Genomic DNA, 107,646 nt, shown 5'->3' on the forward strand with positions numbered 1-107,646 from the left:
GCCCAGTATCGACCACCATTTTCTTCGATTTATCCTCTTCAAGTCATAATATTTTACTCTCAATGAACACTCATTCATCAGTTATAAATTTATTTAATATTTCTTGTGTTTTCTTAGCTTAACCGCTGCAGATAAAGTAACTCTTGCCGCTTAATGACATAAAAAACGCCCAGTTTCGATAGAAGTCAAAAGTGAGCGTCATAAAAGTGTGTTATTTATTGTGGAATGTTAATCAACGCCTAAAAAGCCGCCAGTTTGATGGGACCAAAGTTGGGCATAAATACCCTCAGACTTGATCAACTCTTGGTGAGTTCCTTGCTCAACGATCTGGCCTTTATCAATGACAATTAGTCTGTCCATAGCCGCGATGGTTGATAGTCGGTGAGCAATGGCAATCACGGTTTTACCTTCCATTAATTCATATAAACTTTCCTGAATTGCCGCCTCAACTTCGGAATCTAATGCTGAAGTGGCTTCATCTAGTAGTAAAATCGGGGCATTTTTCAATAATACTCGGGCAATTGCAATACGTTGGCGTTGACCGCCAGAGAGTTTTACCCCACGTTCACCCACTTGTGCATCTAAGCCTGTATTACCAAAGGGATCTGATAAATCATCAATAAACTCGGCTGCTTGAGCCTGCGCAATGGCTGCTTGAAGCTGTTGCTCCGAAGCATTAGGATCGCCATAGAGGATGTTTTCTCGAATTGAGCGATGCAGTAGTGAGGTATCTTGAGTTACCATGCCGATTTTAGCCCGCAGCGAATCTTGGGTAACATCGGTAATCGGTTGATCGTCAATACTCACTTGACCTTTTTCAACATCGTGAAAGCGCATTAGCAAGTTAACGAGCGTTGATTTACCAGCGCCAGAACGACCTACTAAACCGACCTTTTCACCGGCTTTAATGTTTAAATTCAGATTGCTAATCACCCCTGATTTTTCGCCGTAATGAAAACTAACATCGTTAAAGTCAATTTTACCTTTGCTAACAACAATATCTTTAGCGCCAGGTTTATCTTCAATTTCAATGGGTTTTGATAAGGTATTCATCCCATCAGTGACAGTACCGATATTTTCAAACAGTGAGCTTATTTCCCACATGATCCATTGAGACATGCCGTTTAAACGCAGTGCTAAGCTAACAGCAATAGCAATCGCACCCACAGTAATCGCATTATCTGCCCAAAGCCAAATTGAAACCGCCGCAATGGTAAATGCTAAAAGGTAATTTATGATCTGCACTAAAACGTTAATGATGGTCACAAGGCGCATTTGGCCGTAGACGGTTTTAAGAAAGCCCATCATGCTGTCTTGGGCGTATTCAGCCTCTTGCTTGGTATGAGAAAACAGCTTCACGGTGGAAATATTGGTATAACTATCAACGATCCTGCCAGTCATGGTCGAGCGGGCATCTGCTTGCTTGGCTGAAATGGCTTTTAGCTTTGGCACTAACTTCCACTGAATAGCAATATACGCAAATAGCCACACCAGCATTGGCAGCATTAAGCGCACGTCAGCACTGGCGATCATCACCAGCATTGAAGTGAAATAGATGATGATATACATCAATACATCTAACAGTTTCATGACGGTTTCACGCACTGCTAATGAGGTTTGCATTACTTTAGTGGCAATGCGGCCGGCAAAGTCATCCTGATAAAATGAAACGCTTTGTTTTAGTAAGTATCGATGTGCTTGCCACCTGATGGCCATAGGGTAATTACCCAGCAAGGTTTGATGCACGATAGCCGCATGCAAAGCCACTAATAACGGAATAATCACCAGTACTACCACAGACATCAATATTAAGGTGCTACCTTCATCTTGCATTAAGGTCTGTGGGTTTTTAGTGACTAACCAGTCAACTAATTTGCCCATAAAGCCAAATAATGACACTTCTAAAATCGCCAAAGTCGCTGTCAAAATTGACATGATGATTAAGTGTTTTTCAAAACCGCGGGTGTAATGACGGCAAAAGGCATAAACGCCTTTTGGGGCTTGGCTGGGTTCTTCTGAAGGTAATGGGTTGGTAAGGGATTCAAAGAATTTAAACATCTATTTCTCAATATTTGAAACGGGAACAGCAATATATACAGAGGATACCTTAACTTGGTGCTGACTTGTTAGCTAAGTGTTAGTTAGATTGTTTCGATACTTGTAGGCTAGCATTAAATGGGGTCAGTGGTTGAGTTCCGTTTTCCGCTAGTGACTAGCGTCATTATTCGCTAAAGTGACGCTAATAATCTTCAAGCTGCTATTAACCAGCTTACATAAACGGGTAACGATAACATGTCTCCTAAAGCAGTGCTAAACAGCGAGAAGTCTTTAGCACCTATAGCCAGCAGTCAGGCGTGCAGTTTAGCTGCTAATGTTTGCCGTCAAGCAAGGCTAAGCCGTGATGCGCGTTTTGATGGGCATTTTTTTACTGGGGTTTTAACCACAGGGATTTATTGCCGCTCAATTTGCCCTGCGACGGCACCTAAAGAGCAAAACGTGCGTTACTTTGACTCTGCGATTAAAGCTGCTCAGGCGGGGCTTAGGCCTTGTTTACGTTGCCGCCCTGATAGTGCGCCACAATCCAATGCATGGAAGGGCACTCAAACCAGTTTGCAGCGAGCGATAGCTCTGATTGATGGCGGTTGTTTAAGTGGCGAACAGGGTCAAACACTTGCATCATTATCACAACGGCTGGGTATTAGTAGCCGCTATTTAAGCCAACTCTTTAATAAGCAGCTAGGCACCTCGCCAAAAAAATATGCTATTTATCGACAACTGATGTTTGCTAAACAGCTGTTACATCAAACCAGCTTGCCAATAACGGACGTGGCATTAGCTGCAGGTTTTAATAGTATCAGACGCTTTAATGAAGTTTTTAAGGAGCAGTTGCAATTGACCCCATCCCAATTAAGGCATGATAGCGCCAAGGCAAATGTTGCTACCAAAGCTGACGGTATTAGCCTGTTATTAGATTACCGCCCGCCGTTTAATTGGTCGAAACTGTGGTCGTTTTACCAGTTAAGAAGCGTTGAAAACATGGAGTGGCTTGATGAGGCATCAAAGGCTTATGGCCGCAGTTTTTGTTTAAATGTTAATCATCGGCAGGTTAGCGGCACCATTGATGTATTACCGCTAAAAGATAAACACCAATTGTCACTTACGGTGAAATTTGAACGTGCTGACGACTTAGACTATTTACATCATGTGGTGCTGTTTGTGCGTAAGTTATTGGATTTAGATGCGGATATGGCGGTTATCCATCAATCATTTAAGTCACTTGTCGACATGGGGTTAACCCCTACAGAGGGTTTACGGATCCCTGCCACAGCCTCGGTGTTTGAAGCCGGATGCCGGGCAGTATTAGGTCAGCAAGTGAGTGTGGTACAGGCAAGTAAGCTACTGAATATCTTGGTGAGGAGTTATGGTAAAAAGCTCGTAATTTCAGATCGTGAGCTTATCTTATTTCCAACCCCGCAAGCGATAGCAGCGGCAAGTTTAACTGAATTTAACATGCCAGCATCACGCAAAGCCGCGCTTAATTTGTTAGGTCAGTTTGTCGCTGAGCACCCAGACGCAAGCCCTGATGATTGGCTCAGCGTTAAAGGTATTGGCCCATGGACTATTGCCTATGCCAAAATGCGCGGTCAAGGCGATCCGGATATCTTTTTAAGTGGCGATTTAGTGATAAAAAACCGCTTGAAAGTTCTGCGCTGCCAGCATGGGAAGGTTGATGGGCAGACAGAAGCGCTTACCGGTAAAGCCTATCGACAATTTTGCGACAAGATTGCCAAGGATGTCAGCCCATGGGGCAGCTATGTCACTTTTCAATTATGGAATAGTAATGAAAGTTAATAATCAACCGCCGATTTACCTGCAAATTGAGCTAAGCCCTGTGGGTTACTTGAAGCTGCGAGCCTCAGAATTAGGCCTTACCCATTTGCAAGTGGTCAGTGAGGCTGACGCTGTCGATAGTGGCGATATTATCGATGCAAGTGCTGACTCAATTGAGCAAGCTCAAAAACATGTGCAGCAAGCCATCACAGAACTTAATGAATATTTTGCCGGTAAGCGCAGTGAATTTGACGTCACGCTTGCAGCCACTGGTACTGTGTTTCAGCATGAGGTTTGGCAAGCGCTGCGAGAGCTGCCGTTTGGGCAGGTATGCAGTTATGGCTATATCGCCAATAAAATTAATCGACCTAAAGCAGTTAGGGCGGTGGGCGCTGCCAATGGTGCTAATCCCATAGCGATAATCGTGCCGTGTCATCGAGTGATTGGTAAAAATGGTACCTTAACCGGTTATGCCTATGGCCTTAAAATGAAACAAGCTTTGTTGTCATTAGAATCAGCTGATTAATCGAATGCGGCTTGTTTCATCATCTATGAGCAGTAATTCATCATTGCTTGATCTATTTCGCTAACTTAAGCGGCATAAATACGCTAAAATAGCTGGCTATACCTTATTTTGAGCACTTGAAATTAATGACCTCTGCTACTGATCGCAAAGATGATACCCAAACGAGCCTAAATGCTGACACCCTTTTAGCGACGCAATCTGAAACTAATACCGTTAGTTTCACCGAAATGGGCTTAATCTCGCCATTATTAGCGCGGTTAACTGAACTTGAGTACCTCACTCCAACGCCGATCCAAGCGCAGGCCATTCCTCACGTATTAGCGGGTAAAGATTTACTGGCTGGTGCTAATACTGGCTCTGGTAAAACCGCAGCATTCGCTTTACCGATTTTGCAGCAGTTAAGTCAGTCTGCTGGGGCGTCAAAAAATAAAGGTAACTTTGTTTCAGCGTTGATTTTAGTGCCGACCCGCGAGCTTGCAAAGCAAGTCGCCGATAGCGTTAAATCCTATGCGGTGCATTTTAATGGCGCCATTAAAACCGTTGCCGTGTTTGGCGGCGTGTCAGTGAATACTCAAATGCTGGCCCTTCGCGGCGGCGCAGATGTACTTGTGGCAACTCCTGGGCGATTATTAGATTTAATCTCAAGTAACGCCATTAAGCTTGATAAGGTAAAAACCTTAGTGCTTGATGAAGCCGATCGTATGTTAAGCCTTGGTTTTACTGACGAGCTGGCTTCAATATTAAAATTAATGCCTGAGAAAAAGCAAAAACTGTTGTTTTCAGCAACTTTCCCAGAGGAAGTTCGCACCCTTACGGCGAGTTTACTGGTTGAGCCAGTAGACATTCAGTTGCAAAGCGCCGAAGAAAGCACCTTAGTGCAACGGGCTTTTACCGTAAACCGTGAAAGTAAAACCGCATTATTAGCCCATTTGATCAAAGAGCATAAATGGCGCCAAGCATTGATTTTCGTTAATGCTAAAAATAGCTGTAAGCACTTGGCTGAAAAACTATCAAAACGGGGTATTAGCGCTGAAGTTTTCCATGGCGACAAAGCCCAAGGCGCCCGTAATCGTGTGCTAGATGGATTTAAGTCAGGTGAGATTGAGGTATTAATTGCCACCGATATCGCCGCACGTGGTTTAGACATTGATAAGCTCCCAGTGGTTATCAATTTCGATTTACCAAGAAGTCCTGCTGATTACATGCATCGTATTGGCAGAAGTGGTCGTGCCGGTGAAGTTGGTTTAGCGATATCATTATTAGCCCATGCGGATTACCATCATTTTAAAGTGATTGAGAAAAAAAATGCCCTGCGTTTAGAGCGTGAGCAAGTTGCTGGCTTTGAAGCCGATGAGCAAATGCCTGATGACTTGTTAGAGCTTGATAAGCCAATGGCAAAACCTGAAGGCACAGGTAAGAAAAAGCGTAAAAAGAAAGCCGAAGTCAATGTCGATTTTTGGGCTCATATTAAAAAACCTGAACAAGACTAATTCAGCCTTAGTCCCGAGAGAACGCCCCATTTCATAGTTAACAAGAGTATTAACGTTTTTATGAAGCAGTTATTTTGGTTAGTAGAGGGGGTCATTGCAGGTCGCAGTGGCCCTAATAAACACCCTTGGGATTTAGCGGAATTAAAAGCGGCAGGTATTGGCGCTATTTTATCGGTCAATGATGGTGAGGAGGTCGCAGCTGCCGCCATAGAAGCGTTAGGGCTAAAATATTGCTGCACTCCTTTTTCAAATAATATCCCACCGCAAGAGGGTGATGAGGCTATTTGCGTTGCGCAAATGCCAACAGCGTTGGCCTTTATCAGAGAGTGTGAAGCGCAAAATATTGCGGTACTTATCCATTGCCGCTCCGGTAAAGACCGCACGGGCATCATGATGGCGTATTACTTAATGGATAATGGCGCAGCGCCAGTCCATGCTGTGAGTCAAGTGCGCAGTGTAAGAGACATTGCTTTTAGCGCTGAAGGTTGGGATCAATTTGTATTTGATGTCTTGTATGCGCTGCAAGATTAAACCATAGTTATACAGCGCATCTGTGACGGCTTATGATAGCGGTCATGTTAGCAATACGCTTAAACCATAGTGTAAAAGGCTGCCTGATAATAGAGCCCCAGTAAAACCTGAGTCAAATTGAAAGGAAGCCATCAATGCCCAAAAACAATTCTGTCATATTCGTTTGTTGTGTATTGTGTTTAACTCTCATTGGCTGCGCCAATCGCGCTGAATTCAAGCCTCTTTCTCAGCAGTATAAACTCGCGCCTGTCACTGACTCTCCTTTAGCACAATACATTCAATCTCAACTGCAGCAGTCCTCACCTCAGTACTCTTCACTTCAGTACTCTCAAACTAGCAGCCAAAGCAATGATGATACTCAAGCAGAGTTAAGTTTAACGGGAGTTAACCCCCTTAGTGATGGCATTGATGCTTTTATTGCTCGTTTAGCCATGATTGAAGCAGCCACTGAAAGCATCGACTTGCAATACTACATTTATCGCAATGATGAAACCGGGAAAATCCTCAGTTTATTTCTCTATAAAGCCGCTCAGCGCGGGGTGCGAGTTAGGGTGTTGCTGGATGATTTAACCACAGCAAATGGCGACGATGGCTTAATGGCCATTGCAACTCACCCTAATATTTCAGTGCGTTTGTTTAATCCATCCTATGAACGTCAGTATCGTGGACTGGCATTTTTATGGAACTTTAGCCGCCTCAATCATCGTATGCATAACAAATCACTGACCATTGATAATTTAGTGACAGTGGTTGGGGGGAGAAATATTGGCGCTGAATACTTTTCAGCAGATGAGAATGTCGATTTTGGTGATTTTGATTTACTGGCCATTGGCGACGCTGTTGATAAGGTATCAACCCAATTTGATACTTATTGGAACTCGGCCCAAGTTAATAGCATTGAGCAATTGGTAAAGGCCGCTGAGCCATATCAAGGCAATAATACAAATCCTGAGCAAGATAACGTGCTAGCGAAACTGGATGCCAGAGCAAGCATTCTTGAGAAGAGCTTAATGACCGATGAATATGTTACTCGTTTAGAAAAAAATACCTTATTAGATCGCCTGCAAAATCAAGGGTTACAGTGGTATTGGGGCGAAGCCCAAGTGGTGTATGATCCGCCAAATAAACTTGAAAGAAACCCTAATGACAGCATTTTATTAGATGACTTAAGTTATTTTTTTGAGCAAGCGCAGCATCAATTACTGATTGTCTCGCCTTACTTTGTCCCAGGCGATGCGGCAACCCATGCATTAATCAATGAAGTAAAACGGGGTAAAGAGGTCACCATAGTGACTAACAGTTTAGCTGCAACGGATGTATTAGCGGTTCATGCAGGGTATCAGCAGTACCGCCAAAAACTCATTGAAGGCGGGGTTAAGATTTATGAAGTAAAAGGCAATGCCAAGGGCCAAAAATCTAAAAAAACCAGTTGGAAAGGTAGCAGTCGCACGAGTTTACATGCCAAAACCTTTATTATTGATGAGCAAACACTCTTTGTTGGTTCGTTTAATTTTGATCCCCGCTCAGCACTGATCAACACCGAAATGGGCTTAATTATTGATAATGAGATGCTGGCTAAAAAGATCCTTGCAGGGCTTGCGCTGTCAGCAAATGATAAAGCTTATGAAGTGGTGTTAAAAAATGGCGAGCTGGTGTGGCTTGACCATCAGCATCATAAAATTATTTATGCAGAGCCCGGTGCTGGCTTTTGGCGTAAGTTTTTAGCTGATTTTTTAGCATTGTTGCCAATAGAGTCCCAGCTGTAGTTTTCTAATTGATAAAGCAAATTAGCGACTTAACCCCCGAAATTCAGATTTGAATTTGATATGACGAAAAGGCTGTGGTTAACTTTAAATAATCAGTTTTAATCGGCAATATTATGAAAAGTAAAGCAAGCCAGTCACAAGGATTGTTACTGTTTCACCTTTCCCATACTCAGCAGTTTGCTTTGGGCACCTTAAAAGTTCGCGAAATTGTCCCGTACACGCGTTTGTCGGTTATTCCGAAATCCCATCCGTCAATATTAGGTGCAGCAACCATACGCAGTAAAACCATTGCGGTGATTGATATGGCTGCATCGATTGGTTTTAAGCCGATAGATCCAAGCGACTATGATAAATGCAATATTATCATCACTGATTGCCAGCGAATGGTGATAGGCTTTTTGGTTAGAGGAATTGACAAAATAATTGAGTGTAACTGGCGAGATATTGAGGCGCCGGCAGCGAACTTAGGCCATCAGGTTTTTCTTACTGGGGTTGCTCGCCTTGATGGCAAATTAGTGCAATTGTTGGATGTCGAGTTATTAATGGCAAAATTATTCCCCTATGATCCCGACGCTAATCGAGCTATTTTGACAGATATTCAACGAGAGAAATTAAAGCCACTGAATATCTTATTAGTGGATGATTCTAAAGTCGCTCGAAAGCAACTTTCAGATGCACTCGATTCTATCAATATCCCTTATTCTGTCACCGCAGATGGCCATGATGCACTACAGATCATGCAGCGGGCTGCAGATAACCAAAAACCTATAGATTTGTTAGTGAGTGATATTGAAATGCCAGGACTTGATGGTTATGAGCTTGCATTTGAAGTCAAAAATAACCCGCAACTTGCCAATGCCTATATTATTTTACATACCTCTTTATCCAGTGAAATTAGTGTCAGCCAGGCTAAACAAGTTGGCGCCGATGAAGCGTTAACAAAATTTGATGCCCATGAATTAATTGATGCTATTCTCCGAGGGGTAAAATAACAATTTTCATCTAATACAATAATTTGCCAATAATGAAACGCGCTAAATTTCATCACATGTTGGCTAAATGTGGTTTGTTTGGGAACGTACGGTAATATTAGTGCATCATTTTGCAGCGAAACTAGACTTTAGCCATCCCATCCGATATATACCTATCAGAGCTTATTAAAATCCCGTTATTCGATTTTTAAAAAGTCACAAATATTAGAGCTTAATAAAAGCCATAAATATAAAAATATAGGTCAAGCAATGAATCAAAATCCATCACTGTTAGCGCGATTAGCTAATGGCAGTTTAGTGTTACAAATTCTCGCCGGTATTGTACTGGGTGTTCTTCTCGCCACATTTTCAACTTCAGCAGCAGGGCAGGTTTCCTTCCTTGGTGATTTATTTGTTGGAGCATTAAAAGCAGTCGCACCGATCTTAGTGTTTGTACTGGTGGCATCATCAATTGCAAATCAAAAGAAAAATGCCCATACCAATATGCGTCCTATTATTGGTTTGTATTTAGCGGGCACATTTGCTGCCGCGTTAACTGCAGTACTGTTTAGTTTTGCCTTTCCGACAACATTAGTACTTGTTGGCGGCGTTGAGGGGACTAATCCTCCTCAAGGTATCGCAGAAGTGTTAAATACCTTGTTATTTAAAATTGTTGATAATCCAGTGAATGCACTGCTTACCGGTAACTATATTGGTATTTTAGCCTGGAGTATTGGTTTAGGTATTGCTTTACACCACGCCAATGAGTCGACAAAGAAAGTTATTTCAGACTTAAGCGATGGCGTAACCGCAATCGTACGCTTTGTGATCCGCTTTGCGCCTATTGGTATCTTTGGCTTAGTGTCGGGCACCATTGCGGCAACAGGCTTTGATGCATTAGCAGGCTATGCGCAATTACTTGCAGTATTGGTAGGCGCTATGGCCTTTATTGCTTTAGTGGTTAACCCGATTATGGTTTACGTAAAAATCAAACGTAACCCTTATCCATTAGTGTTTAAGTGTTTACGTGAAAGTGGCGTAACGGCGTTTTTCACCCGTTCAAGTGCTGCCAACATTCCAGTGAATATGGCTTTATGTGAAGAGTTAAAGCTGCATAAAGATACTTACTCAGTGTCAATCCCATTAGGCGCAACCATTAATATGGGCGGCGCGGCAATTACTATTACCGTACTGACTCTTGCAGCTGCTCATACCTTAGGTATTCAAGTTGACTTCTTAACAGCAGTGTTATTAAGTGTGGTTGCTGCAGTATCGGCATGTGGCGCTTCAGGCGTTGCTGGTGGCTCATTACTGCTTATTCCGCTTGCGTGTAGCTTGTTTGGGATCTCTAATGATGTGGCGATGCAAGTTGTTGCTGTAGGCTTTATTATTGGCGTTATTCAAGATTCTGCGGAAACTGCGCTAAATAGCTCAACGGATGTGGTATTCACCGCTGCAGCTTGTGAAGCGGCTGAGAATAAAGCAAACGGTTAAGGGTTAAGCTTAAAAAGCTTCAACCTCTAATGTGAGATAATAAAAAACCGACAACTTGTCGGTTTTTTTGTATCTGCATACTTATTTTAGCGCCAGTTAAATTGTTTTTAGCAAAAAGGGTGTTTGCTAAAAAAAGTGCGTTGCTTTTGAGTGTACGGGTGAATAATTGTCAGCATTTGCGCATGCAAGCTAAGGCGCTTTTTGGCTTTAGCTGTAATGTCATCACCGTAAAAGTTATCACCAAGTATCACATGGTTAAGTGCTAGCATATGAACACGTAACTGATGAGTACGACCTGTTTCTGGCATCAACTTAACCAAGGTATGATTTGCAAAACGCTCGATGACTTCATAGTGAGTAATCGCTGATTTACCTTGATCTGATACCACTTGAAATGGTGGGTTTTCTTTGTCGCCAGCTAACGATAAATCAATCGTGCCACTGTCAGCGCCCATAACACCATCTACTTCAGCGATATAAACTTTCTTGGTTTTTCTATCTTGAAACTGAGTTTTAAGATGAGACTCGGCTTTTTTATTGCGGGCAAATACCATGATGCCAGAGGTGTCGCAGTCTAAGCGATGTACCAAAATGGCTTCAGGGTAGAGTTTTTGTAAACGAGTAATAGCACAATCATGGGTATTGGCAGCTTTGCCAGGATTTGCTAATAAGCCGGCAGGTTTATTAATAACAATGATATCTCGGTCTTTATAACGGATATCAAGCCATGGAATACTAGGTGGTTGGTAGTCAAAAATTTGCATTTAGTCGCATCGGTTTACAAAAATAGGTGACTATTTTAGCAAATAAACGGCGCTGCAGTAATGGATATCAACCGCTAAAGTAAAATAGCCTCAATTAATCGGCTATTTGATTGCGGCAAATCAGTTATGGCAGGTATTGTTCAGGTGTCTTACGGCTATAGATACGGCTATAGGCCATTAACTGTGGATAGAAAGTACGAAAAGCAATCTCAATTTCAACATATAACTTGTCAACGTCGCTGATGGCCGTCTTAAAAAGCTCAGGTTTTGAAATACGTTGACTCACACCTTCAATTGCTTTGTTTAGCCCAGCTCTTGTTTGGTAGCTCATTAACCAATCTTGTTCGATGACTTTTGGGATGATCAATTGCAGCTTTTCCGGCAGTTCGGCGGTATGTTGCAGGCTATGGTATGCCTTTTGAGTAAACTCAGATAACGATTGCTGATGATACTCATCCCAGTAGAAAGCAAGGTAATGATCAAACACTAAATCAATTAAAATTGGCGCCACACGGCGTGAACTTTTTGGAAATAATTTGATTAAATCAGTGATTAATTCATGGCTGTCAGTAATTTGATCGATTTGTCGATGTAGCCATAAACCTTGTTGCAAATGCTTTGGGAAGTGTTTTATATCGCCCTTGGCAAAGTCTCCAGCAAGATTGGCTGCTAAGTGGCTGTCGCTAATATCAGCTAAATGTAGGTGCGCTAGAAAGTTCATATTTTGTACTTTTATTTTTGAAAATTTACAGTATGATACTAAACAACAAAATTGGAAATATAGTAACAACTGACTGTAAGATTCATCATATAGATTTCTCTTTAAAAGTCATGGCTATTATTTACAATTTGTACTTATGGAAGATATTTTATGCCTGTTGAAATTTGGGCTGTAGGGATCATGGATGATGAAAAACTGGATAAAATCAGTATTAAGGCAGCAGTCTGCTAAAAAACGTAAAAAAGTTGACATAGACCTCAAGATTGAAAGCCATTCTTTTAAACCTGACAGTTTATGTAATTCTGCCGATAAAAATTTGTTTTCATCAGTATCTGAAGTTGATGATAATTTAGCAAATGTACAATCAGCGAATTCAAAATAACCCTATCTTCGTGGTTTTTTAAACGCCGCGCTTAAGCCAGATCCCCAACTGATTTTAATGTTGGCGTTAGCCATTAGCCGCTGGCGTGCATTAATCGATCACTATTTCATACCCTTTGCTTGATATTAGCAGTTACTAGTCCTAGACTAGCGCGGTTTTTATTGTCTATAAAAGAGTATCGAAAATGCGCGTAGCAGACTTTTCTTTTGAATTACCAGATGAGCTTATTGCTCGATATCCAATGGCTGAGCGAAATGCTTCGCGTTTATTGACCTTAGATGGCAATTCAGGTGAGTTGGCCGATAAGCAATTTACCGATGTCCTGTCGAAAGTGAATAGCGGTGACTTGATGGTATTTAATAATACCCGTGTTATTCCAGCACGTTTGTTTGGTCAAAAAGCAAGCGGTGGTAAATTGGAAATGTTGGTGGAGAGAATGCTTGATGATAAGCGTATTCTTGCCCATGTTCGTTGCTCTAAGTCTCCTAAAGTTGACTCTATGATTATTGTTGACGGAGGCTACAAAATGAAAATGCTAGCCCGTCATGACGCTTTATTTGAGTTAGCCCTTGAAGATGATAAAACCATTTTAGAAGTACTTGAAGAAGTTGGTCATATGCCTTTGCCGCCGTATATCGATCGTCCCGATGAGGATGCTGATAAAGAGCGCTATCAAACGGTTTATAACCAAACCCCCGGCGCTGTGGCAGCACCTACAGCAGGTTTGCACTTTGATGATGCCATGCTTGAGGCGCTAAAAAACAAAGGCGTTAATATCGCTTTTGTAACCTTGCATGTAGGCGCGGGTACTTTTCAGCCAGTGCGAGTGGATACCATCGATGAACATGTGATGCATTCTGAGTGGGCTGAAGTTAGCCAAGAGGTTGTCGACTTAATTGCTCAAACTAAAGCGGCGGGCAAACGCGTTGTTGCTGTAGGCACTACATCAGTGCGTTCATTAGAAAGTGCTGCGAAAGCCTGTGGTGATGACCCGTTGACGGAATTTAAAGGCGATACCGATATTTTTATTTATCCAGGATATCAGTTCAAAGTTATTGATGCCATGGTGACTAATTTTCATTTACCAGAGTCAACCTTGATTATGTTAATCAGCGCATTTTCGGGTTATGAAAATGTGATGAAGGCTTATCAGCATGCGATTGAGCACAAATACCGCTTTTTTAGCTATGGCGATGCCATGTTTTTAACGAAAAAAGCCCCGTAACGATTGATTTTGATCTAAAATACCCGCCCACAGAGGTGGGTATTTTTTTGGGTTTATTTTGTAGCCTCACTTGAAGTTGCAACATTTGCCCTCATGTCTTAATGAAACAACAGCGAGTCAGACTGTTTATCTGGCAAGGTGATTTATGAAATTTGAATTAGATACAACTGATGGTCGCGCACGTCGTGGTCGTCTGATTTTTGAGCGCGGCACCGTTGAAACTCCAGCATTTATGCCAGTAGGTACTTACGGTACTGTGAAAGGGATGACGCCTGAAGAAGTTAGAGCCACAGGCGCTGATATTCTGTTAGGTAACACCTTCCATTTATGGCTTCGCCCAGGTGAAGAAATCATGCGTAAGCATGGCGATCTTCATGATTTTATGAATTGGCAGCGTCCAATTTTGACTGACTCTGGCGGGTTCCAGGTATTTAGCTTGGGTGATATTCGTAAAATCACTGAAGAAGGGGTGCATTTCCGTTCGCCTATCAATGGTGAGAAGATTTTCTTAGACCCTGAAAAGTCGATGCAAATTCAAGACTCATTAGGCAGCGATGTGGTGATGATTTTTGACGAATGTACGCCATATCCTGCAACACATGATGAAGCGCGTAAGTCGATGCAAATGTCATTACGTTGGGCACAGCGTTCACGTGACGAATTTAACCGTTTAGAAAATCCGAACTCGTTATTCGGTATTATCCAAGGCGGTGTGTACGAAGATTTGCGTGATGAAAGTATTAAGGGCTTAACTGAAATCGGATTTGATGGCTACGCCGTAGGTGGTTTAGCTGTTGGAGAGCCTAAAGAAGATATGCACCGTATTTTAGAGCATGTTTGTCCTCAGATCCCTGAAGATAAGCCTCGCTACCTAATGGGCGTTGGTAAGCCAGAAGATTTAGTTGAAGGCGTCCGTCGTGGTGTGGATATGTTTGATTGTGTTATGCCAACCCGTAACGCACGTAATGGTCACTTATTTACTTCTGAAGGCGTGATTAAAATTCGTAATGCTCGTCATCGCGATGATACTTCTACCCTTGATGAAAATTGTGATTGTTATACCTGTAAAAACTACACCCGCGCGTATTTATATCACTTAGATCGCTGCAATGAGATCTTAGGTGCGCGTTTAAACACCATTCACAACCTACGTTACTATCAAATGTTGATGGAAGGTTTGCGTGGCGCAATTCAGACAGGTACATTAGACGCCTTCGTGACAGAGTTTTACACCAAACTGGGTCGTGAAGTACCAGAACTATAGTTGACTGATTTTTTTTAGAAAATAAGAAGAGAGTAATATGTTAATTTCAAATGCATACGCAAACGCAGCAGGCGCTCCTCAAGGTGGCGGCACCATGGAACTGATTTTCATGCTAGTTATTTTTGGCTTGATCTTCTACTTCATGATCTTCCGTCCGCAGTCTAAGCGTGTAAAAGAGCACAAAAACTTAATGTCTGCATTAAGTAAAGGTGATGAAGTGCTTACAAGCGGTGGCATTTTAGGCAAGATTGCTAAAATCAGCGATGATAGTGATTATGTTTTATTAAGCATTAATGAAACCAGTCAGATCACCATTAAAAAGGACTATATTGCAGCGGTATTGCCAAAAGGCTCTATCCAGTCGTTGTAAGCCAAGAGGGCTCAGGTGTGTTAAATAAATACCCAATGTGGAAGAACATCATGGTGATGCTAGTCATCGCCATTGGTGCTTTTTACGCAACTCCAAACCTATTTGGTGAGGATCATGCAGTACAAGTCGTAGCGACTCGTGGTGCAGAAGTGACAACTTCAACTCTATCGACAGTAAACGGATTACTTGAAAGTAAAGGCATTGCGGTAAAGCGCTCTGAGCTCGAAGATGGGCAATTACTTGTCCGTGTTCAAAATTCTGAGCAGCAATTGCTTGCTAAAGAAGCCATTGCTGATTCATTAGGTGATAAATATACCGTTGCATTAAACCTAGCGCCGGCGACACCTGAGTGGCTTGAAGCCCTTGGTGGATCACCAATGAAGTTTGGTTTGGATTTACGCGGCGGTGTTCACTTCTTAATGGAAGTGGATATGGGCGAAGCTATTCGTAAGATGGAAGAAGCCAAAATTGCTGATTTTAGAAGCCAATTGCGTGAAGAGAAAATTCGTTACGCAGGTGTTCGTAAAACTGCAAAAGGCCTTGAGATTAAATTCCGTGATGCTGAAAACTTAGCCAAAGCAGAACGCTTCTTAAAGTCTCGCAATAATAATGAAATGGTATTTAATGATGGTAGCAGCGGTGAAAACTTTGCCCTGTATGCCACCATGAGTGATAGCTACCTTAGTCAAATTAAGGAAGAAGCACTACAGCAAAACATGACGACTATTCGTAATCGTGTTAACGAACTGGGTGTTGCTGAGCCGGTAGTACAGCGTCAAGGCGCTGAACGTATTATTGTTGAACTGCCAGGTGTACAAGACACTGCGCGTGCAAAAGAAATTTTAGGTGCTACAGCATCAATTGAATTTCGCATGGTTGATCAAAACACTGATCAAAGCGCAGCAGCAAATGGCCGCGTACCTGCGACCTCAGAGGTATTTCCTCGTCGTTCAGGTGGCATTGCGGTGCTGAAAAAAGAAGTGATGTTAACTGGTGATCATATTACCGGTGCCCAACCTTCTTTTGATGAATATAGTCGCCCACAAGTATCGATTAACTTAGATGCTAAAGGTGGCAACATCTTCTCTAACGTCACTAAAGACAACATTGGTAACCCAATGGCGACTTTATTTATTGAGTATAAGGATAGCGGTATTCGCAATCCTGATGGCTCAGTGAAAATGACTAAAATTGAAGAAGTTATTTCAGTTGCTACCATTCAAGCTCGTCTAGGCCGAAATTTCGTTATTAACGGTCTTGATCATTCTGAAGCACAAAGCTTAGCGTTATTACTTCGTGCAGGTGCGCTTATTGCGCCAGTGACGATTGTAGAAGAACGTACTATTGGTCCAAGCCTTGGTGCACAAAATGTTGAAAATGGTATCCAAGCAATGATTTGGGGCTTGGCAGTTGTTTTAGTCTTTATGCTTATCTATTACCGTGCATTTGGTGTTATCGCAAACTTAGCACTTACCGCTAACTTAGTGATGGTTGTTGGCGTGATGTCAATGATCCCAGGTGCCGTATTAACCCTGCCTGGTATTGCCGGTATGGTATTGACCGTTGGTATGGCAGTAGATGGTAACGTGCTGATTTACGAACGTATCCGTGAAGAGTTACTTGCTGGACGCAGTGTTCAACAAGCGATTCATGAAGGTTACGCCAATGCATTTTCAACCATTGCTGATGCAAACATTACCACCTTTATGACGGCATTAATTTTATTTGCTGTGGGTACGGGCGCGGTTAAAGGTTTCGCAATTACTCTGATGATTGGTATTGCAACGTCAATGTTTACTTCTATCGTGGGAACGCGCGTTATCGTGAATCTCATGTGGGGTGGTAAACGCGTTAAGAAACTATCAATTTAAGGAGTTGACCATGTTACAAATATTTTCAGTAAAGAAAACGATCAACTTTCTAAAACATGCAATGCCAATCAGTGTTTTATCAATGATTTTGGTGGTGGCTTCTTTTGTGTCATTAGGCACAAAAGGCATCAACTGGGGTCTTGATTTTACTGGTGGTACGGTTGTTGAGTTAGAGTTTTCAAAACCAGTAGACTTATTAGAGCTACGTGCTGAATACAGTACTGATGGCGCTGACGGAGCAGTAGTGCAAAATTTCGGTTCAAGCCGAGATATCTTAGTACGTTTACCTGTTCGTGATGATCTAAAAAGTGATGATCAAGTCGCTGCGATTGTGCACGGTGCTCAAGTTATTGATGCCAACGTTATTCAAAAGCGTGTTGAATTTGTTGGCCCTCAAGTGGGGAAAGAGTTAGCAGAGCAAGGCGGCTTAGCCGTGATTGTGGCGTTAATTTGTATTCTCATTTACGTATCATTCCGCTTCGAATGGCGTTTAGCAATGGGCTCTGTTGCCGCACTTGCTCACGATGTCATCGTCACCTTAGGCATTTTCTCTATTTTACAATTAGAGTTTGATTTAACGGTATTAGCAGGTTTGCTTACGGTAGTGGGTTACTCGTTGAACGATACCATCGTAGTCTATGACCGTATCCGCGAGAACTTCTTGAAGATGCGTAAAGGCGGTCCTGATGAAGTGGTTAATACGTCTATCACGCAGACAATGAGCCGTACTATTATTACTACAGGTACTACCTTAGTGGTGGTGATTGCGCTATTCCTTAAGGGCGGTAGCATGATCCATGGTTTCGCAACGGCGCTACTGTGTGGTATTTTTGTTGGTACTTACTCATCTATTTACGTGGCAAGTTACTTAGCCATTAAATTGGGTATTTGTCGCGAGCATATGATGCCAGTTGAGATTGAGAAAGAAGGTGCTGATCAACCTTCAATGATGCCTTAATCTTAAGCCGCAACACAAAAAAGCCACTCAATCGAGTGGCTTTATTATTGGAATGTATTTCTTAAATTTAATTACTGATGTTTAAGCTGCTTGCAGGGATAACTTGCTGGGATAACAAGTGCCTATAAACTTCAGCTTTAATGGATGCAATGAACTGGCTGTTAGTCGGGTGATGAATATCCAATGCAACCCAGCCATCAGTGGACATTTGTTCTAACTGAGTAAATTTAGTGCCTGAAATAGTGTCAGCATCCCACTGCCCAGTAGCTTTAATTATGCCAACCGAAGAGTGTAAGCGGCTAATAGAAAACCCCATCATATTTGGCTTAATTCCATTTGGTACTCAGCTTGGCCTTTTTCACCAGAAGTAAATGCGCCTTTACCAGCAATGTTAATCAACTCGCCTTGGCCAGAATTTGGCACGATAATGAAGTCACTGCTGGCGACACCACTTTCAAACTTACCATTGTGTTGCAATACAAAGCTGCCGGACTTGCCATTAATGCTGACTTCCACGTTTTCAAAACCACAAAACACTGCTTTGCCATCTGCGGTATAACACATGATATATTTGGGCTGGCTGACACCTTCAAGATCGCCTGAGTACATTTGGCTAATACTTGCTGAGGTTTGCTTAGCACCATCAGGGTGTTCTATATCTGTGGCTTCATCCCAATTTGTAATTTGAAATACACCGGATATTTGCAGATTCATATGATTCTCCTTTAAAGGCTATCAAGAGCATATAATGAGTATAAAGTTTAATCAATGCTCGACAGCAAGAACCATTTACAAGTACGATGATTAAAAATTTGCCATCAGAGCAATGCAGTAGGAATAATAATGGACAATAGAAAAGTACTCTTAACGGGCGGTAATTTACTCCAAGCGCATACTTGGAAAGGGCTGCTTGAAACAAATGGCATATTGGTAGAATTGACCGGTGAAGCTTTACTCGGTGGTGTTGGTGAGTTACCCACTGAAATGCAAACTGTGGATATCTGGGTTTGTCAAAATCAACTCGAGCAAGCTAAAACGCTGTTAGAGTCTCATAATATGGACTGTCCGCAATGGCAATGCCTTCAATGTCATGAGATGAATGAAGGCAGTTTTGAACTGTGCTGGCAATGCAGCTCGCCACAAAGTACCACCCACAACTAACATTGACCTTTTACCGCTGTAAAAGTCTTAAGATTGAATCATTATTATTGATACTAAATAAGACGATGACAATGGCACTATTAACTGGTTATAGTTGATTATCTTAATTATTTTGCGAGTGATCGATGCAGTATTTTCCATTATTTGTGGATACCAAAAATTTACAGGTACTAGTTGTTGGTGCCGGAGAAGTGGCCACTAGAAAGCTTGATTTGCTGTCACGCACCGAAGCTGACATTACTGTTATTGCCCCGGATATCGCTCAAGAAATTCAAAGCTATCATCAAAAAGGGCGAATTCGATTACATAGGCGCGTTATTGAAGCAGCTGATATTGCTGATTATGATGTGATCTACATGGCCACAGCCAATGAACAACTCAATAAAGACTATGCCGTTTTAGCCACCCAAAAAGGCATTTGGGTCAATGTGGTTGATAATCCCAGTTTTTGCCGCTTTATAACACCTTCCATCGTCGACAGAGGTCGCTTAGTCGTTGCCATCAGTACCGCTGGCGCCGCGCCAGTGTTTGCTCGCACTATTCGTTCCCGACTTGAAACGCTATTGCCCCAGTCATTGAGCCCTCTATTTGATTTTGTTGCGTCAAAGCGCACTGAAGTGCAGCAAAAAATCAGTTCTGGTAAAGATAGACGTTTATTTTGGGAGCGATTCTTTAAACTAAACAGTGATCGTTTTGATAGTGTGACAGAAGCTCATTATCAAGATGCATTTAGCAGTTTAGCTGCCGATGGCGAAATATTATTGTTAGATGAAAACGATAACGCGGCCTTATTGCCTATTGCCGCTATGCCATTATTGCAGAAAATTGAAGTAATTTATCGGGACAGTCCGCTGACTGAAAATGGCGTTAGTACCGATATTAATGAACTTATAAGACGTGATGCTAGCCGCGAAGCTGTCCCTAATTTCAGTGAAATTGCAGCAAAATATCACCATGGCGAGCGCATGCTATTGGTGCTAGACACTGAAAAGTTAAAAAAATTTAAAGCACATTTCCCCATGGCGAAGCATCTTCAACCTGGGGCTTTATAGCCATTTTTGTGGGGATATTTACTGCCTAGCTTAATGGTAAATTGACTGAGCTAAAAACATATTCTAAACCGAGTTTCATACTTGTGCTAAACAGGTTAGACTCGTTTTTTTTATTTGTATGGAACTCCCATGGCGCCTAAAGCTACCGTCTATAAAGCAACAATTCAAATCGCTGATATGGATAGACATTACTATGCCGATCATCAACTTACCATTGCCCAGCATCCTTCAGAAACGGATAGCCGCATGATGGTGAGAATTTTAGCGTTTATTATGAATGCGTCGGACTCGCTGCAATTTAGCAAAGGGCTTTGTGTTGAAGATGAACCTGAGCTATGGGAAAAAAGCTTATCTGATGAAATCAATTTATGGATTGAATTTGGCCAAGCTGATGAGAAGTGGCTGCGTAAAGCTTGTGGTCGGTCAAAGCAGGTTCAGTTAATCACCTACAGTGGTCGCAGTGTGCCTATTTGGTGGAAGCAAAATGAACAAGCACTGCAACGCTATAAAAACTTAAGTGTATTTAATATAGCTGAAGAAAGTGTTGCAGCAATGGAAGTGTTTGTTAACCGCAACATGAAATTGCAGGTGAGTATTACTGATGGCGAAATTTGGTTGTCTGATGAAGCCAATAGCCTGATGGTTCAACCTGAGCGTTTAAAGTAAGGTCAACCAAAGAGCTTATAATTGTTTTAAACCTTTAAATTATACATTTTGCACTATAATTTACAGGTTAACCTGTCTAAATTAAGCCGTCGTATACCACTATCAAGTTTGCCTATGCCAAAACCTGATAGTGGCAAATTAAACTATGAAGTCATTGCAAGTGATTATAATTTAGAAGCTTTAATTGTAATAAGCTTGATAACTTCCCTCAATTAGACTCGATAACACCCAGAAATATCGGTTGTTTTGTCAAAAAAGGAAGTTTTTAATGAAAACACTAAATTTATATTCAGTTGACAAAGTCGATGAGCTTGCCCGCCCTGAAGTGTCTGAGCATATCAATATTTATTCAGCCGCCGCTGCGGTGTTTACTGATTTTAGCCAGCTAAAACCTTTTGTAATTGAAATGAATACCGCTGCGGTAGACGTTGAACATTTAATGAAACAATCCCATGTCAGGTTAAAAATTGTCATTGATCAACAAGGGCATTTTATGGGGCTGGTGAGTTTACAAATGCTTCATAGCCAAGAAATGCTTAAGCAGGTCGCCGCAGGTTTTTCGCGAGATCAACTTTTATTGAGTGACTTTATGTTGCCAAAAAATAAGCTAAAAGCCATTGATTATGTGGAACTGGTTAAAGCGCGAATTATTGATGTCATTGAAACGCTGAAGCATTCCCAGCATCAGCACTGTTTAGTAGTTGACGAGCGAGCCCACGTTATTCGTGGCTTAATTTCGGCTAATGATATTGTACGAACCTTAAAACTCCCCATTGATGTGAATTTAAATCCCAGCTTTATGGAGATTGCCGATAATGTCGAAAAACTGAAAGCCGCGAGTTAACCGCACTTAACGTCGATTAATCAAGGTCAATTAATCAAGGTCAATTTATCAAGGTCAATTTATCAAGGTCAATTTATCAAGCTTGATGTGTTGTTTTTATATCAGTAAAACAATAATGTGTAATGATTAAGCATGATATTTACACGGAGCAAGGATGCAGATCAGAAAAGCACAGCGCCATGATGCCACAGTGGCATTTGATATTCGAAACCAAGCAATACTAAGCCAATGCAAAGGGCATTATGATGACGCAATGCTGGTAGCTTGGACGGATGGTGAGCTGCCAATAACATTTGTCGATGCATTTTCGGAGCATGGCTATGTTGCTGTGGTCAATGATGCAGTGGTAGGTGTTGGCATGATTGACGTTAACCATGATGCCGGCAAAAGTTTCGCTGTTGCTACTGGCATGGTCGATGGGATGTTTGTGCACCCCAGTACTTTTGGTCTAGGTGTCGGCAGGGCGATGTTACAACAACTCGAAACCGTCGCAATTGAAGCAGGCTGTAAAAAATTAATATTGGATGCTTCTTTAAATGCAGCTGATTTTTATCGCGCTTGTGGTTTTAAAGGTGACAAGCATTCAATTTACCATTCCCCAAGAGGCCTTAAACTTGCTTGTATACCAATGGAAAAGTTAATCATTAAATGAGCTAATTAATCATCAGTTGGCAGATTTTACCCATTAAAAAGGGCTTCAATAGAAGCCCTGTTAATTGGGTGACTAACGATTAATCTACGATACGCAGTAATTCGTTAATACCCACTTTTCCGCGCGTTTTCGCATCAACCTTTTTAACGATAATAGCAGCATATAAGCTGTAAGTGCCGCACTTAGAAGGTAAGTTACCAGAAACAACAACAGAGCCTGCAGGTACACGCCCGTAATGTACTTCACCTGTTTCACGGTCAAAAATACGTGTGCTTTGGCCTATGTATACGCCCATTGAAATAACACTGCCTTCTTCAACAACTACGCCTTCAACGATTTCGCTGCGCGCGCCAATGAAACAGTTATCTTCAATGATAGTAGGACCTGCTTGTAGTGGCTCTAGAACGCCACCAATGCCCACTCCGCCAGATAAATGTACGTTCTTACCAATTTGTGCACAAGAACCCACAGTCGCCCATGTATCGACCATAGTACCTTCGTCAACGAATGCACCTAGGTTGACATAAGAAGGCATTAATACGGTATTTTTACCGATAAATGAGCCTTTACGAACCGTTGCAGGTGGTACAACACGAATTGCTTCTTCTTTGAAACGTTCAGCTGTGTAGTCAGCAAACTTCTGCGGCACTTTATCAAAGTACTTGGTATCACCACCGTCGATAACTTGATTATCAAAGATACGGAAAGAAAGCAGTACCGCTTTCTTTAACCACTGGTGTACATGCCATTCGCCATCAATCTTTTCTGCTACGCGAGCCTGACCTTTGTCTAGCATGCTAATAACAGTTTCGATATCTGCACGAACACTTGGCTCTACCGTGCTAGGTGTGATGTCCTGACGAGCCTCAAATGCAGCTTCTATGCGTTGGCGTAATGCCTCCATTACTTTCTCCCGATTAGTTTATTGTGGTAAAGGTGTTGAAAGCGCTCCTAAGAGGGCTTCAGATAGTTGCGCTTGTTGCGTTTCATTGAGCTCGCTGCCGGCATTATTTTGTAGGATAAAGAAATCTTCGGCGCGCTCTCCAATGGTGGTTATTTTAGCTGATAATAAGGTGATATCGCAGCGATGCAGCACTTCTCCGACGCTGGCTAATAAGCCCGGGAAGTCTAATGCGATTAATTCCATCATACTTGTATCATGGTTAGTCCCAGGTAGGAAACTTACTTGGGTACGAACATTAAAAGGTTTCATGATCCGTGACAGCTTTCTAAATTTTGACGGTTTAGCTTTTTGTGCTGCTAACGCCTTCTCAAGTGACTTTTTAATCGACTGAATGCGGGAAAGCTGGCTGATTGGTTTGCCATCTTGCTCTAGGATAACGAATGTATCTAAGGCGTAATCATCATTTGATGTCATAACGTTAGCATCATGAACATTAATGTTTTTATTGTCTAACACCGCCATAACAGTGGCAAATAACTTGGGTTTATCTTTGGCGTAAACAAACAGCTCGCTGCCACCACGGGTTGTATGCTTTGAAATAAGCACCAATGGTTTTTGCTTGTCGTGTTTCAACAAGGCTTCTGTATGCCATGAAACCTGATTAGGTTGATGACGTAAAAAGTAATCGTCTTTAAACCTTAGCCATAACGCATCAATATTTTTTTGTTTTACGCCACGTCGTAGCAGCTCTTTTTGCGCTTTTTGTTTGGTTTCTTGGACTCGCTCAGCCACATCAATGGGCTTTTCTTTGCCTCTGGCTAACACGCGCTGAGTTGAAAAATATAAATCCCGCAGTAACGAGCCTTTCCAATTATTCCATGCTTTGTGGTTTGTCGCGCAAATATCGGCCACAGTTAAGCAATATAAATAACTTAAATGCACCGCATCTTGGACTCTATCTGCAAAAAAGGCCACCACATCAGGATCTGAAATATCACGGCGCTGTGCGGTGACTGACATCACTAAATGGTTTTCAACCAACCAAGCCACTAAACGGCCGTCATGATCGTTTAATCCATGAAGCTTACAAAAATCCAGCGCGTCTTTAGAGCCTAACTTACTATGATCGCCGCCTCGTCCTTTAGCAATGTCATGGAATATAGCGCCTAAAACTAATAAGCCTTTTTTAGGCAACTGATTAATTAAAATCGCGCCTAAGGGGAATTCATCTATCTGCTCAGTTTGCGAAAAGCGGTCAATGTTGAGCAGTAAGCGGTGAGTGTGCTCATCAACCGTGTACGCATGAAATAAATCAAACTGCATTTGACCTTCGATGTTACGCCATGCGGGTAAGTATGAAGATAATATGCCGTGTTTATGCATCAAGGATAAAGCTGTTATGCCACGAGGGTGCTTTAAAATACTCATTAAGCATTTTCTGCACTCTGGGTTATCTTGTAGTGGCCCCTTAAGGCCACGTCGTGCTTTACGTAAAAGCCGCAGCGTTGGGGCATAAATGCGTTGGATATTAGAATTTTTGGCCACTAACAAAAATAAATTAATAATTTGTTCAGGTTGTTGCTCAAACAGTTGATTATCGAGCACTTCAATGAAGTGACCACGGCGCTGATAGTTTTCATTGATTGGCTGAATGGTTAACGGCGCAGTTTGATGCAAGGTTGCACGCTTAAATAACTGCAGCAACATCTCATTTAATTCCATTACCCGTCTTACTGTGCGGTAATAGCGTTTCATCATTTGCTCGACCGCGAGCTGAGTCCCATCCTCATAACCCATTGCTGCGGCAACTTGTCTTTGTAAGTCAAACAGCAGCCTATTTTCATCTCTGCCAGCAATCATGTGCAGTGAAAAACGCAGTTGCCAGAGAAAATCCTGACATTCCAGTAACTCGGTTAATTCAATGGGCTCAAGAAAGTCGTAGCCGACTAATTCTTGTAATGACGCGGCGTCAAAGTGGCGCATAGCCACCCATGCTATAGTTTGAATATCGCGTAAGCCACCGGGACATGACTTGATATTGGGTTCTAAATCAAAGGCATTGGCTTTAGCATGTCGATATTGCTGTTCTTGTTTTTTTGCAAGAAAGAATGTGTCAGAAGGCCAAAAATCATGTTCACGAATCGCGTCATATAATTGATCAAATAAGCTTTCGTCACCTGATAACAATCTAGCTTCAAGCAGGTTAGTAGCAGTGCTGATATCGCTAAGGCCAAGCTCAAGGGTTTGCTCAATGGTGCGCACACTGTGACCGATCTCTAAGCCAGAATCCCAAAGGTAAGTGATAAATTGGCTGATAAGCTCTTGGGCTTGCAGGTTCTTGGCTTCGGTTTGGGTCAGGATCAGTAAATCAATATCAGAGTGGGGGTGTAATTCACCGCGGCCGTATCCACCCACCGCAATGAGCGCAATCGTCTGATCATTAAAATAAAACGATTGCCAAGCTTGTTTTAATAGCTTATCAACAAATACACATCGCTCTTTGACGAGTTCAGTTATTGGCTGCTTTTGAGCAAATTGCGCCAATAAGCGCTGGTTTAGATCGACTAGGGTGTTTTTAGCTACCAGCGCAGTGTTCATTGACGTCCTTTTTACCTAAAAATTAAAGCGTTCTTGGGAATTCTTCTTCATTACGTAGTGTGAGTACTTCGACTCCGGTTTTAGTCACTAGCAATGTGTGTTCCCATTGTGCTGATTTTTTACCATCTGAAGTGGTCACTGTCCAGTTATCTTCTTTATCTAAAACCGTTGTGTAGCGTCCAGCATTAATCATTGGCTCGATTGTGAAACACATGCCTTCTTTTAAAACCGTTTTGTCGTTGTTTTTATAATGGACCACTTGTGGCTCTTCGTGAAAGCCTTCACCGATGCCGTGACCACAATAATCTTGCACGATTGAGTATTTGTCTAAACCAGATTTACTGGCTTTAATGAACTTTTCGATAGCAGTGCCAATTTCACCTAACTTAGCACCCGGCTTGACTTTCTTAATGGCTAAATAAAGGCTTTCTTGAGCAATACGAACTAGACGTTTGTCTTTAGGGCTAACATCACCAATTAAAAACATTTTAGAGGTGTCGCCATGAAAGCCATCTTTGATCACTGTGATATCGATATTGAGCACGTCACCGTCTTTTAATATGTAAGGGCCAGGAATACCATGACACACGACTTCATTTACCGAAGTACAGATTGATTTTGGAAAGCCGTGATAGTTCAGCGGTGCAGAGATAGCTCCATGTTCTTCAGTGTATTTAGCACAGATTTCATTCAACTCATCTGTCGTTACTCCCACTTTTACATGTGGGGCTATCATTTCTAACACGTCAGCGGCTAATTTACCTGCTACACGCATTTTTTCGATTTGTTCTGCTGTCTTGATAACTATGTTCATGAATTTTCTCTTACCGTTGTCGCTGTCAAAAAAGCGCATTTAAAATGTGGCAAAATTTGTACTTTTTACCCAGTTATGATATAAAGCGCGCCGTTATGTATAAGTCTTAACGAAACATAAAAGTGAACTAAGCATCAAAGCTTTCTTCACTTATTGCTTCACTAAGAGTAAAATATGGCGGCCATTATACATGTTATAGATGGCAATTTAACTAAATACTAAATCACACACGTATCGACACATTCTTCGGGGTGCTCTTAGTCTATTTTAGGCAAGGGTCGAAGGTATGGGATCCGTGGAGGTCTAACCCCCCAAATTAAGGTATATAAAATGACTACTGTTTCAATGCGCGACATGCTTCAAGCTGGTGTTCACTTCGGTCACCAAACTCGTTACTGGAATCCTAAGATGAAACCTTTCATCTTCGGTGCACGTAATGGTGTTCATATCATCAACCTTGAGCACACTGTACCAATGTTCAACGAAGCTTTAGCTTTCATTAGCAATGTTGCTTCTAAGAAAGGTAAAGTTCTTTTTGTTGGTACTAAGCGCGCTGCTGGCGAAGCTATCAAAGAAGCTGCAATCTCTTGTGACCAGTACTACGTTGATCACCGCTGGTTAGGCGGTATGTTGACTAACTGGAAAACTGTTCGTCAGTCAATCAAACGTCTTAAAGAGCTAGAAAGCCAGTCTGTTGACGGTACTTTCGACAAGCTTACTAAGAAAGAAGCGTTAATGCGTACTCGCGAGCTAGAGAAGTTAGAAAAATCTCTTGGTGGTATCAAAAACATGGGCGGCTTACCTGACGTATTATTCGTTATCGGTGCTGACCACGAGCATATCGCTATTAAAGAAGCTAACAACTTAGGTATCCCAGTTGTTGCTGTTGTTGATACTAACTCTGCTCCAGATGGCGTTAACTACATCGTTCCTGGTAACGATGATGCTATGCGTTCTATCCGTTTGTACACTTCTTCTGTTGCTGCAGCTGCTAACTCAGGCCGTGGTCAAGATTTAGCTGTTCAAGCTGAGCAAGACGGTTTCGTAGAAACTGTTTAATAAGGTTGATGGTTACCATCTCCCTTATTTGCCAATAATTAATTGGTGAACAGGGGCCTTTAGGCCCCTGTTTTATAGATGAAATATTAAACGAATCAAATTTGAGGACTTAACAATGGCAATTACTGCTGCCCAAGTTAAAGAACTTCGTGACCGCACTGGCGCTGGCATGATGGACTGTAAAAAAGCATTGACTGAAACTAACGGTGATATCGAGCTAGCGATTGATAACATGCGTAAGAGCGGTGCTGCAAAAGCTGCTAAAAAAGCAGGTAACATTGCTGCTGAAGGTACAATTCTAATCAAGCAAGCTGAAGGCTACACAGCATTATTAGAAGTTAACTGCCAAACAGATTTCGTTGCTAAAGACGGTAACTTCTTAGCATTTGCTAACGAAGTACTTGAAGTTGCTGCTGCATCTAAAGTAACAATCGAAGAGCTAAAAGCACAGTTTGAAGAAACTCGTGTTGCTTTAGTAGCTAAAATCGGTGAAAACATCAACGTTCGTCGTATCGAGTACATCGATGGCGCTACTCAAGCGACTTACCGTCACGGCGACCGTATCGGTGTTGTTGTAACGGGTGAAGCTGACGCTGAAACACTTAAGCACATCGCAATGCATGTTGCTGCTTCTAAGCCTGAATTCGTTAATCCAACTGACGTACCTGCTGATGTTGTTGCTCGTGAGCAAGCGCTTCAAGTAGAAATCGCGATGAACGAAGGTAAGCCTCAAGAAATCGCTGAGAAGATGGTTATTGGCCGTATGAAGAAGTTTACTGGTGAGATCTCTCTTACTGGTCAAGCTTACATCATGGAGCCTAAGAAAACTGTTGGCGATATTCTTAAAGAGAAAGGCGCAACAGTATCTAACTTCATTCGTTTAGAAGTGGGTGAAGGTATCGAGAAGAAAGAAGAAGATTTCGCTGCAGAAGTTGCTGCACAAATCGCCGCTACTAAAAAAGCGTAATTCAACATCTCTTCATACCCTAAAGCCGCAGCAACCGCTGCGGTTTTGTTATAATTAGGAAAAAGTTATGAGCACCAATCCAAAACCTGCATTTAGACGCGTTCTTTTAAAATTAAGTGGTGAAGCCTTGATGGGCGAAGAAGGCTTCGGTATTGACCCTAAAGTACTTGATCGTATGGCTCAAGAAGTCAAAGAACTGGTTGAGTTAGGTATTCAAGTTGGGGTTGTAATTGGTGGTGGTAATCTATTCCGTGGTGAAGGCTTAGCGCAAGCTGGTATGAATCGTGTTGTTGGCGATCATATGGGCATGTTAGCAACCGTAATGAACGGCCTTGCAATGCGTGATGCACTGCACCGTGCCTATGTAAATGCACGTTTGATGTCAGCCATTCCTTTAAAAGGTGTGTGTGATGACTACAACTGGGCTGAAGCAATCAGTTTATTAAAATCGGGTCGTGTTGTGATTTTTGCAGCGGGTACCGGTAATCCATTCTGTACAACCGATTCAGCAGCCTGCTTACGCGGCATTGAAATTGAAGCTGAAGTTGTACTTAAAGGCACTAAAGTTGATGGTGTTTATTCAGCTGATCCAATGAAGGATCCAGAAGCGGTTAAATACGACACCCTGTGCTTCAACGAAGTGTTAGAAAACGAATTTAAGGTAATGGACTTAGCAGCATTTACGCTAGCCCGTGACCACAACATGCCAATATTAGTATTCAACATGAATAAGCCAGGTGCATTGCGCCGTGTTATCATGGGTGAAGAAGAAGGCACGTATATTAGCGCTAAAAAATCAAGCTAAATCAGGCTTAGAAATTTAACTTGAACGGGTATCGACATAGGGCAACCCGTGTACCATTATCAAGGTGCCGTTCAGGTATTAAGTGTTTGTGACCAAAAGGATATTTAACGTGATTAATACAATTAAAGAAGATGCTCAAGAACGTATGAGCAAATGTGTTGAAGCAACTAAAAACCAAATGGCCAAAGTGCGTACCGGCCGTGCTCACCCAAGTTTACTTGATTCAATTCAGGTTTCTTACTACGGTTCTATGACACCACTTAAGCAAGTTGCTAATATTGGTATCGAAGACTCACGTACGCTAAATGTAACTGTATTTGATGCTACTATGGTGCAAGCTGTAGAAAAAGCGATTATGAGCTCTGATTTAGGCTTAAATCCAATGACTGCCGGCAACTCAATGCGTATTCCATTACCAGCATTGACTGAAGAGCGTCGTAAAGATTTCATCAAAGTGGTTCGTGGTGAAGCTGAAAATGGCCGTGTTGCAGTCCGTAACGTTCGCCGTGATGCTATCAGCGAAATTAAAAAGCTTGAGAAAGCAAAAGAGTGTACTGAAGATGATGTTCGCCGTAGCGAAGATGAAATTCAGAAGTTCACCGATGCTAGCATCAAGAATATTGATGGAATTTTAGCTGTTAAAGAAAAAGAATTGATGGAAGTCTAATTCTCCTCATAGCAAAGCTAGAGTTGAAGCGCCGTGTAAGGTTATACTACACGGCGTTTGTCTATTTGAAAGGGTTGTAATAGATGTCATCCACTGTTGGATTTGAGCCAGAAACACAATTAGATACCGATATTGATTCATCAGAGCAATTGCCTGGGCAATTATCAGATGTGGTTAAACAGTCGTTGCCTAAACATGTTGCCATCATTATGGATGGCAATGGCCGCTGGGCTCAACAACAAGGTAAACCAAGAGTGTTCGGCCACAAGGCCGGTGTAAAGGCCGTGCGTCGGGCTGTCAGTGTGGCGAGCCAGTTACAAATCGAGTCGTTAACCTTGTTTGCTTTTTCCAGTGAAAATTGGCGTCGTCCTGATAAAGAAGTCAGTTTGCTGATGGAATTGTTTTTCACTGTATTACAGCGCGAAATCAAACTACTGCATAATAATCAAGTGCGTTTAAATATTATCGGTGATATCAGCCGCTTTTCTGCACGTTTACAAAAACAGATCCATGAAGCACAACAAAAAACGACAGGCAATACTGGTTTAGTGCTTAATGTTGCTGCTAACTATGGTGGCCGCTGGGATATTTTACAAGCGACACAAAAGTTAGCGGATAAAGTCGCCCAAGGTGATTTAGCATCCGATGAGTTAACTGAAGATTTATTAAATCAACAACTGTGCATGCACGGACAAAATGAAGTTGATTTGATGATCCGGACAGGCGGTGATTACCGCATCAGTAATTTTATTTTATGGCAGGCTGCATATGCGGAGTTAGTCTTTACTGACACCTTATGGCCAGATTTCAATGAGCAAGCGTTTAAAGATGCCCTTGCTGTATTTGCCAGTAGACAGCGCCGCTTTGGTTTGACAGGCAGTCAAATCGAAGAAATTCGCGCTATATAAAGAATTAAGAGGCTAAACTTTTGTTAAAACAAAGAATTATAACAGTATTATGGTTACTTCCTCTCGTTATAGGGGCCATTTTCTTTCTGCCTGCAGAGTATTTTGCTTGGGTTTTGGTGCCGGTATTCATGATCGGCGCAAAAGAGTGGGGCAGCTTTATTGACCCTGAGTGTAAAGTGACCCAGTGGACATTTACCGTCACAGTCACCGTTATTTTATTAGCGTTAAACTTTATCGTACCTGTGGATGCAATGTGGCTTAAAGGCCAATTACACCCTATTTTTGTCTCTATTATTGCTATTGGTGCTTTTTGGTGGTTTTTAAGCGCACTTTTAGTTATTTCATTTCCTAAAACTGACAGCATATGGAAAAACAGCCCAATGCTGAAGTCGATGTTTGGTCAGCTAACACTTATTCCCTGTTTTGTTGCCCTCATTACGCTCAAATCAATCAGCAGTAATGTTGACCCTTATTTTGGCGGCACCTTAGTCTTTTTAGTCATGTTAGTTGTTTGGGCCGCTGATACAGGTGCTTATTTTGCTGGTCGCGCATTTGGTAAGCATAAATTGATGCCCAATGTTAGCCCTAATAAAACCCTCGAAGGTTTGATTGGTGGCTTATTAGCAACCTTGGTCGTCGCATGTGGGGTGATGTATTACTCACCAGAACAAGAATTAGCTTTAGTGATTACCGTTACGCTGATAACCGCTTTAGCTTCAGCCTTTGGTGATTTATCTGAAAGCATGTTTAAACGTGCTGCTGATATAAAAGATTCAGGTACTATTTTACCAGGCCATGGTGGAGTACTCGATAGAATGGACAGTTTAACGGCTGCACTACCGATCTTCACTCTTATCTACATCGCATTCTGGATTTAATACAATGCAAAATATGGTCATTTTAGGCGCTACTGGCTCCATTGGGTCAAGTACGTTAAGTGTTATTAGCCAAAACCCACAGCAATATGCGGTTTATGGTCTCGTTGCCAATGCCAGCGTCGATAAAATGTTGTCATTATGTATCGAGCATAAACCAGTATATGCACATATGGTCGATGAATCTGCAGCTAAGGCGCTGCAGCAGCGTATACCTGCTAATATTGCCACTAAGGTGACAACAGGTGAGGATGCGTTATTAGGTCTTGTCACGGCTTCTGAAGTTGATACGGTTATGGCCGCGATTGTCGGCGCAGCAGGTCTTGTTTCAACCTTTGCCGCAGTTAAAGCGGGCAAACGGGTATTGCTGGCAAATAAAGAAGCCTTAGTCATGTCTGGCGAATTGTTTATGCACGCTACAGTGCAAAGTGGCGCGACCCTACTGCCGGTCGATAGTGAGCATAATGCTATTTTTCAGTGCTTACCTGCCGATATTCAAGCCAACCTTGGGCACTGTGATTTAACCGTATCTGGTATTTCGCATATTTTACTGACAGGCTCTGGTGGCCCATTTTTAACCGCCGATTTAGCCGCGCTTCAATCCATGACGCCAGCACAAGCGTGTAATCACCCTAATTGGTCAATGGGACCTAAAATTTCAGTCGATTCAGCCACCATGATGAACAAGGGTCTTGAGTTTATTGAAGCGCGCTGGTTATTCAATACTAAGGCTGAGCAATTGAAAGTGGTTATTCACCCGCAAAGTGTGATTCACTCTATGGTGCAATATCGAGATGGTTCAGTGCTCGCACAAATGGGTAACCCAGATATGCGTACACCTATTGCCCATTGTATGTCTTTTCCTGAAAGAATTAACGCTGGAGTTGAACCTTTGGACTTTTTCAAAGTCCGAGAATTGAGCTTCTGTGAACCTGACTTCAATCGTTTCCCATGTTTAGGCTTAGCAATGCAGGCTTGTGAGCAAGGGCAAGAGGCGACAACAGTACTTAACGCCGCTAACGAAATTGCCGTAGCAGCCTTTTTAGCTGAACAAATCAAGTTCACTGACATCGCTAAAGTTAATGAAGCGTGTTTATTAAAAGTGCCGCAGTCGTCGTTATCGACGATTGAAGATATTGTACAGTTAGATGCACAAGCACGTGCTATTGCTCATGAAGCAATTAAATCAATTAACTAGTTCTTAGGAGAACAATGTTAGATTTTTTATGGAACCTAGGGTCATTTATTGTCGCATTAGGTATTTTGATTACAGTTCATGAATACGGACATTTTTGGGTTGCACGCCGTTGCGGCATAAAAGTCGAACGTTTTTCTATTGGCTTTGGTAAAGCCATTTGGCGCAAGGTTGGTAAAGACGGCACTGAGTACGTTGTGGCGATGATCCCGCTTGGCGGTTATGTCAAAATGCTTGATGAGCGAGTAGAAGAAGTCCCAGAGGAATTACTCGACCAAGCTTTTAATCGAAAAACCGTTTGGCAGCGTATTGCGGTTGTGGCAGCCGGGCCCATGGCCAACTTTTTGTTCGCCATTGTTGCCTTATACCTTATGTACATCATTGGCGTACCTTCTTTAAAGCCTGTTATTGATACCACCAAAGCCAATACTCCTGCGGCGCAGATAAGCATTAAAGAGCCAATGCAAATTTTATCGGTATCTGGTCAAAAAGTCAGAAACTGGGAAGAAGTTAATTTAGCGTTAGTGAGTCATATTGGCGGCGATTCGTTAGAGATCAGTCTTACACCGCTTAATGCGGCCGTCACAGATGCCCAGATTGGTCAATCCCATACGCTTGATATTAGCCAATGGACATTTGACCCCGATAAAGAATCGCCAATTAGTGCAATTGGTTTAGGTATTTATCGCCCAGCCATTGAACCTATAATAGCCTTGATCACCAAAGGTAGCGCGGCAGAATATGCTGGTATGCAGGTTGGCGATGAAATTACTGCCATCAATGGTAAACCATACCGCGATTGGAATGCGTTTGTAGATGTGATACAAAAGTCTGCCGATAAAACGGTGCAGCTAAAAATATTACGTGATAATCAAGCATTAACCCTTAATGTCACCCCGCAAGCACAAACCAATGCTGCAGGCCAAGTGATTGGCATGGTCGGGGTAAGTCCTACTCAAATTGATTGGCCGGAAAGTATGCGCTTCCAGCTTGAGTATGGCATAGTAGATTCCTTCACAGCAGCCGCTGATAAAACATGGCAACTGGTGGTTGTCAGCTTTAAGATGATTGGAAAACTGTTTACCGGCGATGTGTCGGTGAAAAACTTAAGTGGTCCTATTTCTATAGCTCAAGGTGCTGGTACCAGTGCAGACTATGGATTTGTGTACTTTCTTGGGTTTATCGCACTCATCAGTGTGAACTTAGGCATCATTAATTTAATGCCTTTGCCAGTGCTCGATGGGGGACACTTGCTGTATTACTTTATCGAAGTGATTACGGGTAAGCCTGTACCGGAGAAGGTACAGGACATAGGATTCAGGTTTGGCGCAGCGATGCTGTTATTGTTGATGAGTGTTGCACTCTTTAATGATTTTTCCAGACTCTGAGCAGGGAACACAAATAATTAGAAGTGCTCTATGAGATTGAATAAACTTTTTGCCTCGATGATTTTAGTCGGCGCGTCATTTTCAGGCAATGGTATGGCGGAAACTTTCCAACCATTTGAAGTGACCGACATCCAGATTGATGGTTTACAGCGAGTCGCACTTGGTGCTGCCTTGCTAAACCTGCCCGTTAAAGTGGGCGATACGGTAGACCAAGTAAAATTACAGCAAGCCATTAAAAGCTTGTATGCCTCAACCAACTTCGAAACCATCAGTGTTAGCCATGAAGATGGCGTATTGCTTGTTTCCGTTAAAGAGCGTGCCACTATCAGTGCTGTTACCTTTGAAGGTAACAAAGATATTAAAGATGAGCAGTTACAAGAAAGCTTAGACGGCTCAGGTATTAAAATCGGTGAGTCACTTGATAGAACCATGTTGTCAGGCATCGAAAAAGGCCTGCAAGATTTCTATTACGGTGTGGGTAAATACGGCGCGAAAGTTGAAGCAGAAGTCATTAACTTACCTCGTAACCGTGTTGAACTTAAATTTAACTTCACTGAAGGCTTAGCGGCTGAAATTCGCCAAATTAACGTAGTGGGTAATACCGTTTTTTCAGATTCTGAATTAATTGGTTTACTTGAGCTTAAAGATTACGTTGCTTGGTGGGACTTATTTGGTGAGCGCCGTTATCAAAAGCAAAAGCTTGAAGCTGATTTAGAAACGGTAAAAACCTACTATCACAACCAAGGTTATATTCGCTTTGCGGTAACATCAACCCAAGTGGCAATGACCCCTGATAGAAAAGGCTTGTACATCACCATCAATGTTGATGAAGGTGATAAGTACGAGGTCTCTGAAGTTAACTTAACCGGTGATTTAATGGGCCGTGAAGAGTTGATGAAGGCTATCTTGCCGATCAAAGAAGGCGATATGTACAACGGTGGTGATGTTACCTTCACCGAAGAAATGTACAGCAAGTATTTAGGCCGTTTTGGTTATGCTTATCCTGAAGTAAAAACCTATCCAGAAATTAATGACGAAACCAAAGAGGTTGCATTAAACATTAATGTTAACCCTGGTAAACGTGTTTACGTGCGCTCAATTAACTTCAGCGGTAACACAGTTACTAAAGATGAAGTAATGCGTCGTGAACTACGTCAAATGGAAGGTGCGTGGTTAAACTCAGCTCAAGTTGAGCAGTCAAAAGTATTGTTAAACCGTTTAGGTTACTTTGAAACAGTTGATACTGAAACCGTACAAGTACCTGGCAGTGATGACTTAGTGGATGTGGCTTTCAATGTGAAAGAACAGCCATCTGGTTCATTTAACGCCGGTGTGGGTTATGGTACTGAATCAGGCTTAAGTCTGCAGTTTGGTGTACAGCAAAGTAACTTCTTAGGTACGGGTAACCAAGCGGGTATTAACTTAAATACCAATAAGTATTCTAAGAACGTTAACTTCTCTTACACTGACCCGTACTTTACTAAAGATGGTGTGAGCTTAGGCGGCAGTATCTTCTGGAACGAGTTTGATGCAAACGAGGCTAACCTTGAGCGTTATAAGAATAAATCTTATGGCATCGCGGTAAACTCAGGCTTCCCGATAAACGAAAATAACCGTTTAAATGGTGGTATCGGCTATCGTCATAACGCGATTTCAGAAATCTCTGCTTACGAACAAGCATTACGTTTCTATAATGTTTACCGTGAGTCTGATGACCCGAATTCTGATTTAGCCTTTGATAACTTTGAGATAAATGGTGGTTGGTATCGCAGCACATTAAACCGCGGCACCTTCCCAACAGATGGTTCATCGCAGCGCCTAAGTGCGAAAGCAACCATTCCAGGGTCGGATCTGCAGTATTTTAAAACTGACTTTGATACCAACTTTTACTTACCATTAACCCGTAACCACAGCTTTGTGTTACTAACGCGAGCGCGCTTAGGTTATGCCAATGGTTATGGTAAGTTTAATGATAATGATCAAATTTTGCCTTTCTGGGAAAACTATTACTCAGGTGGTAGTAGCTCATTACGTGGCTTTAAGTCTAATTCTGTCGGCCCTCGTTCGTTCTATTTATATCGTGGTAGTGAGCCATGTGCGCCAGATCCATCAGGTGACGGCTGTACACTGCCAGGTGATCCTAACCGAATTCAAGTGAGTTCTGGTCGTTCTATTGGTGGTAATGCCATTGCGACTGCCAGTGTGGAAATGATTGTTCCAACGCCTTTCTTGGATGAGGCTTATTCTAATTCAGTACGTACTAGTTTCTTTGTTGATGCTGGTAACGTATGGGATACCGAGTTTGATTATGACTCGTATAGATACCTTCCAGCGGATGAGTTTGACAAACTGGAAGATTATAGCGACCCAGGTCGGATCCGTGCCTCTTGGGGTATGAGCGTCCAATGGTTATCACCAATGGGACCTATGGTGTTTAGCTTGGCTTGGCCGATTAAAGAGTACGAAGATGATGAAACAGAGATATTTTCGTTCAACATTGGCAAAACGTTCTAAAACAAATACACTCAGCAAGTTTTGCTGATAATAACAAGGAGTCTATTTTGAAAAAGATGTTAAATCGCGCGTTAGTAACAATGGCATTTTTAAGTGCACCTATGATGGCACATGCTGAAAAAATTGCTGTGGTTGATATGGGCGAAGTATTTGAGCAACTGCCTCAACGTGAACAAATTTCACAGTCACTAAAAACTGAGTTTGGTGATCGAGTTGCTGACGTACAAAAAATGCAAGAACAAATGCGTACATTAGTTGAAAAGCAACAACGTGATGGCGCGTTAATGAGCGAAAGTCAAAAAACTGAGCTTGGACGTGAAATGGAATCACTAAAGTCTGATTTCCAATTAAAAGGCAAAGCACTTGATGAAGATATGCGTCGTCGTCAAGGTGAAGAGCAAAACAAGCTTTTAGTTAAAGTACAAGAAGCGATTAATACTATTGCTGCAAAAGAGTCTTATGACATCGTATTGCAACGTGGTGCAGTTATCTACGTTAAGCCAGATGCTGATATCAGTGATAAAGTTGTTCAAGCGTTAAGTAAAGGCAACTAATGAAAACCGTGACTTTAAAAGAGCTTGGTCAGCTATTAGGCGCATCTGTTAAAGGCGACGACACTTTGGTGATCACCAGTGTTGCGACCCTAGAAGATGCCGCCTCAGATCAACTTTCTTTTTTAGCCAATAGTAAATATCGTGCCCAGCTTGAGACCTCTCAAGCGGGTGCGGTGTTATTGAGTGAAAAAGATGCCGAAGATTACAGCGGCAATGCTTTAGTGTTAAAAGACCCATACGTGGGCTTTGCACGGGTAGCACAACTTTTAGATACCACCCCAAAAGTTACCAAAGGTATCCACCCCTCGGCACAAATCGATGCCTCAGCGCAACTGGGCGAGAATGTCGCTATAGGGGCTAATGTTGTCATCGATGCCAATGTCATTATTGGTAATGACGTACAAATTGCTGCAGGTAGTGTTATTGGCGAGCAATCTATCATAGGTTCTGGCTGTATTTTAAAAGCCAATGTGACTTTTTATCATGATGTGATTGTTGGTCAGCAATGTATTTTTCATTCTGGTTGCGTGATTGGTTCTGATGGCTTTGGCTATGCGAACGAGCGCGGTAACTGGATCAAAATCCCACAAACTGGTGGTGTAAGAATTGGCGATAATGTAGAAATTGGCGCCAATACCACAGTAGATCGTGGTGCTTTATCTCATACAGAAATTCATGATGGCGTTATCATCGATAACCAAGTTCAAATTGCCCATAATTGTGTTGTCGGCCAAAATACCGCTATTGCAGGAACCTCATTCCTAGCCGGTAGTGCGACTCTTGGTAAGTACTGTATTATTGGTGGCGGTAGCGGTATCGCAGGCCATTTGAAGGTTGCAGACGGCACCCATGTCTCTGGCAGCACCAATGTGACAAGCGAAATTCGTAAACCAGGTTTGTATTCATCTGCTACAATTGCAATGGATAACAAATCATGGCGTCGCAATACTGTTCGTTTCCGTCATTTAGATGAATTATTTAATCGCGTCAAAGTGATTGAAAAGAAAATACAAGATTAGAAGTCATGGCATGATTGCCATTGCGAGGAATTAGCGTGTCAAACCAATTAAATACCATGGATATTGAAGAGATCCTTCAGTATCTTCCTCATAGATACCCTTTTTTGTTAGTTGACCGTGTTCTAGATTACACCGTAGGTGAGTCTTTACATGCGATTAAAAATGTCACCTTTAATGAGCCTTTTTTCCAAGGTCACTTCCCAGTTAAACCAGTAATGCCTGGTGTATTAATCATTGAAGCGATGGCCCAAGCAACAGGTTTGCTTGCATTTAAAACCATGAGTCCAGATCCATCACCAGATGTCTTATATTTACTTGCTGGTATTGATAAAGCACGTTTTAAGCGGGTGGTATCTCCAGGTGATCAGATTCATTTCCACGTTAAAATGATTAAAGAGCGCCGAGGAATTGGTGTATTTGAAGGACAAGCATTCGTCGATGGCGAGCTAGCCTGTTCAGCCGAAATCATGTGTGCACGCAGAGAGATCAACAAGTGATTGATAAGTTAGCATTCGTTCACCCAGACGCAAAAATTGGTAACAATGTCACGATTGGCCCTTGGAGTTATATTGGCGCAGACGTTGAAATTGGCGACGATACTTGGGTTAGTTCACATGTCGTTATCAAAGGCCCAAGTGTCATTGGTAAAGGCAATCGTTTCTTCCAGTTTTCTTCAATTGGCGAAGAATGCCAAGATAAGAAATATGCTGGTGAGCCAACAACTTTAATCATGGGTGATAATAATATCATTCGTGAAAACGTGACTATTCACCGCGGTACCATTCAAGATAATAGTGAAACCCGTATAGGTTCAAATAACCTACTTATGGCTTATGTGCATATCGCTCATGACTGTGTGTTAGGTGACAATATTATCATGGCAAATAATGCTTCTATTGCAGGCCATGTACATGTTGGTGATTGGGCTATTTTAGGTGGCATGACTGGTGTACATCAGTTTGTACATATTGGTGCCCATGCGTTTACTGCAGGCTCTTCAACCATCTTTCAAGATGTGCCGCCATTTGTGATGGCAGCCGGTAGCCCAGCTATCCCAAGAGGTCTGAACGTTGAAGGTTTGAAGCGCCGAGGTTTCACTAAAGAAACCCAACATGCTATTCGTCGTACCTATAAATCGCTATATCGTAAAAATTTAACGATTGAAGAAGCATTAGCTGAAATTACTGAAGACGCTGAAGCCGATGAATACGTTAAAGGCATGGTTGAATTCATTAATGGTTCATCTCGCGGGATCATTCGATAGTATTGATAATGACAAATAATACCCCTCGTGTATTTGCTATGGTCGCCGGAGAAATCTCCGGCGATATTTTAGGCGCAGGCTTAATTAAGTCGCTACAAAAACACTACCCAGATGCGCGCTTTATTGGCATTGGTGGTCCTCAAATGGAGGCTCTTGGTTTCGAGAGCTTTTTTTCGTTTGAAGAGCTTGCCGTTATGGGGATTGTTGAAGTGTTAGCAAGGCTGCCGCGTTTACTTAAAGTGCGCGCCAGTTTGATTGAGCAAATTTGTGCAGCAAAACCTGATTGCTTTATTGGTATTGATGCGCCAGATTTTAACCTTGGGGTTGAACTCAAGTTAAAAAATAAAGGCATAAAAACGGTCCATTATGTGAGTCCGTCGGTCTGGGCTTGGCGTCCAAAACGTATTTTCAAAATCGAAAAAGCCACCAATATGGTGTTGTCGTTATTACCTTTTGAAAAAGCGTTTTATGACAAACATCAGGTGCCATGTACCTTTGTCGGTCATACTTTAGCGGATGATATTCCGCTTGAAAGCGATAAGTTAGCTGCCCGTAAACTGCTGGGTTTAGACCCTAATGCAGAATATTTAGCCATTTTGCCTGGATCTCGCGGTGGTGAGCTAAAACAGTTAGCTGAACCTTTTATTAAAGCGGCGCTGATTGTTAAGCAAGCTTATCCAGATATTAAGTTTGTCACGCCACTGGTTAATAAGGCCCGTAAGGAGCAGTTTATTGCCGCCCTTGAGCTGTATGCACCAGATTTGGTTATCGATTTAATTGAAGGGCAATCAAGGGAAGTCATGGCCGCAGCTGACGCTATTTTACTAGCATCAGGCACTGCAGCACTTGAAGCCATGCTGGTTAAAAGGCCTATGGTGATGTCTTATCGGGTTAATGCGCTGACTTACAAAATTGCTAAACGCATGATGTTAGTTGAGCATTACTCTTTGCCAAACTTGCTCGCGGGCAAAAAGCTTATTCCTGAAATTGTTCAAGATGAGTGTAATCCTGAGAATATTTCAGCTGCAGTGATTGAGCAGTTAAATGCAGATTTTACGCCGCTTAAGCAAGAGTTTGAGCAAATTCATCGCAGTTTACGCTGCAATGCCAGCGATAGAGCTGCTGACGCGGTAATTAACTTACTCGATTAATATCAGTAATTTTTAAAGCCTGATTGAGTGATGTTATTCGCTCAAGCAGGTTTTTTTATGGCAATTTTAGAGGTGATTTGTGAGTCGTATTCCTGCAGTAATAAAGGGTATTACCCCCGAACAAGTTGAATACATTAGCCGCGGCGTGGTCGCGGGTGTTGATGAAGTTGGCCGAGGCCCATTAGTGGGTGATGTGGTTACCGCAGCAGTTATTTTAGACCCTAATAATCCGATATCAGGCTTAAATGACTCAAAAAAATTAACTGAAAAACGCCGTGAATTGCTATTTACTGAAATCAGTGAAAAAGCCTTATGCATTAGTGTCGGCCGTGCATCCCCATTAGAGATTGATGAACTTAACATTCTCCATGCCACCATGCTGGCTATGCAGCGGGCAGTGCAAGGCTTAACTATTACCCCAGAGCGAGTGTTGGTGGATGGGAATCGTAGTCCAGAGTTTGGAATCGTTAGTCATGCCATTATCAAAGGTGATGGCTTGGTGGCAGCAATAAGCGCCGCATCGATTATTGCCAAGGTAACCCGCGACAGGGAAATGGCTGAGCTTGATGCCAGATATCCACAATATGGGTTTGCCAATCATAAAGGTTACCCAACTAAAGCCCATTTTGAAGCATTAGCACAACATGGGGTATTAGCTGAACACCGCAAAAGTTTTAAACCAGTCATGGCAGTACTGGCAAAATCTGAATCTTAAACCGCTTTGGTTATAACAATATAGCATTAGACAGCATCGCCAAGTATTGCCTACGGCATTGGCGCTGTTTAATCGGCTTATTTAGCGATGATAGCCCTAATCTGTTCTATTAAATTTGGGGTTAGTTTGTTAATCTGGCTAGCAGTTTTTTCCTTTTAATCACGCATTTCAAAGATACTATAATCTATGTCCGATCCTCGTTTTGTTCATCTTCGCGTTCACAGTGATTTTTCCATGTCAGATGGCGTGGCAAAAGTTAAACCTATTATTGCCAAAGCCGAAGAGCTTGGAATGGGGGCGCTAGCGATAACAGATCAAAATAACTTTTGTGGTCTGGTAAAGTTTTATGGTGGCTGTCATGGGGCAGGGATCAAGCCGATTGTTGGCGCTGATTTTTGGATGAAAGTCCCAGGTTTTGAAAAAGAGTTTTGCGCCTTAACTATCATCGCCTTAGATAACGACGGTTATCAAAATTTAACCCAGCTCATCAGTGAGGCCTATTTACGTGGCCAAATAGATGGGCGAGTGGTTATCGATCAAGAGTGGCTGATTAAGTTTAATAAAGGTATTTTGATTATTTCTGGGGCGAAAGAAGGCGATGTTGGTAAGGCATTATTAAAAGGTAACCAAACCCAAGTTGATCAGCTGATAAATTTCTATCAAACCCATTTTGAAGATCGTTACTTTTTAGAGCTTTTGCGAACTGGCAGAGCTGATGAAGAACGCTATCTGCACATGGCGGTAAAATTAGCTTCTGATCGCAATCTACCTGTTGTGGCGACCAATCAGGTGGTCTTTTTAAAGGCCGATGATTTTGAATCCCATGAAATACGGGTGGCGATCCATGACGGTTTTACTTTAGCTGATCCTCGCAGACCGAAAAAATACAGTAAAGAACAATACTTACGCACAGAAGAAGAAATGTGTGAGTTATTTGCTGATATTCCATCAGCACTGGCAAACAGTGTGGAAATCGCCAAACGCTGTAATGTGACTATACGTTTACACGAATATTTCTTGCCTAACTTCCCAACGGGCGATTTGACCATTGAAGACTTTCTCGTCGAAGTGTCGGAAAAAGGCCTAGAAGAGCGGCTGGAATTTTTATTCCCTGATGAACAGGTACGTTTAGAAAAGCGTCCCGAGTATGATGAACGCCTAGATATTGAGCTAAAAGTGATTAACCAAATGGGCTTCCCTGGTTACTTCCTTATTGTAATGGAGTTTATTCAATGGGGTAAGGATAACGATATTCCTGTTGGACCGGGTCGTGGATCTGGTGCGGGCTCATTAGTGGCATATGCACTAAAAATTACCGATCTTGACCCACTAGAGTACGACTTACTGTTTGAACGTTTCTTAAACCCAGAACGTGTCTCTATGCCTGATTTCGATGTCGATTTCTGTATGGATAGACGTGATGAAGTTATCGATCACGTTGCTGAATTGTATGGCCGAGATGCGGTATCACAAATTATTACCTTTGGTACCATGGCGGCAAAAGCTGTGGTACGGGACGTTGGCCGTGCACTCGGTCACCCCTATGGTTTTGTTGAACGGTTAACAAAAATGATCCCTGCAGAGCCCGGGATGACTCTGACCAAAGCCTTTGAAGTGGAGCCATCATTACCAGAAGCGTATAACGCTGATGAAGATGTCCGTGAGCTGATTGACATGTGTCGACGACTTGAAGGTGTTACTCGTAATGCCGGTAAGCATGCTGGTGGCGTGGTTATCTCACCGACAGTTATCACTGATTTCTCGCCCCTTTATTGTGATGCTGAAGGCTTAAACCCAGTAACGCAATTCGATAAAAATGATGTAGAAACCGCAGGGCTAGTTAAGTTTGATTTCTTAGGCTTAAGAACCCTGACCATTATTGATTGGGCGCTGCAAATGATTAACCCGCGCCTAGCAAAGCAGGGCAAAGAGCCCGTCAGGATTGAGGCCATTGACTTAACCGATCCTAAGTCGTTTAGATTACTTCAGCGCTATGAAACCACAGCGGTATTCCAGTTAGAATCCCGTGGTATGAAAGATTTGATTAAACGTCTGCAACCCGATTGTTTTGAAGACATGATTGCACTTGTGGCACTGTTTCGCCCAGGCCCATTGCAATCAGGCATGGTAGATAACTTTATTGAGCGTAAGCATGGCCGTGAAGCGGTCTCTTACCCTGATGCAGAATATCAACATGAGTCATTAAAAGAGCTGTTAGAGCCAACCTACGGCATTATTTTGTATCAAGAACAAGTGATGCAAATTGCCCAGGTTCTTGCCGGTTATACCCTAGGTGGCGCGGATATGTTACGCCGTGCAATGGGTAAGAAAAAACCAGAAGAAATGGCAAAGCAGCGCGGCACCTTTAAAGAGGGGGCTATCAATAACGGTGTTGATGGCGACCTGTCGATGAAGATCTTCGACTTGGTTGAAAAATTCGCCGGTTATGGTTTTAACAAATCTCACTCAGCTGCCTATGCACTGGTTTCCTATCAGACCCTATGGCTTAAAACCCATTACCCTGCCGAGTTTATGGCGGCGGTAATGTCAGCAGATATGGATAACACAGATAAAATCGTTATCTTAGTCGATGAATGTGAACGCATGGGCATACCGCTTATTCCACCGGATGTGAATAAAGGCTTATTCAAATTTACCGTTGATGACGAGCTTAACATTGTCTACGGGATCGGTGCGATTAAAGGGGTTGGTGATGGCCCAGTGGAATCGATTCTCAATGCCCGAAAAGACGGACCATTTATTGATTTATTTGATTTCTGCGCCCGAATTGATCTTAAAAAGCTCAATAAACGCGTCATCGAAAAACTGATTTGTGCCGGTGCATTAGACAGTTTAGGTCCGCACCGCGCGGCGATGATTGCCACCTTACCAGAAGCGATTTTGGCCGCGGCCCAGCATGCCAAAGCTGAAGCTATTGGCCAAAACGATATGTTTGGCCTACTTAACTCTGAACCAGAAGACAATAAACAAAACTTTGTTGAATGTACTCCTTGGCCTGATAAAGTTTGGCTTGAAGGTGAGCGTGATACTTTAGGTTTATACCTTACAGGTCATCCGATAAATCAATACTTAAAAGAGCTGAAGCAGTACACTTCAGGGCGTTTAAAAGACGTCCATCCGACTGACCGCGGTAAAACCATGAAGGCCGCGGGGCTAGTTATTGCCACTCGAGTGATGGTAACCAAACGTGGCTCAAAAATGGGGCTGGTGACGTTAGATGATAAAAGCTCACGCTTAGAAGTGATGCTATTTACTGAAGCGTTTGAAAAGTTTAATCACTTGCTTGAAAAAGATAAAATTTTGATCTGTGAAGGTGAGGTCAGCTTTGATGATTTTGCTGGTGGCAATCGCATGACTGCCCGCAACATCATTGAAATTGGCGAGGCTCGTAGCCACTTTGCCAATGCAGTGGAAATAAACATTACTGCTGATGACATCAATCAAACTTGGCTTGAGCAATTTGAGCAAGCATTAACGCCATGGAAAAACGGCAGTGTGCCGGTTATCATTAATTATCAGCAGCAACAAGCAGCAGGCCAATTACGCCTTGGTGATGAATGGCGGGTGAATCCAACCGATGAACTGATGCTGGCAATTGAAAGTCTAGTGGGCTCTAAAAACGTCAAAATCGTGTTTAATTAATTTAGCAAACTGGCTTTGGTTTCGGGCTCACATTGCTGAGCCATTTGGGCAATAGAGGCATCCATTGAGCGTAGATATTTGCAAAGCGATACAAGCGCATGCGCTAGTGCTATTAAACGCACAGCCTCAGGCTAAGTTAGTATTAGCTTACAGCGGCGGGGTTGATTCTGAATGCCTTGCCTATGGTTTAAGCCAGTTTGCCCAGCAGCACCCTAATATCCCTTGCTTATTAGTCCATGTTCATCATGGACTTAGTGACAATGCAGAGCATTGGGTCAATCATTGTCTCACTCAGGCTAAGCACTATCAGTTACCCATACAGATAGAACGTGTAGCGATTAATAAAGCTGCGCGGCAAAGTTTAGAGGCGCTCGCCAGAGATGCCCGCTATAACGTCTTCAAAAAATACCTTAACCAAGGCGATATATTACTCACCGCCCATCATCAAGATGATCAACTGGAAACCTTACTGTTAGCCCTCAAACGTGGTCAAGGGCCCAAGGGCTTAGCGGCCATGGGCGCCATGCAGCCATTTAATCATCAAAGTTGGATTGTTAGGCCGTTACTTGATGTTACTCGCCAGCAAATTGAAGCTTTTGCCAGTGATAACCAACTTAAGCACATTGAAGATGAAAGTAATCAAGATGAGCAATTTGACCGTAACTTTCTGCGCCATGACATCATTCCGAGATTAAAAGCTCGCTGGCCAAGTATTGCCACCACCGCATCACGCAGTGCTAAATTATGCGCTGAGCAGCAGCAAGTGATTGAAGATGAAGTTGATACGCGCTTACCCGCATGGCTTGATACAGCAACACCATTTGAGTTGCCCGCTTTTAAATTACAGCAATTGTCAGACCAAACACCTCAATGGCAAGCCCTGTTGCTGCGGGGCTTTATTCAATCTTTAGGGTTTAATTTGCCGTCTCAATCGCAGCTGGAACAAATTTTACAGCAGCTGATCTATGCCGCTGATGATGCTAAGGTGGATATTTTTTGTGGTGATTACTCAATAAAGCGTTTTGCTGGCAAGGCATTTGTGGTGCCTGTTAGTAATGAAAAGCCAGATGATGTTGAGTTGATTGGCAATATTCAGTCATTGTGTACTGGCAAGCAATTGAGTTTAACCGTGCAGATGAATCAGCTAGCTGACTGCGCTATTGGTTTAACGCAAACGGGAGTAAGACTAAGGTTAGCGACAACGGAGCAAGTGACTATCTCATTTGGCGCCAAAGGCAGTATTCGCTGTCAGCCGCATTTTCGTGATAAAGGCCGTGAGCTTAAAAAAGTTTGGCAGGAGCTAGCCGTGCCACCTTGGCAAAGGCATAAAATACCGCTTATTTTTTACAATGACACCTTAGTTGCCGCCATTGGTTTTTGGGTTGATAAACGCTATCTTGCCAGCCATAACGAGTTAGGCGTTTGTTTGCATACTTAATTTAAAGCCGTTTTTACCCGCGGCTTTTGCTGCATACAACGCCATATCTGCAGTTTCATAAAGTTTGTCTTGGGTTTGTGGTGGTAAAAACTCAGCCACCCCAATACTGCATTGCACCTTAAATGCACTGGTTAATGGGTGGCTATTTATTGCCGCAATAATACGTTCACACAATGGTGTCATCGTATGTTCTTTTCCTTGGGCTATAATTATAAATTCATCACCACCAATTCGAAATGCTTGGTCAGTATTGCGGATAGCATCATTTAATAAATCAGCAAACTCTTTTAATACCGTATCCCCCAGTTTATGACCATGTTGATCATTGAGGTTTTTAAAGTTATCTAAGTCCAGCACAATCAGAGAAATATCAGCTTGTTTTCGGTTAGCTCTTGCCAGTGCACTCTTAATACTTTGCCGATAATAATAGCGATTACCTAGCCCAGTCAGGGCATCAAACATCGCTTGGTTCGACATCTGCGCATATTGGTAGGCATTATGTAATGGCTGATTGAACAGTTCTTCTAAGGTGTTTAACAATCTTGTTTGACTTGGTGTCAGTGGCGTAGATAAGTAATATTTAATGCTATAGGGCTCACCAAAACCGGTGATCACTCGCTGAATACTGAGTCCCTGGCAACGACCCCAATTCAGTTTTAATTGGTGATTAAGCTGGATGCCGCGGATCGGCAAAACTTGTCCGATGCTTTTGCCATAGCGGGCAAAAACGCTTTCAGGGTCTAAATTTGAGTGTAATTGCTGTAACACTGCCAGTAAATTAAGCCTAGGTTCTTCATCGGTTATTTTATAATAAGCTTCTGATTTACTTATAGTTAACTTCGGGTATGGTTGTGACGTTACTGCGTAGTCCATAGCTATTATCCCAATGATGATTTCAAGTTTCTAATTGTTATCCGTTTGATAAATTCATTAAGCAATAACTATGCCTGTTATTTTTTATTTACCATTTTCATAAGGTTATTGTTAATTTGTCACTTTGTTAATAGACTGTTTATCTAATCGTTATTTTATTGACTCGGAGAACATGCCTTTATGGAGCACAGTATTTTCATCCATATTCTCTCAATGCTAGTCATTGCGATAGTGGCAATTTCTTTGTTACGCCGAGTTGGGTTACCGCCAATCTTAGCTTATCTGCTAACCGGGGTTTTCAGCGGGCCTAGTGGCTTTCATTGGTTTACTCAAGCGCAAATGCATTCAGTGGCAGAATTGGGTGTGGTGCTGCTGATGTTTAGCCTAGGGTTAGAGTTTTCGGTTCCTAAGCTCTGGTCTATGCGCCGCACAGTATTCGGTTTAGGCAGTGCTCAGGTGACATTCACCGCATTAATTGCCGGTTTAGTCGCCTACTTATTCGGTCAAAATATGGTTGCTGCGGTGGTGATTGGCTCTGCTGTGGCGCTATCATCAACGGCGATTGTGCTAAAACTGGTTAATGATCAAGGCTGGATGCGTCGCCGACATGGCGAGCTCTCTGTCAGTGTGCTGTTATTTCAAGATATTGCCGTGGTACCGCTACTGATTGTATTACCTTTGTTATCTCCTAGCAGTGAAGCCATGGGCGCTGTTGAAATCGCTTGGGGGCTGTTCACTGGTATTTTGGCCTTTTTAGCATTGATGTCATTTGGTAAATGGATTTTACCGCGTATTTTTGATGAAGTAGCCCGCTCTCGCTCTAACGAATTGTTTGTATTATCAACCTTAGTGGTGGTGTTAGTTACTGGGGCGTTTACCCAGTGGCTGGGATTATCCATGGCGTTAGGTGCCTTTATAGCGGGGATGCTGTTAGGGGAAAGTCAGTATCGACGTCAGTTAGAAGCGGATATTAGACCATTTAGAGATTTACTGATGGGACTGTTTTTTATCTCCATTGGTATGCTATTAAATTTTGCTATTGTTGTTGAGTTTTGGTGGCAAATTTTATTAATCCTCATTGCAGTGTTAATGACCAAAATCTTAGTGGTGTTTGGTTTATTAAAGCTTGGGGGCGAGCAATTTAAAGTGGCATTAAGTACGGCTATCAGTTTGGCTCAAGTGGGTGAATTCAGTTTTGTGGTATTAGCCTTGGCGGTTAATTATCAGCTATTAGAAACTCAAATGAGTACCATTTTAGTGATGGTGGCGGTGTTATCCATGTCCATCGCACCTTGGTTAGTCAGGCATTGTGTTGATATTGCGGCAAAAATTGAGGGTAAAACCAATAGTAAAGATCAAATGGATGAAGAATTCATTTTACCCAGCCCTGATGATGGCGACTTGGTATTAATATTAGGTTATGGCCGTGTAGGGCAAACCATTGCGCGTTTTTTAAAAACCGAAGCGGTGCCATTTGTGGTGCTGGACTTAGATCCCAAACGTGTTTCTGAAGCCCGCGCTGCAGGCGAGCCGGTCTATTTTGGTGATGCCTGTAAAATGGGCTTGTTAAAGCAAATTGGTATTCGCCGAGCCAGCATGGTGGTGATCACCTTTGGTGAGTCAAGGCAAGTTGAAGACTGCTTAGCATTATCACGTAAATTAGCCCCTGAAACTAAAATTATTGTTCGCACTACAGATGATGCTGAATTAGAAAATTTAACAGAAGCTGGCGCCACTCAAGTTATTCCAGAAAAGCTCGAAGGCAGTTTAATGCTGGTGTCGCAAGTGCTGTATAAATGTGGCGTGCCGCTACCAAGAATTATTAAACGTTTAGAGTCTGAGCGCCGTAATCACTACCAATATTTACATGGTTTTTTCACTGGCGCCGAAACCGACTTTACCTTGGAACTGCTGCATGCTGTGGCGTTAGATACAGGTGCAGATGCTATCGGCAAGAAACTCACCGATATTGACTGGTCGCAGTTTAGTGTTGAAGCACGAGCTGTTAGACGTAAAGGTGAGGAGATAAGTCCACCGCCGGATGATTGGGTGTTTGAGCGCCGTGACATTGTGATGGTGGTAGGAAAACCCCGTGCAATTGAAGCCATTGAAGAGCACTTATTACAAGGCTAGTTGCAAGGCTAGCATCAATTAGCTTACGCACTCTATGATATTAGCCTTAAAAAAAATAATTAAAGCGCATGTCACGGTAGAATTTTACAGGCATCTTCCATAGAATGGATGGTTACGCTCGTTGTTGTGTAGCCATCTTTTGCTACTGCTCGTATGGAATAATGCATGTCTGCCAAATTGTTTAATCTTCCAATAAAAATTACCTTAGAACTTGTTGCTAAGCTATTTTCATCTACTCAACTGCAAAAGGCGCAGAATTATTTGATTGAAGGGCGGGTACTCGACGTTCACGCCAGTCAAGATAACCACAATGTTGAATCCTATGTGGTAGGAACCGCCACCGAGCCTTATCGTCAAGACATCAGCTTGGTCAATGTCAATCATAAAATCGTGATGAAATCTCATTGTACTTGCCCTGTTGCTAGCAATTGTAAGCACGTTGCCGCAGCGTTACTGGCGTTAGTGGATAAAAAGCCAGTTGAAGAGCAGCGTCTTAGCCAATGGATTTTACAATTAGATAAGCAAGATACCCTCACACAGACCGAAGATGATGAAGATAAAGAACGGATAATCTTTGTGTTATCAAGCGATCATCATGGTATTTTTGTTGAGTTTAAACGCAGTAAATTAAACAAAAAACTGCAGTACAACAAAGGCAGTAAAGTTGCGTTAAATGATGTGAAGTATCATCTGCCATGGTGGATTAACGCTGAAGATAGCCAAATCATCAGCTTATTATTATCGTCTTCAAAAAGTGCCTCAAAAATCTATCTTGAAGGTGAAATTTGCGCACTGGCATTAAATAAGATGATCCAACTTGGCAGTTGCTTTTGGGAAGAAAGCCGCACCCCAATTCAGATGACCCGCGTATTAACCCCAGACTTTATTTGGCAAGAAACTGATACCCGTCATACGCAAATCAGTATGACCATGCCTGAGCTTGAAAACTGGGAGTTTATTGCCACCAATCCACCGATGTTTATGGATTTAGACTATCTAAAGATTGGTCATTTGGATACTGACTTAAGCGTTGAAAAATTAAAGCTATTGCAACAAATGCCGCCAGTGCCATTAGATAAAGTCGACGATATCAGCGATAAAATGTTGCGTCACTTTTCCCCTAAAAGTGTCCCTGTACCCAGTGAAATTGAATTTTATGAAATTGAGCAGCCATTAGTCGCAAAGCTGACTTTTACCATGGTGCAATTAAGCGACAGCGCAGTTATGCAGCCGGTATTACAGCTGCAGTTTGGCTATGGCGATATGCTGTTGTCAGGCAAATTAGCTCGCGAAAAAATCACCTTGATTAAGCAAGGTAAAGTCCAGTATCAAATTCATCGTGATCCTGAGCAAGAAGCGCAAGTGGTGCAGATACTACAAAGCTTGCAATTGCAACTTATTGATAACAGCCTGCTGACTTATAATCATGCCAGTAGCTTTTACAGTTTAGGCTTAATGCCTGATATGGTGAATGAGTGGGCCCAGCTCACCACCTTTGGGGTGATGACCTTAGAAGAGTTAGGCTATAACGTAGAGTTTGCCCCAGAGTTTGACCTTAATATTGTTGAAGCCGACATTGAAGTTGACCTTGACGATGATGAAGACAGCGGCTGGTTCTCACTGTCACTTAATGCTGATATTGATGGCCAAAGTGTACCTTTATTAAGTTTAGTTGCCCGTTGGCTGCAGCAAAATGGCGAGCCAGATGACGAGCAGGAGCTCATTCTGCCAGGGCCTAATGGCCGCTTTGTGAAGATTAAAGCCAAAACCATTAAACCGCTTATTTCGGTTATCCAAGAGTTATTCCAGCGTGGTGGTGGCGACCAACTAGAAGTCCCTCGCAATCGGGCTGACTTATTGAATGAGTTATCAGAAAGCGATATTCGGTTACTTAATGGTGAGCGCGTTAGACAGTTAGCCAATAAACTTACCGAGTTTAAAGGCATAGAGTCAGCGCCGCTGCCAGAAGGGCTTAATGCCACCTTACGTGACTATCAAAAGCAAGGTTATGACTGGCTGTGTTTCTTAAAAGAATACCAATTAGGCGGTATTCTTGCAGATGATATGGGGCTAGGTAAAACCCTGCAAACGCTCGCTTTTTTACTTAAAGCGAAACAATCAAAGCAACAAAGCAGCGCAGTTAATCCACGGGCATTTAGGCCCAGTTTAATTGTTTGTCCCACCAGTTTAGTGGGCAACTGGTTTAAAGAAGCACAAAAGTTTACCCCAAGTTTAAAAGTGCTGGTGGTACACGGCAGTAAACGTCAGGCATTACTTGAGCAGATTGCAGATTACGATGTGATTGTGACCACTTATCCTTTGATCTTGCGTGATGAATTGTTCTATAGCGAATACAGCTTTGAGCATATTATTTTAGATGAAGCACAGCAGATTAAAAATGCCCAAGCAAAAGTCACTCAAGCGCTTAAAACCTTCAAAGGCCAATTTAGATTATGCTTATCAGGTACGCCACTTGAAAACCATTTAGGCGAGTTAAAATCACTAATGGATTTTTGTTTACCGGGATTATTAGGTCAGCATAATTACTTTAATAAAGAATTTAGAGGCCCGATTGAAAAGCAAGCTGATACTGAAAAATCGGCGATATTGCTCAATCGTATTGCGCCGTTTTTACTGCGCCGCACCAAAAGCGAAGTAATGTCGGAGCTACCAGAAAAAACCATAATCATTCAAACCTTAGAGTTAGAAAAAGATCAGCGTAATTTATATGAAAGTATCCGTTTAGTGATGGAGAAAAAATTACGTGAATTGTTTGCTAAACAAGGTGTATCAAGCAGTCACATTGAGTTTTTAGATGCATTGCTTAAACTACGCCAAGCCTGTTGTGATCCACGCTTAGTGAAGCTAGAGCAAGCGCAGTACGTCAAAGATAACGCCAAACTCACTTGGTTGACTGAAAATGTACCCGAGATGGTTGAAGAGGGCCGTAAAATCCTTATTTTCAGCCAGTTTACCGGTATGTTGGCGCTAATTGAGCAAGAGTTGATTGATTTAGGCATAAGCTATAGCAAGCTTACAGGGCAAACCCGTAACCGTCAGGTTGAAATTGACGCCTTCCAAGAAGGTGAAATTCCGGTGTTTTTGATTAGCCTAAAAGCGGGCGGCACAGGGCTTAATTTAACCGCCGCCGATACCGTGATCCATTTTGACCCATGGTGGAACCCGGCTGCCGAAAAGCAAGCCACAGATAGGGCGCACCGTATCGGTCAGCTCAACCCTGTATTTGTGTATAAACTGATTGCCCAAGGGACGGTAGAAGAAAAAATTCAAGAGATGCAGCAGCACAAACAAAGCCTAGCTGATAGCATTCTTGCAGGCAGCGCTAAAAGCCAGTGGACAGGTAATGCAGATGATTTACTGTCACTGCTTCGCTAGTTGCTAGTTGCTAGTTGCTAGTTGCTAGTCGCTAGTCGCTAGTCGCTAGTCGCTTGTTAGTAAGTCATTGATGGGGTTTTATTTAGCCTTAACAAATTCATCCAAACAATCAAACACATTGATATGTTGATATTGCCAATAGAGCTGAGATAACTCAGCTCTATTTTTTTTATGCTCAGCTTGCTGACTAGCATCGTTTTTATCCAACGACGTAGCAAGGTAAGCCATAAGTTGGCTAAATTCAGTTATCACCCTACCCGCAGCAGGAATAGACGCTGCATAGTCATAGCATTGGCGGCTGTCAGTACTATATTGCTGCTGATCAAATTGATAAAACACAATATCCGCTTGGCTTTGCAGCATATCGATATACAAAGACGAATAATCGGTAATTAATAGATCAACCTCATTAATAATTTCATAGGTATCTTGCCAATCACTGATATTAATAATGTTAGGGTAATTGGATATATCATTGCCAAGTTGGGCTTCATTAGGGTGAAGCCGTAATAAAAATAGCTGCTTATTAGCAACTAAATAAGCCGATAACAACTCAAAATCAAATGCTTGCAAATAAGGATTCGATTGTTTTTCAGCAAGGGCAGAGGCGTCACGCCATGACGGGGCATAAAGAATAATACTGTCAGCGTGATTAATTTGCTTAAGTTCATCAGCTAAGGAATTTGATTCGGGGTAGTGGCTGTAATAATCAGTGCGCGGATTACCGCAATTGAGCATTTGGTTAAGGTTGATGTTAAAGGCGCTGGCAAAAAGGTTGGCCACTAAATCACTGGGGGCAATCATATGATCAGGCTTTACTTTTTGCTGGTGGTATAAACTTGCAGAGTTAAGCTTTTCGCTCAGGCTTTTAGGGTGATAAATCGTTAATAACGGGCCGTTGTTAATATCATACTCAATACGTTTTAGCGGCGAGCCATGCCATAAATTAACCTTGGTGGCACCTTTAGCAAAATACTGATTAATATCACCAATATAACTAGTATAGAAATAAAACTCAGCGGTTAACGCATGATAAATCCCTTTGGCGCTCCAGCGGTGATACGCCTCATAGCCTTGTTGGTTTAATGCGCTGATAACATCGCCATCGCCACTTATCCAAATCGCGCGGATCGTTTTTGTGCGCTGCCAATGTAAAAACAGGTATTTGCTATTATCGGCAAATTTATTTTTATAACACCCCATCACTGCTTTGCGCGTTCTTGGCGTTAAGCCAGATAAAAAATATACGCTTTGAGTCATGACATATTTGATGCTATTGGCAATAAATTGGCTCATGCAATGTCTCCTTGACTGTAAATTCCTTTAAATACAAAGTTTAGCACTAAACTGCTAATAAGCTTAGGCAGCATTAACAGATTTAACCGCGAGGTTATTTTTAATCTCAGTGGTTGAAATATCGTCGGTACGGGTGAGGTACATGACTTCGCACTGGCTTTTTAAGAAATCAAATTCACCTTGCCAATCATCGCCGATGGCAAAAATATCAACATCAAAACGGCTAACATCAGCTGATTTTTGCTGCCAGTTATGCTCAGGAATGACCTTTGATACATATTTACAAGCCGCCACAATTTCTACCCGTTGCTGGTAGCTAAAGAAAGCTGCCTTGCCTTTTAGGGCATTAAATTCATCGGTAGAAACCCCAACAATCAGTTGATCGCACATTTTGCTTAGGCGCTGAAATAATCTCACATGGCCAAAGTGGAATAAATCAAATGTACCGTATGTAATGATGGTTTTCATAATGAATATCCTTTTTAATCAGTAATTAGCTGCAATCTCTAATTTAAAATCAATTTAGCTTTTAATGATGATGTCAGCTTGTTTGCTGTGAAACTTTTGCTGCAATATGTTTGCTAGGTAAAGTGGCTTTTGCGCTTGGGCAAATTCCATTTCAACCATTTGTATTTCTTCATCAGGGGTGTGCTGGTCAAAGTTCAATTGCACCGGACCATAGACGCCATAAGTGGTGTTGCTGTCATGCAAATGCTTATGTTTACTGGATGCGCCAAATAGGGCTAAATCGCCTTTGGCTGCTAACCAAAGTTGTGGCAGTAGTGAAAAAAACTTGTTGTTAAAATTAAACTTGTGCGCTTTAACGGCTTTATTGTGGTTGTTAATCACGGTTTCAGTCAGCAGTGGTTTATTGGGCTTGATGATCAATGCGCCCACAAATAAGGTCAGTAATAGTGGTGACAGTAAGATATAAAACATCATCATTAGTCCACGCTGCATTAGCGTGTGGTAATTACTGGCGCTTTGGGTCGATGTGGCGATTAAACTTTGATCTTCAATTTTGCTCCAACTGCTGGTTTGTGGGTCTATCATCAAGTCTTGGGAAATGATTTTATTGTTAACCGATAATTGCGGCCCAACATAGGTATTAGGCAAAATAATACTGTTTTGGATCTGGCTATCTTCAATAAAGCAGTATTTTCCCACCACCACCGCATCAGTTAATTGAGCTTTATGAGACACTTTGGTGTATTCACCAATTGCGCCATACACCTCGGCGCTATCTAATTGCGGCAGCTCGCATTGGGCTTCAACCATAAGGCTTTGGTTGCTTGAGCCTGTTTGGTGTTTGCGACCTTTACTGCTAAATATTTTGCTACAAATCACAAATTCAGTGGCTGCCACATAGCCTGATAAGCTGTCTAAATAAAAGCACTGACCATGAAGCACTTGGGCGATACTATCATCATGATCTACCGCTGTGGTTTGCAGTGGCCAGTTAAGCAATTGATTGTGTTTCCAGCCAGCGGGTAGCATCATCATTCCAGGGTTACGCTGCTCCATTGTTGCGTGAACAAATTTGGTGGGTACCATGCTGGAAAATGCCACAAAACGCTCTAGGCAAGGGCTTCTTAATATATCGCCTCGAACCACTAATGCCTGGGTGGTGTTATCGATATGCATTCTGGCAAGCACGCTATTAACTGCTTCTTGTGGCTTACTTAAAAAATACTCAATATTCAAACCCCATTGCTGGCCATTACCAATTTGGGCTTCCAGTTGTTCTGCATCAGCGCAAATCACCATTTTGACTTGGCTTATGCCTGCATCCGCTAAATCTTCTAGGGTGTACTCCACTAGAGGCTTGTTTGCTAGCGGTAATAGCGCTGGGCAATATTGCTGGTTTAGCGGCGCTAATTCATTTCCATTGCGGTTGGCAAATACGATAGCTTGCATAAGGTCTCCTAGTAGGCGCCACGCGCCAAAAGTACAGCTGGAATAGTTTTTAATAACAGTGTGATATCTTCTTTAAGCGATTGTTTGTAGATGTAATCAATGTCCAGTTCTACTTGCTTATCAAAAGGAATATCTGAGCGTCCGCTAACTTGCCAAATGCAGGTGATGCCAGGTTTTACCCCTAATCTGCGACGGTCGCTTAACTGATATTGGCTTACTTCATTAGGTAGTGCAGGTCTTGGGCCAACTAGTGACATATCACCAATTAACACGTTCCAAAGTTGTGGTAACTCATCGATTGAAGCTTTGCGGATAAGTTTTCCTATGGTGGTAATACGCGGATCTTGCTTCATTTTGAAAATGACGCCACCTTGCATTTCATTGTTTTGTTTGATTTTTTCTAACCTTTGCTCGGCATCAATATACATTGAGCGAAACTTCCACATGGTGAATGCTTGGTTATTTTTGCCACTGCGTGTTTGTGAAAAAAAGATCGCCCCTTTCGACTCAATTCGGATACTTAATGCGGTTAACGCAAATAATGGCGCTAATAAAATTAGCAAAATGCTAGCAGCAACAATATCGAATGTGCGTTTTGCAAATTGGCCACATTTGATTTTAAAGAAGTACCAATGACGGTTGTGATTTGAAATAGCTGATAGCGGCTGAGCCTTAGCTTGGCTGGTGGCTGAGGCCAAATTTAGCTGTTGTTTTTGCTTTAACACTCGCGCTAAAAATAGCGGGTTACCCACCACGTAGCGTTTCCACATGCGTTGTGGCTCTTGTGCTAAGCGCCATATCCATTCCATTCCTACTTGTCTGACAGCAATAGGTGCACGAGAAACATTATTGGCGAAGTAATCAAACAGTCCACCAACCCCAACGGCTGCGCCCACCTTTAATTGATATTTATGTTGCTCAATCCAATGTTCTTGCTTTGACGCCCCCATGCCGACGAGTAGTAGCTGCGCCCCTGATTGATTGATTTGCTCAATCACCTCTTGTTGGTTGCTTTCATTTAAATAACCATGATGACAGCCCACTATCTGTAAATCAGGGTACTGCTGTTTAAGGTTGGTTGCCGCCTCTTCAGTGGTGCCAGCAGTTGCCCCCAGGAAAAACAGTTTTATCCCTTGCTCACTGGCGTGTTGACACAGTAACGGCAGCATATCAGTACCATTCACATTGTCTTTAAGGCCGATACCGTGTAGCTGGCAAGCAATACGAATACCGCTACCATCAGCAAAAACTTGCTGGCATTGATTGAGAATATTTTTATAAGAGCTGTCTGTTGAGGCAATGTTCAAGCAGTCTGCATTTACAAAGGCAAAATGTTGGGTTTCATCGCCCACAGAGTGCTGCGCTGCTTTAACCAGTTTTTCAACACTGTCAGCCATTTTATTATTATCAATATTGACCCCAAGTAAGTTGAATTGCTCAGGGTAATTCAGCTCAGTAGAGACAACAATTAAACGGCAAATTAGGCACTTACTTAGGTTAATTAGGTAATGAAATAAGCTGCTAAATTCAGGGGCTGCATTATTGATATGTTCAATCCCCATATTGCGCTGCATTTTTTCAATGGAAAAAACACCAGGGCGGCTATTGGTTGAACTTGGCTCAAACACGCAATACTCAAAGGCACTGCCTAAAAAACCAATATCGCCTTTAATGATCCCCAATAAAAACGGCAGTCTTGAAAAGCGCCCTTGGCTAAATTGATACAGCGCAACTTGGCGATCTGATACATGAATGTAGATAGCATCAAAAATAGCTTGCTTTGAGCAGGCAAGTATTAAGGTTTTAAACACCATTATTGGTAGCATTAAAACCAGTAATATTATCGCCATAAAGCAATCAAAAGCGCGGACTGACAATAAGGTTGAGTCTGATGCCTGCGACTGGGTTTGAGTGTTTACTGATTGATGAGCGTCCATACCGTACCTCATAAAATGCAATGATTAATCGTTCGATACCTTGTTAAAGCACGAACTATTCCATATTTGTTAAGTATCTAATTAATAGTGTGTTATTGTGTTTTTAACTGTTTTTTTCGGTGGTTTTTTAGCTAGGGGCTTGCAATAAAAAGCTGACTTTGCAGAATGCGAATCGCACTGCAAAGCCAGAACAGGGAAGATGAGATAAGAGCTGCGGGTTACAATTTACTTTGTTGCATAAATTCACTTGAAACGCCGTCACGTGAAATACGTAGTTTTTGTAAAATGCCGATAAATTTTTGCCCAACAGCTTCGATAGCGATATAACCCCAAGCAGGTATTATCCACTGCGCATATGCGGCAATCATGGTGGTGACGGTTTTAAAGGTTTCACTTCTTATAATGCTAGGTGATGCTTTCATCGCGCGGTTAAACAGCTTTACAGCAGCGCTGCCATCACCGATTCGAATAGCTTGTCTTGATAAGTACCGTAATTGGAACCCGCGAGCAGACTCTTCATGTTGCTTTAATAATTTAGGAGCAAAACCACGGGCTTTTTCAATCATTTTCTCCCATGAGGCATATTGCTTCTCAAGGTTTGCTGATAAGCCACCATGATTAAGGCGGTAGTAAGTTAATGGCTCTGGTAGCCCTTCAATTTCCCAAGAGGTGGTTGCAGCAATACGTAACCAACATTCAATATCTTCTGATTGGCGGAAGTTCTCATCAAAGTAGCAGCTGTGGCGATTTTTACTGCTTGCTGGCTGAAAGCGTATGTCGTTTAAGGTGCTGCGGCGAATAACCGGCGCTGAGCCATTTCCTACAGGGTTACGGCATAATAAATGGGCAGCATCAATGTCAAAAAGTTTTGGCATTTGATAAAAATCGATAAACTTACCTTGATAATCAATAAAGCTTGAGCGTGAAAAACTTAATCCAACGTTGGGGTTCTTATCTAAATGCACCACATGGCGCTGTAGTTTTTCAGGGTGCCATAAATCATCAGAATCAATAAAGGCCACAAACTCACCTAATGAATGACGGATGCCGGTATTTCTTGCCGCTGCTAAACCTTTGTTGGTTTGATGACGGATGATATGTACTCTTGGATCGCCGATAAATTGTTTACATATTTGCATGCTATTATCATCACCGCGATCATCAACAATCAATAGCTCGAAGTTGTCATAGGTTTGCTTTAATACTGATTCAATAGCCGATTTAACAAACTGTTCAACGTTATAAACTGGCATTACTACTGAGATTCTAGGAGACATAATGTTTTCCTTAACTGTTTGTAACAGTTGGTTGATTAAATGAGATACGGCTGCTGTACCAGCAAAGCCAAGGCATAATAATTAAGTAAGTCACCATCACACTCAGTGCGACTGTGCTTAAGCTGAACTGACTTGCAACACTGATCACCAGGGTTAACAAAGCGGTGATAGCTAAATTGAGTTTGAAATTTAAACGGCTATGGCCGTGGGCAAGTAATAACTGACTGGCGGCTTCTGCCATTGGGCGAACAAGGCCGCTTAAACATAAGAAGATGAACACTGAAATGGCATCGGTTGTTAACCATTGCTCACCGTATACAAATGGCACGTAAAGGGGCGCAAGTGTTGTTTGTAAGATGATGATAGGGGCGGTAATCGCGCTAATGGCCATCACACTGTGACGAAACTTCTGCTTAGCAACTTGTTGGCTATTTGCTACATTGCTCGCGATTTTATCGTCGCTACAAAGGTGCGAGTAAAACGCGGTACCAAAGCTTTGAACTAGCCCTAAACTGATCCCCAAGCTGACGTTGTAAGCAAAGAAGTAAACCCCCAGAGCCTCAACCCCCATGAAGTAACCAATGACCAGATAATCAATGCTTTGTCTTAGGGTGTTAATCAAATCGCTTGAGCTCACCGGAATGCTAAAGCTAAGGATTGATTTAACATTTTTAACGGATGCTTTTTGGGTAAAAGTCGGTAACGGATTGCCATTTTTATGCAGGTAAATCCAGACCAATACCATCACCACTTTAGGGATAATAATGGCCCACAAGCCAAAGCCGCTCAGTGCAAGTATTGCAGTTAAGATGCCATCGCCCACGGTTTGCCAAAGGTTGGCGCTAGCCACTTTACGCATATTGTTGTTACGTAAGTTCACCGTGGCGTACAACATGCCAAATGGCAGTAATAAATAACTACTGGCAACAAACAAGATAGGCAGAACAAGTTGGCTGTCTTGGTAGTAATAAGCCAGTGGTAAGCTGATTAAACTCATTAGTGCAAAGGCAATAAGGCAGGCGCCGAAGTTAATCACATTGGCGCTGGCTAAGTTGTCTTTAAACTCGGTATCATTCATGCGAATAAGTGCTGCTGAAGTAATGCGGCGAGTTGGAGTACAAATTAATTCAAATAGGGTTAAGGTAATGGCCACTTGACCGAAGATTTCTGGTGTCAGTAATCTCGCTGTTATCACGCTAGCTGCTAATCTCACAATACGGCCACTAAACTGAGCACTCGCCAACCACATTAGGTTTTTACCCAATGTACGAATGCCTTGATTCAGCATTTGATTGACGGTCGTTTTAGGACCTAGTGAGTTAGTGGTTGTTTGCATTATTTGTACCCTTGATCTTGTTAGCTAATTTGATCTTGTTTGCAAATTCAAATTAGGACTAGCTGACTGCATACAAGGGGAGTTACACTTATCGTGCCAACTTTTATATGTATGTTTTAATTGGGTTTTATTATTTTACGGGGTAAGTGCTGCTGAGGTGTTTTAGCAAATTGAGATAGGGCCGTTGCAGTTTGCAATACTTTAACTGAGAGCATCAAAGCGCTTTTCATTGGTTTGCTTTGATGTATGGCGTTAACCCGTTTAGGATTGATTTAGCTATTCACTTTAGCTATTTACTTTAGCTATTCACTCTAGCTAATAGTGGTGCCAGCGTGTATTGGCAAGTGAGTGAAAGGCAAAACTAACAGGATGGACAAATGAACAAATCGACCTCTTTATTGATGAGCATGGGTTTGCTGCCAGCGAGCTTAACCTTGTTAGCTGGATTAACTTTATCAGGCTGTAGCCAAGATGTGCCAAAGCAGCAAACTGAGCAATCGACTATGCAATCAAGTGCGCAATCAAGTGCGCAATCAACTGCAGCAGTTGAAAGTAGCTTGTGTACTCAAGCTTGGTTTAAGCAAGTAGATCAACAACTGATTTCAGGCGATGGTCAAGGTCATGGGCCTGACTTAGGCTCAGATGAATGGCAGTCGGTGATTGAATTTAAGTTAGGTGTAAGGGGCGACACTGATGTGCCAAATCGACACTCTAAGGCTTGGTGCGCGTATGTGCAGCAGAAGTTATCTCAGTAACCAGCTGCCATTATCTATGTGAGTGTTATCCATTTTTATCAGCTCTTATCAAGGGCTGACTTCTGCGTCACTTTAGCGGTTAGCGCTTAAAGAGGGGTGATAGCTGTGCATGCTATGGGGTTTAATCATCTATTACCAAAAAATTGTTGATAATGTAACAACTATTAGCCCCTTTAAGCATAGGGACCTAGCGACTATAATCAACGTTCTTATGTCGTTAGGAAGTTATTTTAATTCTGTTTGCTATGGCGGGGTTAAATAAGCTTATAACCATATAAAGTGCTTAATTAATAAAAGTTTTTTACATAAAAAGTTAAAAGTAACTTATTAAATAAGCATTTGTTTTGAGTTTATTTAGCTTAGCTAAGCAAAGTAATGATTTTATTGAATACTTTATAACTTATGGCATTCGGCAGTTGCATTTCCCGTGGATGAAAGCCGGGAATATTAATGAAAGTGGAGACAGTAAATATGACACATCCAATTATTGAAGACTTAAACAATCGCTATACAGCAAAGCGTTATGATCCTTCAAAGCGTGTTTCAAAAGAAGATTTAGCGGTGATCTGTGAGGCGATGCGACTTTCAGCATCTTCAATTAATTCACAGCCTTGGAAGTTTATTGTGCTTGAAAGTGATGCAGCAAAACAAAGAATGCACGACACTTTCGCCAATAAATATCAGTTCAATCAGCCCCATGCTAAAGCCTGTTCTCATATTATTTTATTTGCCCATAACCCTCACTATACCCGTGACGATTATGCCAAAGTGGTTGATAAGGGCATTGAAGATGGTCGCACAAAACCTGAAAATCGCGAGCAAGCTTTTGGTGGTTACTCTTTTGCTGAATTAAATACCGATGCACAGGGCAATAACGAGGCGTGGACACGCTCTCAAGCTTATCTTGCACTGGGTAACACCTTGCATACTTTAGCCCGTTTAGGTATCGACTCGACCACAATGGAAGGGGTTGATAGTAAACTTATCGGTGATATTTTTGCCGAAGAATTAGATGGTTATGAATGCTATGTTGGTTTAGCTATCGGTTACCATCATAGTGATGAAGATTACAATGCCAGCTTACCTAAGTCGCGTCTTGCATTTGATCAAGTGATAAAAATTATTTAATGGCGTAAGCCATAGCCGCTGTGATGACAGTGTTTTGTTACCACTTAGGTAACAAAACACAATGATTAGTCCTTCAAGGCAGCGGCTTTTTTGAGTACGGCTTCTGGCTCTTCAGCTCGCAGCGTCATACCTAATACAATTAATCCCGGCCAAAATAAATAGGCTAGAATTTCTAAATTCTCGCCGAAGGTATATAAACTTAACATCAGTAAAATTGCCATGCCGACTCTGGCCATAGGCTGACTAAATAATCGGATCAATAATATCAAGAAGGTGACTAACATCGGAATTGCTAACGCTACAGCGCCGACAACGCCTTTAACAAACAATAATCCATACCAAGTATGATGCGAGCCTATGGGCATGTATTCCACCATGTGCGGCCCTCGCTCAACGATACCATGGCCAAAGATCACCGCTTCATTCATCCACCTTTCAACGGCAATATCAGCCAAAGCTTGACGAACGCGAGTTGAATCGGCGCGGGCAGCTTTTATGGCGGCAATACTGATTTGTATTTTGTTGATAGTTGCTTCACCGACAACCCCAATAAGTAACATTAACGGGCTAAGTAAAAAGTACAGTAAAGGTGAGCGCACAAGTTTAAATAGGGTGAAAAAGCCGATTAAGGCGAAATAACACACCAAGCCAAGACGGGATTGCGACATTAATACCATCAGTAAACTGCCTGCAATGCCCCACTTTTTCCAACGTGAATCCTTTTCTTGTACGGCAAAAATAAAATATAAGTTACCTAGCATGCCTAATGCCGGTGCCCATGGGGTAAACAGACGCCAGCGGGGAACGCCGCTGCCAGGGTCGATTTCATATAAACTGACGCTGAAAAACTCAGGCCCTGGGCCACCAATAATGCTCAGTGGCGACACATATAAGGTGCTGGGCAAGCCAACTTTCCAAGCAATTAAAAACAGCGGGAACAGCAAAATAGTATGTTTGCAGACTCTGCAGCAGGCGCGATAAATAATTTCAGGCCGAATAGATAAGCAGCCAATAAGCGGAAATATTGCCAGTAAGGCCCAGCCTTTGGCCCAGCCAATAGATGATTTAATTAATTTGCCAATACCTAAGCCAAAATCGAGGTGGCCGACCACTAAGGCAATAAGCATGAACAACATGCCAAACACCCATACATAATGGCTGATGCTAATTCTATATGTTTGCTGACCTGAAATTTTTTTATAAAGTAAGCGTGCAAATAGCACCCATGCAATCACAGGTGCAATGACATATAAAGCACCAAACAGCCAAAATAAATAACTATAAACAATGCTGTTGTATATTATTTTTTCGTCAACATTTTGCGCAACAATGGTTTGCGGATCCATAAAATGCTCAACCCTAGCAGTAACATGAAAGAAGCGCTTAACCCACCAAAGATAATTAGTATGCTGGCTAATTTATTGGGAGAATGAGCTAAACTCGGCGGCGAAAATAATTGCAACATGGGGTAAGCCGAGTAGATATCTGATTTACCCACATCCAATTTTGCCATCGCAGAGGTTAATACCGTAGTGGCTAACTGGTGTTCACGTTGTAAATCTGCAAGCTTGGCGGCATCATCGTTACTGTGCTGCAAGCGTAGCTCCCACTGATCAATTTGCGCGATCAGTGAATCTACTTCTGATTGCGTCGCTTGTCGTTTTGAGGCTATGGTAATGAACTCTTGCATCATCACTGCGCGGCCATCAACATCATCCACCGTTAGCATCATTAAAATTTTCTCATCTTGAAATCCAATAATGGTATTAAAGCGCTGCTTCATACTATCGAAGATACTGTCTAACTCTGCTTTTAGGGTGACTAATGTCGGGTGACGACGACCCAAGCGCCCAGCATTTTCAATGTAAGTGGTATTGGCGGTGTTGTGTTTTTCAAGTAACTGCTGAAACAGCTTATCATTGTTGAGTTTGAGTAAAATCGCAGCTTGTGAGTCATTAATGCCAAGGTGTTTTTCATAGAGTTCATAGCTGGCATTTAAACCTTGCAGTGACGCTGAAAGGGTCACTTTACTATGGCGTAAGCGCTCAATGGTGATGGCTAACTCTTTAAACTGATCAAGGGTTATTAGGCCTCGCTCAGATTGAAAATCCAGTAATTGCTTTTGTGTTTGCTTTACTCGGGCGTTATAGCTTTTCAGGCTACGTTGAATACCTCGCTCGCGCAGGCTATTTTCATCAAAACGCAGATCATCAAGAATGTCTTGTAAAGAACGATACATAGCCCAGCCACGTTTTTGAGCTTGCTCTGGCGATGCGCCATTAATACTAAACTCCATTAAGCCCGTTTGACTGGGGAGTTTAAGTTTGGGTTTTGGTATTTCATTGCTAGGCACTTTTAAATAAAACGCAGCGGTTTGCATCAGCAAGCTGCTCATGGAAATCGCTTTAAAATTCTCTCTTGGATCAATGGCCGAGCTCATATAAGGCGAGCTATTGGAGCTACTTGCTTGACCAAGGCTGTCAAGGCTTAGGGAAGACCCCGCTGCGACCCCAGGTAATATGACCACCCATTTACTTTCGTATTTGGTGGGGGTTAGCGCGATAAAAACAGCCACCAACAGCCAGACAATGAGCAGTGATATCAAGGCTGTTTTGATGTACAGGCGTTTACGGGCTTTAGGGGTTAAGTGGCTGCCTTCTAATGTGGCGCGTTTAATCCAATATAAATAGGCAAGTTCTGAAAAGCTGGCGTAATCTTGCTCTGTTTCGATGTCAGTGTTTTGTGCGCTTTGGGTTTCATTTTCAAGCTTAACGTCAGTATCAGCACTGGAGCTTGTGTGCGCCCCTGCCCCAGAGTCTGCTTGTTTCTGGCTCTGTTCGCCTTTGCCGCTTTTGCAGTTTCCTTGGCTCATTATTGTCTCCTTACAACCATCCGATAAGGGTTGTTGGCACGACCAATTCAGTTACTGTTCTGGCTATTTCACGGATATTAGTTACGCGAGAGTCATAACAGGCAAGTCCATCACCGGGGAGTAATACTGGGTTTGATTCATTATTCCAGGCCGTTTGAATTAAGCCATCAATTGAGCGTTCGACAATATCTATTTGATTAGATAATGGATTTTTAGTCACTAGGATAACGTAACGACTGGCATTGGTGGTTTGGGCACCACCGACACAGTTGGCCGCAATGGCGCCATTTAGCAAGCGGGTGCCGTAAGGAAAGCGTGTTGCTTCACGGTCTACTGCTGACTGACTATTTGAACTTGCAGGTTGCGTTAAGTTTGACATAAATACCCTGATCCCTGGTGTTGTCAACTGAGAAGGTCTGGCTAATTGATCATTAAATGAATGCGTCGAAGGAACATGTACATGATCGCCAGCCATTAAAGTCATGTTTGGTACTTTCTCTCCCGTTAGCATACCACGTAAATCCATATTGAAAACCTGACCATTACGGATGACCTTAATTGCTGAAATATCAGCATCTGGGCGCACCCCACCAGAAGACTTCACCGCGGCGGCTACATTACGCTGAATGGCTTGGTCACCAGCAAAGTTACTGCCATCATCTTTAAGTTCAATGGGGAGTTTTTTGTTGATCATGTGCTGACCTGGCTCAAATACTGCGCCAGAGGTGGTGATTTCAATAGGTGCCCAGCTAATAGGTAATATACTGATACGCACCGCATGGGCCAACATCAGATTTTCATCGATTAATATGTTTCTGATTTGATTGTTTAATTGATTAAGAGTCAGTCCTGTAACTGAAATTGGCGGTAAATAAGGCAGATAGATATTGCCGTCGGCATCTACTTCCACATCTTTACTAAATTCATCACCATTGAGTATTTTTACCGAAATTTTATCCCCTACAGATAATGACAACGCTTGCTGGGTATCAACCACCATCGACTTATTACCGAAAATTGGCGCAGTAGGGAAAGTCGTATGGTTTGAGGTCACAGCGCTGACCTTTCTGTTATAAGGCGTTTTTTGGCCAAAGTAATGGCAGCTAGTGAGTTGCTGCTCTAAATCACAAACATCTTGCTCAGCTGGTTGCATAGGGGTCACGCAAGCGGTTAAGCCTGCGATAATAGCGATAGAAAGTAGTGATTTGAATATGTTCATTTCTGTTCCCCTTTACGTCCGTGATTTAGTGGTTCCTGCTTAGCTTGCTAACTCTGAGATGATTTGTTCATCAAAGTCAGAGGGTTCAACAATACTGCTATGACGCAAAAAATCTAACGCTAACGCCTCAGTTTCAAAAATCTCAAAAATATGGTGTAGGCGCGTTAATTCAATTAATGAACGTACCGCAGGACTAGGTGACAGTAATACGATGTTGCCTTGATAATTAAGCGCTTGATTACGGGCGGAGATAAGCACAGATAAGCCACTTGAATCGATGTACTCTAAATGCTGCATGTCGATAACTAAGCGGGTATGGCCTCTATCAATATAATCAACCAGTGCCGCTCGGTAAGTTGGGGTATGAGCCATAAACATTCTGATAGGTAATGTTACTACACTTGCATGTTGGGCTACTTTGATTTCAAATTTCATAACCTGCTCCTAAACATCTATTGATGCGCTAACTTTGATTAACTAAATCGTGATGAGATAAATGACGTCTAAAATTGAATGGGTGGATTAATCATTTATCCTCTGCTTAATCTATAGTTAGCAGGATGCGTGCCAATTATTTAGTTGTTATTAATCAGTGGTTTGAGGTTTTGTTTTGCTGTCGTCTGGCTGTGTGTTGCTTATTGCTAAGCTTTAATTGCGGTTTAAAACTATGTCGTTGCAGAATGCAAAAGCACTGATTACAACTTCACGACCTAGTATTTGCAATTCGCAGTATTGATTTAGTTTATATTGCAGGGAAGGGTCAGCCTAAGTACAGATAATATGAATTTTCGATAAAACGGCTTTGGTTTGATATGGATTGTTTGATATAGAGTGTTTGCTAACTTGTATTTGGGCAAAGACGTATTTCAAGTTGGTTTATGAATGTCTGGACATAACTTTAGCAACTAAATATCTACTAGGTTCTTTCCTAGTAGTGATAAAATATCCGCATTAGAATAACCGAGAAAATCTATGTTTATCCATCATGTTAACGGCATCGACTGGCTGGTGATTACAGCTTTTGAAGAACTTAAAACTTTATTTATTGAAGAAGCTGGTGCGATCCCCTTTTGCTTCTCAACCGCCAGCGAATTGAACCTGATTGATCAAGCCAAGCGCACTTATGGATATTTGCCTGCACTCAGCGGCGTAATCACAGATACTGGCACTTTTCAACGTCAGGATAACGAAGAAGATTTGAACCCACAACTTGCCTGCATAGTTGAGGGGCGTGGTCGGGTATTTATCTATCACGGCGGCTTTGTGGCTTTTGTGGATGACGAGCAAACCTTTATTACCCGAATGGACTGAACATTATTCAGTAAGTTGAAATCGGCGAATTGGCATCCTTAGCCATGCAAAGCTGGATTAACTATGTTGTTATCGCTAATGCTTATCAAAGGTGTGTCGCTATTGGTTTACATTCCGCCCAAAGCATTAGCCCAAGTTTATACTTAATCTCAAGTGAGTGCCTAATACCGTTGCCTGTTGCTGCACCTGATCCATCCATTGATGCATTATCCATAAGCCGCGGCCGTTGGCTTTGTGTTTGTTAGGACAAGTGCTAGGGGGGGCTAGTGGGGTAAAGTTTGAGTTATCTAATATATCAATAATCAACTTGTTATCGTTTTTCTGTAATAACAGCTTAATATCTTCAGCGTCATCAGCGCTGTGCTGTTGCACATTATTGGTGGCTTCGAGTGCACAACTGATGAGTTTGAAGCGTTGTAATGGCTCAACCTTATTGCTGATCAAAAACTGTTCTAGTTCGTCATAAACTTGATCTGCTGTCATTGAATTGATGCTTATGTTCAATTGAGTGTTATTCATATTAACTCCTTAAGCTGTGGGTCACTGTGGGTTAATTCAAAAATATAAGCTGTTAATTTAAGTGCTTATCTTCGTTCTAAATCTAACTCTATAATCAGCAATAATTGGCATACAGTTATCATCACAATGATTGCTATAACTTTTTAATCGGGTGCGGTAAATAGTAGCAGTGACATATCATCTTGGGGTTGCGACTGCTGCCAAAGGTTGAGTAAGTAACTTAAGTGACTCAATAAATTCGCCGCTGGCATGGCTTTAGCTGATAAGCAGCGCTGTTTTAAGCGCTCTAAGCCAAACATGCCAAACTTTGGATGATTAACTTCATACACGCCATCTGAAAACAGCAGTAGTTGCTCACCCGGGTAAAGTTGGTATTGACCACTTTGGTATTGGCAGTGTTTATCAATACCAATTGGCATACCTGTGGGCACATCGATGCTTTGCACATCGAGTTTAGAAATGATTAATGGTAATGGGTGACCTGCATTACACAGTTGTAATTCATGGGTGTTTATATTGATTTTACCTATCATTACAGTGGCAAACTGGCCCAAATTACCAGGATCATCAAAGAGATTGTTTAAGGCATTCATGACCTTTTCTGGCGATTGCTGCCAGTTCATCCTTTGGGGTGATAAGCCTTGGGCGAGGGTAAAACTGAGCATAGCAGCACTGGCACCGTGACCCGATACATCGATAACATAGAAGCCTATCCACTGTTCATCAATTTCAAAGCATTGCAAAATATCGCCTGCAAGTTCCTCTGCGGGTTCAAAATAATGTCGGATAGTCCAATTATTGAAGGCTAAATTATTTTTTGGCAGTAAGGATTGCTGCAAAATCGCAGCTTGGGTCAGTTCAGACTGTTTTTGAGAAAGTAAACTTTGCAGCTGTTGCTTACTTTCAAGTACCGACTTTTTTGCTTGAATGAGCCTTACTGCAGCTTGAATTTTGACTTTTAATACTGAGGCCAAAAAAGGTTTGGTAATGTAATCATCAGCACCTGAGTCCATAGCATAAATCATGTCTTGAGTTTGATCGTTACCGGTTAAAAGCAAGAAGTAACCGGGATCTGTTTTGGTCTTTAGTCTTTTACACAGCTCAACACCGTTCATCCTAGGCATGCGCCAGTCGCTGACAATTAAGTCAAACTGCTGGGTACGGCACTTCTCCAGTGCCGTTAAGCCATCTTCACATTGCACCATCTCAAACTGTACATTTTCCGGCTGAAAACTTTGAATTAAACTGGCAATGTAATAGCGTTCACTGAATGTGTCTTCCACTAACAGGATGGAGATAGTCGACGTTGACGCATTAGCATTTTGCATGGCGATTCTCTATTAAGTTTGTTTAATAACTTATTAAAGCAAAAGCTGTTCCATAATTTTTAAGTAATAAAATCAGGTGGTTAAGCATCTTTCTAGTAAGATTTACTATTTGCATTTTCAGATTGGGAATAATTTTTTGCAAAATGCGAACAGGTAATTCATAGTGAGTAATAATGTAGTAAACATTTGCTTTGGAATAGATTTTTGACAGGGTTAAACAGCGCTGTTTGCAAAATGCATCAGGAGAAGGAATTTGTCATTTAGATTAAAAGCGATAATTGCCATTGGATTAATGCAAGTCGTACTATTACTGATGCTAATTGTTAATAGTTTAGCTGTTATCAAAGAGACCAATCAGCAAGAAGCAAGGCAGCAAGCTCAACTTGCAGCGCAGCTGGTGGCTAATAGTATTAACCCTGATAAGGCCCGCGAGTCCATCTTACTGCTTAAACAATCTTTAGAAGCCCACCACATTAGCCATATTGATTCAATCGAAGTATCCAAAGCAGATAAGCTATTGTATTCGGCTCAGCGTAATGGCCAAGGCATGTTTGAGATCATTAAAGCTGTGACCCCAAAAGAGCATACGGTTGAGGTGGTGGCAGTATCTAATAATGGCACTGGCATTCAAATAAGCGTACTTGTTAATACCGATGAATTTGATAATAGCGTTGAAGCAGTGGCGTTGAAATATAGCGCATTAATGATTTTAGTGATCATTTTGATTTCATTTTTATCTTGGTATCAGGGCCTTAAGCTCATCAGACATATTTTTAATATTCAGCATGCCTCAAAGCGGGTGCTTGAAGGGGAATCAGGGGTGCAAGTGGTTGAGCCCGGCACCCAAGATATCACCGATACGACTAACGCCTTTAATGCCATGCTTAAAAACTTGGATGAAAAACGCAGTGATTTACAAGGTGCCAATGTTCGCTTAAATACCATATTAGATTCAGCGGCTGATGGCTTTGTCATTATTGATGTTAACGGCGTGATTAATGAAGTGAATAATGCCGTCAGTAAGTTATTTGGCTATGAAAAAGCACAGCTTATTGATGAAAATGTGTCTATTTTAATGCCGATGGCAGATCGCTTTATGCATGATGGCTATATCAAGCATTATCTTACAACGGGTGATGCAAAAATTATTGGTAACAGTCGTGAGTTAAAAGCGCAGCATAAAGATGGCAGCTTATTTCCTATCGAGCTAACCATTTCAAAAATGCAAATTGATGGTGAGATTCTATTTTTAGGCTTTATCAAAGATTTAACCGAACTTAAAAAAGAGCAACAAACCGCTGCCAGAACTCAATCTATTTTGGTGGCAACCATTGAAGCCACCCATGATGCGTTAATCTCTATTGATATTAGCGGCAGAGTGGTTGAGTTTAATGCTGCGGCGGTCAAACTGTTTGGCTATGAGCGCGAAGAGGCATTAGGTGAAAGGCTGGAAGATTTAATTATTCCCGCAGGTTTCCATAGTGCCCATAAAAATGGCATGGAGCATCACCGCCGCACTGGTGAAGGGCCTGTGCTGAATAATCGCATCGAAGTTCCTGCCCATAATAAAGCTGGCGAGGAGTTTCCGGTTGAATTGCGGGTGATCCCCATTCAATTAGGTGATGAAATGTTCTTCACCGCTTTTTTACGCAATATTTCAGAGCAAAAATCCAGAGAAGAAGAATTAAGATTAGCCAAAGAGCAAGCAGAGGCGGGCAGTGAAGCTAAGTCACGATTTTTAGCCACTATGAGCCATGAAATTCGCTCACCACTGAATGCCGTACTTGGCAGTGTTGATTTGCTTTTAGACTCTCAACTTGAAAAGGGCCAGCGCATGTATGCTCGCGCGGCTAAAGAAGCGGGCTCAGTCTTGTTAAGTACCATTAATGATATTTTGGACTTCTCGAAGATTGAAGCTGGGCAAATGCAACTGGAAGCTAAAGAGTTTCAACCTGATAAGTTAGTCGCGCAAGTGTTACAGATTTTGTCCCATAAAGCCCATGATAAAGGAGTGCATCTTGGCAGTGTTATTGACCGAGATGTACCGCAAATTTTAATCGGAGATGCGCAGCGTATTAGGCAAGTGCTGCAAAACCTGGTGGATAATGCGATTAAGTTTTCAACCGATGGGTGTATTGCTGTTGAGATTGAGATTATCAACCGCGATAACGGCAAGGTGCAACTGAGCTGTAAGGTAAAAGATCAAGGCATTGGGATCAGTGAAATATCACAACAGAAGTTATTTAGAGAGTTTTCTCAGGTTCATGACACGCATACCACCAGTTATGCAGGTACAGGCTTAGGCTTAGCCATATGTTCTGAACTGGCTAAAATGATGGGGGGCAACCTCAGCGTTCAAAGCCAACTAGGCCAAGGAAGTGAGTTTACATTAACTGTGGTACTTGATGAACCTGCTGAAATAACAACTGTTGATATTGCTTTATCAACAGCGCCTCGGGTGTTAGTGATTCACCCCGATATGACCCTTTGTGAGTTAATTGAAAAGCAATACCGCCAATATGGCGTCGAGACATGCTTTGCGCATCAGCTCAGCGAGCTTGATAGTCAATCAAGCAACAACGGCCAATTTGATGTCATCATGCTCGATGAAAGCTGTATTTTAGACTGTGAACATCAAAGCGTAGAGGGCTTATCAAATCGCTATTTGACTAAGACAGGCTATATCACGGCTTTGTTATCTGGGGTGAATACACAAGTGCAGGCGCGCAGTACTGACTTAGGCATAGTCGAGTCTGTCAGCAAGCCGTTAAGCCGAGAGATATTACTAAGCTTAATCAGTAATGCCAGTAATGTAGAAAAGAGTGATAAGCAGATCATTGAAAGTAAATTAACCCTGCCTGATGGCTGTAAATTATTACTCGCAGAAGATAGCCCAGTAAACCAAATGGTCGCAGGTACGATATTGACCAATAGCGGCGCAGTCATGACCTATGCTAATAACGGTGTAGAAGCGGTAGAGATAGGGTTAAAGCAAGAGTTTGATTTAATTTTGATGGATATTCGTATGCCTGAAATGGATGGCCTTGAAGCGTGCCGTAAAATTTTAGCCAGTAAGCCTGATCAAATTATCTTGGCCATGTCAGCCAACGTATTCAGTGAAGAGGTTGCAGCATGTAAAGACGCCGGCATGCTTGGGTTTATTGGTAAGCCGGTTAAAAAGCAGGATTTGATCTCTGGGATAAATTACTGGTTAACTCAGGTGAAGGGCAATGCTAATGACGCGATGGAAATAACTCATGAGGTTAGTGACGAGGTTAGTGATATTGCTGCAGAGAAAGAAACTCACATTAAGCCAACAGCTGAGGTAAATGAAATCCTATTAGCTGACACCTCAAATGGCTTAATAGCTGAAACTACACATGAAACTATAACTGAAACTATAACTGAAACCATAAATGAAACAATAGCTGATGATGTGTTGTTGGATCAGCAGGTGTTTGATGAGTTACTAAAAGCGGTAGGTGAAGCAAGCTTAGTTAAAATGATGAAGGTATTTCATAATGAAACTAAGATGCGTATCGATATTTTAAAAACCATCACTGCCAATGGAAGCCGAGCAGAGATTGAAGATCAAGTTCATACCATTAAAAGTAGTGCAGGCAGTTTTGGGGCGCAAAAGTTATCTGAAGTAGCCATTTTACTTGAGGCCGCAGCCAGAACCGAAGATGAACCTTTAGCCGCATTATTTGAGCAGATATTTGTGGTTGCTGAGCAAAGCTTGACGTTAATTGAGCAACGATTTGATATCGGTCATAAATAATTAAATAAGGAAGTTACCCATGGGATTTAGTGCCGTTCTTGTAGAAGATAGTATGTCATTAGGCGCATTGTACAGCGAATACCTTTGTGCCGAAGGCGCCGAAGTCACCTTGGTTAATTTTGGTGAAGATGCATTAAAAGAACTTGCCCGTAAACAACCAGACTTATTAGTGTTAGATATTAAATTGCCGGATATGTCGGGAATGGATATTTTGACCAAAGTGCAGCAAGACTACCCGCAGATCACCGTCATTATGATCACTGCTTATGGCACCATTGATTTAGCCGTAGATGCCATGCGCGCCGGTGCGTTTGATTTTCTAGTTAAGCCTTTTGATAGTAAAAGGTTGGCGATTACTGTGCGTAATGCTCTGAAGCAAAAAGACTTATTGGCACTTGTGACCAATTATGAAAATAGCCTCCCAAAAACCAATTTTCATGGCTTTATTGGTGACTCCTTAGCCATGCAAACCGTATATAACACCATTGATTGCGTGGCCAACAGTAAAGCGTCAGTGTTTGTGATGGGCGAAAGTGGCACAGGTAAAGAGGTTTGCGCCCAAGCGATCCATCAAGCAGGAACACGAGCACAAGAAGCTTTTATTGCTTTAAACTGCGCCTCAATTCCGAAAGATTTAATTGAAAGCGAAATTTTTGGTCACACCAAAGGTGCGTTTACTGGCGCTGTGAGTAATCGTGATGGCGCAGCAACTCGTGCTGATGGTGGCACTTTATTTCTTGATGAACTGTGTGAAATGGATTTAGAGTTGCAAAGTAAATTGCTACGCTTTATTCAAACTGGGGTATTTCAGCGTGTAGGCGGCACTAAAGAAGAAAAAGTTGATGTGCGTTTTATTAGTGCCACCAACCGAGACCCATGGAAAGAAGTGCAAGAAGGACGCTTTCGGGAAGATTTATATTATCGCTTACATGTTATCCCTATAGAACTGCCGCCTTTAAGACAAAGGGGCAAAGACGTGATGTCTATTGCTAAAAAGCTGTTGAAGCAATACAGCAAAGAAGAGGGCAAATCTTTTAAACGTTTCTCTACCGAAGTTGAACGTTGCTTTGTCAATTACCCATGGCCAGGTAACGTGCGTCAACTGCAGAATGTGATCAGGCAAATTGTAGTGCTTAACACAGCCGAAGAAGTGTCTTTGGCCATGTTACCTGCGCAAATGACTGCGCAAATGACTGCGCAAATGAGCACCGCAGTGTCATTGTCGATGACAGATTTAAACACCTCAGCCGCACCAGTAGAGGCAAAGGCGCATTATGCAAGCGAGTCAGGCTTTGAAAATGCGGCTCAACAGGCCCTACAAAAAACAACAGAAACAGCACCTAATCAACAAACTCAGGTCGTTGATGATGATATACAGCCATTGTGGTTAATCGAAAAAATGACCATTGAAACCGCTATTGAGCAATGTGACGGTAATATTCCAAAAGCCGCGGGTTTATTAGATGTAAGCCCTTCGACTATCTATCGTAAAAAGCAGCAATGGGAAGATAAAGGTTTGTAGTTTAAAGAGTCTGTTTTAGCTTTAGTTACATAGGAAATACAGAAAAGCCCATCAAATGATGGGCTTTATTATATTTCAGTGTGTTAATTTGCTATTGTGATTAGCAATTAAAAATCGCGTTCCCAACCAGCGTAAACGGTGATTTCCCAATCGCTGCTGGTATCAACTTCAGGATACTCACTGTAGCCAACAGTGCCGCCAAGTTTTAACTTACCTTCATAAAATGGTCGGTGGTAACTGGCATCAAGCTGCAACAAACGCTCATAACGGCCAGGGGATACCGGATTTCCACCAGTTGGGTTACCAGTGTCTACCCCATCAAAGTTAAGTTTGGCATAACGAAACTTAGTCGATAAGCTTTGGCCATGTTGTAGTTGAGTAATACCACCTAACACCACAACGCGAGAATCATTATCATAGGTGCTGCCTAAGCTGCGGCCATAGTAACGATAACCACTTTTATAAAAGCCGTGTTCATACATGCAGTTGTAGACGTTAGAGTCTTCGCCACAGGCAGCTGCAGTATCTGAGTATTCAGCAAAAAAACGGGTGTTAAGTGAGGCAATAAAAACATCAACCCCACCCATGTTTGAGGCGTTAATCAGCTTATGTTTGCCATTGTGATAGTCTTCGTGGATGCGCTCGTAGTAAATACCATAAGGTACGCCCCAAGCGGTATCAGACCATCTAAAATCGTAACCTGCGAGCATGTTTTCTTGACCGTTTTCAAGCTCACCTTCAGACATCCCGCCATTAAATAAGCCATCCCACCAATCAGACAAGCTGTTGCCGTAGCCTTCACCGCCCCATTGCATGGTCCAAGAAAAGCCAATTTCTAATTTTGAAATGGGTCTTAGGGTACCACGAGCGCCCCAATGCTGGGTGTCAGGCACATAGCGATCACTTTCCATTTGGCTAAAGCTGGTGGTAAAGGTCCACGGACCAACCCAGTTTAACCAAGGGGTTTCAAAGGCATTACTGTCATTACGAGAAAAGGTAATGCCTGGCATAGGTCTGGCATTGGTGGTTTGGATTAAACCTGAGTCCCAACTTGGGCCCCAATATTTTTGCACTGCGCCGCCAGTGACAATCCAGTTACCCAGTTTGACTGCTGCAAAGCTATTATCTAGGCGAGTTTCATTGCCATCGATAGCATCATAATGATAACTGGCAGCTAAGCGGCCACTAAACCAGTCTTGGGTGACTTCTGCTGTAAATTCAACTTCAGCTTTGTCGCGATAGTCATTACCGTAACCAATAAAGCGAGCTTTTTCATTGGCGCCACTTAAGCTTGCACCTAAAGTCACAGCTTGGTGATCTTTATTGTAAGCGCGCATCACACGATGATAAGCATCTTTTTGATGCACAGACATTGGGCTGTCAGCAGCATTATCTAAATCTTTTTTTATCCCAGACCACATCAAAGGAAAGGTAGTCACAGGCTGAATAATAACGCCAGTATCAGAAAGTAATTGTATATCTGCTCTAAGCGGCAAGTCTGTAGGTTCCACCCACCAAGCGGCTTGGGTAGAAAAGCTAGTAAATAGTGCTATCCCTGCTAGTATTTTTAACTTCATTGAATGCTCTTTGGGGTGAAATGACTCACCAAATGATAAAAATTAGTTGTTAGCGCTATGATAACAGCCAATTGTGTAATTAACGTATTGAGAAAAGCAATTTTTACTGAATGTTACAAAACACTCAAGCCTCGCGGCACAAAGGTAGCCAGTTAGTTACAAAAATTATTGATGCAGCCTGAGGATTAATTTTTTGTATTAATTGATAATTAGTCAATGATTAGCGCAAGCAGCGAATGGCTGCAGAGCAGTAGGCCTGCAATATGCAATCCTGTAAGCTAGTAAAATTAAGCTGCCAGAACTGTTTGGCAGATATTCGATATTTTGAAAACTGTGAAACCTTATATATGAAAATAGTGTTATTAACCCATGAGCGAGAGCTAACCAGAGCAACCAATACTGGCCAGTGGGTTACGCAAGTCTTGGCTGATGCTGCGCCGGTGATCACTTGGCAACGTAAATCCCCAAGTGATGAGTTATTGCAAATGATCGCCTCAGGAAAAGTGGCTTTAGTGTTCCCATCTGAAGAGGAGACAAACCCGTTAAAGGTTGATGATGAGGCTTTTTCAGAAAAGTCGTCTAAGGCTGCAGTTATCCCTTCATCTACTACTTCTAAACCGTCAGCTTTAGCTCAGTTTGATGCGCTAGTGATCATCGATGCCACCTGGCAAGAAGCGCGCAAAATGTATAACCGCAGCCCTTATTTACAGGCGCTTGAAAAAGTCAGCTTAACGCCGAAACATGCATCTTTATATCAATTAAGGCGCAATCAAGTAGAAGGGGGGTTATGCACTGCAGAGTGCGCGATTGAAATACTCAATGAGATTGGAGAAAACGAGCTGGCCGCTGAAATTACCGCGCTATTATTGCAGCAGTTGAATCTCAAGGCGTAAACTCAACAATATAATAAAAGGGTGAGCTATTTGCTCACCCTTTATATCTATCAGTTGTCGTTATTTAATTCAGCTTGCTACTGCGTGTAGGTAAACTTTTTACGCAACTTTATATCAGCGACAGACGCGCCAATCATCACTTCAAATTCACCGGTTTCAGCGAGCCAATCATTGGATTTTACATCCCAAAAAGATAAGTCTCGTGTGGTTAAGTTGAAACTCACTTGTTTGCTTTCACCGGCGTTGAGCCACACTTTATTAAAGCCTTTTAACTCTTTGGCAGGTCGCGGGACACTGGCGTTAAGATCATGCAAATATAACTGAGTCACTTCAGCGCCAGCGATGTTACTGCTATTGGTTATTGTTGCAGTAACAGTAATCGTGTCATCAGCTTTGATATTATCAGTTGAAAGTTGAATGTCTGAGTAGGTGAAATCGCTATAGGATAGACCGTGGCCAAAAGGAAATTGTGGGGTGATATTTTGTTGCTCGAACCAGCGATAACCAATAAATACACCTTCGCTATAACGTGATTCCTTTTCGTTATAATCATTTAGGGCAATTGGCGCGGTATCAGCGAGTTTTTTCGGTAATGTTATCGGCATCTTTCCGCTGGGGTTTTCATCACCAAATAGGATGTCAGCATAAGCATGTCCAGCTTCCATACCGCCATACCAGCCCCACAACACAGCCTTGGCATCATCTGCCCATGGCATCTCAACTGCTGAACCACCAATCATAAACACCACGGTGTTCGGGTTAGCTGTTAATAGCTTAGCGATGATTTCATCTTGTTGACCTGGCAACTTCATATCAGGGCGATCAATAGATTCACGATCATCAGCATGGCTTAAACCACCAAAATAAACTACTGCATCAGCGTTTTTGGCTGCGGCGAGATATTCTTTTTCTGTGTTATACAAACTGTTGGGCGTTTCCCAGCCTAAGGTCACCGTTTCATCACCTTGGTAAGTTAGGCTAAATGCATAGGTTTCACCAGCGGTTAGCTTGATATCTTGGCTTAACACTGTTGCATCAGTGATCTGAGTACTGCTAACTAAACGGTTATCATTAATGGTTAACGATACTTTGCCGCGACCTTTAATCTTTAAGGTATGGTTGCCCGTTTCCATGGGTTTAATGTTGGCTTTGATTTCGATTATTTGCGCTTTACCCTTGCTATCAAACTGTGGGTCAGCAATCCATGATTCACTGCTTAATTGCTCCACCTTCGCATCAGTAAAGTAGTTAATTTGCCATGATGGCGTACCAGTCCAATGTCGTGTGGTGAGGTAATCATTGGGAATGGGCATAAATTGACTACTGGCAGGGCGCATGTGTTCAATCTTTACCTTGCCTCCTGCTTGCTCAAGCTTAGCTTTAAGACCATCAAGTGGGCTTATTTCATACAGCGCTTTGACTTCTGATGAACCGCCACCGAAACCATGACGCTTATCGGCATTAGGGCCTAAAACCAGAATGTTTGTTACCTTGTTGCTATCCAATGGCAATACACGATTATCATTTTTTAACAGTACCACACCGTTGGTTGCTATGGTTCTTGCGTCGTCACGATGGGCCTGGGTATTGCGATCGCCCGATAAACGTTGTTTATCCATCATCCCGATACTGAGCTGTACTCTTAGAATACGGCGAACTTTATCGTCTAATTCAGCCTCAGGCACTTTACCTGCTTTAATCATCTCTAATAGCGGTGTTGCTAAAAAGTATTCATCGTAGCTGGCTACGTCAGTGCCCATTTCGATATCAAGGCCATTCATGGCGGCGTCATAGGTATTGATATCAACATTCCAATCGGTGAGCAGCACGCCTTCGTAGCCCCATTCACCTTTTAAAATGGTTTTAATGAGATGCTTACTTTGATTAGCATTAGTACCACGAAATTCATTATAAGCGCCCATTATCGCGTGTACATTAGCTAGCTTTACCGCAGCTTCAAATGCCGGTAAATACACTTCTCGTAAGGTACGCTCATCGGGTATGGCGTTAACGCCTGTGCGGTTTAACTCTTGCGTGTTAAGGGCATAATGCTTGGCAGTGGCGCCTACATCATTGGCTTGAATGGCTTTAACGGTTGGCACTACTAGTGCGGCTGCCAAAAAGGGGTCTTCACCCATGTATTCAAAGTTACGCCCATACAAAGGTAAACGGGCTAAATTAACCCCAGGGCCGAGGATTAAATCTTTGTTGCGATGACGGGCTTCGGCGCCTAAAACATTGCCGTGTAAGCTTGCCATGTGCGGGTCCCAACTTGCTGCAACAGCGGTTAATGGCGGCAAGTAAGTGGAGTAGTCATTGGTCCAGCCAGCAGGCGCCCATGAGTTTCGGTCAATTTCATAACGGACGCCATGGGGGCCATCTGACATCCACATTTCATGAATATTTAATCGCTCAATAGCAGGGATATGAAATTTACCGCCAGCGTGCACCAGTGAAACTTTTTCTTCTAAAGTAAGCTGCGGTAAAAGGCGCTCAATTTCAGCTTCTACATTGGACAAACGATGTTGTAAGCGACGTTGTTCACTTATTGATAAAACCGATAAGGCATGAGTTTGTGATGAAGCTTGAGACTGTGATGAGGCATTCACCGAAGACGCAACAACATTTGTTGAAACACTGATAAGGCTTGTTGCAGCCGCAGTAAGTGTTAACGCTAGCTGAACCTTTTTTGTAAGCCCTTTCATAGCTGTTGGTGTTTTCGGTGTCATCACAGGCTCCTTGCAGGATTGGCTTTTGCTATTAATGTTTTAGTCATGTACTCGTTTGTACAATGTTAGTTTGTTAGGTATTAAGGCATACGGCTTGTTCAATCACTGACTTGGCGGATAATTACTGTAGATATTATTCAATATTGATAAAAATATTGGCGGTTAGCCGACCAGTATCAGGATTACTGTCAATGTCAGTATCAAGGTTTACCAAGGTCGAGTGTAATAGGTTACCGGGGTAAATCACCAAACGGTGTTGCTTGTATTCAATTTGATGATGTTGCTGATAATAGGTGTTACTTTCAACAAAATACTTGGCAGGTTTAGGGGCTATTTGCTGTAAATAGGGCTCGGCAGCATTAAAATATTGCTGCATGTTTTGTTGAGTAATACGTTCAAAACCACTGGGTTTATGTTTAAAAAACGCCGTGGCGCCGTGGGGCTGGTCGTTCAAATATTGTAAAATGGCAAAATAGTAGGGCGCAGGGGTATCAAAGTGGGGGATCCGCTGCAAGGTGGTTAAGCTTTCTGGCTGACGGTTAATTAACGAAAAATAGGTCGCTTGAGGCTTAATTCGTAAATTGGTTGGCACCTTGTACACATCATAAATTAGCTGGAATATATGATTAAGCACTTCAATAACATAGTCTTTAGGTAATTTTGCCCGCACACCAGGGTAGTAAGACCCCATATCGAGATTGAAATCGATTTGACTGGCACAGGCCTGAAGCTCAGATACATCAGCAGTAAAGTCATCAATCACAATCACCGGTGTTTTTAACTCACCGATATAAACCACTTGTGGCTTGATGGGCTTTTTGACCAGCACCATAGCATTTAAGTTATTGCTGCCAGCCGGCTTATGTTTATCTGACTTAGGTGCTGCTGATGTTACATCGACCATAATATGCGGATCCGTTATCTATACCTATCAAGCGATTAGAATGAGTTAAAGCATTTTTGATTTGCAGTAATGCTGCACAAACTCATAATGATCAGGCAAATTAGCCACTTTGTGTTTCACTTTTGCTTTGATATTGCCTAAGAAGCTTTCAAGTTCTGCATCTTCCATCATATCCACAATCGGGTGATATTGTTTCGGCGCTAGACCTTGGCCCATCATTACTTGTATCCAAGAGCTTTCACCAAATAACTCATTACCGTGTTTGTAGACTTTACCTGAAGCATCAAACATATCGATACGATGTTGCAATGAGGCAGGTACGTCCATGCTCTTACAATGACGCCAAAAACGTGTATCGACTCTGTCAGTGACTTTATAATGCAAGATAATGAAGTCACGAATATTCTCGGTTTCTGTGCGAGTCTGTTGGTTAAACTCATTGATATCTTCTTCAACAATGCCTTGTGAGGGGAACATTTGCAGTAAACGTACAATACCGCGCTGAATTAAATGAATGCTGGTGGACTCTAATGGCTCTAAAAAACCAGATGAAAGACCAATGGCGACACAGTTTTTATCCCAGGTTTTACGGCGACTACCGGTGCGGAACTTTATCACTCGTGGTTCAGTTAATGGTTCACCTTCAATGTTTTCCATTAAGGTGGCTTTAGCTTCATCATCACTGATGTATTTACTGCAAAACACAATACCGTTGCCAGTGCGGCTTTGTAGCGGAATGCGCCACTGCCAGCCGGATTCTCGGGCAATTGAACGAGTATAGGGAATGGGCTTGCTGGTGGTTTTTGTTTGCACCGCAATGGCGCTATCACAAGGTAACCAATGGCTCCAGTCATCAAAACCTGCATTAAGGGTTTGCTCGATTAATAAGGCCTTAAAGCCGGTACAATCAATGAATAAGTCACCTTCAATCACTTCACCTGACATCAGTGTTAACGCGCTGATATGGCCATTATCATGGTGCTGCTGTACCGCTGATATTTTGCCTTCAATACGCTTAATACCGTGCTGCTCTGCAATAACCCGCAAGAACTTGGCGTATAAGCTGGCATCCATATGATAGGCATGGTTGTAATCTTGGTTAGGTAACACGGCAAATCGACCTTCGCGGGCGGCCAAATGTTCGGTGCAATAATCACCAATTTCACTGACTAGCCCACGTTGCTGACCCTTAAGCCAAAAATGTTGAAAGCCACAAGCCCAGCAATCTTTGCCTAAAAAACCAAATGAGTGAATATAATCTTTGCCGACGTCATGCCAGTTTTCAAAAGAAATACCCAGTTTAAAGGTAGCATTGGTGGCCGCCATGACATCTTGTTCTTTAATGCCTAATAAGCGATGAAAAATATGCAGTGTTGGGATGGTTGCTTCACCGACACCCACAGTACCGATTTCATCAGACTCAACTAATACTACTTCAAGGTTTTTACCTAATAACTTAGTTAATGCCGCAGCTGTCATCCAACCTGCGGTGCCGCCACCGGCGATGACGACCTTTTTAATGGGTTTATTTGGTATGTTCATTGGCATTCCTTAAACTGTATTTGCTTGTAATATCATGATATTAAAGACGTATTTGCTAAAATAAGTTGCTTGACAAAAGCGGTTAGCGTTTTAATTTATTGATTAAATCAGCTCTTAATTTACGTGCATTGAGCTCATCTAGCGGTTTGGTTTGCATCCCTTGAGCCTCTTTAGGGATGTGCGCTACATCGTCGTCATCATGGTCAAAAACATAATGCTCAAACATGGCTTTCCATGCTTGGCGCTGCGCTTTTGGTAATGAGCGTAAACTCAGCATCGCCAAGGCTAGGGCATTATTGGGTCTACCTAAATAACCTGGACTGTCACGCCACCAGTGGGTAATAAGCACATTAAAGGCTTGATTACCCGCCACATGGTGCCACCACATACTTGGAACATAGAGTACGTCACCAGCTTCTAATTCAGCGGTTTGTGAGGCCGCTAATGCGTGGGTAAATTTAGGGAAACGCTCAAAGTCAGGATTATCGAAGTCCACCATGCTAATTTCTTGTCCGCCGGGGGCAAACTCCATCGGGCCAATATATAAATTGGCCACCTGTTCAGGTGGGAAAAGAGTAAAGGTGCGTTTTCCGACAACATTACAAGCGAGGTTTTGTGGAAAATCAAAGTGGGCAGCGATGCGAGATTGATTACCAAGCCAGACACTGGTGAGTGGTTTTATGGGGTCGATATTAACGCTATTTTCAGCCGCAAGTCCGGGCAAAAAATGGTTTATCTCGGTGGAGCCCATATAAATACTTGGCGGCAATTGATCATCTTGGTGGGCAAATAACTTATCAATCACTTGTCTTAAGTTGAGTTGGCTGGCTTGGTAATTAAAGCCATTGACCTGCTCATTATAAAAAACTCTGCCTTTATGTTCAGGCGCAACATAATAGGCAGTAACCGGCGTTTCTTGATAAAAAGACAACAGGTAGTCAGCGGCTGATTTAGCAGAATCTAAACCTGCCTGAACCAGCGGCCAATGGCGGCAAGCACCTTTAAAGATAACGGGCTGAACGGTGTTTTCAATATTCATTGCCTCAATCACAGCTTGAATATCTTCTAATGGACAATCATCTATGACTTTTACCGTCTGCTTTGCTGTCTGATTTAGTGCCATGCTCATTACCTTACATCCTATCAAGAACTTAATTTTTGTTGTAAATCCAATTTAATGAGATTTAGCTGTTTTGGGCATTTTTGAAATTAAGTAATTGTCTGATATTAGATTGTGATGCCAGCGCCATATAGATGGCATTGAGATAGCCATGTTGATGCAACTCGCCAAGCACTTCTGCTGATAACCCCGCTAAGGTGTCTTCATTAATGGTATAAAAACCAATCATTTGATGTTTTTCACCATTATCTAATTGCACATCTAGGGTGAAAGACTCCAGTAATTCTAATTTGATTAAGGTATCGATGAACTGTTTACTGTCACTTAAACCATGGTGAATCGCCTCAAGCATATCGCCTACTTCATCTAAATAGGGGGTATTACCACCATAAGGGAAAAATAAGGCTTCGCCTTCAGTTTCATTGATCCGAGGGTGGTTAGGGTCGAGGTGGATCACTCGTTGCACCTGCTCAACGCCATCTTCAGTCACTTTTTGTTGACCAATTAGAAATGGCTGACGACGCACGGTTAGTGGGATATATGATGCATTCCATTTACCATCTTGTAAGAACAGGTTTTCTTTGTGTTGGAAGCCAAATAACGCCACCGAATAGAATTGACCCGTTTGGCTGTCTTTTTGAAAAAAGATCGGATAATTAGCCTGCACACTGCGAAATTCTAACGGGAAAGTTACCGTGTACCATAAATTATCACCGTACTTTGCTGAGCGCTCAGTGATGATTTTCAAATCTTTGTGGTCGACGCTATTGAGTAATACTGGTTTGTTCATGCTGACATCCTAATCAAGTACAGTCATTGCTGTTTATGTTGTCGTTATAATTTATCAATGGGTTGGGTGCTAAATACGAGATAACCCATATTGTTGGATTTTATTAAGTAATTCTCGATTACTCGGTAATACTTGCTTTAAACCTTGGGTACGTTTGATATTGTCGGCAAATAATTGCTGAGCTCTATTTTGTAAAGAAGGTTTTAATTGGTTTGGCATTTGTGTTTCAAAGCCCATTCCGTAAAGCACAAATTGAAAGCTCGCAGCCGGAAACAGCACATCAGTATGTTGAATGTCATGACGGCTTGGAGGCTGGGTCTGCCATAGTTGTAACTGCTCTTGCAAGCTATCAGGAATGGTGGATGATTCACGATGATCATGCCAATAGTCACTGTCACTGCGTTTACTCAGCACATAATGCAATTTCAAAAACTCGATAATTTGTTGCCAATGTTGCTGAAAACGCTTATTCACTCTAGCCGATACAATATCCATCACCTGACGGTTAGCAGGGAGTTGCTGCGCAAGGGTATTAGCGCTCCATTCAACTAAGGCTAATGCCGATGCCTCTAAGGGCTCAATAAAGCCTGAAGCCATACCAATAGCCATACAGTTGTTTTTCCAGCACACCTGCCTATGACCTGGGGCGATGGAAAGCGCTCTAATGTTGAGATTATCAACATCTAACCCCGCGGTCGGTTTTAGATAATCGATCAGTTGTTGCTCCGCCTCAGCTTGCGTTGTATGACTCGACGAGTACACATGTCCAACACCGCGGCGTGTGGGTAAGCCGATATCCCAAATCCAGCCATTAGTTTGCGCGGTTGAATGGGTACATGAAGCGATATCTGTTTCAGGCTCAGGGTAGGGGACTTGTACCGCTAGGGCTGAGTCATTAAATAACACTGCCTTTTGGCAAATGAATGGCACTTCAAGTTGCTCGCCCAAAAGTAATGATTTCACCCCAGTGCAATCAACAAATAAGTCAGCTGCAATTTCACCTGAGTGTTTAGTGGCTAAATAGCCAATGTCGCCGTTGTCTTTTTTATGAATAGCCGTGACGTGATCGCGTATATGGCTGACGCCGAGTTTTTCAGTGCAATGCTTTTGTAGCAGTTGACTAAATTTACCGGCGTTTAAATGGTAACCGTAATTATTTTGAAATTGATACTCAGCAGTGGTGATTTGCTTAGGCGCTAAAAATAGCTGACTCAGTTGGTTTTGCTGACCGACAGCATCAGCAAAGCTGACTTGGTCACGGTGGGGTAACCAATAGGGGCATAAATCAATTTCGTTAGTGCCCATCGGCAGGCTAAACGGGTGTAGATAATGATCGCTGCTTTTATTGCTTGGACTATTGCTTGGACTATTGTTTGGGTTATTGCTGTGGTTTTCAGTCAGCGAATGGGTCCAATTAATAAACCGTGAACCTTGCTTGAAGCTGGCATCGCAACTGATTAAAAATTCTGTTTCACTGATACCGATTTTTTTTAAGGTGGTGCGCATTGAAGGCCAAGTGCCTTCGCCAACGCCAATCGTGGCAACATCAGGGGATTCTATCAGGGTAATGTTGAGCTTGGGAGAGGGCGATAGTTTGCCATTATCAGCATTATGTTCAGCAGCCAGAATACCTGCTGTAATCCAACCTGCAGTGCCGCCACCGACAATGACTATATGATTTATCGCTTGTTCCATAAAAGGGCCTATTGTTTTTATTAATATCTTTAAGGCTTAGTTGTTAACTTAAACAGCATCGAATAATTTTCAGTCACTTACAAGGGATAGTTAGTGAAATCTGTATTCAGTAGTTTGATAAAAAAGTGCAACGTCCTTGTTGCTAATGGATGTAGCTTAAAAAAAGAGGTGACCATGGGGTCACCTCAAACGACCTTACTTTTTGATAGATTTACATACACATTAGAATGTGTAACGCGCACCTAAGCTATAACGTGCCCCAGTTTGGGTGTAGTTAAGTACTTCTGTGTACGAACGACCATGGGTACGGGTGTTTTCGTTGGTAATATTAAGACCTTCGAAGAACACGGTTAACCCTTCAACTGCCGCAATGTCATAACCGATATTAAAATCAAGTTGTGAGTATTCTTCAGTATAAGTGGGGTTAGCACCAGTATCATTGCCGGTAGAGTTTAAGAACTCATCACGCCAGTTCCAAGCTAAACGCGCTGAGAAACCATAGTCTTCATACATAGCAACAATGTTGGCAGTATCACTGATGTTGGTTAATACATTCTGTCCAGCGTCTGCAGCGCGAGTGGCGCTATCTGGACGGCCTAAGTTAGTATTATCAAAATCATCACCCGCATTCACTAAAGTGTAGTTAGCTTGTAAACCAAAGCCTGACTCACCAAAGAAGTGCTGAACTGCAAATTCCCAACCATCAATTACAGAGCTTTGACTGCTGTTAGCTGGAGTATTAATAACAAAGTTAACACTTGGGTCACCAGGGTTACCGGTGATTTCAATATTGCCATTATCAGGGTTTAGAGTAACGTTTGGATCAGTTGCACCGTAGGTGTCATAAATCCACTGACGCTGGTCAATTGCTGTCACTTGACCTGCAGCAATCGCTTCTTGAACATAAACCCCATTTGATGGGTCTGGAATACTGTAAATATCTGAGTTAACAGGGCTATTATCAATAAAGTTAGTTACATCTTTGCGGAAGTAACCTACAGAAACATAACTTGCATCAGCGTAGTACCATTCAGCAGAAAAATCGATATTTTCAGACTCTAACGGTAATAAGCTTGGGTTACCTGTAGAGCCGCTACCACCGCCGCGGTTTGCAAGGGTGCCAACTGTGGTACCACCTTGAATCGAGGTATAATCAGGGCGACCAATTGTTTCACTGTATGCCGCACGTAACATGACATCTTCTACCACTTCAATATTGAAGTTAAAGCTTGGCAAGAAGTAATCGTAATCACCTTTTTGAGTTTGGAATACACGATTGTCAGTAGTGGTACTTTGTAGGGCAATTTCTGTCTCAGCTATCCAAGTCGCTTGATCGTAAGATGAAACTGCTGATTTAGATTCAACATCTGTTTGCTCGTAACGCACACCCACATGCACATCAAATGGCATGTCACCGATGTCGCCTTCGTAGTTATATTGGATATAAGCAGATTGAGATTCTTCTTGCGTGTAGCGGTCGGTATCGCTGGCATAATCTGTTGATGGGCAGAAACCATTGCCACAATCACCAACAGCAGTAGAACCATACAATTCAGCGGCGCGAGCACGAACAGCTTCAAAGTCCCATAAGAAAATAACATCTTGTGGGTCTACAGACGCTGAACCTTCATAATCTGAGAAGTCACCTTGTGAGCCATCAAATTGATCTTGCACACTACCAGTAGGGAACCATGCTGGGTCAAAATCACCTTCAGCGCCAACACCACCCCAATCATTACGTTGTACGTTAACTGATTGCGAATGGTTGTTAACGTCAGTTGCCGCTATACCAAAGTCAATGCTACCGGCTTCTTCAAATATGTAAGTACCATTGATTTGTAATTGGTCAATTTCTGATTTATTCCGAGCATTACCAAATACTGAACCGGTTACGCGCATGTCTTCAGGGCGAACCTGATTACCACCGCCGACAGCAAGTACGGGTACGTCACCAGTAAAGTCAGTTGCCGCACTGGTACGAATAAATGCTGCAGTACTTAAATTACTGCTACTACCATTTTTGTTATTAGGTGAACGCTCAGCTTCAGAGCTATGGTAATCAAGTGATAAGAATAAGTTATCAGTTGCATCCCACTCTAAGTTAAAGCCAATTGAGCCACTTTCGTCACGAGTACCATAATCGCCAGCAGCCATCGATAAATCAGCGCCGCCATCAGGATAGGTTTCAGAATAAACCAGTGGTGAAGATACTGGGCCGTCTGACCAAGTACTTTCTTGAGTTGGAACAAAGTTAAACCATGCCGATACATCATGTGATTGAGTATCGATATCGTTTTGCATGTAAGTGTAATCTAACGTAGCACGAAGAGAATCGATTGGTTCGTACTGCAATACTAACTGACCATTGGTACGAGCGCGTTGTTGCTCTTCAAAACGGTACACAGTTGTTTGTGGTACCGAGTAAACATCGCCTTCACCAGGTCGGTTTATTTGATTGTCATCTTTTGGTACGCCGCCCCATTCTGCGTTATCGCCACCCCAATCTTGGTCAACAATACCAGGGAAACTACGCCAACCGGTGCCCACTTGTGCTTGCTGGTTACCACTTTCACGTTCTTGATAACTGGCTGAAATTGAAATACCAAATTTGCCATCAGCAAAGGTATTTGAGTAAATACCTGAAAGTTCTGGCGTGATAGAACCTTCATCAGTAGAAGTATCATCTACGGCTTTAACGCCGAAACTGGCTTTTAAACCAGGAGAACTTAAAGGGCGATGAGTTAGAACATTAATTGTTGCACCAATACCACCAGTTGAGTTTTTCGCTTGGCTAGTTTTTTCTACTTCAACAGCGCTAATGGCTTCTGAAGCTATGTTAGCAAAATCAAATGAACGAGAACCGGTTGTCACTGGCATTTGACGGCCATTGAGCATGACTAAGTTTTGGTCTGCACCAAAACCACGAACAGAAACGCGGCTACCTTCGCCGTTTTGTCTGTCAATTGATACACCAGTAATACGTTGTAAAGATTCTGCTAAGTTACTGTCTGGGAACTTACCAATGTCTTCTGCGTTAATTGCATCAACAACACCGTTTGAGCTACGTTTTAAATCCATTGATTTAATTAAGCTACCGCGGATACCAGTGACCTTTAGTACTTCAATATTTTCACTTGCAACTTCATCTGCTGCAAATGCTGGCATCATGGTACTTGCGCTCAGTACTACCGACAAACTAGTGGCAATTCTGGTTTTTCTAAATGTTCTAGGTTTCATCTAAGTCTCCCCTCGACTTCGAATTCAGGCTACTACTCTCTGATTTTTTATTCGGGTTACGATTTATTCGTAACATACTTTATTCATCATTTTTGGCACGCTTATAAAAGTCTTTTTGAAAAAGCTTATGTAAGCGCTTACATAAAACTAGATTAATTTGTTAATAGCGTCAACATTATTTAGCATAAAAGTTACAACTCGTTAACCTGAGCTGGTGGTTATAGTTTTTTTGTGTGCATTTAGTTTGTTGTTTTTTAACGGTTAATTTGTTTTTGTTATGTTTTTATTAGGATTATCAAAAAATAATATTTTTGTGATAGCGCTTACATATATTTACGAAAATTTGTGCTTGGAGGCTAGTTTGTTGCGTAGTATGGAAGGTGGTTCTATCAAATGTACAGTTGTTGGATTTATGCACAGGCTTGAGGCTGCTTTTAGAGGAATGTTTGATTGGTACTTTCGCAGTTACTCACTGATAAACATAGCGTCACAGTAAAGCTGTTTTAAGGGCGGTATATTTAGGACTGAAGAGTATTCGGTACAACAATGAAGCGGGCTGGCTTGATTGCTAACAGTAGTTAACATTTAACATTCACTGATAGCACTTAAAAATATACTTCTATTCGATTGGCGATATTTTTTAGACTGAAGAGTATTAGGTACAACAATCAAACGGGCTGGCTTGATTGCTATCAGCAGTTAACAGTTAAAATTCACTGATAGCATTTAAAAATATACATCTATTTGATTGGCGATATTTTTTAGACTGAAGAGTATTAGGTATAGTAATTAAAGGGACTGATTTGACTGCTATCAGTTGTTAATCACTGATAAACATAGCGTCACAGCAACGCTATTTTAATGGCGATATATTTAGGACTGAAGAGTATTAGGTACAACAATGAAGCGGGCTGGCTGGCTTGATTGCTATCAGTCGCTAACATTCACTGATAGCATTTAAAAATATACATCTATTTGATTGGCGAAGTGGCCGAGTCCCTGACAACTAACTGAGGTATAAAGGTATTCTCTACACTGGTGTTGGTAACATTATAAACATGTTTTAATATCCAAAACGCTGCCATTTTACCCATTTCGTGGATCGGGTTATTGATCGTGGTGAGCTTCGGAGAGATATATTGCGGGAAAGGAATATTATCGTAACCCACAAAAGATAAGTCTTGGGGGATCTTCATGCCGCGTTCAAGACAAACAGCAATAGCACCAGAGGCCATTTGGTCATTGGCACATACCACAGCAGTAAAGGGTTTATTGACGCTCAGTAAGTGTTCCATCGCCAAACTGCCACTGTGCTCTTTAAAGTCACCCTCAAAGCACAATTGCTCATCAAACTTGAGATCAAATTCTGTTAATGCCCGTTGATGGCCACGCAAGCGGTCCTTGGCATCGAGTTTAAATTTAGGGCCTGAGATATAAGCAATAGCTTTATGTCCATGGCTGAGAATGTGTTTAGTGGCTAAATAGCCACCCAGTTCATTATCTAAATAAACGCAGGCATCACTAATTTCTTCAATATAGCGGTTGATTAATACAATGGGAGTCGTGCCTTGGCAAAGCTTTATGAGATAGTCATCATCTACGGCTTCAACATCAAGAATTAACGCATCACAACCGCGACTCATTAAAAACTCAACACCTTCTTTTTCTTGAGACTCAACGCTGTGGCCTGCGGCAATAATAACGTGTTTATTAGCGCCTCTTAAGGCTGTTTCAATTTCGGTCATCATAGGACCGTAGTAGGGACCATCTAGCTGGGAAACTAACACCCCAACGCTGTTTGAGCGATTAGATGCTAATGACTGTGCGATAGAATTAGGGCGATAACCCAATTGCTCCATTGCACTTAATACTTTCTGTTTAGTCTTGTCGCTGACTTTGGTGTTGTTATTCATCACTCGAGACACTGTCGCAAGGGAAACACCCGCTAAGACTGATACATCATATATTGTTGCCATATATCCCTATTTAAGCTTTCCGTTTTACATAATCATTTAAGCGGCAAACAGCCTACCATGAACTATTTAGCATAATCACTAAAAAAACCTTCACTTAGTGCTTAATTCTTTATTTTATGTGGCAATAAAGCCTTAAACCTTCAGTAATACGGATTTTATATTGATATTTGTATTCATCATTATCGAGAAGCGGTTAACGATATTCAATATCTCGAAGTAGTTAATTAGTTAACTACTTCTTTTGGCATTTTATTTAGCGATTTACTTAGTGATGGCTAAATGCACTCTTTCAACTTCCTGATTATCAAGAGTGTACCAGCGCATAACCACAGCCACGATAATCGATCCAATAGCAGGGTATAAGGTAAATGAGATTAAAATACCCTGTTTAGTCGTTTCAGATAATTCAATATCAGCTTGGTAGCCATACATTGCGAGTAGCCAACCTGCAGCTGCGCCGCCAATTGCCACACCTAATTTGATGAAGAAAATAACCGATGAATAAATCATCCCGGTAATTCTTACCCCGGTTTTGAATTGACCATAATCAACCGCATCAGCCATTTTGGCCCAAAGCAGTGGTGTACCCATATTGAAGGTAAAGCCCCAGATAATATATAGAGCAAAAGCGAGGACAACTTGTTCACTTGAGACAAAATAAGCGGCTACACAAAGTATGGCTGAAATGATCTGAATGGTGATGTAGGCTTTTACCTTACACACTCTTTTAGCCAGGGGTTGCGCCAAAATACAACCAAAAATATTTCCAATCATGCCTAAAGTAATAAACAAGGTGATCATGTCGGGTAAGTTGAGGTAATACTTGACGTAATAAATCGCTAAACTGGTTTTTAAAACCATACCTGATAATAAGCAAATTGCCGCGACTGAAAGCACGCGCCATTGATCATTTTTTAACAGGTTTTTGAAGTCGGCTTTAAAGCTGGTGTTTTGATCTTGTGGTGGATGTAAACGTTCTTTAGTGCCAATAAAGCACAATAGGAACATGATGACACCTAGCACACTCATTGCTGCGATAGTTAACTGGTAGCCCTTGGCTTGGTCACCTTGGCCGAAATACTCAACTAATGGAAGCGTCAATCCTGATACCATCAAGCCGCCTAGCATGGCAAAAACAAAACGATAAGATTGTACTGAAACACGCTCTTTTGGATCGGCTGTTAACACTCCACCCAAAGCGCAATAGGGAATGTTAATAGCGGTGTAGACCATCATTAACGCAGTGTAAGTGACGAAGGCATAAATCATTTTGCCTTCTTCTGCTAAATCAGGTGTCGTAAAAGCTAATACGCTGATTAAACCGAAAGGCAGTGCAAACCACAATAAGTAAGGTCTAAACTTACCCCAACGGGTATTGGTTCTGTCTGTTAAGGCGCCCATCAGTGGATCGGTAATCGCATCGATAACCCGCACCGCGAGGAACATGGTGCCGACAAAGGCGGGTGAAATACCGAAAATATCAGTATAGAAAAAAGTTAAAAATAGCATTACTGTCTGAAATACAATATTGCTGGCGGTATCACCTAATCCATAGGCTATTTTTTCTTTAACGCTAATCATGCGAACCTCTTCCGGGTCATTATTATGGTTATGCTGTTTTTAGTAATCTGCTTTATATATTGCTGTTAGTTAACTCAGATGTGGTTCAAAGTTAACCCGCAGCCATTATTTACGCTGACTGATAAACTCGCGATAAGCTAAGCCACTTCTTTTAATGGTGCGCTGCTGAGTTTGATAATCAACATACACGATTCCAAAACGTTTTAAATAGCCTTCAGCCCACTCAAAGTTATCCATTAAACTCCAAGCAAAATAACCGGCTACATTAACACCTTGGTTAATGGCATCATTTACAGCGTTTAAGTGCGCTTGGTAATATTCAAGACGATCTAAATCATCAACTTGGTTATTAACAATTTTATCGTCCATCGCCGCACCATTTTCAGTGATATAAACAGGCGGTAATGTATATGTACTATTTAAACTCGTCAGTAAGTCAGTAAATGCACTTGGGTAGATTTCCCAACCTATATCGGTTTTTGGGGCATCTTTCATATCAACTTGAACAAACTCATTTTTATCACAGGCGCTATAAACTGCGCGGGTATAAAAGTTAATCCCTAAAAAGTCTAGTGGCTGTTTAATGATGTCCATGTCACCCGCTTGAATGTCAGGCTTATCAGCCTCATCAAAATCATTAATGATTGCAGGGTATTCGCCATCCATTATTGGCTTCATATACCACTGGTTAAAATAATCGTCGGCGATGCTAGCTGCTTTTATATCGGCATCAGTGTCAGTTAATGGATAGCAAGGGGTAAAATTAAGCACGATACCGTTTAATGCATTAGGGCAATTTTGTTGAATAACCTTTAAAGCCAAGCCATGGGCCAGTAATAAATGGTGTGCTGATTGACGACCAAATGCTTTGGTGGCTAAGCCTGGGGCATGAACACCCACTTCATAACCTAAGTATGAACTGCAAAAAGGTTCATTTAAGGTGGCGTAAGAATAGACTTTGTCGCCTAAAGCTTGGGTGATTTTATCTGCGTAGTCTTCAAATAGATAAGCGGTTTGACGGTTTAGCCATCCACCTTGCTCTTCAATATGTTGTGGTAAGTCCCAATGATACAAGGTGGCGTAGACCTTTATACCGCGGCTATTTAACTCATCAATTAAGTTGACATAAAAGTCGACACCTTGTTGATTGAGGCTACCATCTTGCTTAATGACTCGCGGCCAAGAAATTGATAATCGGTAGGCATCAACGCCTAAAGATTCGATTAATTGCACATCATCTTTCCATAATGCCACATGCTCACAAGCTTGCTTTCCGTCTGAACCATCACGAATCTTACTGGCCGTTGCACAGAAGGTATCCCATATGCAAGGGAGGCGAGTATCGGCGGCGCCTTCAATTTGAAAAGAAGCGGTTGCCACCCCAAAAGTGAACTCTTTTGTGTGCATTTTTGAATTTGATGGTAAAGATATTTTCATATTTTTCATTCGCTTAATAAGTTTTTCGCGTGTTTAGGTCAGAGTGACTTAAAAGTGCGAGTCTCAGTGTGCTTAGCAGTTTAAAATCCGATTTTTACTGCGAAAAATCGTTGACATTCGTTATCGGTATGTTAAAAATGAAAGCGCTTACATCGAGGTTAGTGATTAATTAACAAAAGGTCAATAATTGATTTACACAATCTTTGGTGTGCCTATCAATGAAAACGTTAATCGAATTGATAGTCATTTACCCAAAATAAAAAACAATAAATGAGGAAATGTTATGGCTAGTGCACCTTCAAATGGGGTTGCTGAACCAATGAATATTGATAGTGACAGTGTTCATCAAACAGGAAATTTTCGTTTTGCGCTGGTGGCATTAACGTCATTATTTTTTATGTGGGGCTTTTTAACTTGCCTCAATGATATTCTTATTCCTTACCTGAAAGATATGTTCGAACTTAACTACACCCAAGCAATGTTGGTGCAGTTTTGTTTCTTCGGAGCCTATTTTATTGTCTCAATTCCCGCAGGGCATCTGGTGGGTAAAATTGGTTATCAAAAAGGGATTGTTACCGGCTTAGCGATTGCTTGTGTTGGTTGTTTAATGTTTTATCCTTCAGCAAGTTATGCATCTTACTGGATGTTTTTAAGCGCGTTTTTTGTGTTAGCGTCAGGCATTACCATTTTACAGGTTGCAGCCAATCCTTATGTCAGTGCTTTAGGCCCTGCTGAAACCGCATCATCTCGTTTAACCATGACTCAAGCCTTTAATTCTCTTGGTACCACAGTGGCGCCATTTTTTGGTAGTTGGTTAATTTTAAGTAGCTTAACTCACAATAGTGATCCAGCCGTTGAAGTAGTACATCATGCCAGTACCGTTCAGGTGCCTTACTTGATGTTAGCGGGAGCCTTATGTGTGTTAGCGGTTATTTTTATGATTTTAAAATTACCAGTGTTAGGGATTAAACCAACAAATACCTCTGGGAAAAGTAGCGGTAGTGCGTGGAAATATCCTCATTTAGTCTTAGGGGCTGTGGGTATTTTTGTTTATGTCGGCGCAGAAGTGGGTATCGGCAGCTTTTTAATTAACTTTTTAACTCAGCCTGATATTGGTGGTTTTACTGAAGCAGAGGCGGCTAACTATATTGCTTACTATTTTGGCGGCGCAATGGTGGGTCGCTTTATTGGTGCGCTAGTTATGCAAAAAATCTCAGCAGGTAAAGTGCTGGCCTTTAATGCCACTTGTGCGGTGCTATTGGTCGCTGTTGCCATGTTTGCAGAAGGCACCACGGCGATGTGGGCCTTATTATTAGTGGGCTTATGTAACTCGATTATGTTCCCAACCATCTTTAGTTTAGCGCTACAAGATTTAAAGCAATATACCAGCCAAGGTTCAGGGGTGTTGTGCCTGGCTATTGTCGGCGGCGCGATAGTGCCATTACTGCAGGGTATTATGGCTGACAGCTTAGGCATTCAATTAGCATTTGCATTGCCGTTAATTTGTTATGCATTTATTGCTTATTACGGCTTAGTGGGTAGCAAGGCTACACGACCACAAAGCGTTTGATTTTAGAACTGTATGATTTGTATCAAAAAACTTACATAAACAAATTACATAAAAAAACGATTTTAAAAGGCGTGATTATGAGAACAGTAAACTCAATGAATACATTTAAGCGATTAACGCTGCCCGCGCAGGTTTTGGCGGTGTTGGTTGGCTTAAGTGCGTGTGGTCAAGATGAAGTCAAACCCGTAACGCCAGAGTCTAGTAGCGAAGTTACTAGCGCAGCGGAAACTGTGGCACAAGCTTCTATCACAAAAGCAACAGCGGCAACCAATATTGATATTTGGCCAACACTTGCTATTCCATTTGCTAAAGATGTTGTCCTTGAAACGCGTATCGATAAGCTGATGGCGACCATGACCTTAGAGCAAAAAGTCGCGCAAATGATCCAGCCTGAAATTCGCGACATTACTGTGGAAGATATGCGTAAATACGGTTTCGGCTCTTATTTAAATGGCGGCGGTGCTTATCCAAATGATGATAAACATGCCACGCCATCAGACTGGATTGAACTTGCTGAAAAAATGTATCAAGCGTCGATGGATGACAGTGTAGATGGTATTGCGATACCTACTATGTGGGGCACAGATGCAGTCCATGGCCATAACAATGTGATTGGCGCGACTTTATTCCCGCACAATATCGGTTTAGGCGCAGCCAATAATCCTGAGTTAATTAAGCAAATAGCTGCCATTACCGCCAAAGAAGTCATGGTAACCGGTATTGATTGGGTATTTGCGCCAACAGTGGCCGTTGTAAGGGATGACCGCTGGGGTCGTACTTATGAAGGTTATTCTGAAGACCCACAAATCGTAAAGTCATACTCTCATTCAATTGTTGAAGGCCTGCAGGGCGCCGTTGGCGAAGACTTTTTATCAGACCAGCATGTTATTTCAACCGTAAAGCATTTCCTTGGCGATGGCGGCACTGAAAAAGGTATCGATCAAGGCGATAACCTAGCGACTGAGCAGGAATTATTTGATATTCATGCCCAAGGTTATGTGGGCGGCTTAACTGCAGGAGCACAAACGGTGATGGCATCTTTTAATAGCTGGCATGGCAGTAAAATTCATGGTGATAAATATCTATTAAACGATGTATTAAAAGACAAAATGGGCTTTGATGGTTTTGTGGTTGGTGACTGGAATGGTCACGGACAAGTGGCAGGTTGCACCAATGAGTCTTGCGCACAGGCCGTCAATGCTGGTTTAGATGTGTACATGGTGCCAACCAGTGCTTGGAAGCCTTTGTATGAAAATACCATTGCCCAAGTCAAAAACGGTGTGATTGCGCAATCTCGTATCGATGATGCGGTGCGCCGTATTTTACGGGTAAAAATCCGCGCTGGGTTATTTGAAAAACCAAGCCCTGCTAATCGTGCCATTTCAGGTAAAACTGAGTTAATTGGTGCCAAAGAGCATCGCGACGTTGCCAGACAAGCTGTACGAGAATCGTTAGTGTTGCTGAAAAACAATAATAACATTTTACCTATTTCGCCTAGTGCCAAAATCTTAGTGGCAGGTGATGCTGCAGATAACATCGGTAAGCAATCGGGTGGCTGGAGTATTACTTGGCAGGGTACTGATAACTTAAATGAAGACTTTCCTGGTGCAACTTCAATTTATGCTGGTATTGAGCAAACGGTTAAAGCTGCAGGTGGTCAAACTTGGTTAAGCGTTGATGGTGCATTTGAGGCTGCGAATAAGCCCGATGTAGCGATTGTGGTATTTGGTGAAGAGCCTTATGCCGAAGGCAATGGTGATATTGATAACCTTGAATATCAGCGTGGTGATAAACGTGATTTAGCCTTACTAAAGTCGCTTAAAGCCCAAGGTATTCCTGTGGTAGCAGTGTTTATCAGTGGCCGTCCTATGTGGGTCAATGCTGAGTTAAATGCATCTGATGCATTTGTGGCAGCTTGGCTTCCTGGTACTGAAGGTGACGGGGTGGCTCAAGTGTTATTGAGCCAAGCTAATGGCGAGGTTAATGAAAACTTTGCAGGTAAATTGTCTTTCTCTTGGCCGACTCGCCCGCAACAAACCAAAGTGAATGTGTTTGATAAAGACTACGCGCCTTTATTTGGCTATGGCTATGGCTTGCATTATGGCGCTGACATCAACACTGAGGTTCCGAGTAATGTGGTCGCTAACACCTTATCTGAAGATAACTTTGCTACCGATGATAAGCTTGAAGCATTACCATTATTTGAACGTGCTGTAAAAGCACCTTGGCGCTTGATGATAGGCACAGAAACGTCAATGGATACAGTCAGTAGTAGTATTCAGTCTAATGATGTGGTTACGCTACGCACCTTTGATAAGCAAGTTCAAGAAGATGCCCGCTTAATTAGTTTTAATGGTTCAGGTTTAGGCTTTGTGGGGTTAATTAGTAACTTCCCGCGGGACTTACGAGCTTACTCAAATAGCAATGCCGCCCTGAGCGTAATGATTAAAACTGCTAAAAAACTTGAGCAGCCATTATTACTGGGTATGGCATGCGATAGAGATTGCCGCGCTGATGTTGATATTACCGAGCAGCTTAATAGCGTCGCCATTGATACATGGCAAACCATCAGTGTTGATTTGCAATGTTTTAAAGAGCAGCAACTGGACTTTGGCAAAATCAATACGCCGTTTTACCTATCAACCATAGGCGCAGCAGAAGTGAGTTTTAGTGATTTAGTTATAGTGCCAAATGGCGCTGAACAAGCCACTATTTCATGTGCCACTAACGAGCAGTAATCGTTAGCGGCAGTAGGCATTCTGGTTTAAGTATTTATCAAACCTGAATGAGTTAACCCGCTAAGATCCTCTTAGCGGGCATGTTAATCCACCAATGACGTTGAGCTTACAATTGAGTTTGTAGGGCATTTTGCTGGAATTTTTTAGATATTTTGCGATTGGGGAATCAAGAATGTTCAATAGAAAATTACCGTTAAATTTGGCTCTAAGCCAGGCTTTTTCATCCGCTAAAGTCATTAGCGCGGCGAGTTTAACTGCGCTGCTGCTAATAGGATGTGGCTCAGATAATGAGACTGAAACTGAGCCTGAAGTTGAATCAGAGCAAGCGCCAGTAGACTCTGATTCAGACTCTGATTCAGACACGGGTTCAGGGCAAGAAAACGCAAGCTGGTCATTGGTGTGGAGTGACGAATTTGACGGCGCTGAGATTGATGCCACTAAATGGAATTTAGCCCATAACTGTTATGGCGGCGGCAACGAAGAATTACAATGTTATACCCAGCGTGCTGATAACAGCCAAGTGGTTGATGGTAAGTTAGTGATTACCGCTCTGCGGGAAGATTTTAATGGCCCTGCAGTAGCATTGGGCGATCCTAATTACGATGCCAATGACACTTCAAAACAGCAGCCTTACACTTCGGCGCGTTTAGATTCGACCCATAAAGGCGATTGGAAATATGGCCGCTTTGAAATTAAAGCCAAAATGCCACAAGGTCAGGGCACTTGGCCGGCCATTTGGATGTTGCCCACTGACTGGGTTTATGGTCCTTGGGCAGGCTCTGGCGAAATCGATATTATGGAAGCGGTTAATCTGAAAGTGATCACCAATGGCGATGAGTCCCAGACACCTGAAAGCCGGGTTCATGGCACTTTGCATTATGGTAAAGCTTGGCCTGGCAATGTCTATTCTGGCGCAGAGTACAGTTTGCCACACGGCGCAAATCCTGCCGATGATTTTCATGTTTATGCCCTTGAATGGGAGCAAGATGAAATTCGCTGGTATGTGGATGATGTGCATTTTGCCACTCAGCGCTCAACGGGTTGGTACAGTCAATACACTGATGCTGAGGGGATTTTACAACAAGCCCCTGAAGATGCACCTTACAATCAAGCGTTTCACATGATCCTCAATTTTGCCGTTGGCGGTACTTGGGCGGGTAATGTCAACAACACTGGGGTGGATGAGTCGGTATTTCCACAAACCATGGAGGTGGATTATGTGCGCGTGTATGAATGCAGTGTCGCGCCAACAACAGGCAGTGGTTGTGCCACTATTGATGAGGCCGCAGCAGTGGTAGAAGGCCATCAGCCGCCAGCGATCACGACCCCCAGCACTGACATTGGCGCAGGACCAGAATTTATCATGTTTGACGATGCACTAGCCCAAGGGTTAGCGCTTGATAGCTATAACCCCGATGGCAGTATTACCTTGCAGACGCTGACAGTAGAAGGTCGCGGTGAGGTGCTGCAAATGGATAAAGTGGGCGCGACGGGTAATGCTTATTTCTCTTACCCTCCCACAGCCGATTTGTCTCATTGGGCCAATAATGGCTATTTAGTCTTTGATATTAACCTGTTATCTATCGACGATAATGTCGAGCTGCTGGTTAAAATTGACAGTGGTTGGCCTAATGTCAGTGATATTAACGTCACTCTGCCAGAGCTTAATACTTGGACTGAAGTAAAAATATCTATCGCAGAATTAGTCGCCAGTGGCAATCGGTTTTCGCCAGGCAGCGTGGCTGACTTAGCTGTGGTAGTGAATCCGTTTGTGATTGAAGCGCTAGGTAACATCAGCCTGCAAATTGATAATGTGCGCTATGAATATCAAGTAGTTGAAGTGGATGAGTTGGTTATTTATGACAATGAAGTAAAACCGCCATATAGCATAGGACATTACGCCGCTAATGGTTCAGTCGATATCGCTCAAGTTGATGCTGGTGGTGATTATGGCGCTGTAACTCAATTTAGTTTTAATACCGATGAAGCCGTGGTTTATTACCAAAGCACCGGATTAGGTCAAGATGTTAGCCAATTTAGTTTTGTTGAGTTTGATGTCAATGTGCTGACAGATCCTCGAAGCCAGCGCGACTTTAATATCAAGGTCGATTGTGGCCATCCCTGTAGCTCTGGTGACTTTGCCATTACTACGCCCGATATTGCCACTTGGACCCATTATAAGTTAGCGCTTGCAGACCTTGTTAGCCATGCTGGCTCAAGTTTAGATTTAACCCAAGTTGATACCCCATTAGTGATTTTTCCGGCTTGGGGCAATCAAAATGGGGTGGTTATGCAAGTAGATAATGTGCAGCTAACTAAATAACATTGTTTTAAATCAGTTTGAATACGAATGCAGCTAAGCCATTGTGCCTTTTATGCAAGGGGCACTTGGCTTACTATCTGTAAACGATGTTGCATATTAGTAGCAAAAATTAACTCAGAGGCGTGGCAGAGCTACCTTGATATTTATGCTAGTGAAAAGTTAACTAACATTGTTATTTCTAAGACAAACTAAATAGTTATAAATCATCTTGCGAGCAACTGGCATAATAGCGCTAAGTGATTTGAGTTAACCACAGGTTAACGTATTCATAAGGATGAACCTTGAAGGTATTTAGTTTTTCAGAGCAAGATGATGCGCAGCAGCCATTTACGAAACCGCTGTTTACCCAGCAGCATCTCATTAAAGTGGTTGAGATTGCCAAATTGGCTGGTGATGCAATTATGCAAGTGTATTCAGACACCGACTTGCAAGTAACGCAAAAACAAGATGATAGCCCAGTGACCGCTGCGGATATTGCCAGTCATAATGTGATTGTTAACGCATTAGCTCAGCAATTTGCTGACATTAAGATCATGAGCGAAGAAGCCGCTGATATCCCTTGGTCAGAACGTAAAGAATGGCAAACTTATTGGTTAATTGACCCACTAGATGGCACCAAAGAGTTTATTAAGCGCAACGGTGAGTTTACCGTCAATATTGCCTTAGTTCATCAAGGCCGCGCTATGGTAGGGGTGGTATACGCGCCGGTATTACACAAATGTTATTCTGCCATTGTGGGTCAAGGCGCATGGCTTGAGTATCAAGGGCAGCAGCAACAGTTAGATATTAGCCAACAAACAGTCAGCCCTGTACCTGTGGTGGTGGGCAGTCGCTCCCATATCAGCCCTGGGCTTGAAGAGTTCCTTAAGGATGTGGGCGAGCACCAAATGCAAAGTGTTGGTAGCTCATTAAAGTTTTGTATGGTGGCAGAAGGCATTGCTGATGTGTATCCAAGACTGGGGCTAACCAGTGAGTGGGATACCGCTGCAGCGCAAGCTGTCGTTGAAGGCGCTGGTGGTCAGGTAGTGCGTTATCCTGAATTAACGTCCCTTGATTACAACCAAAAAGAAAATATTTTAAATCCGTATTTTATTGCGGCGTCACCAGCATGGTTTGCAAGGTAGCTATATAAACGAGTCATTGCAAAAGTGTCTAACTTGAAACCGTTAGCCTTTTATCAGCTCAATAATAGCTATTGCGGCACACTCATTTTGGTGAATAACAGATTCTAACGATATGGAGAGAGTTACTATGATGCGCATGGGTATTGACCTTGGCGGGACAAAGATTGAAGTGGTGGCGCTAGCCGAAGATAGTTCAGAGCTATTTCGTAAACGTATTCCAACACCTAAAAACTACCCTGAAACCCTTGATGCCATAGTAGGCTTAGTTAATGATGCTGAAGCCGAAACTCAGCAAACTGGCAGTGTGGGTGTGGGGATCCCAGGGGTGGTATCACCGTTAACGGGTTTGGTTAAAAATTCGAATTCAACTTGGATTAATGGTCACCCACTTGATAAAGATTTAAGCGCTCGTCTTGATAGAGAAGTGCGGGTAGCAAACGATGCTAACTGTTTTGCGGTATCTGAAGCTGTTGATGGCGCAGCCGCAGGCAAAGATGTGGTCTTTGGGGTGATTATTGGTACAGGCTGCGGTGGCGGTTTAGCGATAAATGGTAAAGTTCATGGCGGCGGTAATGGCATTGGTGGTGAATGGGGTCATAATCCTTTGCCGTGGATGACTTCGGACGAATTTAATTCTACATCGTGTTTTTGTGGCAACAAAGATTGCATCGAGACCTTTATTTCAGGCACTGGCTTTGTTCGTGATTTCCGCCGTGCTGGTGGTGAAGCTGACAGTGGCATTCAAATTTCGCAAATGATGGCTGATGGTCATCCGTTAGCGACCCAAGCATTTGTGCGCTTTATCGATCGTTTAGCACGCTCATTGGCACACCTGATTAATATGCTCGACCCTGATGTGATTGTATTAGGTGGCGGCGTATCTAATATTGATGCGATATACACTGAATTGCCAAAAGTATTACCTAAGTATGTGGTTGGCCGCGAGTGCGACACCTTAGTGGTTAAAAACGAATATGGCGCATCATCTGGGGTGCGTGGTGCAGCATGGCTGTGGGGTAAAAACGACCACTAGGTCGATGAGTTAACTCTTGAGTATTAGAACGGCGCTATCAGCGCCGTTTTTATTTACAGTCGAAATTAAGTGTGAGGGCGTTAAAGCTCTTCAGGCTCACTAATGCGTTCGCGGCGCTCTAGTTCTTCTTCAAAGGCTGCTTGAATTTCTTCTAGCACTGAATTGACATCAGCAGCGCTGGTATCCTCTTCAAATTCACCGCTAAGCTGGGTATCAGGCAGTAAGTCGCCTTTCTCATATAAGCTCCACATTTCCTTGGCATACTTTGTTAAAGCAAGCTCAGGTGCAAACTGCGAGTAATAGCGGGTCATATTATTAACGTCACGTTCTAGCATGACCTTGGCATTATTATTGGCTGAAGCATCGACGGCTTGGGGCAGATCGATAATCACAGGTCCATGGTCATCTTGCAGTACGTTAAATTCCGATAAGTCACCATGGACGATGCCGGCACACAACATACGAGTGACATACCCCATCATGGTGGCGTGATCTTGTAACGCTTGTTCTGCGCTTAACACAATATCATTTAAACGCGGGGCCACATCACCTTGACCATCAGTGATCAGTTCCATTATCAGCACACCTTCAAAGCAGCCATAGGGGACAGGCACTCGAATATTGGCGTCAGCACATTTATACAAGGCATCTACTTCGGCATTTTGCCAGGCATTTTCTTGCTGCTCACGGCCGTAGCTGGAACCTTTTTCCATTGCACGGCTGCGACGGCTATTGCGACTTTTTCTACCTTCTTGATATTGCGCTGCTTTTTTGAAGCTCCGTTTAATGGCTTCTTTATACACTTTGGCGCAGCGGATTTCATTTCCACAGCGAACCATATAAACGGTGGCTTCTTTACCGCTCATTAATTGGCTTACGACTTCGTCAATAAGGCCATCATCAACCAGTGGTTGTATACGTTTAGGAGTTTTCATGGCGCCGTTATACCTTACTTAGGCTGAGGATGGTAGTGATTGGCTGAGTTAATGCCATATTATTGCAGCTTAATGATGGCTAGATGTCACTTTGGTACTAACCAAAGCAAATTTTAATAGCGCTAAATGATAAGATAGCCTGCAGTTACTCCGTATTATTAATGGGGTTTGCTTTGTTAATGGCCATAAATAGGAGCCATCAGGTGAAGATAAATTTGCAAACAGCGAGGCTGCTAATAAGGGAAATATCTTCTGATATGACATCGTCAGAGTCTGCATCAGAGTTAACATCGCAGTCATCCGCACTCTTGATACAGCTTATGGCGTTGTTGACACCTGCAGTGGTTAATCATCTTCCTGCTAATTTTCAGCAGCTAAACTCACTACCAGCCGCCGAGTACTGGCTTGATGAAATGCTAGCACAAAGCCGTTTATGTCGGGTTGATGCGACTGATACAGGCTTAATGATGGGATTAGTCTTTATGTATCTTGCTGATGAAGAAACAGCCCATATCGGTTATTTACTGGGTGAGCATTATTGGAAAAAAGGCTATGGAAGCGAGTTACTCACAGGAGTGATTGAATTTTCCCGGGATCAACTTCAATGGCGTAAATTAATCGCTGGGGTAGACAAAAGTAACCAAGCATCAGCTAAATTACTTTTAAAGCTGGGCTTTACCCAGCAAGCCATTACAGAGCAGAGCGTGATTTTTTATGAGTATATACTAGACTGCTAAGCGAAATTTAACTGCACTAGCTCTCTCTTGAAAAGCGCAAAATATGGCCTTTGAATTGTTGTGTTAAATAATCAGTGTGAATGGGTTTGATATGATTATGGCTAAAGCCGTATTCATCCATCTTGGTGGTGAGTTTGTTTTTTCGGCCACGACCGGGATCGACAATAACAATTTCACATTGGCGTTTGGCATGGGCTTGAATGAAGTAAGCCAGCAAGGCAATATGCTCATCTTCGTACAATAAATCACTGCCGATGATTAAATCGAACTGACCTAAATCACTGTTGTCATCAGCCCAATCGACTCGTTCAAAGTTTATCGATTTGTCGTTATTGAGTTGGGTATTTCTTAATAGAAAACCTTCAACCTCAGGGTGATAATCGGTGGCGGTAATATCATCGGCTCTTTGGTTTAACAGTAAGCTTGAAAGGCCGATACCACAACCAATCTCTAAAATGCGTTTACCTTGAGTTTGATAATCAAGCATGTGATTTGCCAGTACCATACTGGAAGGCCAGACTACCCCAAAAATGGGCCATAGCGCCGAAGAAATACCTAAGTCTTTAGCTGTGTTGTTATCGTCACTAAATTGCTGTTTATCTCGAAGGGTACATAAGTGAATATCGTTGTCACCAATTTCAATGGTGTGATAGCGAACGCGTACAGGGGTCGTCATTATTTGTCCTAGTTGGGTAGCTAAAGCTAAGCCAAATATCTAGAAAAATATAAATGACGAAACAATTGAATAACCACACTATAGTAATTTTCGATTAGCGCAAAGGATATAATCAACTAATTCGAATAAAACCTTGCTGTGCAGTGGCTACAATGGCTATCGTATAATTGATTTAATTATATTGGAGTTAATATGAAAGGACTCATCACTGCCGCGTTACTCTCTTTAGCGTCGTCTGATTGCGTTATTGCGCCGCAGGGTTCATTAGCTATTCCCCTTGTGCAGCGGCAACAACTTAACAATATGGTATTAAGTAACGAGTACTTATCTGGCTGTGTTACTGAGCAATTAGCTGATATCACTGAAAAGGTGTGCCCAAAGGGTGACGCTTACTGTTGTGACAGTGAAGCGAGTATTGAGCTCACTTACCTGCAATGGGAGAACATTTACCAACATTGTATGGTGAAGTAGAGACACAGCGGATAAACCCTTACTAAGGCACTTATTTGCTTAAGCGCGCTTGGTGTTATTCATTTTCCTGTCGATGTACATTAAAGTCTGAAACTAGACAATAAAGATTGAAACTAAGACAACAAAGTTCGAAACGTCATGAGTTGTTTAAGTTGGCAGAACTCACCACGGCAAACTTCCCTAACGATTTAGTGACCCAAATCTAGTTTGCCAGTTTGAACAAAAAAGTCGTGGTGCTTCACTTATACGAGTTATAAATCGCAAGTTTTCTTTAAGTCTTTCCAAACTTTGTTTGGATTAACGTCGTGGCGCTTCGCCCCTTCTTTTGCAAAGAGCAGAGTCAAGGGGGAAAGCGCTCACATTTTACAAAATAAGCCCTTAACAAACCCTCAGGCCCCAACGAAAAATGCTGAAAATCGCATGTTTTCAACGGGGATTGATCCAGCTTTTGACTTCGCTTGTAGTGTTCTTCGGTCATATTTGAAAATGCTAACGCCTCAGATGCGCCATCCATGGCTTAACTGAGGCTATATTGGCATCCATGCCAATCTCACGCTATTTTCTTCAAAGTCCTCAATTCAAATTGAGTCGGAGGCAAATAGATTTTCTGCTTTTTAGCCTTTTTATTCCCACGAATAAAGTCAAATCGAAGAGATAATAATCCCGGTGTAGATGCAGCAGCGAGCTTCTGACCGCCAAGGATGGTGGGAATGTCATTATTTGTCTGGAACAAATTTGACCAAAACATGGCGAAGTTTCACAGTGTGAAGCGCTCTGAGCGAGAGGCATGGATGCCGAACTGGCCGTTTAATATGGATGTTATTTGTTTTCGCAGAGCTTACAGGGACCTTTTGATTTATATAAAGAATGCAGCGTCTCGCAGTTGTATCTGCACATAAGGTCGCTCTTTCACATCTGACC

The 107,646-nt window shown here is 42.3% G+C and carries 84 protein-coding genes; 50 read left to right on the top strand and 34 right to left on the bottom strand.

Annotated features, from left to right (window positions below; translation table 11 throughout):
* Positions 1 to 228: 228 nt before the first annotated feature.
* The gene (locus tag BCU91_RS10425) at positions 229 to 2,058 is read right to left on the bottom strand and encodes an ABC transporter ATP-binding protein (RefSeq protein WP_102439673.1); all 1,830 of its coding nucleotides are present in this window, start codon (positions 2,056 to 2,058) and stop codon (positions 229 to 231) included.
* A 234-nt stretch (positions 2,059 to 2,292) separates the two neighbouring features.
* Between BCU91_RS10425 and BCU91_RS10430 the strand changes: the two genes are divergently transcribed.
* The 7 genes from BCU91_RS10430 to sstT all read left to right on the top strand — a co-directional run bounded on the left by BCU91_RS10430 (position 2,293) and on the right by sstT (position 10,609).
* Positions 2,293 to 3,852, top strand: coding sequence for an Ada metal-binding domain-containing protein (locus BCU91_RS10430; RefSeq protein ID WP_102531432.1), 1,560 nt, complete (start codon positions 2,293 to 2,295; stop codon positions 3,850 to 3,852).
* Positions 3,842 to 4,357 carry a methylated-DNA--[protein]-cysteine S-methyltransferase gene (locus tag BCU91_RS10435; protein ID WP_102531433.1) on the top strand — a complete coding sequence of 172 codons (516 nt, stop codon included), beginning with the start codon at positions 3,842 to 3,844 and terminating at the stop codon, positions 4,355 to 4,357. Before BCU91_RS10430 ends, BCU91_RS10435 begins: the two co-directional genes overlap by 11 nt.
* 227 nt (positions 4,358 to 4,584) lie before the next feature.
* The gene (locus BCU91_RS10440; protein WP_241900950.1) at positions 4,585 to 5,847 is read left to right on the top strand and encodes a DEAD/DEAH box helicase; all 1,263 of its coding nucleotides are present in this window, start codon (positions 4,585 to 4,587) and stop codon (positions 5,845 to 5,847) included.
* A gap of 60 nt (positions 5,848 to 5,907) precedes the next feature.
* Positions 5,908 to 6,378, top strand: coding sequence for a dual specificity protein phosphatase family protein (locus tag BCU91_RS10445; protein WP_102519086.1), 471 nt, complete (start codon positions 5,908 to 5,910; stop codon positions 6,376 to 6,378).
* Positions 6,379 to 6,512: 134 nt separating this feature from the next.
* Positions 6,513 to 8,144, top strand: a complete 1,632-nt coding sequence (locus tag BCU91_RS10450) for a phospholipase D family protein (protein WP_102439668.1) — start codon at positions 6,513 to 6,515, stop codon at positions 8,142 to 8,144.
* A gap of 113 nt (positions 8,145 to 8,257) precedes the next feature.
* Positions 8,258 to 9,136: a chemotaxis protein CheV gene (locus tag BCU91_RS10455; RefSeq protein WP_102531434.1), complete on the top strand. Its 879-nt coding sequence runs from the start codon at positions 8,258 to 8,260 to the stop codon at positions 9,134 to 9,136.
* A 249-nt stretch (positions 9,137 to 9,385) separates the two neighbouring features.
* Positions 9,386 to 10,609, top strand: coding sequence for a serine/threonine transporter SstT (gene sstT / locus BCU91_RS10460; protein ID WP_102439666.1), 1,224 nt, complete (start codon positions 9,386 to 9,388; stop codon positions 10,607 to 10,609).
* Positions 10,610 to 10,716: 107 nt separating this feature from the next.
* On the opposite strand, the gene BCU91_RS10465 is transcribed toward sstT, so the two are convergent.
* A complete protein-coding gene (locus tag BCU91_RS10465) occupies positions 10,717 to 11,373 on the bottom strand; it encodes an RluA family pseudouridine synthase (protein WP_102439665.1) in 657 nt (218 codons plus the stop codon).
* Positions 11,374 to 11,497: 124 nt separating this feature from the next.
* Complete coding sequence (locus BCU91_RS10470; protein WP_102439664.1) at positions 11,498 to 12,094, bottom strand: ACP phosphodiesterase; 597 nt, start codon at positions 12,092 to 12,094, stop codon at positions 11,498 to 11,500.
* Positions 12,095 to 12,278: 184 nt separating this feature from the next.
* Here BCU91_RS10470 and BCU91_RS10475 point away from each other — a divergent pair, with 184 nt between their 5' ends.
* The 6 genes from BCU91_RS10475 to secF all read left to right on the top strand — a co-directional run bounded on the left by BCU91_RS10475 (position 12,279) and on the right by secF (position 18,164).
* On the top strand, positions 12,279 to 12,476 hold the full coding sequence (locus BCU91_RS10475) for a hypothetical protein (protein WP_102476182.1): 198 nt from the start codon (positions 12,279 to 12,281) through the stop codon (positions 12,474 to 12,476).
* Between the two features lie 184 nt (positions 12,477 to 12,660).
* Complete coding sequence (gene queA, locus BCU91_RS10480; RefSeq protein WP_102476181.1) at positions 12,661 to 13,701, top strand: tRNA preQ1(34) S-adenosylmethionine ribosyltransferase-isomerase QueA; 1,041 nt, start codon at positions 12,661 to 12,663, stop codon at positions 13,699 to 13,701.
* A 145-nt stretch (positions 13,702 to 13,846) separates the two neighbouring features.
* Positions 13,847 to 14,965 carry a tRNA guanosine(34) transglycosylase Tgt gene (tgt, locus tag BCU91_RS10485; RefSeq protein ID WP_102439661.1) on the top strand — a complete coding sequence of 373 codons (1,119 nt, stop codon included), beginning with the start codon at positions 13,847 to 13,849 and terminating at the stop codon, positions 14,963 to 14,965.
* A 37-nt stretch (positions 14,966 to 15,002) separates the two neighbouring features.
* Entirely contained in the window at positions 15,003 to 15,335 is a 333-nt protein-coding gene (gene yajC / locus BCU91_RS10490; protein WP_076542918.1) for a preprotein translocase subunit YajC, read from the top strand.
* A gap of 17 nt (positions 15,336 to 15,352) precedes the next feature.
* Positions 15,353 to 17,206 carry a protein translocase subunit SecD gene (gene secD / locus BCU91_RS10495; RefSeq protein ID WP_102439660.1) on the top strand — a complete coding sequence of 618 codons (1,854 nt, stop codon included), beginning with the start codon at positions 15,353 to 15,355 and terminating at the stop codon, positions 17,204 to 17,206.
* Between the two features lie 10 nt (positions 17,207 to 17,216).
* Positions 17,217 to 18,164 (top strand): protein translocase subunit SecF, encoded by a 948-nt coding sequence (gene secF / locus BCU91_RS10500; RefSeq protein ID WP_076542916.1) that lies wholly within the window; start codon positions 17,217 to 17,219, stop codon positions 18,162 to 18,164.
* A gap of 67 nt (positions 18,165 to 18,231) precedes the next feature.
* Here the strand turns inward: secF and BCU91_RS10505 are convergent, their stop codons facing one another.
* Together BCU91_RS10505 and BCU91_RS10510 are read right to left on the bottom strand one after the other, a co-directional pair.
* Positions 18,232 to 18,483 (bottom strand): hypothetical protein, encoded by a 252-nt coding sequence (locus BCU91_RS10505; protein ID WP_102476179.1) that lies wholly within the window; start codon positions 18,481 to 18,483, stop codon positions 18,232 to 18,234.
* Positions 18,480 to 18,878, bottom strand: a complete 399-nt coding sequence (locus BCU91_RS10510; RefSeq protein WP_102439658.1) for a DUF3224 domain-containing protein — start codon at positions 18,876 to 18,878, stop codon at positions 18,480 to 18,482. Before BCU91_RS10510 ends, BCU91_RS10505 begins: the two co-directional genes overlap by 4 nt.
* Before the next feature lie 129 nt (positions 18,879 to 19,007).
* Between BCU91_RS10510 and BCU91_RS10515 the strand changes: the two genes are divergently transcribed.
* From BCU91_RS10515 to BCU91_RS10535, 5 genes are all read left to right on the top strand, one after another.
* A complete protein-coding gene (locus BCU91_RS10515) occupies positions 19,008 to 19,325 on the top strand; it encodes a DUF2007 domain-containing protein (protein WP_102439657.1) in 318 nt (105 codons plus the stop codon).
* A gap of 125 nt (positions 19,326 to 19,450) precedes the next feature.
* Positions 19,451 to 20,377, top strand: coding sequence for a bifunctional precorrin-2 dehydrogenase/sirohydrochlorin ferrochelatase (locus tag BCU91_RS10520; protein WP_102476178.1), 927 nt, complete (start codon positions 19,451 to 19,453; stop codon positions 20,375 to 20,377).
* A 129-nt stretch (positions 20,378 to 20,506) separates the two neighbouring features.
* Positions 20,507 to 21,043: a YaeQ family protein gene (locus BCU91_RS10525; protein WP_102439655.1), complete on the top strand. Its 537-nt coding sequence runs from the start codon at positions 20,507 to 20,509 to the stop codon at positions 21,041 to 21,043.
* Between the two features lie 268 nt (positions 21,044 to 21,311).
* On the top strand, positions 21,312 to 21,887 hold the full coding sequence (locus BCU91_RS10530) for a CBS domain-containing protein (RefSeq protein WP_102439654.1): 576 nt from the start codon (positions 21,312 to 21,314) through the stop codon (positions 21,885 to 21,887).
* Between the two features lie 154 nt (positions 21,888 to 22,041).
* Positions 22,042 to 22,539, top strand: coding sequence for a GNAT family N-acetyltransferase (locus tag BCU91_RS10535; protein ID WP_102531436.1), 498 nt, complete (start codon positions 22,042 to 22,044; stop codon positions 22,537 to 22,539).
* 79 nt (positions 22,540 to 22,618) lie between these two features.
* On the opposite strand, the gene dapD is transcribed toward BCU91_RS10535, so the two are convergent.
* Genes dapD through map form a run of 3 tightly spaced genes read right to left on the bottom strand, consistent with a single transcriptional unit; the run spans position 22,619 to position 26,855 of the window.
* Positions 22,619 to 23,443 (bottom strand): 2,3,4,5-tetrahydropyridine-2,6-dicarboxylate N-succinyltransferase, encoded by an 825-nt coding sequence (dapD, locus tag BCU91_RS10540; protein ID WP_076542908.1) that lies wholly within the window; start codon positions 23,441 to 23,443, stop codon positions 22,619 to 22,621.
* An 18-nt stretch (positions 23,444 to 23,461) separates the two neighbouring features.
* The gene (gene glnD / locus BCU91_RS10545) at positions 23,462 to 26,041 is read right to left on the bottom strand and encodes a bifunctional uridylyltransferase/uridylyl-removing protein GlnD (RefSeq protein ID WP_102531437.1); all 2,580 of its coding nucleotides are present in this window, start codon (positions 26,039 to 26,041) and stop codon (positions 23,462 to 23,464) included.
* Positions 26,042 to 26,063: 22 nt separating this feature from the next.
* A complete protein-coding gene (gene map / locus BCU91_RS10550) occupies positions 26,064 to 26,855 on the bottom strand; it encodes a type I methionyl aminopeptidase (protein WP_102531438.1) in 792 nt (263 codons plus the stop codon).
* 330 nt (positions 26,856 to 27,185) lie between these two features.
* Here map and rpsB point away from each other — a divergent pair, with 330 nt between their 5' ends.
* The 17 genes from rpsB to tilS all read left to right on the top strand — a co-directional run bounded on the left by rpsB (position 27,186) and on the right by tilS (position 47,037).
* Complete coding sequence (gene rpsB / locus BCU91_RS10555; RefSeq protein ID WP_076542905.1) at positions 27,186 to 27,914, top strand: 30S ribosomal protein S2; 729 nt, start codon at positions 27,186 to 27,188, stop codon at positions 27,912 to 27,914.
* A 115-nt stretch (positions 27,915 to 28,029) separates the two neighbouring features.
* Entirely contained in the window at positions 28,030 to 28,881 is an 852-nt protein-coding gene (tsf, locus tag BCU91_RS10560; protein ID WP_076542904.1) for a translation elongation factor Ts, read from the top strand.
* Between the two features lie 67 nt (positions 28,882 to 28,948).
* Positions 28,949 to 29,686 (top strand): UMP kinase, encoded by a 738-nt coding sequence (gene pyrH / locus BCU91_RS10565; RefSeq protein WP_076542903.1) that lies wholly within the window; start codon positions 28,949 to 28,951, stop codon positions 29,684 to 29,686.
* Positions 29,687 to 29,795: 109 nt separating this feature from the next.
* Positions 29,796 to 30,353, top strand: coding sequence for a ribosome recycling factor (frr, locus tag BCU91_RS10570; protein ID WP_076542902.1), 558 nt, complete (start codon positions 29,796 to 29,798; stop codon positions 30,351 to 30,353).
* A gap of 83 nt (positions 30,354 to 30,436) precedes the next feature.
* Complete coding sequence (locus tag BCU91_RS10575; RefSeq protein ID WP_102531439.1) at positions 30,437 to 31,261, top strand: isoprenyl transferase; 825 nt, start codon at positions 30,437 to 30,439, stop codon at positions 31,259 to 31,261.
* Between the two features lie 20 nt (positions 31,262 to 31,281).
* Entirely contained in the window at positions 31,282 to 32,139 is an 858-nt protein-coding gene (locus BCU91_RS10580; protein ID WP_102439650.1) for a phosphatidate cytidylyltransferase, read from the top strand.
* 4 nt (positions 32,140 to 32,143) lie between these two features.
* Positions 32,144 to 33,334 (top strand): 1-deoxy-D-xylulose-5-phosphate reductoisomerase, encoded by a 1,191-nt coding sequence (ispC, locus tag BCU91_RS10585; RefSeq protein ID WP_102531440.1) that lies wholly within the window; start codon positions 32,144 to 32,146, stop codon positions 33,332 to 33,334.
* A gap of 14 nt (positions 33,335 to 33,348) precedes the next feature.
* Positions 33,349 to 34,719, top strand: coding sequence for a sigma E protease regulator RseP (gene rseP, locus BCU91_RS10590; RefSeq protein ID WP_102439648.1), 1,371 nt, complete (start codon positions 33,349 to 33,351; stop codon positions 34,717 to 34,719).
* A 30-nt stretch (positions 34,720 to 34,749) separates the two neighbouring features.
* Positions 34,750 to 37,233: an outer membrane protein assembly factor BamA gene (gene bamA, locus BCU91_RS10595; RefSeq protein WP_102439647.1), complete on the top strand. Its 2,484-nt coding sequence runs from the start codon at positions 34,750 to 34,752 to the stop codon at positions 37,231 to 37,233.
* Positions 37,234 to 37,289: 56 nt separating this feature from the next.
* A complete protein-coding gene (locus BCU91_RS10600) occupies positions 37,290 to 37,787 on the top strand; it encodes an OmpH family outer membrane protein (protein ID WP_102439646.1) in 498 nt (165 codons plus the stop codon).
* The gene (gene lpxD / locus BCU91_RS10605; protein WP_102439645.1) at positions 37,787 to 38,806 is read left to right on the top strand and encodes a UDP-3-O-(3-hydroxymyristoyl)glucosamine N-acyltransferase; all 1,020 of its coding nucleotides are present in this window, start codon (positions 37,787 to 37,789) and stop codon (positions 38,804 to 38,806) included. Before BCU91_RS10600 ends, lpxD begins: the two co-directional genes overlap by 1 nt.
* A 35-nt stretch (positions 38,807 to 38,841) precedes the next feature.
* A complete protein-coding gene (gene fabZ / locus BCU91_RS10610; RefSeq protein WP_076542894.1) occupies positions 38,842 to 39,303 on the top strand; it encodes a 3-hydroxyacyl-ACP dehydratase FabZ in 462 nt (153 codons plus the stop codon).
* On the top strand, positions 39,300 to 40,070 hold the full coding sequence (lpxA, locus tag BCU91_RS10615; protein ID WP_102439644.1) for an acyl-ACP--UDP-N-acetylglucosamine O-acyltransferase: 771 nt from the start codon (positions 39,300 to 39,302) through the stop codon (positions 40,068 to 40,070). Before fabZ ends, lpxA begins: the two co-directional genes overlap by 4 nt.
* A gap of 8 nt (positions 40,071 to 40,078) precedes the next feature.
* Entirely contained in the window at positions 40,079 to 41,221 is a 1,143-nt protein-coding gene (lpxB, locus tag BCU91_RS10620) for a lipid-A-disaccharide synthase (protein ID WP_102531441.1), read from the top strand.
* Positions 41,222 to 41,309: 88 nt separating this feature from the next.
* Positions 41,310 to 41,936, top strand: coding sequence for a ribonuclease HII (gene rnhB / locus BCU91_RS10625; RefSeq protein ID WP_241900949.1), 627 nt, complete (start codon positions 41,310 to 41,312; stop codon positions 41,934 to 41,936).
* Positions 41,937 to 42,122: 186 nt separating this feature from the next.
* The gene (gene dnaE / locus BCU91_RS10630) at positions 42,123 to 45,599 is read left to right on the top strand and encodes a DNA polymerase III subunit alpha (protein ID WP_102476170.1); all 3,477 of its coding nucleotides are present in this window, start codon (positions 42,123 to 42,125) and stop codon (positions 45,597 to 45,599) included.
* 64 nt (positions 45,600 to 45,663) lie between these two features.
* On the top strand, positions 45,664 to 47,037 hold the full coding sequence (gene tilS, locus BCU91_RS10635; RefSeq protein WP_102476169.1) for a tRNA lysidine(34) synthetase TilS: 1,374 nt from the start codon (positions 45,664 to 45,666) through the stop codon (positions 47,035 to 47,037).
* Here tilS and BCU91_RS10640 read toward each other — a convergent pair.
* Complete coding sequence (locus tag BCU91_RS10640) at positions 47,014 to 47,910, bottom strand: GGDEF domain-containing protein (RefSeq protein ID WP_102476168.1); 897 nt, start codon at positions 47,908 to 47,910, stop codon at positions 47,014 to 47,016. The genes tilS and BCU91_RS10640 overlap by 24 nt on opposite strands.
* 180 nt (positions 47,911 to 48,090) lie before the next feature.
* On the opposite strand from BCU91_RS10640, the gene BCU91_RS10645 reads away from it, so the two are divergent.
* The gene (locus BCU91_RS10645) at positions 48,091 to 50,043 is read left to right on the top strand and encodes a monovalent cation:proton antiporter-2 (CPA2) family protein (RefSeq protein ID WP_102439639.1); all 1,953 of its coding nucleotides are present in this window, start codon (positions 48,091 to 48,093) and stop codon (positions 50,041 to 50,043) included.
* Positions 50,044 to 50,208: 165 nt separating this feature from the next.
* The gene (locus BCU91_RS10650) at positions 50,209 to 53,439 is read left to right on the top strand and encodes a DEAD/DEAH box helicase (RefSeq protein ID WP_102531442.1); all 3,231 of its coding nucleotides are present in this window, start codon (positions 50,209 to 50,211) and stop codon (positions 53,437 to 53,439) included.
* Between the two features lie 78 nt (positions 53,440 to 53,517).
* Here the strand turns inward: BCU91_RS10650 and BCU91_RS10655 are convergent, their stop codons facing one another.
* From BCU91_RS10655 to BCU91_RS10680, 6 genes are all read right to left on the bottom strand, one after another.
* Positions 53,518 to 54,735 carry a CDP-glycerol glycerophosphotransferase family protein gene (locus BCU91_RS10655; RefSeq protein ID WP_241900947.1) on the bottom strand — a complete coding sequence of 406 codons (1,218 nt, stop codon included), beginning with the start codon at positions 54,733 to 54,735 and terminating at the stop codon, positions 53,518 to 53,520.
* 63 nt (positions 54,736 to 54,798) lie between these two features.
* Positions 54,799 to 55,203 carry a glycerol-3-phosphate cytidylyltransferase gene (gene tagD / locus BCU91_RS10660; protein WP_102439637.1) on the bottom strand — a complete coding sequence of 135 codons (405 nt, stop codon included), beginning with the start codon at positions 55,201 to 55,203 and terminating at the stop codon, positions 54,799 to 54,801.
* A 54-nt stretch (positions 55,204 to 55,257) separates the two neighbouring features.
* On the bottom strand, positions 55,258 to 56,652 hold the full coding sequence (locus BCU91_RS10665) for an NDP-sugar synthase (protein ID WP_102439636.1): 1,395 nt from the start codon (positions 56,650 to 56,652) through the stop codon (positions 55,258 to 55,260).
* 8 nt (positions 56,653 to 56,660) lie between these two features.
* Complete coding sequence (locus tag BCU91_RS10670) at positions 56,661 to 58,589, bottom strand: WecB/TagA/CpsF family glycosyltransferase (protein WP_102531443.1); 1,929 nt, start codon at positions 58,587 to 58,589, stop codon at positions 56,661 to 56,663.
* A gap of 218 nt (positions 58,590 to 58,807) precedes the next feature.
* Positions 58,808 to 59,866: a glycosyltransferase family A protein gene (locus BCU91_RS10675; protein WP_102439634.1), complete on the bottom strand. Its 1,059-nt coding sequence runs from the start codon at positions 59,864 to 59,866 to the stop codon at positions 58,808 to 58,810.
* Between the two features lie 10 nt (positions 59,867 to 59,876).
* Complete coding sequence (locus BCU91_RS10680) at positions 59,877 to 61,202, bottom strand: oligosaccharide flippase family protein (RefSeq protein ID WP_102439633.1); 1,326 nt, start codon at positions 61,200 to 61,202, stop codon at positions 59,877 to 59,879.
* Positions 61,203 to 61,579: 377 nt separating this feature from the next.
* Between BCU91_RS10680 and BCU91_RS10685 the strand changes: the two genes are divergently transcribed.
* Positions 61,580 to 61,957, top strand: a complete 378-nt coding sequence (locus tag BCU91_RS10685) for a hypothetical protein (RefSeq protein ID WP_102439632.1) — start codon at positions 61,580 to 61,582, stop codon at positions 61,955 to 61,957.
* A gap of 471 nt (positions 61,958 to 62,428) precedes the next feature.
* Positions 62,429 to 63,085, top strand: a complete 657-nt coding sequence (locus BCU91_RS10690) for an NAD(P)H-dependent oxidoreductase (RefSeq protein WP_102439631.1) — start codon at positions 62,429 to 62,431, stop codon at positions 63,083 to 63,085.
* A gap of 65 nt (positions 63,086 to 63,150) precedes the next feature.
* On the opposite strand, the gene BCU91_RS10695 is transcribed toward BCU91_RS10690, so the two are convergent.
* Genes BCU91_RS10695 through BCU91_RS10710 form a run of 4 tightly spaced genes read right to left on the bottom strand, consistent with a single transcriptional unit; the run spans position 63,151 to position 67,611 of the window.
* On the bottom strand, positions 63,151 to 64,431 hold the full coding sequence (locus BCU91_RS10695) for a capsular biosynthesis protein (RefSeq protein WP_102519059.1): 1,281 nt from the start codon (positions 64,429 to 64,431) through the stop codon (positions 63,151 to 63,153).
* Positions 64,386 to 65,957: an exopolysaccharide biosynthesis protein gene (locus BCU91_RS10700; RefSeq protein ID WP_241904064.1), complete on the bottom strand. Its 1,572-nt coding sequence runs from the start codon at positions 65,955 to 65,957 to the stop codon at positions 64,386 to 64,388. Before BCU91_RS10700 ends, BCU91_RS10695 begins: the two co-directional genes overlap by 46 nt.
* A 10-nt stretch (positions 65,958 to 65,967) precedes the next feature.
* Positions 65,968 to 67,176 (bottom strand): polysaccharide biosynthesis/export family protein, encoded by a 1,209-nt coding sequence (locus tag BCU91_RS10705; RefSeq protein WP_102439629.1) that lies wholly within the window; start codon positions 67,174 to 67,176, stop codon positions 65,968 to 65,970.
* A gap of 39 nt (positions 67,177 to 67,215) precedes the next feature.
* On the bottom strand, positions 67,216 to 67,611 hold the full coding sequence (locus tag BCU91_RS10710; RefSeq protein WP_076542877.1) for an STAS domain-containing protein: 396 nt from the start codon (positions 67,609 to 67,611) through the stop codon (positions 67,216 to 67,218).
* Between the two features lie 537 nt (positions 67,612 to 68,148).
* Between BCU91_RS10710 and BCU91_RS10715 the strand changes: the two genes are divergently transcribed.
* Positions 68,149 to 68,487 carry a cytosolic protein gene (locus BCU91_RS10715; RefSeq protein ID WP_102439628.1) on the top strand — a complete coding sequence of 113 codons (339 nt, stop codon included), beginning with the start codon at positions 68,149 to 68,151 and terminating at the stop codon, positions 68,485 to 68,487.
* Between the two features lie 126 nt (positions 68,488 to 68,613).
* On the opposite strand, the gene BCU91_RS10720 is transcribed toward BCU91_RS10715, so the two are convergent.
* Together BCU91_RS10720 and BCU91_RS10725 are read right to left on the bottom strand one after the other, a co-directional pair.
* Positions 68,614 to 69,006 carry an ATP-binding protein gene (locus BCU91_RS10720; RefSeq protein ID WP_102439627.1) on the bottom strand — a complete coding sequence of 131 codons (393 nt, stop codon included), beginning with the start codon at positions 69,004 to 69,006 and terminating at the stop codon, positions 68,614 to 68,616.
* 143 nt (positions 69,007 to 69,149) lie between these two features.
* Positions 69,150 to 70,334, bottom strand: a complete 1,185-nt coding sequence (locus BCU91_RS10725) for a SpoIIE family protein phosphatase (RefSeq protein ID WP_102439626.1) — start codon at positions 70,332 to 70,334, stop codon at positions 69,150 to 69,152.
* Positions 70,335 to 70,587: 253 nt separating this feature from the next.
* Between BCU91_RS10725 and BCU91_RS10730 the strand changes: the two genes are divergently transcribed.
* On the top strand, positions 70,588 to 74,115 hold the full coding sequence (locus tag BCU91_RS10730) for a PAS domain S-box protein (RefSeq protein ID WP_102531444.1): 3,528 nt from the start codon (positions 70,588 to 70,590) through the stop codon (positions 74,113 to 74,115).
* Between the two features lie 19 nt (positions 74,116 to 74,134).
* The gene (locus tag BCU91_RS10735; protein WP_102519053.1) at positions 74,135 to 75,637 is read left to right on the top strand and encodes a sigma-54 dependent transcriptional regulator; all 1,503 of its coding nucleotides are present in this window, start codon (positions 74,135 to 74,137) and stop codon (positions 75,635 to 75,637) included.
* Positions 75,638 to 75,744: 107 nt separating this feature from the next.
* Here the strand turns inward: BCU91_RS10735 and BCU91_RS10740 are convergent, their stop codons facing one another.
* The gene (locus BCU91_RS10740; protein ID WP_102531445.1) at positions 75,745 to 77,214 is read right to left on the bottom strand and encodes a capsule assembly Wzi family protein; all 1,470 of its coding nucleotides are present in this window, start codon (positions 77,212 to 77,214) and stop codon (positions 75,745 to 75,747) included.
* Between the two features lie 305 nt (positions 77,215 to 77,519).
* Here BCU91_RS10740 and BCU91_RS10745 point away from each other — a divergent pair, with 305 nt between their 5' ends.
* On the top strand, positions 77,520 to 78,107 hold the full coding sequence (locus tag BCU91_RS10745) for a tRNA-uridine aminocarboxypropyltransferase (RefSeq protein ID WP_157936099.1): 588 nt from the start codon (positions 77,520 to 77,522) through the stop codon (positions 78,105 to 78,107).
* A 77-nt stretch (positions 78,108 to 78,184) separates the two neighbouring features.
* On the opposite strand, the gene BCU91_RS10750 is transcribed toward BCU91_RS10745, so the two are convergent.
* The 10 genes from BCU91_RS10750 to BCU91_RS10795 form a co-directional block, all read right to left on the bottom strand.
* Positions 78,185 to 80,836 (bottom strand): glycoside hydrolase family 3 C-terminal domain-containing protein, encoded by a 2,652-nt coding sequence (locus BCU91_RS10750; protein ID WP_241904065.1) that lies wholly within the window; start codon positions 80,834 to 80,836, stop codon positions 78,185 to 78,187.
* Positions 80,837 to 80,969: 133 nt separating this feature from the next.
* A complete protein-coding gene (locus BCU91_RS10755; RefSeq protein WP_241904066.1) occupies positions 80,970 to 81,740 on the bottom strand; it encodes a DUF6445 family protein in 771 nt (256 codons plus the stop codon).
* 45 nt (positions 81,741 to 81,785) lie between these two features.
* Positions 81,786 to 83,282 (bottom strand): tryptophan halogenase family protein, encoded by a 1,497-nt coding sequence (locus BCU91_RS10760; protein ID WP_102439778.1) that lies wholly within the window; start codon positions 83,280 to 83,282, stop codon positions 81,786 to 81,788.
* Positions 83,283 to 83,364: 82 nt separating this feature from the next.
* Complete coding sequence (locus tag BCU91_RS10765) at positions 83,365 to 84,411, bottom strand: cupin-like domain-containing protein (RefSeq protein WP_102519047.1); 1,047 nt, start codon at positions 84,409 to 84,411, stop codon at positions 83,365 to 83,367.
* Positions 84,412 to 84,466: 55 nt separating this feature from the next.
* On the bottom strand, positions 84,467 to 85,192 hold the full coding sequence (locus BCU91_RS10770; protein WP_102439780.1) for a SapC family protein: 726 nt from the start codon (positions 85,190 to 85,192) through the stop codon (positions 84,467 to 84,469).
* A gap of 69 nt (positions 85,193 to 85,261) precedes the next feature.
* On the bottom strand, positions 85,262 to 86,887 hold the full coding sequence (locus tag BCU91_RS10775; protein ID WP_102531446.1) for a tryptophan halogenase family protein: 1,626 nt from the start codon (positions 86,885 to 86,887) through the stop codon (positions 85,262 to 85,264).
* Positions 86,888 to 87,109: 222 nt separating this feature from the next.
* On the bottom strand, positions 87,110 to 90,124 hold the full coding sequence (locus BCU91_RS10780) for a TonB-dependent receptor (protein ID WP_102531447.1): 3,015 nt from the start codon (positions 90,122 to 90,124) through the stop codon (positions 87,110 to 87,112).
* A gap of 971 nt (positions 90,125 to 91,095) precedes the next feature.
* Positions 91,096 to 92,100 (bottom strand): LacI family DNA-binding transcriptional regulator, encoded by a 1,005-nt coding sequence (locus tag BCU91_RS10785; protein ID WP_102531448.1) that lies wholly within the window; start codon positions 92,098 to 92,100, stop codon positions 91,096 to 91,098.
* A 261-nt stretch (positions 92,101 to 92,361) separates the two neighbouring features.
* Positions 92,362 to 93,681, bottom strand: a complete 1,320-nt coding sequence (locus tag BCU91_RS10790) for a glycoside-pentoside-hexuronide (GPH):cation symporter (protein WP_102531449.1) — start codon at positions 93,679 to 93,681, stop codon at positions 92,362 to 92,364.
* A gap of 105 nt (positions 93,682 to 93,786) precedes the next feature.
* Complete coding sequence (locus BCU91_RS10795; RefSeq protein WP_102531450.1) at positions 93,787 to 95,118, bottom strand: GH1 family beta-glucosidase; 1,332 nt, start codon at positions 95,116 to 95,118, stop codon at positions 93,787 to 93,789.
* A gap of 319 nt (positions 95,119 to 95,437) precedes the next feature.
* Between BCU91_RS10795 and BCU91_RS10800 the strand changes: the two genes are divergently transcribed.
* From BCU91_RS10800 to mak, 5 genes are all read left to right on the top strand, one after another.
* Positions 95,438 to 96,688: a sugar MFS transporter gene (locus BCU91_RS10800; RefSeq protein WP_241904068.1), complete on the top strand. Its 1,251-nt coding sequence runs from the start codon at positions 95,438 to 95,440 to the stop codon at positions 96,686 to 96,688.
* 77 nt (positions 96,689 to 96,765) lie between these two features.
* Positions 96,766 to 99,426 carry a glycoside hydrolase family 3 N-terminal domain-containing protein gene (locus BCU91_RS10805; RefSeq protein ID WP_241904067.1) on the top strand — a complete coding sequence of 887 codons (2,661 nt, stop codon included), beginning with the start codon at positions 96,766 to 96,768 and terminating at the stop codon, positions 99,424 to 99,426.
* 172 nt (positions 99,427 to 99,598) lie between these two features.
* A complete protein-coding gene (locus BCU91_RS10810) occupies positions 99,599 to 101,749 on the top strand; it encodes a glycoside hydrolase family 16 protein (protein WP_102531452.1) in 2,151 nt (716 codons plus the stop codon).
* A gap of 338 nt (positions 101,750 to 102,087) precedes the next feature.
* Entirely contained in the window at positions 102,088 to 102,873 is a 786-nt protein-coding gene (gene cysQ, locus BCU91_RS10815) for a 3'(2'),5'-bisphosphate nucleotidase CysQ (protein WP_241904069.1), read from the top strand.
* Between the two features lie 127 nt (positions 102,874 to 103,000).
* Positions 103,001 to 103,906: a fructokinase gene (gene mak, locus BCU91_RS10820; protein ID WP_102439789.1), complete on the top strand. Its 906-nt coding sequence runs from the start codon at positions 103,001 to 103,003 to the stop codon at positions 103,904 to 103,906.
* Positions 103,907 to 103,986: 80 nt separating this feature from the next.
* Here the strand turns inward: mak and BCU91_RS10825 are convergent, their stop codons facing one another.
* Positions 103,987 to 104,841: a PA4780 family RIO1-like protein kinase gene (locus tag BCU91_RS10825; RefSeq protein WP_102476196.1), complete on the bottom strand. Its 855-nt coding sequence runs from the start codon at positions 104,839 to 104,841 to the stop codon at positions 103,987 to 103,989.
* Between the two features lie 257 nt (positions 104,842 to 105,098).
* Between BCU91_RS10825 and BCU91_RS10830 the strand changes: the two genes are divergently transcribed.
* Positions 105,099 to 105,578: a GNAT family N-acetyltransferase gene (locus tag BCU91_RS10830; protein ID WP_157936098.1), complete on the top strand. Its 480-nt coding sequence runs from the start codon at positions 105,099 to 105,101 to the stop codon at positions 105,576 to 105,578.
* Between the two features lie 16 nt (positions 105,579 to 105,594).
* On the opposite strand, the gene BCU91_RS10835 is transcribed toward BCU91_RS10830, so the two are convergent.
* Entirely contained in the window at positions 105,595 to 106,254 is a 660-nt protein-coding gene (locus BCU91_RS10835) for a methyltransferase domain-containing protein (RefSeq protein WP_102439792.1), read from the bottom strand.
* A gap of 192 nt (positions 106,255 to 106,446) precedes the next feature.
* Between BCU91_RS10835 and BCU91_RS10840 the strand changes: the two genes are divergently transcribed.
* Entirely contained in the window at positions 106,447 to 106,725 is a 279-nt protein-coding gene (locus BCU91_RS10840) for a hypothetical protein (RefSeq protein WP_102531453.1), read from the top strand.
* The last annotated feature ends 921 nt before the right edge of the window (positions 106,726 to 107,646 follow it).

This window comes from Shewanella sp. 10N.286.52.B9 (assembly GCF_002873635.1).
Lineage (GTDB): Bacteria > Pseudomonadota > Gammaproteobacteria > Enterobacterales > Shewanellaceae > Shewanella.

Coding starts and splice junctions, on each gene's coding strand:
- rpsB (WP_076542905.1), top strand. CDS start 27,186: ATGACTACTGTTTCAATGCGCGACATGCTTCAAGCTGGTGTTCACTTC.
- BCU91_RS10735 (WP_102519053.1), top strand. CDS start 74,135: ATGGGATTTAGTGCCGTTCTTGTAGAAGATAGTATGTCATTAGGCGCA.
- BCU91_RS10700 (WP_241904064.1), bottom strand. CDS start 65,957: ATGAGCCAAGGAAACTGCAAAAGCGGCAAAGGCGAACAGAGCCAGAAA.
- BCU91_RS10520 (WP_102476178.1), top strand. CDS start 19,451: ATGCAGTATTTTCCATTATTTGTGGATACCAAAAATTTACAGGTACTA.
- BCU91_RS10720 (WP_102439627.1), bottom strand. CDS start 69,006: ATGAATAACACTCAATTGAACATAAGCATCAATTCAATGACAGCAGAT.
- BCU91_RS10765 (WP_102519047.1), bottom strand. CDS start 84,411: ATGAGCATGGCACTAAATCAGACAGCAAAGCAGACGGTAAAAGTCATA.
- BCU91_RS10455 (WP_102531434.1), top strand. CDS start 8,258: ATGAAAAGTAAAGCAAGCCAGTCACAAGGATTGTTACTGTTTCACCTT.
- BCU91_RS10450 (WP_102439668.1), top strand. CDS start 6,513: ATGCCCAAAAACAATTCTGTCATATTCGTTTGTTGTGTATTGTGTTTA.
- BCU91_RS10760 (WP_102439778.1), bottom strand. CDS start 83,282: ATGAACATACCAAATAAACCCATTAAAAAGGTCGTCATCGCCGGTGGC.
- BCU91_RS10785 (WP_102531448.1), bottom strand. CDS start 92,100: ATGGCAACAATATATGATGTATCAGTCTTAGCGGGTGTTTCCCTTGCG.
- dapD (WP_076542908.1), bottom strand. CDS start 23,443: ATGGAGGCATTACGCCAACGCATAGAAGCTGCATTTGAGGCTCGTCAG.
- pyrH (WP_076542903.1), top strand. CDS start 28,949: ATGAGCACCAATCCAAAACCTGCATTTAGACGCGTTCTTTTAAAATTA.
- mak (WP_102439789.1), top strand. CDS start 103,001: ATGATGCGCATGGGTATTGACCTTGGCGGGACAAAGATTGAAGTGGTG.
- BCU91_RS10775 (WP_102531446.1), bottom strand. CDS start 86,887: ATGGAACAAGCGATAAATCATATAGTCATTGTCGGTGGCGGCACTGCA.
- BCU91_RS10640 (WP_102476168.1), bottom strand. CDS start 47,910: ATGGACTACGCAGTAACGTCACAACCATACCCGAAGTTAACTATAAGT.
- rseP (WP_102439648.1), top strand. CDS start 33,349: ATGTTAGATTTTTTATGGAACCTAGGGTCATTTATTGTCGCATTAGGT.
- BCU91_RS10530 (WP_102439654.1), top strand. CDS start 21,312: ATGAAAACACTAAATTTATATTCAGTTGACAAAGTCGATGAGCTTGCC.
- BCU91_RS10790 (WP_102531449.1), bottom strand. CDS start 93,681: ATGATTAGCGTTAAAGAAAAAATAGCCTATGGATTAGGTGATACCGCC.
- glnD (WP_102531437.1), bottom strand. CDS start 26,041: ATGAACACTGCGCTGGTAGCTAAAAACACCCTAGTCGATCTAAACCAG.
- sstT (WP_102439666.1), top strand. CDS start 9,386: ATGAATCAAAATCCATCACTGTTAGCGCGATTAGCTAATGGCAGTTTA.
- tgt (WP_102439661.1), top strand. CDS start 13,847: ATGAAATTTGAATTAGATACAACTGATGGTCGCGCACGTCGTGGTCGT.
- BCU91_RS10650 (WP_102531442.1), top strand. CDS start 50,209: ATGTCTGCCAAATTGTTTAATCTTCCAATAAAAATTACCTTAGAACTT.
- BCU91_RS10710 (WP_076542877.1), bottom strand. CDS start 67,611: ATGAAATTTGAAATCAAAGTAGCCCAACATGCAAGTGTAGTAACATTA.
- BCU91_RS10510 (WP_102439658.1), bottom strand. CDS start 18,878: ATGAATCTGCAAATATCCGGTGTATTTCAAATTACAAATTGGGATGAA.
- BCU91_RS10840 (WP_102531453.1), top strand. CDS start 106,447: ATGAAAGGACTCATCACTGCCGCGTTACTCTCTTTAGCGTCGTCTGAT.
- BCU91_RS10645 (WP_102439639.1), top strand. CDS start 48,091: ATGGAGCACAGTATTTTCATCCATATTCTCTCAATGCTAGTCATTGCG.
- BCU91_RS10465 (WP_102439665.1), bottom strand. CDS start 11,373: ATGCAAATTTTTGACTACCAACCACCTAGTATTCCATGGCTTGATATC.
- BCU91_RS10770 (WP_102439780.1), bottom strand. CDS start 85,192: ATGAACAAACCAGTATTACTCAATAGCGTCGACCACAAAGATTTGAAA.
- BCU91_RS10835 (WP_102439792.1), bottom strand. CDS start 106,254: ATGACGACCCCTGTACGCGTTCGCTATCACACCATTGAAATTGGTGAC.
- lpxB (WP_102531441.1), top strand. CDS start 40,079: ATGACAAATAATACCCCTCGTGTATTTGCTATGGTCGCCGGAGAAATC.
- BCU91_RS10505 (WP_102476179.1), bottom strand. CDS start 18,483: ATGATGGGGTTTTCTATTAGCCGCTTACACTCTTCGGTTGGCATAATT.
- lpxD (WP_102439645.1), top strand. CDS start 37,787: ATGAAAACCGTGACTTTAAAAGAGCTTGGTCAGCTATTAGGCGCATCT.
- BCU91_RS10475 (WP_102476182.1), top strand. CDS start 12,279: ATGATGAAAAACTGGATAAAATCAGTATTAAGGCAGCAGTCTGCTAAA.
- map (WP_102531438.1), bottom strand. CDS start 26,855: ATGAACATAGTTATCAAGACAGCAGAACAAATCGAAAAAATGCGTGTA.
- BCU91_RS10440 (WP_241900950.1), top strand. CDS start 4,585: ATGGGCTTAATCTCGCCATTATTAGCGCGGTTAACTGAACTTGAGTAC.
- queA (WP_102476181.1), top strand. CDS start 12,661: ATGCGCGTAGCAGACTTTTCTTTTGAATTACCAGATGAGCTTATTGCT.
- BCU91_RS10715 (WP_102439628.1), top strand. CDS start 68,149: ATGTTTATCCATCATGTTAACGGCATCGACTGGCTGGTGATTACAGCT.
- BCU91_RS10430 (WP_102531432.1), top strand. CDS start 2,293: ATGTCTCCTAAAGCAGTGCTAAACAGCGAGAAGTCTTTAGCACCTATA.
- BCU91_RS10750 (WP_241904065.1), bottom strand. CDS start 80,836: ATGACACCGAAAACACCAACAGCTATGAAAGGGCTTACAAAAAAGGTT.
- bamA (WP_102439647.1), top strand. CDS start 34,750: ATGAGATTGAATAAACTTTTTGCCTCGATGATTTTAGTCGGCGCGTCA.
- BCU91_RS10675 (WP_102439634.1), bottom strand. CDS start 59,866: ATGTCTCCTAGAATCTCAGTAGTAATGCCAGTTTATAACGTTGAACAG.
- BCU91_RS10685 (WP_102439632.1), top strand. CDS start 61,580: ATGAACAAATCGACCTCTTTATTGATGAGCATGGGTTTGCTGCCAGCG.
- BCU91_RS10515 (WP_102439657.1), top strand. CDS start 19,008: ATGGACAATAGAAAAGTACTCTTAACGGGCGGTAATTTACTCCAAGCG.
- BCU91_RS10725 (WP_102439626.1), bottom strand. CDS start 70,334: ATGCAAAATGCTAATGCGTCAACGTCGACTATCTCCATCCTGTTAGTG.
- dnaE (WP_102476170.1), top strand. CDS start 42,123: ATGTCCGATCCTCGTTTTGTTCATCTTCGCGTTCACAGTGATTTTTCC.
- BCU91_RS10740 (WP_102531445.1), bottom strand. CDS start 77,214: ATGAAGTTAAAAATACTAGCAGGGATAGCACTATTTACTAGCTTTTCT.
- yajC (WP_076542918.1), top strand. CDS start 15,003: ATGTTAATTTCAAATGCATACGCAAACGCAGCAGGCGCTCCTCAAGGT.
- BCU91_RS10670 (WP_102531443.1), bottom strand. CDS start 58,589: ATGGACGCTCATCAATCAGTAAACACTCAAACCCAGTCGCAGGCATCA.
- secF (WP_076542916.1), top strand. CDS start 17,217: ATGTTACAAATATTTTCAGTAAAGAAAACGATCAACTTTCTAAAACAT.
- tsf (WP_076542904.1), top strand. CDS start 28,030: ATGGCAATTACTGCTGCCCAAGTTAAAGAACTTCGTGACCGCACTGGC.
- tagD (WP_102439637.1), bottom strand. CDS start 55,203: ATGAAAACCATCATTACATACGGTACATTTGATTTATTCCACTTTGGC.
- BCU91_RS10825 (WP_102476196.1), bottom strand. CDS start 104,841: ATGAAAACTCCTAAACGTATACAACCACTGGTTGATGATGGCCTTATT.
- BCU91_RS10755 (WP_241904066.1), bottom strand. CDS start 81,740: ATGGTCGATGTAACATCAGCAGCACCTAAGTCAGATAAACATAAGCCG.
- BCU91_RS10525 (WP_102439655.1), top strand. CDS start 20,507: ATGGCGCCTAAAGCTACCGTCTATAAAGCAACAATTCAAATCGCTGAT.
- BCU91_RS10435 (WP_102531433.1), top strand. CDS start 3,842: ATGAAAGTTAATAATCAACCGCCGATTTACCTGCAAATTGAGCTAAGC.
- BCU91_RS10810 (WP_102531452.1), top strand. CDS start 99,599: ATGTTCAATAGAAAATTACCGTTAAATTTGGCTCTAAGCCAGGCTTTT.
- ispC (WP_102531440.1), top strand. CDS start 32,144: ATGCAAAATATGGTCATTTTAGGCGCTACTGGCTCCATTGGGTCAAGT.
- BCU91_RS10535 (WP_102531436.1), top strand. CDS start 22,042: ATGCAGATCAGAAAAGCACAGCGCCATGATGCCACAGTGGCATTTGAT.
- BCU91_RS10575 (WP_102531439.1), top strand. CDS start 30,437: ATGTCATCCACTGTTGGATTTGAGCCAGAAACACAATTAGATACCGAT.
- BCU91_RS10800 (WP_241904068.1), top strand. CDS start 95,438: ATGAATATTGATAGTGACAGTGTTCATCAAACAGGAAATTTTCGTTTT.
- BCU91_RS10445 (WP_102519086.1), top strand. CDS start 5,908: ATGAAGCAGTTATTTTGGTTAGTAGAGGGGGTCATTGCAGGTCGCAGT.
- BCU91_RS10830 (WP_157936098.1), top strand. CDS start 105,099: ATGACATCGTCAGAGTCTGCATCAGAGTTAACATCGCAGTCATCCGCA.
- BCU91_RS10795 (WP_102531450.1), bottom strand. CDS start 95,118: ATGAAAATATCTTTACCATCAAATTCAAAAATGCACACAAAAGAGTTC.
- BCU91_RS10805 (WP_241904067.1), top strand. CDS start 96,766: ATGAGAACAGTAAACTCAATGAATACATTTAAGCGATTAACGCTGCCC.
- BCU91_RS10690 (WP_102439631.1), top strand. CDS start 62,429: ATGACACATCCAATTATTGAAGACTTAAACAATCGCTATACAGCAAAG.
- BCU91_RS10665 (WP_102439636.1), bottom strand. CDS start 56,652: ATGCAAGCTATCGTATTTGCCAACCGCAATGGAAATGAATTAGCGCCG.
- BCU91_RS10470 (WP_102439664.1), bottom strand. CDS start 12,094: ATGAACTTTCTAGCGCACCTACATTTAGCTGATATTAGCGACAGCCAC.
- BCU91_RS10780 (WP_102531447.1), bottom strand. CDS start 90,124: ATGAAACCTAGAACATTTAGAAAAACCAGAATTGCCACTAGTTTGTCG.
- BCU91_RS10695 (WP_102519059.1), bottom strand. CDS start 64,431: ATGGATCCGCAAACCATTGTTGCGCAAAATGTTGACGAAAAAATAATA.
- BCU91_RS10655 (WP_241900947.1), bottom strand. CDS start 54,735: ATGAGCCAATTTATTGCCAATAGCATCAAATATGTCATGACTCAAAGC.
- BCU91_RS10680 (WP_102439633.1), bottom strand. CDS start 61,202: ATGCAAACAACCACTAACTCACTAGGTCCTAAAACGACCGTCAATCAA.
- BCU91_RS10425 (WP_102439673.1), bottom strand. CDS start 2,058: ATGTTTAAATTCTTTGAATCCCTTACCAACCCATTACCTTCAGAAGAA.
- BCU91_RS10705 (WP_102439629.1), bottom strand. CDS start 67,176: ATGAACATATTCAAATCACTACTTTCTATCGCTATTATCGCAGGCTTA.
- BCU91_RS10600 (WP_102439646.1), top strand. CDS start 37,290: ATGTTAAATCGCGCGTTAGTAACAATGGCATTTTTAAGTGCACCTATG.